Consider the following 112,704-nt stretch of genomic DNA (forward strand, 5'->3'; position numbering starts at 1 on the left):
TCTATTTTGAAACTTATATTTATCGTCATTAAATAATTCGTTCAAAGGAACGACTTCATTTTTAATTTTAATTTTGGCTCTTTTGAATGGAATAAAATCAACGTCACAATCATTAATGGTATCAAATTCTTTAAATGAAAATGTTCGTTGTAAAAACTCAACTAACAAATCAATATTAGCCTGCTTTCCAGATACGCTGCCATTAATGCCTTCTAAAGAAAAAATAATGCTACCTTTTAATTTATTATCAATAAGAAATTTTTTAAAAGTAAATTTATAATCAACCGGACTTTTTATTTTAACAAATTTATAAAAACTAATTAGTTTTAACATTTTACAATTTTCTGCAAATAGTCATGCCGTCAGCTATGGGTAATATCATGTTCTCCGTACCCTTAAAATCTCTAATAAATGCGTTAAATTCTTTAATTGAATTTGTCTTATCGTCATTTGCAGATTTGTCGGCAACTTTTCCCTTCCAAAGAGTGTTATCAATAATAATAATCCCATCTTTTTCTGTGAGCTCTAATGATTTTAAAAAATAATTCTTATAATTTTTTTTATCCGCATCAATAAAAATTAAATCAAAAGTCTTATCTAAATTAATAAATTCATCCATGGTTTCTAGCGCTGGTGCTAAAATAAAATCAATTTTTTTACCTACGCTATGTTTACTCCAGTATTTTTTTGCAATGTCAGTATTTTTTTTATCAATGTCTAAACTAATGATAGAACCATTCTCTGGAAGAGCGAGCGCGATAGTTAATGCGCTATAGCCTGTGAAGGTTCCAATCTCTAAACAGTTTTGAATATTCGAACTTTTTATAATAAATTGAAGAAAAGCTCCTTGATCTGGACTAATTTGCATTGTTGCTGCACTGCCAAGATTTTTTTCAGTATATTCTCTAATTTCTGTTTGCAAAGGGTGTTCGTTTACACCAAACTTGAAAAGGTAATTCTGTAATTCGGTGGAATTTTCAATATCCTTAAACACGTTAAGAAAGTTTTTTCTTTAAAAGATCGTTAACTAAAGCTGGATTAGCCTTTCCTTTAGACTCTTTAATTACAGATCCTACAAAGAAACCAAATAGTTTGTCTTTACCAGATTTGTATTCTGCAACTTTATCAGCATTATCTTTTAATACTTTTTCAATAATTTTCTCTAACTCGCCTACATCGCTTTCTTGTACAAGTCCTTTTTCTTCAACGATTGCTTTTGGATCTCTATTGTCTTTAAGCATTAATTCAAAAACTTCTTTTGCTATCCTGCCAGAGATTGTGTTGTTTTTTATTAAATCAATTAATTTAGCTAAATTTTTGGATGAAATCGGAGATTCCTTAATAGACTTTCCTAGTTTATTAAGAGCTGCAAATAAATCACCGATTACCCAATTAATTGCAAGTTTTACATCAGAAGTTTTTGCAATATCTTCGAAATAATCAGATGTATCTTTGTCTGAAATAAGAACCCCTGCCTCGTAACTTGAAAGTTTATAATTATTCATTAAACGCTCTTTTTTATCATCCGGTAACTCTGGTAATTTTTGTTTAATTATATCTACAAAAGATTGGTTAAATTTTAATGGTGGAAGATCTGGATCTGGGAAATATCTATAATCGTGAGCATCTTCTTTGCTACGCATCTGACGTGTTTCGTTCTTTTTAGTATCAAATAGTCTCGTTTCTTGATCGACCTTTTTTCCTTCTTCTAATAATTCAACTTGTCTTTTCGCTTCATATTGAATGGCTTGTTGCATAAATTTTATTGAGTTAACGTTTTTAATTTCACAACGAGTTCCAAAATCTTTACTGCCAACTTTTCTTACCGATACGTTAACATCCGCTCTTAAAGACCCTTCTTCCATATTGCCATCACAAGTCCCTAAATAACGCATAATAGATCTTAATTTTTTAATATATTCAGCCACTTCTTCAGGTGACCTTAAATCAGGTTTGCTTACAATCTCCATTAACGCGACACCTGATCTATTTAGATCGATAAATGTTTTTGTTGGATCTTGATCATGCAAACTTTTTCCGGCATCTTGTTCTAGATGAAGTCTTTCAATTCCAATTTTTTTAGTTCCATAAGGCATATCAAGAACGACTTCGCCTTCACCTACAATTGGATATTTATACTGAGAGATTTGATAACCCTGAGGTAAATCTGCGTAAAAATAATTTTTTCTATCAAATACTGAAGTTAAATTAATTTTAGCTTTTAAACCAAGCCCTGTCCTAACTGCTTGCTCAACACAAAATTTATTAATAACGGGTAACATACCTGGCATTGCAGCATCAATTAAACTTACTTGTGAGTTAGGTTCTGATCCAAATTGAGTTGCAGAAGATGAAAATAATTTAGCATTGGAACTTACTTGAGCATGAACTTCAAGACCAATCACAACTTCCCATTTACCCGTCTCTCCAGAAATATAATAATTAAATTCTTTATCGCTCATTAAATCCACCAGTCTTTCACTTGTGATTTAAAATTTACTTCCTGTTCAATTGAATAAGCGGTGTTTAATAATGTTTGTTCATCAAAAGATTTTCCAATTAATTGTAATGCTAAAGGCAAACCGTCTTTATTATATTTAACGGGCAAAGATATAGCTGGGAGACCTGCTAAATTTGCAGTCACTGTGAAGATATCATTTAAATACATGGCGATAGGATCATCTGCCTTTTCGCCAAATCTAAAAGCTGCCGTTGGTGTTGTTGGAGTTAAAATAACATCAACATCTTTATAAGCGTTATCAAAATCCATTTTGATTAAATTTCTCACCTTTTGTGCTTTTAAATAATAAGCATCATAATAACCTGATGATAGAACGTACGTTCCAATCATAATTCTTTTTTTAACTTCAGCTCCAAAACCTTTTGATCTCGTATTCTCATACATCTCTGTTAAATCTTTTCCTTCAGCTCTAAATCCGTATCTCACCCCATCATATCTAGCTAAATTTGACGAAGCCTCAGCTGGTGCAATAATATAATAGGTAGGCAAAGCGTATTTAGTGTGCGGCAAAGAAATATCTTTAATAATTGCTCCATTATCTTTTAAAATTTTAATTCCTTCTTGCCATAACTGATTTACTTCTTCTGGCATGTTGTCCACTCGGTATTCTTTTGGAACTCCCACTTTTAAACCTTTAACATTATTTTTAATGGAATTTAAAAATGAACTTTTTGGTTTGTTTGCTGATGTTGAATCTTTTTCATCGTAGCCTGAAATAACATCTAGAATTAAAGCAGCATCTTTTACATCTTTAGTCATAGGACCCGCTTGATCTAAAGATGATGCAAAAGCAACTATTCCCCATCTAGAACAACGTCCATAAGTAGGCTTTAAACCGACAATGCCTGTAAATGCGGCTGGCTGACGAATACTTCCGCCCGTATCTGTTCCAACAGTAGCACTTATTAAATTTGCAGCAACTGCGCTAGCACATCCACCTGAGGATCCTCCTGGAACAAGATTTTCATTATTTAAACGATAAGGATTTAAAACGTTTCCAAAATTACTTGTTTCATTTGATGAACCCATTGCAAATTCATCTGAGTTTAATTTACCAATTAAAATTGCATCTTCATTCCAAAGTTTTTCTGTAACAGTTGATTCATAAGTTGGGATAAAATTTGATAAAATTTTACTTGAGGCTGTTGTCCTAACTCCCTTTGTGCAAAATAAATCTTTAACAGCAATCGGTGCTCCAACTAAGGCTTTATCTAATTTTTTATTAGCATCTATTTTTTTAGCCTTGCTAACTGCATTTTCTAAATCTTTAGTATTAAAACAATTTAATTTATCTGACTTTTCTATTCTCTTAACATAAGCATTTACGAGTTCGGTAGCGCTACATTTTTTTTCTTTAATATACTTTACGCTCTCAACTAATGTTATTTTTGTAAGATCAGACATGATTATTCGATAACCTTTGGAACGACGTAGTAATTAGAATTTTTTTCAGGGGCATTTTTTAAAATATCATCTTTTTCATTAATCTTTTTAACCTCATCCTTATTCATTGTAAGGTCTTGATCAGACACTGATGATATTGGCTCTACTTTGTCAGTATTAAGTTCTTTTAATTGCTCGACAAATTTTAAAATAGAATTTAAATCTTTTTCAAGTCTATCAGTTTCATCGTTGGTCACTGAGATCCTTGCTAACTTTGATATTTTTTTAATAGTATCTTTGTTAATTGACATTAGACTTAATGGTAAATGTGGCTAAATTAACATTTTAATGAAAACTTACAACCTATTAGAGAACGATAAATTTGCAGAAATAATAAATAAACAATCCAGATTAATTGGGATTGATCATGGGAAAAAAAATATAGGTATCGCTATTTCAGACGAAAATCATAATATCGCTACACCTTTAACTACAATTGAATTTACGCAGCTTAAACATTTTTTAATTGATATTAAAAATATAATTAAGGAAAACAATGTTGAGGCTATCGTAGTTGGCAATCCTATTAATATGGACGGTTCTATTGGGCCAAGAGCTCAATCTGCGAAAGATTTTTCTAAAAGCTTAACTGAGCAATTATCTATTCCGGTAACACTTTGGGATGAAAGACTATCTAGTGAGGGCGCTTATAAGGGTATGTCGGAATTATCAATTAACGTAACAAAGAAACAGAAAAAATTAGATGAAAATTCTGCTGCTTTTATTTTACAAGGTTTTCTTGATTATTATAAAAATCAAACAAAATAAGTGATTATTATTTAATGCTTGCAAGGTTTATAGTTTGCAAGTATAGAGTTGCTTTTAATGGCTATACAAAAAGAAGCTGTTAAATTCAGACACAAACACCTTTTAGGCATTCAATCCCTATCTATACCCGAAGTTAATTATATTCTTGATGAGTCGATGCAATTTGTTGATTTCAACAGAGGGGAACAAAAAAAATTAAATATTCTAACTGGCAAAACTCAAATTAATCTATTCTTTGAATCTTCTACTAGAACTCTAAGCTCATTCGAACTCGCTGGTAAACGATTAGGAGCTGATGTGATGAACATGAATGTTTTGAACTCATCAATCAAAAAAGGAGAAACTTTAATTGATACAGCGATGACTTTGAATGCGATGCATCCTGATGTTTTGATTATAAGACATCAAGACTCTGGGGCCGCAAATCTTTTAGCGCAAAAAGTAAATTGCTCAGTGATTAATGCTGGTGATGGTTGGAGAGAACATCCAACTCAAGCGCTACTTGATGCGCTTACAATAAAAATTAAAAAGGGAAAAATTGAAGGTTTAAGAATTGCAATCTGCGGAGACATAATGCACTCAAGAGTTGCAAGATCAAATATTTACTTACTTAATATGTTGGGAGCTGAAGTTAGAGTGATTGCCCCACCCACCCTAATGCCAAAAAATATTGAAAGTCTTGGAGTTAAAGCATTCACGGATATGAATAAAGGTCTTGAAGGATCTGACATTGTAATGATGTTAAGACTTCAAACTGAACGTATGCAGGGATCTTACGTTCCTTCAACGAGAGAATATTACGAATTTTACGGTCTGGATTATAAAAAAATTACTAAAGCTCATCCAAATGCGCTGATTATGCATCCAGGTCCTATGAATAGAGGCGTTGAAATAGACACAACATTAGCCGATGACATCAATCGCAGTATCATAAAAGAGCAAGTTGAAATGGGAGTTGCAGTTAGAATGGCTTGTTTAAAAATTATTTGTGGAAAATAAAAAATGAAAATGAAACTTTTAATTAATACCAGAATAATAGATCCCCAAAATAATATTGATGAAGTAGGTGGAATTTTAATAGATGAAAATGGCAAAATAAAAGCTATAGGAAAAAAAGTAACTAAAGATGACGCTCCAAAAGATTGTGAAGTTATAGATTGTAAAAGCAACATATCAATTCCAGGAATTGTAGATATGAGAGTGTTCGTGGGAGAGCCTGGCTTTGAATACAAAGAAAATTTCAGGACTTTAAGCGAAGCAGCTTTATCAGGGGGTGTAACTTCTGTTGTAACAATGCCAAATACTATGCCGGTCATTGATAATGCTTCCATATTAGATTTCACTAAAAGAAGAGCAAAAGATAAATCTCAAATTAAAATTTATCCTCTTGCTACTCTTACAAAAAACATTGACGGGAATGAAATGTCAGAATTTGGTTTGCTTGGAATTGTTGGTGCCATTGGTTTTACAGACGGAATTAAATGTGTGCAGAATAATAGAGTGATGGATAAAATATTTAATTACTCAAAAAATTTAAACAGCTTAATAATTCAATTTCCTCAAGATAATGAACTTTCGGCTAATGGTTCAGTTAATGAAGGTGAGATTTCTACAAGATTAGGTTTAAAGGGAATACCAGATATTGCTGAAAAAATTATTATAGAAAGAGATTTAAGTTTATTAGAGCTTTATAAAAACAGATATCATATATCGACTGTATCTTCAAAAACATCCCTTCCAGTAATTGAAGCTTATAAAAAAAAGGGACTAGAGTTTACAACCGGCGTTTCAATTAATAATTTATCGTTAAACGAAAATGATATTGGTGACTTTAGAACTTTCTTCAAACTATCTCCTCCTCTAAGAACTGAAAATGATCGTCTAGCTTTGATCGATGCTGTTAAAAAAGGAATAATTGATGTGATTGTATCAGATCATAAACCAGAAGATGAAGAGTCAAAACGTTTACCGTTTCAACAGGCAGCGACTGGAGCCTCAGGCATTGAAACTTTATTATCTCTAACATTAGAACTTTATCACAATCAATCTTGTGAACTAAAAACACTTATAAAAACACTAACTTGCAATCCTGCAAAAATACTAAATATCAATGCAGGAAATTTATCTGTTGGAAGTGATGCTGATATAGCAATTGTTAATCTTGATAAGCCTTGGGTTGTTGAAAGAGAAAAAATTAAATCAAAATCAAAAAATACAGCAATTGAGAAAAAAAGAATGCAAGGTAAGGTTGAAAAAACTTTTGTTAACGGAAACTTAGTATTTGAAGCTTAATGGACTTGCTTATAGTTACACTCTACTCTTATATATTAGGCTCTATACCGTTTGGCTTAATTCTTACACGGTTTGCTGGCTTAGGTGATGTAAGAAAAATTGGATCAGGAAACATTGGCGCAACAAATGTCTTAAGAACTGGCAACAAATTTCTTGCCGCCCTAACTCTTCTTCTGGATGGGTTTAAAGGAACCTCATCTGTTTTATTAACGATACAATATTTTAATGAACTTACTTACTACTCTGCTGTCATTGTTTTTCTAGCACATATTTTTCCTGTGTGGCTAAAATTTAAAGGAGGAAAAGGAGTTGCAACTTTTATTGGAAGTTTATTAGCAATCAATATTTATTTGTCAGGAATTTTTATTGCTAGCTGGTTATTGATACTTTTAATTTTTAGAATATCTGCAGTATCAGCTTTACTTGGATATTTAGTTACAACAATTGCAGCTTTTATTTTTTTTGATCAAAAAATTTTCCTATTAATTTTCTTTTATTTTATCACTTCAATCTTTACTCATAGACAAAACATAAGTTCATTACTAAAAGGTAAATTCTAAGTAATTAAAGACTTTTTCGTACATATTTTTTTGAAATTTGACAAAGCTTACAAATTTTGACAGTTCTTGCTTTTTTACTTAAAAAATTATGAATTTAGTTATTGTTGAAAGTCCTGCTAAAGCAAAAACAATTAACAAATATTTAGGATCAAACTATAAAGTTTTAGCAAGCTATGGTCACGTTAGAGACCTTCCTTCTAAAAATGGTTCTGTAGATACAGAACATGATTTTAAAATGATCTGGGAAATTGATCCAGGTTCTAAAAAACATCTAAAAGAAATCACTGATTATGCAATTGATGCTGATAGAATTATATTAGCAACCGATCCTGATCGCGAGGGTGAAGCGATTGCTTGGCATTTAAAATGTATTTTGGAAGAGAATAAAAAAATTAAAGATAAAAAATTTGAAAGAGTTGTATTTAACGAGATTACTAAAAAAGCAGTTGAAAATGGAATTAGCAACCCAAGAGATATTAATCCCGAATTAGTTAATGCCTACATGGCAAGAAGGGCTTTGGATTATTTAGTTGGCTTTAACATCTCTCCTATTCTTTGGACAAAACTTCCAGGATCAAAATCCGCTGGCAGAGTTCAATCTGTTGCTCTTAGAATTATTGTAGATAGAGAGCATGATATTGAATTATTTAAACCACAAGAATATTGGACATTTGCTTCTACTTTTTTAACTCAACAAAAAAAAGAATTAAACGCTAGACTTTATTCTTTTAAAGGAAATAAAATTGAAAAGTTTTCATTTAAAAATGAACAAGAAATTAACAATGTTTTAGACCAGATAAAAAAAGAAAGCTTCAGCGTTGCAAGTATTGATAAGAAGCCATACCGAAGAAGTCCTTACGCTCCTTTTACAACATCTACTATGCAGCAAGAAGCTTCTAAAAAATTAGGATTTTCAGCTTCAAGAACAATGCAAATTGCTCAAAGATTGTATCAAGGAATAGACTTTGAAGGAGATACTGTTGGTTTGATCACTTATATGAGAACTGACGGAACTAACATTTCTCAAGATGCTATTAAAGAGTGCAGAAATTATATCGATAAAGAAATTGGTAAAAAATACTTACCTGGCGAAGCTAGAAATTATTCAGGAAAAAAAGCAAAGAATGCCCAAGAAGCTCATGAGGCAATTAGACCAACTGATATTCTAAGAACACCTGAAAAAATGAGATCTATTTTAGATAAAGATCAGGCAAGATTATATGAGCTTATTTGGAATAGAACCCTTGCCTCTCAGATGGAAAATGCTGAATACGAAAGATGTACTTTAGAAATATTAAATGGATTAAAATCTATTACTTTTAGAGCAACTGGATCTGTTCAGGTATTCGATGGTTTTTTAAAATTATATCAAGATGTAAAAGAAGAAGATGAAGTAGATAAAGATGAAGAAAATGATCAAAAAATCTTACCCGAAGTAAAGATTGATGAAAAATTAGAAAATCCTAAATTTAATACTGAACAACATTTTACTGAACCCCCTCCTAGATTTTCTGAAGCAAGCTTAGTTAAGAAATTAGAAGAACTTGGAATAGGAAGACCTTCTACTTACGCAAGTATTATTTCAGTATTATCAGCTAGAAACTATGTAGAGCTTATAACAAAAAGATTCATACCAACAGATAGAGGTAAGCTTATTACAGCTTTCTTAGATAAACTGTTTACCAAATATGTAGATTATAATTTTACAGCAACGCTTGAAGATAGCTTAGATGAAATTACTACAGGAAAAATTGAATACCTTAAAGTTTTAGAAAATTTCTGGAAAGAATTTTATAAAAATATAAATGAAGTAAAAGAGTTAAGAACACGAGCTGTACTTGATTTATTAAATGAAAGCTTAGGAGATATTATTTTTGATAAAGACGAAAATGGAAAAATTTCTAAAAAATGCAAAAACTGTAGCAATGGAGAACTTAGTTTGAAAAATGGAAGATTTGGAGCCTTTATCGGCTGCTCAAATTATCCTGAATGTAAATTTACAAGACCTTTATCAAGAGCAAAAGCTGCTGAACAAGATTTTCTTGCTGAGCCTAAAGTATTTGGAGAAACTGACAATAAAGAAAAAATTGTTTTAAAAAAAGGAAGATTTGGACCTTATTTGCAAATTGGTAATGATGAGAAAAATCTTAGAAATGTATCTATTCCTAAAGGTATCTCTTTAGAATCATTAGATTTAGATAAGTGTAAATTTTTAGCATCCCTTCCTAAAGTACTTGGCCAATACCCGGAAAATTCTCAAGATATCACTTTAAATGTAGGAAGATTTGGACCTTATGTAAAATGCGAAAGTAAATCCGCATCTTTGGAAAATCCTGAAGATATATTTTCATTAGGATTAAACAGAGCAATCACTTTAATTGCTGAAGCAAAACCTGGTAGACGAACTTCTAATGAAATCAAGAATCTTGGCGAACATCCTGAAGATAAAAAACCTGTTAAAGTTATGAAGGGCCAATATGGTCCTTATATTAAATATAAAACAATCAATGCAACTATTCCTGATGATAAAGATCCTGAAAATATATCTATGGAAGAAGCTTTAGTTTTAATAGAGGCAAGAATTGCATATGACGCTACTAAGAGTGGTAAAAAGCCTAAGAGAAAAAGTAAAAAAGCTAAAGAAACAGATGAGTAAAATTGAAGAAGTATTAAAGAAATTAAATATTAATGTACCCAATCCTCCAAAACCAGTTGGTAATTACGCTGCTTTCAGTAGACATGAGAAACTTATTTTCATATCAGGACAACTTCCTATTGCTGCGGATGGAAAATTAATAACTGGAAAAGTTATAAAAGAAATTTCATTAGAACAGGCTCAAAAAGCATCCGAAATTGCAATATTAAATGCTTTGGGTCATTTAAAAAATGCATGCGATAACGATCTAAATAAAGTCAAAAGCTGCATTAAAATTAGTGGTTATATAAACTGTCTAGATAATTTTAATGATCATCCAAAAGTAATCAACGGAGCTTCAGATCTAATTGCAAAAATATTTCCATCCAATTTACATTCTAGAATTGCAATAGGATGCAATTCCTTGCCCTTAAATGCCTGCGTTGAGATCGAAAGTATATTCGAGATTAATTAGACTTTAATTTTAACTTTTACTTTATATTCAATTAGAATTTTATCTAATTTGTTTTGTTCATCTTTAGACAAAACATATTCTGACTGCTTATATTCATTAGTTAATTTACGTATAAATTCATTAACATAACTTTTTCCTTTGGCTGACTCGAGATCGTTATAAAGAGAATTTAATTCTTTAGTCTTATTAAGATGTAAACTTTTATAAGTAGACTCATTAGGTGAAAAAATAATATTCTTTTGAATAGAGGCAATTTCCATGGCAAGCTTAGATAGTTTTTGCTCTATTTTTTTTGCTTTACTAGAAAATAAACCAAACATATTTATTGAACTATTTTGCTAACGGGTTTTTTTGATGTCTTTTCAATCTTATTAATTTCAAAAGTAAGAACATCTTCTTTGGCGTCTACCAACACATGACCACCGTTAATTAATTTTCCATGAATTAATTCATCTGCTAATGGTTTTTTGATTTTTTCATCAATAACGCGGTTTAATGAACGGGCTCCCATTTTTTCATCAAAACCTAATTTACAGATCAGATTGCTGGCTTTATCAGTTAAATTAATAATAACATCTCTTTCACCCAACTGAGTTTCAAGTTCAATTACAAATTTTTGAACAATTTTTTTAACAATATCTTTATTTAAAACATTAAATTGAACGATAGAATCTAATCTATTTCTAAACTCAGGTGAGAAAATCTTATTAATAGATTCTAAGTCTCCATCTCTATTAAGACTTTTGTTAAAGCCAATCTGAGATTTTTGAAGATCTTCCGCGCCAGCATTAGTTGTCATTATTAATATAATATTTCTAAAATCTATTTTTTTTCCGTTTTGATCAGTTAATTTTCCATAATCCATAATCTGTAACAAAACATTATAAACATCTGGATGTGCTTTTTCTATTTCATCAATTAAAAGAACAGCATAAGGATTTTTATCAACTTTTTCTGAAAGCAATCCTCCCTGATCAAATCCGACGTATCCTGGAGGTGCTCCTATCAACTTAGAAACTGAATGCCTTTCCATATATTCTGACATATCAAAGCGAATAAGTTCAATACCAAGAACATTCGCGAGTTGCTTTGCAAGTTCAGTTTTTCCAACTCCTGTTTGACCTGAAAACATATAATTGCCAATGGTACGATTATTATCTCTCAATCCTGATCTTGATAATTTAATTGAAGATACGAGACTATCGATTGCAATATCTTGTCCAAAAATAACTCTTTTTAAGTTCTTATCTAAATCTTTTAAGTACATTCTGTCATTCACAGAGATATTCTTTTCAGGAATTTTTGTAATTTGAGAAACAATTCTTTCAATGTCTTCTACATCTAATATTTTTTTTCTTTGATTTTCTGGTTTTAAAACTTCTGAAGATCCTAATTCATCAATAATATCGATGGACTTATCTGGTAATTTTTTATTACCTATATATTTGCTTGATAAGTCTACGGATGCTTTAATTGCAGCATCAGTAAATTTAACATTATGAAATTTTTCATATTTAGATCGAATACCGTACATAATTTTATAAGCCTCATCGATTGTAGGCTCTGGCACATCTATCTTTTGAAATCTTCTTTGTAGCGCCCTGTCTTTTTCAAAAAATAATCTGTACTCATTATAAGTAGTTGATCCGATACATCTAATATTGCCGGATTGTAAAGCTGGTTTAAGCATATTAGAGGCATCCATTGAACTTCCTGAAGTTGATCCTGCTCCAACTAAAGTATGAATTTCATCAATAAATAAAATATAGTTTTTATTTTTTTCAATTTCTTTTATGATCATTTTAAGACGTTCTTCAAAATCACCTCTGTATCTAGTTCCTGCAATTAAAGTTCCCATATCTAGAGAAAAAATTACATGAGATTTAAGAACTTCTGGAACTTCATTGTTGAAAATCTTTAATGCAAGTCCCTCAACAATTGCTGTTTTTCCAACTCCAGGATCGCCTACTAATAAAGGATTGTTTTTAGTTCTTCTGCACAAAATTTGAGCTAATCGATCAACTTCTACAGTTCTTCCAATTAGACGATCGATTTTGTTTTGTTCTGCTTTTTTATTCAAATTAACACAATATGTTTCTAATGGTGAATTTGTAGATGGTTTATTGTTTGCATGGGATGAAGAATTGTCAAAAGATCCCCCATAAACAAAATTATCGACTTTTGTAATTCCGTGAGAAATAAAATTAACAACATCATAACGCGTAACTTCTTGTTCTTGTAAAAAGAATGTGGCGTGACTTTCTCTTTCAGCAAATAATGCAACTAATATATTTGCACCTGTCACTTCATTTTTTCCAGATGATTGAACATGTACGATTGATCTTTGAATAACTCTTTGAAAACTAGCTGTTGGTTGTGGCTCTAACTTAGCATCAGAGGTAACGATGTTATCCAACTCGTTATCAATATAAAATTCTAAATTTTCGTTTAATAAATCAACATCAACGTTACATGCCTTCATAACATTGCGCGCATCTGTTTCATCAGTTAACGCAAGCAACAAATGTTCTAAAGTTACGTACTGATGTTTTTTTTCAGTCGCATGTTTAAATGCTTGTGAAATTGCCTGTTCTAAAGATTTAGTAAATGTAGCCATTTAGATAGATTTTTTTATAATACATTTTAAAGGATACTGATTTTGTTTTGAAAAATTTGTAACTTCCATAACCTTAGTCTCAGCAACCTCATAAGGATAAATGCCACAAACAGCTCTGCCCTCGTTGTGAATTTTAATCATAATTTTGTTAGCTGTTACCTTGGACATATTAAAAAATAATTGTAAAACTCTAACAACAAATTCCATGGTTGTAAAATCATCATTTAAAAGAATAACTTGATAAAAATTAGGCTTTTTAATTTTAGCTTGAGTCTTATTTTTTTTTAACTTTATAAGTGTCCTAGGCATTTACAGGTCTGCCAATAGAATAATAAGCAATATGGTTCTTATTAAAAGACTTGTTATCGTACAAATTCCTTAAGTCATATATAGTGACTTTTTTATTATTATTCTTAATTTTAGAAAAATTTAAGTTTTTAAATTCATCCCACTCTGTGTGAATAATGATTAAGTCTACTTTTTTAGTAGCAGAGTACAAATCTTCAAAATAGTTTACGTTTTTTTTTTTATCTAAAATCTCTTTACTTCCTGATGGCTCGTAATAATTAATCTTTGCACCTTTTTTAATAAATTTAGATATTAAATTAATTGCTGAAGAATCTCTAAGGTCATCAGTATTAGCTTTAAATGTTACTCCTAAAAAACAAATAACTTTATTTTTAATTTTATTATGTAAAATTTTATAAATATTTTTTTCAATATATATTTTTCTTTTTTCATTAAAATTGATTACTGAATTAACAATAGAAAGAGGTGAGTTATAATTTTTACCAACTTTTGCTAAAGCCTTAGTGTCTTTAGGGAAACAAGATCCTCCATATGCAGGTCCTGCTCTTAAAAATCTTGAACCAATCCTTTTATCAAGTCCAATTCCAAGAGCTACATCATCAACATTTACATGAACTTTTTCACATAAATTTGCAATCTCATTAATAAAACTAATTTTAGTAGCTAAAAAAGCATTGGACGCATATTTTATTAGCTCAGCAGCTCTTCTAGAACAAGAGACAAACGTTGCTCCTTTATTAACTATAGGGCGATATAATTCATTAAATATTTTTGTAACTTTATTATCGTTCGCGCCAATAACTACACGATCAGGGTACTTAAAGTCTTTGATGGCCTCTCCTTCTCTGAGAAACTCTGGATTAGATACAATTGTAAACAAGCCTTTTTGCTTATTTTTATTTAAAATTTTTTCAATTTTATCTCCTGTGCCGATAGGTACAGTAGATTTGGTAACGATAATTTTATGAAATTTAATTTTTTTGGAAATTAATTGAGCAACAGAAAATACTTGGGAAAGATCAGCCGAAACACCGTCTTTTGCTGTTGGTGTACCGACAGCTATAAAAACAATATCTGATTTATTAATAGAACCAACTAAATCATCTGAAAAGCTAAGTCTTCCTGCGTCTAAATTTTTTCTAACCAATTCAGATAAGCCAGGTTCAAATATCGGAATATCTCCACTTTCAAGTCTGCTTAATTTCTCTCTATCCTTATCAACGCAGATAACATTGTTGCCAAGATCAGAAAAACAAACTCCTGATACTAGACCAACATAACCTGTGCCAATAAAACAAATTTTCATATTAAAACTTTTTTAGTGAATTATTATATCCGTTAACTGTTCCGCAGTCTAAATATGTTCCAGAAAATACATGTCCCATAAATCTATTACCGTTGTAAATTAAATGTTTCATTGCATCTGTAATCTGAACCTCTCCTGAAGATCCCTTTTGAGTGTTTTTTAATGAAGAAATTATTTTAGTTGGCAAAACATATCTTCCTATAATCGCATAATTAGATGGAGAATTTTTTAAACTAGGTTTTTCAACTAAGTCAGTAATAAATAATTTGTTATTCGTTTTTTGGGAATATTTAATAATTCCATATCTTGATACTTCAGAATTTTTAACCTTCTTGGAGGCTATGACTGAAGAATGGTATTTATTATGAATATTAATTATTTTTTTGGAACAATTTTCTTTAATAATAATATCATCTGGTAAAACCAAAAGAAAAAATTTACCCTTTATAAATGATTTTGCTGCCAATACGGCGTCACCAAGGCCTCTAGGAGAGTTTTGATAAACAAATTTAATTTTACTTCTATAACGATCTAAAATTTTAAGTTTTTTAATTGATTTGTAATCTTTCTTTTTTTTTAAATAATTTAATAAATAAATATCAGGATAAAGATAATCCTTAATAATTTTTTTTCTTATTGAAGTAATTAGAATAATTTTTTTAATACCCGCTTCCAAACATTCATCTAAAATATGCTCCAAAATAGTTTTATTTCCTAAAGGCAATAGTTCTTTTGGAAGTATTTTGCTAAATGGTAGAAGTCTTGTGCCTAAACCAGCTAATGGTATTATCGCTTCTTTTATCATTAAATATTATAGTTAATTTCTTAAATGAAAATAATTAAAACAGCAAATAAAATAACTTCAGAGTTATTAAATAAAAAAAAAATTGGCTTTATCCCAACTATGGGGTGCTTACATGATGGTCATGTCTCGTTGATCCGAAAATCTAAAAAGAAAAAATTATTAACGGTAGTAAGTATATTTGTGAATCCATTCCAATTTAATAATAAAAAAGATTTTAATAAATATCCCAAAACTATTGCGGCTGATTTAAAAATCTGCAAAAAAAATAAAGTAGACTATGTTTATTTGCCTTCAAAAAAAGATATTTATCCAGAAAAAAAAATAATTATTAAAAATAAAGTTCATTTTTTTAAAGATTATATGGAAGGAAAATTTAGACCTGGTCATTTTGAAGGTGTTATAGAAGTGATAAGAAGACTGTTAAGCCGTATTACAACTAACTATCTTTTCCTCGGGAAAAAAGACTATCAGCAATTAATTATTATTAAAAAATACATTGAAAGCATTAATTCAAAAATAGAAGTCGTACCATGCGATACTGTTAGAGCCAGAAATGGTATCGCTTTATCTTCTAGAAATAAACTTTTAGATCAAAAATCATTAAATATTGCTGGAAAGATAATTAATTTTTTAAAAAAAAATAAAAATAAAATTATCAAGTCTAAAAATAACTTATTTTTTTTAAAAAAAATAAAAGAATTTGGTGCAAGTAAGATAGATTACTTGTCTGTTTTTAATGTAAAAAAATTAAAAAAAACTAATAAACCATCATTAAATACCAGAGTATTTCTAGCCTATTACTTGAATGGTGTGAGATTAATAGATAACTTTTAATGGAAATTAAAATATCTCATAAACCTGTTGCTTATAAGGAGGCAATGAATTTTTTAGAACAAAGAGTAGAAAAAGTTCATGCAAACTTAGAGAGTGAACTTATTTGGATATTAGAACACGATTCAGTTTATACAAAAGGCATAAGTGCACATGATAAAGATTTATTAATTCCAAACTTATTTCCTGTAATTGAAACAAACCGCGGTGGAAAATTTACTTATCATGGTCCTGGTCAGAAGATTGTTTATTTTGTCATCGATCTTAATAAACGCGAAAAAGAAATTAAAAAATTTGTCCGCAATGTTGAAAAATGGATCATTTCTATTCTTAAAGATTTTAATATTTCATCATTTGCCGATCCTAAAAATATAGGTATTTGGGTAAAAAATAACAATGAAGAGAATAAAATTTCAGCTATTGGAATTAAAATAAAAAAGTGGATTGCTTATCACGGGTTTTCTCTAAATGTTAATGTAAATAAATCTGACTATCGAGGAATAGTTCCTTGTGGAATATTAAATAAGGGAATTATTAATATTTCCGATTTATGCAAAATACCGAATGATGAAAAAATTAATAATTCAATAAAAGAAAATTTTTACAAATTATTTAATTCGTAACTTAGTTGCTGTTCCTTACAAAAGCTTTGGAAGTATAATGGAGGTTCAGCATGGTGAATTATTTTTTTACTATTTATTAAAAATTCAACTTTATAAGCATGAAGCATTAAATGGAGCTCTTTAGATTTGTTTAAGCCTTTATTTGTATATTTTTTCTCTCCTAAAATAGGATGCCTAATAAAACTCAATTGTCTTCTCAGCTGATGTTTTCTTCCTGTTTCAGGATTCAGAAATAACAAAGAGTGACCCTTAGTCTCTGAAATAACTTTATAATTAGTAATTGATAGTTGTGTTTTTTCTTTATTATTTTCAAGATAATTGAGTTCATTTTTTAAAGTTCCACTTTTATCATCTAAAACTCCATCAACTACAGCTAAATAACTTTTCTTTACAATCTGATTTTTAAAAGCTTCTGAAAAAAACTTAGCGCTTTTATGTGTTTTGCTAATAATTAATATTCCCGTTGTTTCGGCATCTAATCTATGAACTAAATGTGGAGTTTGATATTCAGTCTCTGGATAATTTTTTAATATATCAAAAATATTTTTTCCAGTTTTTGTTCCAGATTGCACAGCTAAATTATAGGGTTTATTTAAAACAAAATAATGTTCGTTCTCGAAAAGAATATTATTTTTAATTAAATCGTAATCTTTTTTAGAGGGTAAATATGAAAACTTTTTTTTAATTATTTTATCGTCATTATCAATGTCGGCGTAAATCTTAATTTCATCATTTATCTGTATTTTATATGAACTTTTAACTTTTTTACCATTAACAAGTATTTTGCCTTTTCTTAAAGTTCTTTCAATCAGTGATTGAGGTAAAGGTTTTACTTTTTTTTTAAACCATTTATCTAAACGAATATTTTCAAAATCCTCTTCAATTTTAAAAATATGCTTTGGTTCCATTATGAAATAATATGAATTAATTTATCTCCTATATAGAACATCAATAAGCCAAGAAATACAGAAACAAAAATGTAAGCAAATGCTAATGGGTAACTAGAATTATTTATAAGATTAAAAAAATCTTGAGAGAAAGAAGAAAATGTTGTGAAGCCACCTAAAAATCCAATAGTGATATAATTTTTAAAATTTTCATCTATGGATATAAATTTTGTATCTAATATTCCAGAAACTAAACCAATTAAAAAACAACCTAATAAATTAACAGTGATTGTTCCAATTGGAAATATTGTTTGAAAAATTTTTGGAGTAATTTGTATAACTGAAAATCTTGCTACAGTTCCAAGGGCTCCAAATAAAGCAATTAATAAGTATGACTTCATTAACTGTTTACTTTGCTAACTGCTGGGCTTCTTCCTTTGGTTGTTCAGGTTTTTTTTGAACAGGACCTGAATCTTGTCCTTTTGCATTAAAATCTTTATCTACTAACTCGATATAAGCCATCGTCGAATTGTCTCCAAAACGATTTCTAGTTCTAATAATTCTAGAATAGCCACCTTTTCTATTCTCGTATCTTTTAGACAAAACTGTAATTAATTTTTCAGCTGAACTTTCATCTTGTAACTTTGAAATCAAAGATCTTCTTGCTGATAAGTCTTTTTTCTTTCCAATAGTTATAACTTTATCAATTAAAGGTTTTAATTCTTTTGCTTTAGGTAAAGTTGTTTTAATTTGTTCATGCTTAATTAAAGAATTGAGCATATTTTTAAACAAAGCTTTACGATGCTCAGAAGTTCTGTTTAATTTTCTATGAGCAATTTTGTGTCTCATTGTTATTAATAGTTATCTTCAAGTTTTTTAGAAAGTTCAGCAATGTTTTCTGGCGGCCAATTTGGAACTTCCATGCCAAGATATAGCGACATTGTAGTTAGAACTTCTTTAATTTCATTTAATGATTTTCTTCCAAAATTTGGTGTTCTCAACATTTCTCCTTCACTCTTTTGAACTAAATCACCAATGTAAATTATGTTATCATTTTTTAAGCAATTCATTGATCTTACTGATAGCTCTAATTCATCAACTCTTCTAAGTAAGTTTCTATTAAACTCAGGCTCAGAAGGTTTTTTCTCTTGAATGGTTGCAACTGGCTCATCAAAATTCACAAACATAGCTAACTGGTCTTGTAAAATTCTAGCTGCAAAAGCAAGTGAATCTTCAGCTGTCACCGATCCGTTTGTTTCAACTTCCATTGTTAATTTATCATAGTCTAATGTTAAGCCTTCTCTAGCATTAGACACGTTATAAGAAACTCTTTTAACTGGACTAAAAACAGCATCAATTGCTATCAATCCTAATGGAGAATTATTAGCTTTATTTCTGTCAGCAGGAACATAACCTTTTCCTGTATTCACTGTTAATTCCATATGAAATTTAGTTTTTTCATCTAAATTACAAATAACTAAATCTGGATTTAATATTTCAACGTCTGGATTTGAAGTAATCATTTTTGCTTTGATTTCTCCTGGTCCTTTTGCATCTAAGATTAATTTTTTTGGTCCAGAAACTTTTAAATTCAAAGCTAAAGCTTTAACGTTAAGAACGATGTCCGTAACGTCTTCTCTAACGCCATCAATTGAAGAAAATTCATGTAAAACACCATCAATTTGTATAGCTGTTACAGCTGTACCTTGTACTGAAGACAACAAAACTCTTCTTAATGCGTTTCCTAAAGTTAAAGCGTAACCTTTTTCTAAAGGCTCAGCGATAATTTTTGCATGTTTTTTATCATCACTTTGAGTGATATTTAATTTTGATGGTTTTATAAGTTCTTTCCAATTTTTATCTATCAAGTTACTTCTCCTATTTAGTTATTATTAAACGCGTCTTTTCTTTGGAGGCCTACAACCATTATGTGGCATCGGACTCATATCTTTAATAGAGGTAATCTTAAAACCTCTAGCTTGTAATGCTCTAAGAGCAGTTTCTCTACCTGAACCAGGTCCTTTTACTTCAACTGCAATATTCTTTAGCCCGTGTTCTAATGCTTTTCCTGCGGCATCGTCAGCTGCTACTTGCGCGGCATAAGGTGTTGATTTTCTAGAACCTTTAAATCCTTTTGACCCTGCAGAGGACCATGAAATCACGTTTCCTTGTTTGTCTGTGATCGTAACAATAGTATTATTAAAAGTTGCATTTACATAAACATTTCCATTCACAACGTTTTTTTTCTCTTTTTTCTTAACTTTAATTTTTTTCTTTATACCACCCTCTTGCTTAGCATCTTTTGCCGGTGCAGCAGCAGTTTCAGCTTTGGGTTTTTTTTCTTTAATATTTTTATCTTCAGCCATTTAATTATTTCATGCTAGTTAATTTTTTTCCTGCAATTGCAATCGCTTTACCTTTTCTTGTTCTTGCATTGGAATGGGTTCTTTGTCCTCTAACAGGAAGTCTTTTTCTATGCCTTGATCCTCTGTACGTTCCTAAATCTTTTAATCTTTTAATATCAAGAGATACATTTCTTCTTAGATCTCCCTCGACTGAATACTTGCTATCAATAAATTCTCTAATTTTTAAAACCTCATCGTCTGTAAGAGCATTAGTTCGTTTATTTTTATCAATCTTTAATTCATTGCAAATGTCATTTGCAGTTTTATCTCCAATTCCATAAATGTAAGTAAGAGCTGCTTTAACAACTTTGTTTTGAGGAATATTTACTCCAGCTATACGAGCCATAAATTAAAATGCTATTTTTGAAAAAATGTGATTATATGAATCAAGCTATTAAAGTCAACTACGTACGGCTCTGATTAGAGTAAATAATTGATCACTTATAGCATTAATTTCCTGCATTCCGTCTATGTTTTTCATTATACCTTTTTTTAGGTAAAAATCTAACACCGGAAAAGTTTTTTCATCATAAGTTTTCAATCTTTTAACAATTGTATCCTCGTTATCATCTGATCTTGTAATAAGTTTTCTTTGCGAACATTCTTTAAGATCGCACGTCTTTGGAGGATCAAAAAAAGTATTAAAAGTTTTATGACATACAGAGCAAGTAACTCTGCCTGTAATTCTTTTAACTAAAATTTGATTATCAACTTTTAAATTGAGAGCTAGACTCATTTGTTGGTTATTTTTTTTTAATAAATTATCTAAACTTTTTGCTTGATCTAAATTTCTTGGAAATCCATCAAAAATAATTCTGTTTTTATATTCTGGATTAGAAACTTTATTTTCAATTAAATTATTAATAATCTCGTCAGAAACCAAACCTCCTGACTTCATAATTTCTTCTATTTTATTCCCAAATTCAGTTTTTTTATTTACTTCATCTCTAAGTAAATCACCTGTAGATAATTGAAATAAATTAAATTCTTTTACTAATTTAGCTGACTGAGTTCCTTTTCCAGCGCCTGGAGGGCCAAAAATAACAACGTTCATTAACGATTAAATTTTGTTTTTTTAATTAAACTTTCGTACTGTTGACTCATTAGTCTTGTTTGCACTTGAGCAACAGTATCCATTGCAACTACAGAAACAATTAAAAGAGAAGTGCCTCCTAAATAAAAAGGAATTGGGTAATTTGCAATAATAAATTCTGGCAATAAACAAATTACAACTAAATATAATGACCCAATGACTGTTAACTTCAGAAGCAACTGATCTATAAATTGTTCTGTTTGTTCTCCTGGTCTAATACCCGGAACAAATCCACCATACTTTCTTAAATTTTCTGCTGTTTCTTTTGGATTAAAAATAATTGAAGTATAAAAGAATGAAAAAAATATAATTCCTGCTGCATAAAAAATCATATACAGGGGTTTTCCCTGACCAAGCATAGATGTAATTCCGACAACAATTTCATTTGAGGAAGATACAAAATGAGAAATCGTAATAGGCAAAATTAAAAGAGCTGAAGCAAAAATTGCTGGTATTACCCCTGCAGTATTAATTTTTAATGGTAAGTGCGAAGCATCCCCGCCATAAATCTTATTACCTACTTGTCTTTTTGGATAATGAATTAGAATTTTTCTCTGGGCTCTTTCCACAAAAACAATAAAATAAATGGCACCAGCAAGTATAGCCATAATTACAAGTATCACAGGTCCTGAGATGGCTCCTGTTCTTCCTAATTCAAATGTAGAAGCTAATGCTCTTGGAATTTCAGCGACAATTCCTGCAAAAATTATCAAAGAAATACCATTTCCAATTCCTCTCGCTGTAATCTGCTCACCAAGCCACATTAAAAATATTGTTCCAGCTAACAAAGTGATCGTTGTTACTAATTTAAAATAAAATCCTGGTTCTAAAACAATACCTTGAGAATTTTCTAAACTAACTGCAACTCCATAGCCTTGAATGATAGCAAGAAGTACTGTTCCGTATCTTGTGTATTGAGTGATCTTTCTTCTGCCAATCTCGCCTGAATTTTTTAAATTTTTAAAATAATCACTAACTCCTGTTAATAACTGAATGATAATTGATGAAGAAATGTAAGGCATAATACCTAAAGTAAAAATTGCCATTCTAGATACCGCTCCACCCGCAAAAACGTTAAACATTCCAAGTAGTGATCTTTCATTTGTCGAAATAAGACCTTTCAATGCTTGTGAATCAATTCCTGGAATGGGTATGTATGTGCAAAATCTATAAATAACTAAAATGAATAGCGTGTAAAAAATTCGTCTTTTAAGATCATCTAAAGAAGAGTTAGTTTTTAATGAATCTGCAGAAGCAAAAGTGCTAGACATAAAAACTATTTAGTTGTTGCTTGTTTCAATAAATTAACGCTTCCGCCAGCTTTTTCAATTTTACCTTTAGCGGATGCGCTTATTTGATGTGCCTCTATTTCTATTTTTGATTTAATTTCACCATTACCTAAAACTTTTAGTTTTTTGTAGTTGTTTTTGATATTTTTAATCTTTCTAAGACTGTCTAATGTAACTTTAGAACCAATATCTAATTTTTTCTTCTCTATTAAGCTTTGAATGTCATTTAAGTTAATAATCATTTGATCGTAACTGTGTTTTTTAATAATTGCATTAAAACCTCTTTTTGGAAGTCTTCTATAAAGAGGCATTTGACCACCCTCAAAACTTTTAATAGACACACCTGATCTTGCTTTTTGACCTTTAACACCTCGTCCTGCAGTCTTTCCTCTTCCAGAGCCGATTCCTCTAGCGTATCTTCTTCCTTTTTTATAAAGAGAAACGTTTAATGTATTTAATTTCATAATTTTATCTTCTCGCAACAACTTCACTAATTTTTTTACCACGTAGTATAGAAATATCTTTAGGAGATCTTTGTTTAGATAACGCTAACATACATGCTCTAACCACGTTGTAAGGATTAGATGAGCCGATTGATTTTGCAACTACGTCTTGCATCCCTAACATTTCACATATTGCTCGTATAGCTCCGCCAGCAATAATACCTGTTCCTGCTGGAGCACTTCTAAGAAGAACTTTTCCAGCTCCACTTTTGCCGTAAGTATCGTGATGTATTGTTCTGCCTTCTCTTAATGGAACTTTAACTAATGAACTTTTAGCTTCTTCGGATGCTTTCCTAATTGCATCTGGAACTTGTTTTGCTTTGCCATGTCCATAGCCTACTAAACCTTTTTGATTTCCAACAATAACGAGTGCTGCAAATCCAAATCTTCTTCCACCTTTTACTACTTTAGTAATACGGTTAATTGCGACTAATTTTTCTTTAAGTTCTGATTGAGTATTCATAAATTAAAATTTTAATCCTTCTTTTCTTGCTGAATCTGCAACTGCTTTAATACGACCATGGTACTTATATCTACCTCTATCAAAGTAAACCTCTTTAATTCCTTTTTCTAAAGCTCTTTTTGCAACTAATTTTCCAACTTCAACTGATAATTCCATTTTTTTCTTTTTCTCTAATGCTTTTTCAAGAGAAGAAGCTGAAACCAAGGTTAGATTTTTAGCATCATCAATAACTTGGGCATAAATATTTTTTAAAGATCTAAAAACAGTAAGACGCAAACCTGAAGGGTTATACTTCTTCATTTTGCCTCTAATTCTGCTCTGTCTTTTAATCTCGTTTGCCATAATTATTTCTTTTTACCTTCTTTTCTTAAAACAAATTGATCTGATGAAGTTATTCCTTTACCTTTATAAGGTTCAACTGGTTTAAAAAATTTAATATCCGCACAAACTTTACCGACTAATTCTTTATCGATACCTTTAACTTTTATTGCTGTTTGCTTATCTATAGTAACTTCAATTCCATCTGGAACATCATAATGAACATCATGACTAAAACCTAATTGAAATATAATCTTTTTGCCTTGTAATGACGCTCTAAAACCAACTCCTGTAAGTTTTAAATCTTTTTCAAATCCTTTTGACACACCAATAATACCATTATTAATTAAACTTCTATGCAAGCCCCAAGTAAGTTTGTTTACATTTTTTTTATCTACTGGTTCTAAAGAAACTTTATTGTCTGCAACAGTTACTTTTAAAATACTTTGATCAACAACTAATTCTTTTTTACTTTTAGCACCTTGAATAATAACTTTATTATTCTCAACTTTAACAGTAACTCCAGCTGGTAACATAATAGGTGTTTTTCCAATTTTTGACATAATATTAAGAAACCTTACAAAGGACCTCCCCACCCAATTTTTTTTCTCTAGCTTCGTTATCTGAAAAAATTCCTTTTGAAGTAGAAATAATAGATATGCCTAATCCATTCTGAATTTTTTGAATACTATCTGATCTAGAATAAATTCTTCTACCTGGTCTTGAAACTCTTTCAATTTCTTTAATAACTGGATCGCCGTACATATATTTTAAATTAATCTCTATTGTTTCAAAACTCTTATCTTTTGAAACAGTATATTCTTGAATAAATCCTTCTTTATGAAGAACGTCCAAAACTGCTTTTCTTAGCTTAGAACCAGGTACTGATACTTTTTTTAAACCACGCATCTGTCCGTTTCTTATTCTTGTAATCATATCACCAATTGGATCTGTAATTTTCATATATCCTCCTTACCAGCTAGCTTTTGTCATGCCCGGAATTTTTCCACTAGAAGCAAATTTTCTAAGTGCAATTCTCGACATTCTTAATTTTCTATAATAACCACGAGATCTTCCAGTTATTTCACATCTATTCTTAACTCTGTTTTTGGCTGAATTTCTTGGAACTTTTGAAAGTTTTAAACTTGCTAAAAATCTCTCATTTAATGGTAAAGTTTTATTCATAATAATTTTTTTAAGCTTAGATCTTTTGTTTTCAAATCTCTTAGCCATTTTTACTCTTTTTAAATTTCTCTCAATCGAACTACGTTTTGCCATTTAGTTTAGCTCCTTATTTTTTTCTTTATTTATTCCTTTTTCAGCATCAGCGTCTTTTTTAGCTTTTTTCTTATCTGCAGAAAAAATTCCGACTTTAGCAAATGGTACATTAAAACTATCTAGTAACATTTTAGCCTGTTCTTGAGTTTTTGCTGTTGTAACAATAGTGATATCCAAGCCTCTAATTTTGTCTACTTTATCAAAGTTCACTTCTGGAAATATAATATGCTCTTTAACGCCAAAACTATAATTAGCTTCACTGTCAAAGCTGTTAGGATTTAATCCTCTAAAATCTTTAATTCTTGGCAGAGCAATATTTACTAAACGGTCTAAAAAGAAATACATCTGATCTTTTCTCAAAGTAACTTTAAGACCTAAAGGAATACCAACTCTTGTTTTAAAATTAGAAATTGATTTTTTAGATTTTGTAATTTGAGCTTTTTGACCTGCAATGGCAGAAAGATCGTCATCTGCACTCTTTAAAATTTTACTGTCAGTTCCATCTAAGCCAAGACCCATGTTTAAAACTATCTTAACTAGTTTAGGAGCTTGCATTTTGTTATTAAAAGATAAACTCTTACAAAGAGCAGGGACTATCTCCTTTAAATATTTTTCTTTTAATCTAGGTACTAACTTCATTTTTTAGCTTTTGTTTTAGTTTGTTTTACTTCTGTTTTCTTTTCTTCTTTTTTTGCATCAACTTTTTTAACTTCAATTTTTTTCTCAACTTTTTTTTCTACTTTAGCATCAGATAATTTTACAACATTAGATATATCTATAGGTCTCTCAACAGTTATAATCCCACCTTTTTGCTCTCTTGTTGGCTTTTGATGTTTCTTTTTTTCATTAATCCCTTTGACTAAAACTTTTCTAATCGCAGGAAAAACTTTAATAACATCTCCTGTTTTTCCCTTATCATCTCCAGTTATAACTTTAACGTTGTCGCCTTTTTTAATTTTCAATTTAATCATAATACCTCTGGTGCTAAGGAAATAATTTTCATAAAATTTTTGTTTCTTAATTCTCTTGTTACTGGTCCAAAAATTCTTGTTCCAATTGGCTCACCATTTGGCTGTACTAAAACTGCCGCATTTGCGTCAAATTTTATTGAAGTTCCATCTAATCTCTTAATTTCTTTTCTAGTTCTTACAATTACAGCTTTGTGAACATCCCCTTTTTTAACTTTACCTTTTGGAATAGCATCTTTTATTGAAACGACAATAATATCACCAATTGTAGCGTACCTTCTTCTAGATCCGCCTAATACCTTAATGCACTCTACTTTCCTAGCTCCGGTATTATCTGCAACAAATAGTTCTGTTTGAACTTGTATCATTTATTTATTTCCCTCAACAACAGTCCAGCGTTTAAGTTTAGAAATCGGCTTACTTTCCATTATAGAAACTGTATCGCCAACTTTAGATTGATTTTGCTCATCATGAGCGTGATATTTTTTATAAACTGTCATTACTTTTTTATATCTAGGGTGCTCAAATCTTCTGCTAACTTCAACAACAATTGTTTTGTTACTTTTGTCGCTCACTACTTTACCTTTTAAAATTCTTTTAACCATTATTTAGTCCTGTTTAAATTTATAAATGCTTTAACTGTAGCAATAGAACGTCTATTTGTTTTAATAGAAGCTGTATTTGTAACTTGACCATTTTTTTTCTTAAATCGAATATTAAATTGTTCTTTTTTTAATTTTTCCAATTCAGAAAAAAGCTGCTCTTGAGTTAATCTTTTTATTTCTTTAGTTTTCATTATATAGAACCTAATCTTTTAACCATTTTAGTTTTAATTGATAATTTAGACTGTGCTCTTTCAAAAGCTTCTTTAGCTACTATTTCGTCAACACCATCAATTTCGAAAATAATTCTTCCTGGCTTAACTCTAAATACATAGTACTCTAAACCACCCTTACCTTTACCCATCCTAACTTCGATTGGTTTTTTGGTTACAGGAATATTTGGAAAAATTCTAAGCCAAACCCTGCCAGCTCTCTTCATATGTCTAGTTAAAGCAACTCTGGCAGCTTCAATTTCTTTTGAAGTCACTCGATTAGGCTCAATTGCTTTTAAACCGAAAGATCCAAAGTTTAATTCAGCTCCACGGGTGGCTACACCGTGAATTTTTCCTTTAAAAGCTTTTCTATATTTTGTTCTAGCTGGTTGTAACATTTTCTTTCTCGTTTATATTTTTAACATCAGCATCATCCATTTTTTTCTTATCTTTTTCAAACACGATGCCTTTATAAATCCAAACTTTAACTCCAATAATTCCATATGTTGTTTCCGCTTCTGCTTCACCGTAATCAACATCAGCTCTCAATGTATGAAGAGGTATACTTCCCTCTCTCAACCATTCTGTTCTAGCAATCTCTGTACCTGCTAATCTTCCAGCAACGGTTATTTTAATTCCTTTAGCACCTAATCTAAGTGTAGATTGCATCGCTCTTTTCATAGCTTTTCTATAAGCAATTCGTTTTTCAAGTTGTTGAGCAACATTTTCTGCCACTAAATAAGCGTCTAATTCTGGTTTTCTAATTTCTTTGATATTTACCGAAACCTCTGAGCTTGATATTTTGTTAAGGTTACTTTTAATTTTATCGATATCAGAACCTTTTTTTCCAATAACAAAACCTGGTCTTGATGTAAAAATTGTTACGATGCATTTCTTAGTAGGTCTTTCGATAAAAATCTTTGAAATTCCAGAGTTCTTAAGATTTTTATGAATATATTCTCTAATTTTAAAGTCTTCGATTAGGAATTGACCATATTCTTTTTTCTTAGCAAACCACATAGAGTCCCAATTTTTATTTATACTCAGTCTAAAACTAATTGGATTAACTTTCTGTCCCATTATTTAGCGGCCTCCACCGGAGCTTTTTTATTTTCAGAAACAATAATTGTTAAATTAGAAAAATGTTTTTTAATACCTGCGGCTCTACCTCTTGCTCTTGGCATAAAACGTTTTAAAGTAATTCCTTTGCCAACATATGCTTCTTTTACAATTAAATTATCAATATCTAATTGATTATTATTCTCAGCGTTAGCAATTGCAGATTTTAAAGTTTTTTTAATTTCATTTGCTACTCTTTTATCTGTAAACTCTAAATCTCTCATGGCTACATTAGCATTTTTTCCTCTGATGCTTTTTAAAATATTATTAATTTTACGAGGGCTTGATCTTAAGTTCCTGTAAATAGCTTTAACTTGATTTAAATCTTTATTTTTTGTCATCTTTTTTCTCAGTTGCTGGAGCAGCTTTTTTATCAGCTGGTGTATGTCCAAAGAATTGTCTTGTTGCCGAAAATTCTCCTAATTTATGACCGATCATTTCTTCTGTAATAGTTACAGGGAAGAATTTTTTTCCATTATGAACTTCAAAAGTCATTCCAAGAAATTCAGGAATAATTGTAGATTTTCTTGACCAAGTTTTAATTGGTTTTTTAATATTTTGGTCTTTATGCTTTTGAACTTTTTTCATTAAACTAAGTTCAACAAAAGGACCTTTCCAAACTGATCTACTCATAATTAGTTAATGCCCCTCTTCTTCTTTCTTGAAATAATATACTTATCGGTATTTTTATTCTTTCTTGTTTTCTTACCTTTAGTTTTTTGTCCCCAAGGAGTAACGGGATGTCTACCTCCGTTAGTTCTTCCTCCATGCGGATGATCTACAGGATTCATTGCTATACCTCTTGTTTGTGGTCTAACTCCTAACCATCTACTTCTTCCTGCTTTACCAATCTTAATATTTTTTTGATCTGGATTTGATACTGCTCCTATCGTTGCTTTACATAAGCTCTGTACTCTTCGTACTTCGCCTGAAGCTAATCTTAATGTCGTGTAATCTTGATCGTGACTCATAATTTGAACTGAAGAACCAGCTGATCTAGACAAAACCCCTCCATTTCCTGGTCTCATTTCTACGTTATGAACAGCAGTTGCGGGAGGCATATCTACTAAAGGCATACAGTTACCAATTTCGATATCTTTTTTTCTTCCAGAATAAATCTTAGCCCCTACTTTAATTTCCTGTGGAGCAAGAAAGTAGCTTTGAGTTTTATCTTCATATTCAACAAGCATAATATTTGCTGTTCTATAAGGATCGTACTCAAAACGAATTACAGTAGCTGCCATATCAAATTTATTTCTTTTAAAATCTATAAATCTATATTTCTTTTTGTGACCAGCCGAACGATGTCTTGATGTAATTCGTCCTAAATTATTTCTCCCGTATGATCCTGTGAAACCTGTGGTTAAAGATTTAACTGGTTTTCCTTTCCAAAGACCTGCTCTGTTTAGAATAATTGTTCCTCTAGTAGATTTTGTATAGGGTTTATATGATTTTAATGCCATGTTTATATACCAGTTGTAATATCAATTGATTGTCCCTTTTTTAAAGTAACAATAGCCTTCTTATAACCTGAAGTTCTAGCAACTCTACCTCTAACCGTTTTGAATCTTGGATGAAGGTTAATAGTATTAACTTTAGTAACGTTTACTTTAAAAAGTCTCTCAACACTTTTTTTAATATTTGCTTTTGTTGCAAAAGAAGCAACTTTAAAAACAACTTTATTTAATGAACTTAAATTTGTAGATTTTTCCGTCACTACTGGCTCAAGTATAATGTCATACGAAAAGTTATCAGCTATTTTTTTCATTTTAATAACCTTTCTTGAAGTTTTTTAATTGATGAATGAGTAAATAAAACATTTTGATATTTCAAAACGTCATAAACATTCGTTCCAATTTCTGGGATATTTTTAATATTCTTAATATTTTTTACGTTATTTAATAAAACTTCATTTTCTTTATCGTAAATTATTAATGCACTCTTTGAATTAATTGTTGATAAAAACTTACTGAAATCTTTAGTTTTGAAATTTTTAAAATCTTTGTCTGATAATATATTAATTTTGTTATCTAAAACTTTGCTAGATAAAGCATGTTTAAGTCCTAATTTTCTAACTTTTTTGTTTAATCTTTTTACTCTGTGTTTTCCTTTAGCTTTAGGTCCGTGCGCAATACCACCACCAACAAATATAGGAGCAGTAATATTACCATGACGAGCTCCACCGGATCCTTTTTGAGGTCCAATTTTTTTTCTTGAACCAGCAACTTCTCCTCTAGTTTTTGTATAACCTGTTTTTTTTGTGTGACGGCTTATTTGCCAATCCACAACCATCTTTATAATGTCTTTTCTAGGTTTTAACGAAAATATATTGTCAGAAACTTCAATGTTTCCAATATCTTTTCCATCAATTCCTAATTCTTTTATTTTCATATAATTATTTTTTCTCCGCTGTAGGTGCTGCTGCTGGCTTTACATCTTTTTTATTAGTTTCTGCGCTTTTCTCTTTTTTATTTGATTTTTCTTTTAATCCTTCAGCAATGTCATCTTTGAAAGCTTGAATAGTATCTTTCATAGTTCTCTTGTTTCTTTCCTTAACTGCCTTATTAATTTCAACCACAGCATTTTTTGCCCCTGGTACTGATCCTTTAACAAACAATAAATTATTTTCTAGATCAGTTTCAATAATCTCTAATCTTTCAACTGTTCTGAATTTATCTCCCATGTGACCAGCCATTTTTTTACCTTTAAATACTCTACCTGGATCTTGTCTTTGTCCTGTAGAACCATGTGATCTATGAGAAACTGAAACACCGTGTGTTGCTCTTAAACCTGAGAAGTTATGTCTTTTCATAACTCCAGCAAAACCTCTTCCGATTGTTTTCGATCTAATGTCCACAAAATTTATATCTTTGAAAATATTTAAATCTACATCTGAACCTAATTTAAGATCGCTATCTTTGTCTACTCTAAATTCTTTTAAAATCTTCTTAGGTTCTAAAGATTTTTTTGCAAAAACACCTTTCATTTGTTTTGTAACTTTTGAATTTTTAATATGTCCAAAACCAACTAAAACAGCGCTGTATCCGCGTTTTTCTTTAGTAATAACATCTATTACTTTTCCTGGCTCAATATGAAGAACTGTCACAGGAACAGATTGTCCGTTCTCGTAGAACCTTCTTGTCATACCAATTTTTTTACCTATTAAACCTAAAGTCATAATTTAAATTTTAATTTCTACGTCAACGCCTGAAGCTAGATCTAATTTCATTAATGCCTCAACTGTTTGAGGTGTTGGATCCAGAATATCAATCATTCGTTTATGAGTTCTTGTTTCGAACTGCTCTCTACTTTTTTTATCAATGTGTGGTGATCTCAATACTGTAAAAATTTCTTTACGTGTAGGAAGAGGTATCGGCCCCCTAACTTGAGCGCCTGTTCTTTTTGCCGTATTTACAATCTCAATAGTAGATTGATCTAACACTTTGTGATCGTACGCTCTTAATTTAATTCTAATATTTTGTTTTTCCATAATTTAAGCCATCTTTTTTGTAACTTCGTCCTGAACGTTTTGAGGAACGCGATCATAATGATCAAACTGCATTGTGTATTGTGCTCTACCTTGAGACATTGATCTTAAAGTGTTCACGTAACCAAACATATTGGCAAGTGGCACCATTGCATTGATAACAGCGGCATTACCTCTTTTATCTGTTGATCCAACTTGACCTCTTCTGCTGTTTAAATCTCCAATAACATCACCCATATAATCCTCTGGTGTTACTACTTCAACTTTCATAATAGGTTCTAAAAGCTTTGGGTGAGATTGAAGACATAATTCCCTAAAACAATATCTGGCTGCTAATTCAAACGCTAAAGGACTAGAATCCACTTCGTGATGCAATCCATCTAAGATTTGAACTTTGTAATCTAATAATGGAAAGCCTGCTAACACTCCAGAATCTGCAACGCTTAAAATTCCTTTTTCGACTCCCGGGATAAATTCTCTTGGGATTGCTCCTCCTTTAATTAAATTTTCAACTATTCTACCTTCCCCTTGAGCAAGAGGTTCAACAGCTAATTTAACTTTAGCAAACTGTCCAGCTCCACCGCTTTGTTTTTTATGTGTATATTCAAGTTTGCCGGCTGAGGTAATTGTTTCTCTGTAAGCAACTTGAGGTGCTCCGATATTAGCTTCAACTTTAAATTCTCTTTTCATTCTATCTACAATAATTTCAAGGTGCAACTCGCCCATTCCTTTAATAATTGTTTGTCCAGATTCATTGTCTGAAGAAACTCTAAATGAAGGATCTTCTTTTGCTAAACGGTTAAGAGCTTCACCCATTTTTTCTTGGTCATTCTTTGTTTTAGGTTCGACTGCAATTTCAATAACTGGTTCAGGAAAATCCATGGACTCTAGTACGATTGGATTATTTTTGTCACAAAGAGTATGTCCTGTAATTGTATTTTTAAGACCTGCTAGAGCAACAATATCACCCGCGCTTGCTGTTTTAATATCTTCTCTATTGTTTGCATGCATTAATAACATACGGCCAATTCTTTCTTCTTTTCCAGTCGTTGCATTAAGAACTCCTGTACCTGTGGACAATGTTCCTGAGTAAATTCTAATAAATGTTAACGATCCAACAAATGGATCATTTGCTATTTTGAATGCTAAAGCAGAAAATGGTTCTTCATCAGTACATTTTCTAATTAATTCTTCATCTGTATTTGGTTTAATGCCTTTTACTTGGCCTACATCTTTAGGACTTGGCAAAAAATCTACTACTGCATCTAAAATTAATTGAACACCTTTGTTTTTAAAAGCAGCTCCACAAATTATTGGAACAAAAGCAAAAGAGATTGTTCCTTTTCTAATACAAGCTTTTAATTCTGCTTCTGATGGATCTTTGCCATTAAGATAATTTTCCATTACTTTTTCATCTTGCTCAACAGCAAGTTCTACTAACTCTTTTCTGTATTTAATTGCTTGCTCTTTTAAATCTTCTGGAATTTCAACATAATCAAATTTTGCTCCTAAACTCTCATCTAACCAAACAACACCTTTCATCAACACAAGATCAACAACTCCTTTAAACGTGCCTTCAATGCCAATTGGTAGCTGAAGAACCATCGGGATTGCTCCTAAACGCTCTTTAATCATGTCAACGCACATGAAAAAATTAGCACCAGTTCTATCTAATTTATTAACAAAACAAATTCTTGGAACTTTATATTTGTCTGCCTGTCGCCATACTGTCTCAGATTGAGGCTCAACACCGGCAACTCCGTCAAAACAAGCAACAGCTCCGTCTAAAACTTTTAAAGATCTTTCAACTTCAATGGTGAAATCAACGTGACCGGGTGTATCAATAATATTAATTCTGTGACCTTTCCAAAAACAAGTTGTAGCCGCAGATGTAATTGTAATTCCTCTTTCTTGCTCTTGCTCCATCCAGTCCATAGTTGCAGCACCATCATGTACTTCACCTATTTTATGAGCTTTGCCTGTGTAATATAAAATTCTTTCTGTAGTAGTAGTTTTGCCAGCATCAATGTGAGCGGCGATACCTATATTTCTGTATTTATCTATTGGATATTTTTCGCTCATAAATTTACCATCTAAAATGCGCAAAAGCTTTGTTAGCTTCTGCCATTTTGTGAGTGTCTTCTCTTTTTTTAATTGCTGAGCCTTTATTAGATGCTGCGTCTAATAATTCCTTAAGTAATTTTTCCTGCATACTTTTATCAGTTCTTTTTCTTGAAGCATCAATCAACCAACGAATAGCTAAAGCTTGAGCTCTATCTGCTCTTACATCTACCGGAACTTGGTATGTTGCTCCACCTACTCTTCTTGATTTAACTTCTAAATTTGGTTTTACGTTTTTAAGGGCATCATTAAAAACTTTAATCGGATCATCATTTGTCTTAGCTTTTATTAATTCAAGAGTTTTATATAAAATTTTTTCAGCAACTGTTTTTTTACCTTGATACATTAACGAGTTCATAAATTTTGTAACAACTTTGGATTTGTAGACTGGGTCTGGACTTACATCTCTCTTCGTTTGTTTTCTTCTTCGTGACATAATTATTTAGGTCTTTTCGCTCCGTATTTAGATCTTTGTTGTTTCATTTTAGTCACGCCTTGAGTATCAAGAACTCCTCGAATAGTATGATAACGAACTCCTGGTAAATCTTTTACCCTTCCTCCTCTAATCATAACAACTGAGTGTTCTTGCAAGTTGTGACCTTCACCTGGAATGTAACTTGTAACTTCGAAACCGTTAGATAAACGAACTCTCGCAACTTTACGTAAAGCTGAGTTAGGTTTTTTTGGAGTCGTTGTATAAACTCTAGTACATACTCCTCTTTTCTGAGGTGATGCTTCAAGTGCAGGAACTTTGTTCCTAACTTTTGGTTTAGTTCTTCCTCGTTTAACGAGTTGATTAATTGTTGGCATAAAATTCTAAAAATAATTTATAATTTAAGGATAGAAAGAAGGTCGAAGCCTAAAATCTGGTAGGAGTTTAAGTGCTCTAGAGCCTTACTTACTACCTTAAAAAAGTGTGGGCATAATACTTAAATTACGCGAAAGGTCAAATTGTAGTTGTATAAAAAACTACTTAATTACTATTGAAAAACTTAAGAAAATATTACTTTGCAGCTTCCAATTTTTCAGGCTCTTTTGCCTTAGCATTTTGAAGCTCCATATCTCTTTCACGAGCGATTTTAGAGAATTTGAATGTACTATCTCCAGTACCTGCCGGGATTAGTCTTCCAACAATTACGTTTTCTTTTAGACCGTGCAATACATCAACCTTACCTTTGATTGACGCTTCTGTAAGAACTCTCGTTGTTTCTTGGAAAGAAGCGGCAGAAATAAATGACTTTGTTTGTAATGAAGCCTTTGTAATGCCTAATAATACTGGATCAACTTGCGCAGGTTTTCTACCTTCTGAAACTAATTTTTTATTTAATTCATCTAAGTCTATTTTATCAACTAATTCTCCAACTAAGAAAGATGTATCACCTGAAGCTTTGATTTCAACTTTTCTTAACATTTGTCTTACTATAACTTCAATGTGTTTATCGTTAATGATAACACCTTGTAATCTGTAAACTTCCTGAACTTCATCGATGAAATAATTTGCAAGAGCTTCTACTCCTAAAATTCTTAAAATATCATGAGGGGCTGGACTTCCGTCTAATAAGTATTCACCTTTTTTAATTTCTTCACCTGGATTGAAATTAACTTGTTTTCCTTTTGGTATTAAATAAGAAGATTCAACACCTGCTTTTGATTTAATTGTAATTTTAAGTTTTCCTCTAACTTCTTTTCCAAATTCAATTTTACCGTCATTCTCAGCAATAATCGCTCCTTCTTTTGGTTTTCTTGCTTCAAATAATTCGGCAACTCTTGGTAATCCTCCGGTAATATCTTTTGTTTTAGAAGTTGCTTTAGGTAATCTAGCTAATACGTCTCCAGCATTAACTTTATCTCCATCTTCAACTGATAAAATTGTTTCTGGAACAAGATAGTATCTTGCTTCGTTGTCATCTGCTTTTTTAACAACTTTACCTTTACTGTCTCTTAAAGTAATTCTTGGTTTAAGATCGATATTCTTAGATTGCGCTCTCCAATCTAGAACAACTTTAGATGAAATACCCGTAGCTTCATCCGTGGCATCTGAAATAGAAGCGCCATCAATTAAATCTACGAAAGTAACTATACCATCAGTTTCTGAAATAACTGGAAGAGTATAAGGATCCCACTCACAAATTTTTTGACCTTTTTTGACAGGATGATCCGGCTTTACAAAAAGTTTAGATCCATATGGAATTTTATACATTGCTACGTTTGTTCCATTTTTTTCAATAATAATTTCAGTATTCCTTCCCATTACTATTAATTCTTTTTTAGAATCTTCAATTAAGTTTTGATTAGAAACTTTCAATACTCCCTCAGAAGGAGCTGTTATTGATGACTCTTGTTTAATTTGAGCTGTTCCTCCAACGTGGAACGTTCTCATTGTAAGCTGCGTTCCTGGCTCCCCGATTGATTGAGCAGCGATCATTCCAACGCACTCACCAATCGATACTAATCTTCCTCTTGCTAAATCTCTTCCGTAACAAGTTGAACAAATTCCATCTTTTGCTTCACAAGTAATTGGTGAATAAACATCAATAGATTTAACACCTGCTGCATCCATTAATTCACATTGTTTTTCTTCAATTAATTGTTTTGCTTTAACGATGACATCTCCTATATTTGGAGCTTTAATATCTTTTGCAGCAATTCTTCCTAAAGATCTTTCTGTTAAAGATACGATAATGTTACCACCTTCTATAATCTCACTAATATTAATATGTTTTTTAGTGCCGCAGAATTTAAGTCTAACGATAACATCTTGTGAAACATCACATAATCTTCTTGTTAAATATCCAGAATTTGCTGTTTTTAAAGCTGTATCCGCAAGTCCTTTTCTTGCACCGTGAGTGGATGTAAAATATTCTAGAACAGTTAAGCCTTCTTTGAAGTTTGAAATAATAGGTGTCTCGATAATTTCACCTGATGGCTTTGCCATTAAACCTCTCATTCCAGCTAGCTGCTTCATCTGAGCTGCGGAACCTCTAGCTCCAGAATCTGCCATCATGAATATTGAGTTAGTTGTTATTGAGCCATCTTCTTTATTAATTTTAGAAGCAGAGATATTTTTCATCATCTCACTTGCAATTTTATCTGTACATTTAGACCACTGGTCAACAACCTTGTTATATTTTTCACCTTTAGTAATTAAGCCCTCAGAATATTGAGTTTCATATTCTTCAACCATTTTTTTAGCGTCTGAAATAATTTGTTTTTTTGATTCAGGAATAACTAAGTCGTCTTTTCCAAAAGATATTCCTGCTTTAAATGCATTAAGGAAGCCAATTGTCATTAGTTTGTCACAAAAAATAACTGTTTCTTTCTGACCACAATATCTAAAAATAATATCAATAAGTTCAGAAATTTGTTTTTTAGTTAATAATTTATTAACTAAATCAAATGAAATTTTATGATGTTTTGGAAGTACATCTGCTAATAAAAATCTACCCACGCTGCTTTGATATGTTTTAAAAATAGGTTTTCCTTTTTCATCTACGGTTTCAAATCGAGATACAACTTTAGAATGGACATTTATGGATTTGTTTTCAAGTCCCTGAGCAATTTCATCTAAATTTAAGAAGTAACCGACAGGTTTAGTATCTTGATCTCCAAAAAACTGAGACATGTAATAAATTCCTAAAACCATGTCTTGAGATGGCACGATAATAGGTTTTCCATTTGATGGACTTAAAATATTGTTAGTCGACATCATTAACACTCTAGCTTCTAACTGAGCTTCTATACTCAAAGGAACGTGCACAGCCATTTGATCACCGTCAAAGTCGGCGTTAAAAGCAGCTGTAACTAAAGGATGAAGTTGTATTGCTTTTCCTTCAATCAATAATGGTTCAAAAGCTTGAATTCCTAATCTATGAAGTGTTGGAGCTCTGTTTAAAAGAATTGGATGCTCTCTAACAACTTCTTCTAAAATATCCCAAACTTCTGATTTTTCTTTTTCTACTATTTTTTTTGCTTGCTTAATTGTTGTGGCAAGACCAAGTTTATCTAATTTTGCATAAATAAATGGCTTAAATAATTCTAATGCCATCTTTTTTGGTAGACCACATTGATGAAGTTTCAATTCAGGTCCTACAACGATCACTGATCTTCCAGAATAATCAACTCGTTTTCCTAACAAATTTTGTCTGAAACGTCCTTGTTTACCTTTAAGCATATCCGCTAAAGATTTAAGAGGTCTTTTTCCTGTTCCTGTAATTACTCTTCCTCTTCTACCGTTGTCGAACAAAGCATCTACTGCTTCTTGCAACATACGTTTTTCATTTCTAACGATAATGTCTGGGGCTCTTAACTCCATTAATCTTTTTAAACGATTATTTCTGTTAATTACTCTTCTGTATAAATCGTTAAGATCTGATGTGGCAAATCTACCTCCGTCAAGAGGAACTAAAGGACGTAATTCTGGCGGAATTACTGGAATAACAGTTAAAATCATCCACTCTGGTTTATTTCCAGAATTAATAAAATTTTCTACTAACTTTAATCTTTTGATAGCTCTTTCCTCTGCTACTTTAGAAGTTGTATTCTTTAATAACTCTCTTAATCTTTCTCTTTCAGCGGCTAGATCAATAGAAGCTAAAACTTCTCTAATAGCTTCAGCTCCAATTCCAGCTGAAAATTGATCTTCGCCATATTTCTCTTGTGCTTTTAAAAGTTCTTCTTCTGAAATTAATTGATTTTTTTTAAATTCGGTAAGACCTGGCTCAATAATAATAAAATTTTCAAAATATAATACCTTCTCGAGATCTTTAAGCTTCATATCCATCGCAAGTGCTATACGACTAGGTAATGATTTTAAAAACCATATGTGTGAAACTGGAGTTGATAATTCAACGTGACCCATACGCTCACGTCTTACATTTGCTTTTGTAACTTCAACGCCACACTTTTCGCAAATAATTCCTCTGAACTTCATACGTTTGTACTTACCGCACAAACATTCATAATCTTTTACTGGTCCAAATATTCTAGAGCAAAATAAACCATCTTTTTCAGGTTTAAATGTTCTGTAATTAATAGTTTCGGGTTTTTTAATTTCTCCAAAAGACCAAGATTTAATTTTTTCAGGGCTTGCTAAAGAAATTTTAATGTTATTAAAATTTTCCTTATTTATATTTTTTTTAAATAAATTTGTTAATTCTTTGCTCATAATTTTAGTTAGTTAATTCAATATTCAAACCTAAAGATCTAATCTCTTTAATTAAAACATTGAATGACTCCGGAACTCCTGATTCAAAATCATCATCACCTTTAACAATAGTTTCATAAACTTTTGTTCTTCCTGCAACATCATCTGATTTAATTGTTAACATCTCTTGCAAGGTATAAGCAGCACCATAAGCTTCTAATGCCCAGACTTCCATTTCTCCAAATCTTTGACCACCAAATTGAGCTTTTCCACCTAATGGCTGTTGAGTAACTAAACTGTATGGACCAGTAGAACGAGCATGGATTTTGTCGTCAACCATGTGAGCTAATTTTAACATATAAATAATTCCAACTGTAACTTGACGATCTATTTTTTCACCTGTTCTACCGTCATATAAATCTGTTTGACCAGATTCTGGTAATCCGCAGAATTTTAACATTTCTGTAACATCGTTAACACTTGCTCCATCAAAAACTGGAGTTGCAATAGGAACTCCACTTGATAAATTGTGACTCAATTCAGTAAGCTCAGAATCAGATAAATTTTTAATCTCATCTGCTATTTCGCCTTTGTAAATTTTTCTTAAATAACTTTTTAGCTCTTCTTTTCTAGAAGAATTTTTTTGAACATCCTCAATTAATTTTTTAATTTTTTCGCCCATTTCAGAGCAGGCCCATCCTAAATGAGTTTCAAGAATTTGACCTACGTTCATACGACTTGGGACGCCAAGTGGATTTAAAACAATATCAACAGGTCTTCCATCTTTCATGTAAGGCATGTCTTCTGCAGGAACAATTCGACTAATAACTCCCTTATTACCATGTCTGCCTGCCATTTTATCTCCAGCCTGAACTTTTCTTTTCATGGCAACGAAAACTTTTACCATTTTCATTACACCTGGTAACAAGTCATCACCTTTTTGAATTTTATCAACCTGGTCTTCAAATCTAGTTTGAATATCTTTTTTAGCTTTAACAAACTGTTCTTTTAAAATTACTAAATTTGATTGAACTTTTTTGTCCTCAACAAATAATTTGAACAATTCATTAGCTGTTAATTCAGATAAATTATCTTCTGATAAAACTGTGCCTTTTTTTAAAGATTTAAAATCTTCTTCAAGTTTAGCAGAAGATAGTGTGCTTTTTACTCTGGCTTTGATGTTAGATTCTAATATTTCTTCCTCTGCATTTTTGTCATTTTGAACAGATTCAATCTCAGCTCTCTCGATAGAAATTGCTCTCTCATCTTTTTCAATTCCATGTCTATTAAATACTCTAACTTCAACAACAACTCCGTTCGTTCCTGAAGGCATTTTTAAGGAAGTATCTCTTACATCAATTGCTTTTTCACCAAAAATTGCTCTTAATAATTTTTCTTCTGCGTTAACAGGGGAATCTCCTTTTGGAGTAACTTTTCCAACTAATATATCTCCTGGTTTAACTTCAGCTCCAACATAAACAACTCCAGATTCATCTAAATTAATTAAATTTTCTTCTGCAGTGCTTGGAATATCTCGCGTGATTTCTTCAGGTCCAAGTTTTGTGTCTCTCGCCATAACGCTATATTCTTCGATGTGAATAGAAGTGAAAACATCATCTGTTACGCATCTTTCAGAAATTAATATCGAGTCCTCAAAGTTGTAACCACGCCAAGGCATAAATGCGACCATTACGTTTTTGCCTAAAGCTAACTCACCAAACTGAGTTGAAGGACCGTCTGCAATCACGTCCCCTTTTCTAATTTTGTCTCCCACTATAACTAGGGGTCTTTGATTTATACATGTGTTTTGATTTGATCTTTGAAACTTACTTAAATTATAAATATCGACTCCAGATTTGGTAAGATCTTTTTCAGTTGTTACACGAACAACAATTCTTTTTCCGTCAATTTTATCAACAATTCCGTCTCGTTTTGCAACTAAAGTTGCTCCTGAATCTATAGCAACATCTTTTTCTATGCCTGTTCCAACTAATGGAGATTCATTTTTAATCAATGGAACAGCTTGCCTCATCATGTTCGATCCCATCAAAGCTCTGTTTGCATCATCATTTTCTAAAAATGGAATTAAAGCTGCCGCAACTGAAACAACTTGTTTTGGTGAAACGTCCATAAAATCAACGTTCTCAGGCTTGGCCAATTCAAATCCTAAAGATTTTCTGCAAGATACTAAATCGTCAACAAATGTATTATCTTTACTTAACGGAGAGTTAGCTTGAGCAATTGTGTATTTGCCTTCTTCCATTGCAGACAAATAATGAATTTCTTTTGTTACTTTTCCACTAACAACTTTTCTATAAGGACTTTCAATAAATCCATATTTATTAATTCTTGAATAAGTTGCTAGACTGTTAATTAAACCAATATTTGGTCCTTCTGGCGTTTCTATAGGACATATTCTTCCATAATGAGTTGGGTGAACGTCACGAACTTCAAACCCTGCTCTTTCTCTATTTAATCCGCCAGGCCCAAGAGCTGAAACTCTTCTTTTATGAGTTATTTCTGCAAGGGGATTTGTTTGATCCATAAATTGAGATAATGGAGAAGTTCCAAAAAATTCTTTAAGACAAGCAGCAATTGGTTTTGCATTAATTAAATCTTGTGGCATCACGGAATCAATTTCAACTGAGGCCATTTTTTCTTTAATGGCTCTTTCCATTCTTATTAGTCCAATTCTAAATTGATTTTCTACCAACTCTCCAACTGATCTAAGTCTACGATTTCCAAGGTGATCAATATCATCTACTTCGCCTTTTCCATCTTTAAGATTCAGCATGTGTCTTACGATTTCAATAATATCTTCTTTTCTAAGAACTGTTAATTTTGGATCACAATCAAGATCCATTCTTGCATTCATTTTTACTCTACCTGTTTCTGAAAGATCATATCTTGTGTGATTAAAGAATAGATTTCCGAATAAATTTTTAGCAGTCTCAATTGTTGGTGGCTCGCCTGGTCTTAAAACTCTATAAATATCCATGCTAGCTTCATCTTGATTAAGATTTTTGTCTATAGTTAAAGTATTTCTTAAAAATGGACCTCTATTAACACCATCAATATCAAGTAAATAAAGACTTTTTACTTTAAGATCTGTAAGTTTTGTAATTAAGTCGTTAGTAATTTCATCTCCAGATTCAGCAATAACCTCACCTGTTTTTTCATTAATAATATCGTTTGCTAGATATTTCCCAAATAAATCGGCTGTTTTAACTAAATAATTATTAAGTCCCTCTTTCTTTAATTTTAACGCCATCGGATAAAGAACTTTTGTATCTTTTTTAATGACAACTTTTTTAGTTTCAGCATTAATTAAATCGTTTCTTAATTTGTAATTTTTGAAATTTTCTGGGGTAAATTTTGTTTTCCAATCATCTTCTGACGTTAAATCGTATCTAATATTTTCGTAAAAAAGACTTAAAATATCATCTCTGTTAAAGCCAAGAGCCATTAATAATGTGGTTACGGGTAATTTTCTTTTTCTATCAATTCTAAAATTTAAAATATCTTTGGTATCATATTCAAAATCTAACCAAGATCCTCTGTAAGGAATAACTCTACAGCTAAATAATAATTTTCCACTTGCATGTGTTTTTCCTTTGTCGTGATCGAAGAATACTCCTGGACTTCTATGCATTTGATTTACACAGACTCTTTCAATTCCATTTATAACAAATGTTCCTCTTGGAGTCATAAGAGGAATATCACTCATGTAAACTTCTTGTTCTTTAGCTGATAAAACTTGTTTTGTTTGTTTTTCTTCGTTGATGTCGTAAGCAACTAATCTAAGTGTGGTTTTTAATGCAGCAGAATACGTTAAACCACGTTGATGGCACTCTCCAACTGTATATTTTGGTTTTTCAAATCGATATGAAATATATTCAATAGTTGCTAATCCAGAAAATTCTTCTATTGGAAAAATATCTTTGAATACTTTTGTAATTCCAGAATTAGTTTTATTTTCTATATTTGCTTCTAAGAAATTTTTATAAGAATTAACTTGAACTTCAATTAAATCGGGAATGTTAAGTATATTTTCTAATTTGCCGAAACTTTTTCTAACTTTTTTTTTATCTGTAAAAGATAATAACATAGTTTATTACCCGAATATTTTATTATCCGGTTCTAAAAAAAATTTTAAATTTACTTAAGTTCTACTTTTGCACCAACTGCTTCAAATTTCTTCTTAACATCGTCAGCATCTTTTTTGCTAACACCAGCTTTAAGTTGTTTAGGTGCGCCTTCAACCAAATCTTTAGCTTCTTTTAAACCCAAACCAGTAAACGCTCGTACTTCTTTAATAACTCCAATTTTATTATCACCCGATGACACAAGGTTAATTATAAAGTCATTTTTTTCTTCAGCCGGCGCTCCTGCCGCTGCCGGAGCTGCTGCTGCAACTGGTGCTGCTGCTGACACTCCCCATTTTTCTTCTAAAGTTTTTGAAAGTTCTGCTGCTTCAACTACAGTCAGTTTCGATAACTCTTCTACAATTTTATTTAAGTCTGGCATTTTGAATATCCTAGTGGGTTTAATTTTTTAAATTTTTAGCGTGCATCAAATTAACTATTTTTGAGCTTGGTGCAAGCAAAATACTAATAATTTTTTGCGCTGGAGCAGCTAAAATACCTACAATTTTAGCTCTTGCTTCATTTAAAGTAGGTAAAGTCGCAATATGAGCAACATCTGATGGTTCTAAAAGCTTTTCGTCCATCAAACCACCAAGAATTTTTAATTTTTCATTGCCTTTAGAAAACGTGACTAAGGTCTTAGCAAGAGTAATGGGGTCTTTTGAACATGCAATAGCCGTTGGTCCTTTAAAAAACTTCTCTAACTTCTCAGCTTTAGATCCTTTAAGTGCAATTTTTGTAATTCTATTTTTAGTAATTTTTAAAAAAGCTCCACTCTCTCTCATTTTGGCACGAAGACTTTCTAAATCTTTAACCGTGATGCCCTCGTAATGATAAACTAGAATTCCTTCATTAGCGGCAATCACAGATTTTAAATCATTTACGTATGTATTTTTTTGTTCTCTATTCATTATATACCTGAAAGCTGAAGTTTAACTGATGGACCCATAGTAGTTGATAAATAGATTGAGTTTATAAAATTACCTTTAATGCCAACTGGTTTTTCTTTTGAAATAATCTCATAAACACTTTTGAAATTTTCAGACAGTTCTTTGTAAGAAAATTTAACTTTACCAATTGATAAACCTAGATTTCCATCTTTATCACATTTAATTTCGACTCTTCCTTTTTTAATTGCCTCTACTGTAGATTTAATATCTTTTGCAACTGTTCCTAATTTTGGATTTGGCATTAATCCTTTTGGTCCTAATACTTTTCCTAATTTTCCAACTTTAGCCATCATGTCTGGAGTTGAAACTAATACATCGAAATTTATTTTTCCTGAGTTAATTTCATTAATTAAATCATCCGATCCAGATATTTCTGCTCCTGAAGATTTCGCTTCATCTATTTTGTCATTAGCACAAATAACCGCAACTTTTATCTTTCTTCCATTTCCATTTGGTAAATCAACTACTGTTCTTAAATTTTGATCTGTTTTAGCTTTGTCAATATTTAAAAAAAAAATTGCCTCCACTGATTCAGTAAATTTTGTATTTGATTTTGTTTTTAATAATTTAATCGCTTCAGGTAATGTTAGTTCTTTTGTTTTGTCGTGACCCTTAACTAAAGCGCTAAATCTTTTTGAATGTTTTTTTGCCATTAATCTTTTACCTCAACTCCCATCGACCTAGCTGAACCAGCTATAATTTTAATAGCTTGTTCAATGTCAAAAGCATTTAAATCTTTCATTTTAATTTCAGCAATTTTTTTTAACTGAGCTTTAGTAATGGAGCCCGCAGAAACTCTGCCTGGTTCTTTTGAGCCGCTTTTGAGTTTAATAGCTTCTTTAATTAAGAAAGATGCTGGAGGTGTCTTAATTATAAAATCAAATTTTTTATCTTTATATATTGTAATAACAACTGGAACTGGTTGTCCCATTAATAACTTAGTTTTATCGTTAAATGATTTACAAAACTCCATTATATTCACTCCTCTTTGTCCTAAAGCAGGTCCTACAGGAGGAGCAGGATTGGCTTGACCGCCTTTAATTTGCAATTTTAAAATTCCTGAAATTTCTTTAGCCATACTTAAATCTTTTCTACCTGCCCGTATTCTAACTCTACAGGTGTGGGCCTACCAAATATCGAAACGGAAACCTTTAGTCTAGACTTTTCTTCATCAACTCCCTCTACAAGGCCACTAAATGAAGCAAAAGGTCCGTCACATACTCTAACTTGTTCGCCAATATCAAAACTTATTGTAGTTGAAGGTTTAAGAGCTCCATCCTCGATCTTGCCCATAATCTTTGCGACTTCAGCATCGGAGATTGGAGTGGGCTTGCCTGGAACACCTAAAAATCCTGTAATTCTTTTTATAGATTTAATTAAATGATAAACTTGATCATTCATATCTAGTTTAGCTAAAAAATATCCTGGAAAGTATTTTTTCTCAGAAGTAGTTCTTTTGCCTTTTTTTACTTCTGTAACTTCGTGTGTTGGAACTAATGTTTCTTCAAAATGATGTGATAAACCTTCTTTTTCAAGTTTTTCAGGAATAAGACCGGCTACTTTTTTTTCTGCTCCTGAATGAGCCTGAATTATGTACCATTTCATCATAAATTAAATACCTAATAAGAATGTTAAACCTAATTTAAAAATTTGATCTAATAACAAGAAAAAAAGGGCAGCTACTACTGACATAAAAAAAACTGTTAATGCCCCAATAGTAGTTTCTTTTCTTGTTGGCCAAGTTATTTTCAAAGCCTCCTGCTTAACAGATCTTAAAAATTGAATAGGATTAAACATATTTAATAATCTGTGGCAGGAGTGGAGGGACTTGAACCCGCAACCTCCGGTTTTGGAGACCGGCGCTCTACCAATTGAGCTACACTCCTAAGATTTATTCTATAATCTTAGTAACTACTCCAGCTCCTACGGTTCTGCCTCCTTCTCTAATCGCGAATTTCAAATTATTGTCCATCGCAATTGGAGTAATTAAGGTAACAGTCATTTTTGCATCATCACCAGGCATAATCATTTCAACACCAGCTGGTAATAAAACTTCTCCTGTAACGTCTGTAGTTCTAAAATAGAACTGAGGACGATATTTAGTAAAGAATGGAGTATGTCTTCCACCCTCTTCTTTTTTCAGAATGTAAGCTTGAGCTTCAAATTTAGTATGAGGTTTAATTGATCCTGGCTTAGCCAAAACCTGTCCTCTTTCTACTTGATCACGTTCAATACCTCTTAAAAGAATACCAACGTTATCACCCGCTTCACCTGTATCTAAAAGTTTTCTAAACATTTCAACACCTGTACAAACGCTTTTTTGTGTAGCTTTAATTCCGATGATTTCCATCTCTTCACCAGTTTTAATTACACCCGCTTCAATTCTACCAGTAACAACTGTTCCTCGACCAGAAATTGAAAACACATCTTCAATCGGCATTAAGAAAGGTTTATCTTTTGGTCTGTTCGGTTGTGGAATAAATGTGTCAACAGCTTCCATTAACGCAAGAATTGGTTTCTCTCCAAGTTCAACATCACCTTCGAGTGCTTTTAATGCAGATCCTTTAATGATTGGAGTTTTGTCTCCTGGGTAACCATAAGAAGTTAGAAGTTCTCTGATTTCCATTTCAACAAGATCTAAAAGTTCTTTGTCGTTAACAGTGTCCACTTTATTTAAAAAAACAACTAGAGCCGGAACTCCAACTTGTCTTGCTAAAAGAATATGTTCTCTTGTTTGTGGCATTGGGCCATCAGCTGCATTCACAACTAAGATAGCTCCGTCCATCTGCGCGGCACCTGTGATCATGTTTTTAACATAGTCAGCGTGTCCTGGACAGTCAACGTGTGCATAGTGACGCTTTGCTGTTTCGTACTCAACATGAGCTGTAGAAATAGTAATACCCCTTGCTTTTTCTTCAGGTGTTTTATCAATCTGATCATAAGCAACAAATTTAGCTCCACCAGTTTTTGAAAGAACTTTTGTGATCGCGGCTGTTAAAGTTGTTTTACCATGATCGACGTGACCAATAGTACCAATGTTACAATGTGGTTTCGTTCTTTGAAATTTTTCCTTAGACATTTACTTTTTCTACACCTCTCAGTTTATTATTAATTTTAATCTGGAGCGGGTGAAGAGAATCGAACTCTCACAACCAGCTTGGAAGGCTGGAGTTCTACCATTGAACTACACCCGCGTAACCAAACCTTACTCCTAATTTTATTTTGTTGCCAACAATTCTTTTTTCTAACACTCCCTCTTGGTGGAGGGGGAAGGATTCGAACCTTCGTAGGCCGGAGCCAACGGTTTTACAGACCGTCACCTTTAACCACTCGGTCACCCCTCCAATTTTTCACAAAACGACGGAGGTTTTGCTTTGAGTGGCTTTCAAGTGTTCTAAAAAAGAAAAATTTTACAACACAACTTCACAATCACACTATTGCAATTTAGAAGCTTAAAATTAGGCGGAATATAATTAGTGAGCCATATTAATGCAATACATTTTTAACTCAAATTGAGGTAGTTATAATCAATAAATCAATGAAAACTGGCTCATTTTGGATAGGTGGCAAACATGCAGTTTTATCTGCCATCAAAAACCCTAAAAGAAAAATAAATAAGCTTATTGTTACTCAAGATAATGAGAAAGATTTTAATGCCAAAAATTTTAATAAAAAAATTTCAATCGAAATTAAAGACAAAAAAGAGATAGATAAAATTTTTATTAGTGAGAATGTAGTTCATCAGGGGGTTGCTGCTGAAATAGAAAGCATTCCAGTAATTGAGTTAAAAGAATATCTAAAAAAAAAAAACAGTTCACGAAACACTTTAGTGATACTTGACGATATTACTGATCAAAGAAACATAGGATCTATTATAAGATCATGCAGTGCATTCAATATTGATGCAGTTATTCTTTTAGAAAAAAATTATAACTCCAAAAACAAAATGATGTACAAGAGTGCTAGCGGAGCAATGGAATTAATAGATGTTATTCCAATATCAAATATTACCAATGCATTAGAGCTTCTTAAAAAAAATAATTATTGGATTTATGGTTTAGATGGTTATGCAAAAGAAAATATTGAAGATCAAAAATGGACAAGCCATAATGCTTTTGTTTTTGGATCCGAAGGCGAAGGATTAAGAAGATTAGTAAAAGAAAATTGCGATCATCTTATAAAAATTCAAATTAATAAAGACATAGAAAGCTTAAATGTGTCTAACGCTGTTTCTGTTACATTAGGTCTTTTTAGATATCTAGAGAAAAAAATTAAAATCCAAAACTAGATTTTAAACCATCGACCACGAACTGCACTGCAAGTGATGCTAATACTAAAGCTATCAATCTAGAAAAAACATTTAATATATTTTTGCTCGTATAATTAGCAATAAAAGCAGAAAAAATCATATGTAAAAAAGTCATAAACATTACTAGTAACAGCGCAAAATAAACCATGAATAACTTTTCTGAAGAATAAGAATTAGCGTTAACTAAAAGTACGGTTGAAGTTAATGCTGAGGGCCCTGCGATTAAAGGAATGGAAAGAGGAAAAATAGTAATTTCTTCTAATTTTTTTTCATGAGAAATCTTATTTGCACTATCCTCTCTTCTTAATCTTCTTTTATCTAGCAACATTTCAATCGAAATAATAAATAAAATAATTCCACCTGCAATTTTTAAAGAATTTAATGAGACACCAATCCAATTAAAAAAATACTGGCCTACGTATCCAAAAATGGTTAGAACCGTAAGAGCAATTAAAGCTGCTTTAATAGCAATTTTATATCTCTGCTCTCTTGTTGCACCATCAGTTAATATTAAAAATAAAGGACCTACACCTGCTGCATCAATTGCAATGAACAAAACAGCAAATGAATTAAAAAAAACAGAACTCATTAAAAATATAAATAAAGTTTTTGCATACTATTAATACTGGCGGGAGTGACGGGACTCGAACCCGCGGCCTCCTGCGTGACAGGCAGGCGCTCTAACCAAGCTGAGCTACACCCCCTAAAAAAAGTGGTGCAGTCAAAATTATGCTGTCACCACAATTAAAGTTTTCTTAATAACTTTATATATACTTATTTATATTAAATTCTAATTATTTTTTAACAAATAAACAAAAGCCTTAACTTTTTGTTTGTTATTAATATTAATGTTCGTTTCCAATCTTTTATAATTACTACCTTCAAACATATCTAATTTTTTCCATAAATTTTTTAATGCGTAAGAATAAAATAAATAACCTTCAATTCTATCTCCATTGTTATCTAAAATGAGGGCATCGTAAACTTCCTTTGGTCCAAGACTTATTTTTTTTACAAAACCATAAGTAAAAGCTGTTCTCCAGGTTCCATTAATTTCACTTAATAAGAAATTATTTTTTTCATTTGGCTTAAGACTGCCATAGACGAATAATCTATCCATAAAAAATGGTGGGCGATGAGAGACTCGAACTCCCGACCCTCTCGGTGTAAACGAGATGCTCTACCAACTGAGCTAATCGCCCTTTTGCTTAGGAGGTTTTATATAGCAATAAAAATAGAAAGAGGAAATAATAAAAACCTAATCTAACGAGGTAAGTACTTTTTAAATGCAGTAGTTTTTGAAAAGACTCTGCCTTTTAAAAGATTAAAAGTATTAAGATCTTCCTTTTTGATTTTTGCGCAAGTAATCAATCCGTATTGTTCGGAGAATTTTTCATTATAATATGTCTGTTTATTCTTAAAATCATTTACACAGTTTTTTAAATAATTTGTTGGATAAAAATACCAGATCAATAATAATCCAATAAATATATATAGATATTTTTTATTTTTTTTCATTTTTAAATATTAACTACTACTTATTAACTAAAAATATATAAGTTAACTTTTATGATTGATTGGTCGCAAGCATTTTATCTTATATTTGTTATGGTTGTTGCTGCTTCAGTTGCTGGCTTTATGGCAGGCTTACTTGGAGTTGGTGGAGGCTTAGTAATGGTGCCTGCGCTTTACTACGCATTTACAGTTCTTGGTTTTGACATGGAAACCAAAATGCATTTGGCTTTGGGAACTTCTCTTGCAATTATTATTCCCACTTCGATCATGTCTACTAAAACACATATGAAATTTAATGCTGTTGATTTTGGTCTTATAAAATCTTTCGGGATCTATATAGTTTTAGGGGTTATTACTGGAACATTCTTAGCTTCAAACTTAAAGACTGCTAACTTGATCTTATTCTTTTCCTTTTTTGCTTTTTTAGTGGGTTTGTTTTTTTTACTTTTAAAATCAAAATTAGAAGAAACTCAAAGAAATATTCCAAAAATATATAAAATTATAATTGGAAATTTTATTGGCTTTATTTCTGTGCCATTAGGAATAGGTGGCGGCTCATTATCAGTTCCTTTTATGAGATTATTTGGGTACGACATGAGAAAGGCAATTGGAACATCTGCTGCTATTGGAATCTTAATAGCGATTTCAGGAACTATTAGTATGGTTTCAAGCGGAGCATTGTTTGCAAAAGTCAACTCCCCTCTTAGTTTTGGCTACTTTAATCTGGCTGGATTTTTAGTATTTGTTCCAGTGACTATGATGATGGCACCGCTAGGCGCAAAAGTTGTTCATAAAGTAAGTAGAAACTTAATTACTAAAATATTTGGTATTTATTTAATTATAATTTCTCTTAGAAGCTTTACAGAGTACCTAAATATTAAATAATTTAATTAACAGGTCTTTCGTTTATTATCTCTTTGCTTTTTTGTGTCTGGGAAATATCAATTTCTACCCAATCAACAGGTGTTAAAGTTTTAGTTAAAGCAACTTTTAATACTTCATCAACTGTTTTCACTGGAATTATTTTTAAACCATCAATTACATTTTTAGGTATTTCAGCTAGATCTTTTTCATTTTCATCTGGGATTAAAACAGTTTTAATTCCTCCTCTAAGTGCTGCTAGTAATTTTTCTTTTAAACCACCGATTGGAAGAACTCTACCTCTTAAAGTAACCTCTCCTGTCATTGCAACATCTCTCTTAACTGGGATTCCAGTTAAAGATGAAACAATTGAAGTTACCATTGCAATACCAGCTGAAGGTCCGTCTTTTGGGGTCGCTCCTTCTGGAACGTGGATATGAATATCTTTTTTTTCAAATACCGGTGGAATAATTCCGTATTCTATACATCTAGATCTAACAAAAGATTTTGCGGCTTTAACTGACTCTTGCATCACCTCGCCTAATTTTCCAGTAATTTCCATACTACCTTTTCCTGGCATAATTACAGATTCAATAGTTAATAACTCGCCGCCAACTTCTGTCCAAGCAAGTCCTGTTACTATTCCTGTGCCATCTTTATTTTCAATTTCTCCATATTTAAATTTCTTAACACCAAGATAATCATTAAGATTTTTCTCATCAATTTTAATTGTATCTTTAGTTTTGGTAACAATGTCTTTTACACCTTTTCTTGCAAGTTTTGAAATTTCTCTTTCTAAACTTCTAACACCAGACTCTCTTGTGTAATATCTAATAATATCTTTTAAAGCTTCGTCAGATACAGCCCATTCGCCTGGTTTCAATCCATTTTCTTTTACTTGCTTTGGTAAAAGATATTTTTTAGCTATCTCCATTTTTTCATCTTCTGTGTAGCCAGAAATTCTAATCACTTCCATTCTATCTAATAATGGACCAGGAATATTTAATGTATTTGCAGTGGTAACAAACATTACATTAGATAAGTCATAATCTACTTCAAGATAATGATCATTAAACGTCGTGTTCTGTTCTGGATCCAAAGCCTCTAACAACGCTGAAGAAGGGTCTCCTCTATAATCATTTCCAATTTTATCTATCTCGTCTAATAAAATTAAAGGATTATTTTTTCCAGATTTTTTCATCATCTGAATTATTTTTCCAGGTAATGATCCAATATAAGTTCTTCTGTGTCCTCTAATTTCTGCTTCATCTCTAATTCCACCCAAAGACATTCTTACAAACTCTCTTCCTGTAGCTTTAGCAATGGATTTACCTAAAGAAGTTTTTCCAACTCCAGGCGCTCCTACTAAACAAAGAATAGGACCTTTAATTTTATTAATTCTACTTTGAACAGCTAAAAATTCTAAGATTCTATCTTTTACTTTTTCTAACCCATAATGATCTTCATCTAAAATCTTTTTCGCATTATTGATATCTGTATTTACTTTAGAGGTTTTTCCCCAAGGCAATGACACCATCCAATCTAAATAGTTTCTAACTACTGTAGACTCTGCAGACATAGGACTCATTGACTTCAATTTTTTTAGTTCAGCAAGAGATTTTTCCTCTGCCTCTTTTGTCATTTTAGCTTTTTTAATAGCTTCTTCTAAATTTTGAATTTCATCTTTTCCATCTTCTGATTCTCCTAATTCTTTTTGAATGGCTTTTAATTGTTCATTTAAATAATATTCTCTTTGAGTTTTTTCCATTTGATTTTTAACTCTCCCTCTAATTTTTTTCTCAACAGATAGAACTTCAATTTCGCTTTCGATAAATGTCAAAAGAGATTCTAATCTGTTTTGAACGGACAAGTTTTCTAATAATTTTTGCTTCTCGACTAAACTAATTTGGATTTGATTGGCAACTGCGTCAGCAACTTTTGAAGGTTCTTTTGTATCTTTAATTGCCTCTAGTCCTTCTTCGGAAACTTTTTTTGAAACTTTAATTAATTTATCAAATTTATTTACAACTGCTTTTGATAATAAAGATAAATCTTCTTTACCATGATCGTCGGATAATCCTGAGCAAGAAGCTAATAAAAAATTCTTTTCTTCATTATGATATTGATTAATTTTTACTCTTTCTTTTCCTTCTACTAGAATTTTAACTGTTCCATCTGGAAGTTTTAATAACTGTAAGATTTCCCCTAAACACCCAACTCCATAAATTTCATTATCTTTTGGATCGTCAACGTCATGGCTTTTTTGAGCTGCAAGAATAATTTTTTTGTATTTGTCCATAACACTATTTAAAGCGTTAATAGATTTCTCTCTTCCTACAAAAAGAGGAACTACCATACCTGGAAAAACAACGATATCTCTTAAAGGCAATACTGGGTATTGGCTCTGATTAGCGTTTTTTAGGTCTTTAGTGTCCATAAATTATCAATAACAATAGTTAAATTTATAACAAGATTAAATCTATATGGGGACGTTTAAAGTTATTTCAACTGTGAATAACTAGCCTATTTTACTCTCTTTACTATTAGGAATGCTTGAGGTTGTGGCTTGGTTGTTTTTCTTTGAGTAAGTAAGCAGTGGTTTTATCTTTCCATCAACAACATCTTTATTAATTACAACCTCGCTAATATTAGATTGCGAAGGAAGTTCAAACATTGTTTCAAGTAAAATATCTTCTAAAATTGATCTAAGACCTCTCGCACCTGTTTTTCTAATTAAAGCTTTTTTAGCAATAGCTGACAGAGAGTCTTTGGTAAAAGTAAGTTTAGCTCCTTCAATTTCAAAAAGCTTTGCATACTGTTTAAGTAAAGCGTTCTTTGGTTCTTGTAGTATTTTAATTAAAGCCTCTTCATGTAGATCGTCTAAAGTTGCTACAATTGGAAGCCTTCCTATAAACTCCGGAATTAATCCAAACTTTAATAAATCTTCTGGTTCTAAGTCTTTTAATATTTGACCAGTACTTTTATTGTCGTGTTCTCTAATTGTGGCTCCAAATCCCATTGCCGTACCTTTGCTTCTTACTGATACGATTTTCTCAAGTCCACCAAAAGCTCCACCGCAGATAAATAAAATATTAGTAGTGTTAACTTGTAAAAATTCTTGTTGAGGATGTTTTCTTCCGCCTTGTGGAGGAACGCTAGCAACTGTTCCTTCCATAATTTTTAAAAGGGCTTGCTGAACTCCTTCGCCAGACACGTCTCTTGTAATAGAAGGATTTTCTGTTTTTCTGCTAATTTTATCAACCTCATCTATATAAACAATTCCTCTTTGAGCTTTTTCGACGTTATAATCTGCAGCTTGTAATAATTTCAAAATAATATTTTCCACATCTTCTCCAACATAACCGGCCTCTGTTAAAGTGGTGGCATCAGCCATAGTAAATGGAACATCTAGAATTTTAGCAAGCGTTTGAGCTAATAATGTTTTTCCGCAACCAGTTGGTCCAATAAGCAGTACGTTAGATTTTGAAATTTCAACATCTTTACTACTCTTAGAATCTTGATTTAACCTTTTGTAATGATTGTGTACGGCAACAGATAAAACTTTTTTTGCTTTGTCTTGACCAATAACGTACTCATCTAAAACTTTACAAATTTCTTTAGGAGTTGGAACTCCGGCATCATCCTTAACAAAATTGCTTTTGTTTTCTTCTTTGATGATATCCATACAAAGTTCAACGCACTCATCACATATAAAAACTGTTGGACCAGCTATAAGCTTTCTAACTTCATGCTGACTTTTTCCGCAGAAGGAACAATAAAGTGTGTTTTTATTATCTTTAGCCATGTTTAAAATGATCGAATCAGTTAAGTTTTATAAAACAATGACTTGACTCTAAAAGCAAGTCTAAGTTGAATCTAAACTATATATTGCTTGTAAATTGTGGATATATTTTAGTTAATCTGCTTTTTTTTCTACCACTTTATCAATTATCCCAAAATCTTTAGCTTCCTCAGGGCTCATAAACTTGTCTCTCTCTAAAGCTTCTTGAATAGCTTTTAAGTCTTTCCCTGTGTGTTTAGAATAAATTTCATTAAGACGTTTTTTTACATAAGAAATTTCATTTGCATGAATTTGAATATCAGTGGCCTGTCCTTGAAATCCTGCAGAAGGTTGATGAACCATTATACGAGCATTTGGAAGAGAAAATCTGCTTCCTTTCTCTCCTGCAGCAAGCAAGAATGACCCCATTGACGCTGCCTGTCCAATGCAAATTGTTGAAACTGGAGATTTGACATACTGCATTGTGTCATAAATTCCGAGCCCATCAGTGACCACGCCTCCTGGGCTATTAATATATAAAAAAATTTCTTTCTTTGGATTCTCAGATTCTAAGAAAAGTAATTGAGCGCAAACTAAACTTGCTACATGAGAATTTACTGGACCTACTAAAAAGATAATTCTCTCTTTTAATAGTCTTGAATAAATATCATAAGCTCTTTCTCCTCTGCTGGTTTGCTCAACCACCATTGGAATAAGAGTGTTCATCTGAATATCAATATGATCTTTCATAGAGAATCAGATTCTACAGGCTTTGTTTATTTTTTACTAATCTTTTTTGAAGATTTTGATTTATCCTCTAATTTTGTCTCTTTTTGGGATTTATCATCACTACTGTTTGCTGACTTGGCTGATGATTTGGACTTAAGGTTTGATGACAAATCTTTTACAAGCTCTTCTAACTCTTTCTTATTAATTTCTTTAACAGTAAGTTTTGCTTTAGATTTAACTAACTCGACAATTTTATCTTCATATATTGGTCCTCTTAATCTTGTAATTTCAGAAGGATTTTTTTGGTAGTACTCTCTAATTTGTTTTTCTTGCCCTGGATACATACTCATTTGTTTTTGCAGTTCTTGTTGCAACTCTTGTGTCGTTACCTGAACTTTATAATCTTCTCCTATTTGATTTAAAACCAAAGCCAATTTAACTCTTCGTTCTGAAATATCTAAAACTTCATCTTCTTCTTCTTTAGTAAGTTTTATATCTGAATGATCATGCCCATGTTTATGATCATCATGAGGCTCATCTTTATGAGCTTTTTCATGAATAAAGCTATGCCTAACTATTTCTTGTTCATTTTTAACCATATCTTCTGGCAAATCAAATTTACAATTTTTATCAAGATAATCTAAGATTTCTTTTCTAACGATTGTTTCTGTAACTGAAGATTGTTCTCTAGATAATTGTTTTTCTAACAAAACTTTTAAATCATTTAAATCTTTTGCTCCTAAATTTTTGGCAAATTGGTCATCAATATTTACAGCTTCTGATTTTTTTAATTCTAAAATATTGCAGTTAAATATAGCGTTTTTATTTGCTAGTTCTTTATTTGGGTAATTATCTGGTAAATTAATTTTAACATTTACTTTTTCGCCAGCTTTGCACATTAATAATTGCTCATCAAAACCTTTAATGAAAAGTTCTTTTCCTAAAATAATTTGGACCTTTTCGCCTTTATTTCCTTCAAAAGCCTTACCATTAACTGTAGCTTCAAAATCAAATACTACTAAATCACTCTTAACAGATGTTTCATCTTCTTTTTTTTTAACATATTTCTTTTGACCTTCTGCTAATAAATTAATTCTGTCATCTAAATCTTTTTTTTCTATTTTTAATTTATAATTGGTAAGAGCTATTTTTTCTAATTCGATCTTTTTTATCTCTGGAGTTTTTTCTACAGAAATTGTGTATTCTAAATCCTTATCTTCTCCTGAAGATTTAATTTCAATTTTTGGCTGTCCCGCTGGTTTTATTTTATTATCATTTAAGGCTTGAAAAGTATTGTCCTGTAGAATTTTTTCAACAACTTCACCATATAAAGCTTGTCCAAATTGTTTTTTTAATAAATCAATTGGTGCTTTTCCAGGTCGAAAGCCTTTTATGCTAACTGTCTTCTGTAACTCAACAGTTCTTTCTTCTATCTTTTTATCAATCTCTTGTTTTTTAACTAAAACATTAAGATTGATCTTTAAACCTTTTGATTCTGATATTGTTACTTTCATATACTACATGGTGCGGGAGAAAGGACTTGAACCTTCACATCTTTCGATACCAGTTCCTAAGACTGGCGTGTCTACCGTTCCACCACTCCCGCTCTAATATTAATTAAAATTCAAGTGGCGAATATAGCTACATTATTAAATCCTTTCTAGGAATTATTTAAGAAAATGACATTCAAAAGGATAGGATTTGCTTACATAAAAGCTGATTAAGTTATGATTTGATAACAAAGTTGTTCTTCGTAAAAACAAAACAGAATTAATTATATTTTTTATCTAGTTGCTCTAATGTCTTTGGCAAATTCTTAATTATATCTTCCGCTATCAATCCTTTCTTTACCATTCTTGCCGCAAAAGAATGTATCCACACTCCAGCACAAGCCCCATCAAAAGATGACATTTTATTTTTACCAATGAGACTTGTTATTATTCCACTCAAAACATCTCCTGAGCCAATGACTGCTAATTCTTCAGTTGTAATTGTATTAATACAAACCTTTCCATCTGGTGAAGCAATGATTGTATCTGGGCCTTTGAAGACCACTATGCAATTTGCTTTTTTTGCTGCCGCTGCAGTTCTATCAATTTTATTTTTAAGATTTTTTAAATTTGGAAAAATTCTATTAAACTCACCTTCATGAGGTGTAATAATTTTATCTTTATTTAAAATAGAAAATAACTGTTTAGGATTCTTACTAAAAGAAGTTATTGCATCAGCGTCTATAACCACATGATTAATATACTTTGAAATTAATTTAACATTTTCAACCGTTTCTAGATTAGCGCCTGCCCCAGGACCAATAAGAAATGAAGTGATCAAAGAATTCTTCAAAAAATCTTGAAATTCTTTTTGAGAATTAATTTCAACTTTTAATAACGAAAAAAAACTTTGATTATATTTATCAACAGTATTCTTATTAGCGATAATAGTGACCGCTCCAGCTCCACAACGAATAGCAGCATTTGATGATAATAATGATGCACCTATATAATTTTTTAAAGAACCGTAAATAAAAACTTTACCCCTAGAATATTTATGAGAGTTGTATTTTTTCCAAGGAAATCTTTTAATCCATAACTTTGGATCATTCTCTGCGATCTTATTATTTATAAATTTATTTAGTGATTTTCTTATTCCAATATCTAAAATTTTTATCAATCCAGAAAAATAAACTCCAGGAAACAATACATGACCTACTTTTTTACAATGAAGAGCTAAGGTTATATTCGCCTTAATAGCTTCACCCATTATTTTTCCAGTATCAGCACTAATTCCCGTTGGTATATCTATTGAAATAACAAAAGTTTTTTTATTATTAATTAATTTAATTAAATTTTTGATATTTGAGTTTATATTTTTATTTAAACCTATTCCAAAAACACAATCTATAATTACTGGGTTTGTTTTCTTTTTAAGTTCTTTTTCTAAATCTTTTAAATTAAAGATTTTACAATTGAGCTGTTTAAAGGCTTTATAATTATCATTTTTCTTATTTTTTATTGAAAGAACTAGAAAAATTTTAACTTTATAACCTTTATTTATAAGACTATGTCCGATTATAAAACCATCCCCCCCATTATTACCGGAACCACAAACAATAAATAATTCTTCATTCTGAGAAATCTTGCTTGATATATAGTCTGCGCATTTTTCTCCTGCAGATTGCATTAATGAGAATGAATTTTTTCTTAATTTAAATTCTTTTTGCTCAATAGCTTTAATTTCTGATGAATTTAAAATCATTTTTCTAAAATCAATCTATAGTTTAATTTTCAATACTACTATTATGCATATCTGGCATAACTAAAATACAATGGAATTTATTGATTATAGTTATAGTACATCTACAATAAAAAAATAAACAAGTTTAATAAACAAAGGAGAATAATGAGCGAAGCAACAGACATTTTAAAATTAATTAAAGAAAAGGAAATCGAATTTGTAGATTTGAGATTTACTGATCCTAGAGGAAAACTTCAACATATGACTCAGGACCTAACAACAATTGATGAAGATTTTTTAAATGATGGAACATTTTTTGATGGATCGTCTATTGCGGGATGGAAGGCAATTAATGAATCTGACATGATCCTGAAACCAGATTTATCTAGAACTTTTGTCGATCCTTTCACTTCACATAATACCCTAGTTATATTTTGTGACATCATGGATCCTATAAAAAAAGATTATTACGAAAGAGACCCTAGATCTATTGCAAAAAAAGCTGAAGCTTATTTAAAAACTACTGGTATTGGCGATACTATTTATTTTGGACCTGAACCAGAATTTTTTATATTTGACGATGTTAAAATTTCTAACACTATGCAAAAAGTATCTTTCCAAGTGGATAGTAACGAAGGTCCTTATAACGGAGACAAAGAATATCCAAATGGTAACATGGGTCACAGACCAGTTGTTAAGGGCGGTTACTTTCCAGTGCCTCCAGTTGATAGCTGCCAAGATTTAAGAGCTGAAGCATTAAAAGCTATGAAGGATATGGGTGTTAAAGTTGAAAAACATCACCACGAAGTTGCTCCTTCTCAGCATGAATTAGGTACAATGTTCGATACTATGGTTCGTAATGCGGACAATATGCAAATTTATAAATATGCAGTTCAAATGGTTGCGCACTCATTTGGAAAAACTGCAACATTTATGGCAAAACCAATTAAAGGAGACAATGGCTCTGGTATGCATTGTCACCAATCTATTTGGAAAAATGGAAAGCCTCTTTTTGCTGGCGATAAATATGCAGGCCTTTCTCAAGAATGCCTGTACTACATCGGTGGAATTATTAAGCACGCAAAAGCTCTAAATGCTTTCACTAATTCTACAACAAATAGCTACAAAAGATTAATCCCTGGATTTGAAGCTCCAGTTATTCTTGCTTACTCTGCTAGAAATAGATCTGCAAGCTGCAGAATACCTTTTAGTTCTAATCCAAAAGGAAAAAGAGTTGAAGTTAGATTCCCAGACGCCGCTGGAAATCCATATTTAACTTTTGCTTGTATGTTAATGGCAGGAATTGATGGAATAAAAAATAAAATTGATCCAGGAAAACCATTCGATAAAGATTTATATTCTTTATCTGCTGAAGAACTTAAAGGAGTTCCTCAAGTTTGTGGTTCTTTAAGAGAAGCGTTAGAAAACTTAGATAAAGACAGAAGCTTTTTAACTGCTGGTGGAGTATTCACTGATGATCAAATTGACGCTTACATTGAGCTAAAAATGACTGAGGTGTACAATATGGAACACACTCCTCACCCAGTTGAATATCAAATGTATTACAGCTGCTAATTACAGCGTTTTAAAATTTAAAAACCCCGTATCTAAAAATACGGGGTTTTTTTTTGCATAAAATAAATTTACGTCTGTATTTTTTTTCAAATTAATCTAATGCTTAGTCTGTGGTTAAAAATAATAATTATTCAGCCAAAGACATTGAAATTCTAGAAGGTCTTGAACCAGTTAGAAAAAGACCTGGAATGTATATTGGTGGTACTGACGAAACTGCTTTTCACCATCTTGCCACTGAAATTATTGATAACTCGATGGATGAGGTTACTGCAGGGTATGCAAAAAATATCTACGTAAAATTAAATAAAGACAAATCTTTAACTGTAACTGATGATGGAAGGGGAATTCCTTTAGATAAACATCCAAAGAAAAATAAAACAGCACTTGAAATAGTAATGACAACATTGCACTCAGGTGGAAAATTTAAAGAAGGAACATACTCAACTTCTGCTGGCTTGCACGGCGTCGGACTTTCAGTTGTAAACGCCCTGTCTGAAAAACTTAAAATAGAAGTCTTTAAAAATTCAACTATTTTTGAACAAAATTATTCTAAAGGAAAACCTCTAAACAAATTAACCAAAAAAGGGAAATCCAAGATTAAAAATGGAACTCAAGTTACATTTATTCCTGATAAAGAGATTTTTGGAAAAGAAATAAACTTTGTTCCAAATAAATTATATAATCTTTGTAAGAGCAAAGCTTATTTAGTTAAAGGCATTACAATACATTGGGAATGTGACAGGTCGTTAATAAACCGAAAAGATGACACTCCTAACAACGCAAAGCTCTTCTTTCCGGACGGCATTATTGAATATTTAGATAGCGAAACTAAAAATTTTACTAAAATAAATGATAAAACATGCCATCATAAAAATAACTTTGATGATGATAAAGGTAAGTTTGAATTTGCAATTCAATGGCACAATGAAATCTCTGAATTTAAAATTTCATTTTGTAACTCAGTATTAACTACTAATGGCGGAACTCACGAACAAGGTTTTAGATCTGGGGTTGCAAAATCCATAAGAAAAATTGCAAAATTTAAAAACAATAAACTGGTAGCAAGTGCAAGTGCGGATGAAATCCTGTCCAACGCCAGTTACATTGTATCTATTTTTATTAACAATCCAGAATTTGAAGGACAAACTAAATCTAGATTATCATCTGCTTATATTCAAAAATATTGCGATACTTCTATAGCAAAATCAGTGGAAGATTGGTTTAATCAACATCCAAAAGCATCAAATTCTATTCTAGCTTTTATTGAAGGGAAAATAAGAGAAAAAAATTTATTAGATCAAAATCTTGATGTTGGAAGACAAAGCGCAACAAGAAAAATACGTCTACCCGGTAAACTTGCAGATTGCACAAGCTCAAAAGTAGAAGGAACTGAATTGTTTATAGTTGAGGGGGATTCTGCTGGTGGATCTGCAAAACAAGCTAGAGATAGAAATTTTCAAGCTATACTTCCTTTAAGAGGAAAAATATTAAATGTTAAAAATTCTAATACTACAAAAATATTAGCAAATACCGAGATATCGAACTTACTTCAGGCGCTTGGCTGTCAAAGACGTGAAAAGTATGTCGACAAGGATTTGAGATACGAAAAAGTAATTATCATGACTGATGCTGATGTTGATGGTGATCACATTGCAAGTTTACTTTTAACTTTCTTTTTTTGTGAAATGCCAAATTTGATTAAAAATGGACATTTATATCTTGCTGTTCCTCCTCTTTACAAACTAACTATATCAAATCAAATTTATTATGTTCGTAATGATATCGAAAAAGACAAGTTATTAAAGAATCTTAAAAAAGGATCTAAAATTGAGATAAGTAGATTTAAAGGTCTTGGTGAAATGATGGCACAGCAATTAAAAGAAACGACTATGGATATTAATACTAGATCTTTGATCAGAGTAACAGTTCCTAATAGTGATTACAAAAAAACTAATAAATTAATATCAAATATTATGGGAAAAAATGCCGATTTAAGATTAAAATTTATAGAAGAAAACGCTCCTAAAGTAAAAAATATTGACTTGTAAATATTATTTATAAAAATTTATTTTTCTTATATTATCGCACTCAACATTTCCAAGTAAGATTTGTGTGGTTACGGTTTCGTTAGGCTTAGATCTTTTTTCAGTAACAAAAGCCTCTATTTTCCCACCACTATAAGTATAAATATCAACGCTAAAAGAGTTTATTTTTTCAAATTTAGAAATATTTTTAATTTCAAAAATAATTTTGCAAGTCTTATCTGATGTTAGCAAAGAGTAAGTAACATCGAAATCATTATCTATAATTACATTTTTTGGTTTATATAAATCCTTGTCTTTAAAAAAAGGTTTACTCTCATTATTATGGTCGCCAATAATCTGTTCTGAGCCGTCATTTTTGAGTTTATTTTTTGCATCCGCTTCAGTTGAAGTAAAAAAAGAAATTAAAGATAATAATAAAAATAAATATTTCATAATACTTTGGTGCCCTCGGCCGGACTTGAACCGGCACTCCCAAAAAGGGCAAGGATTTTAAGTCCTTTGTGTCTACCAATTCCACCACGAGGGCCCTTTAAAACGTATTGGTTACCAACCTTTTTAACTATTTCGGATTTAAGTGCAACCTAAAACGCTAGTATGCCCTTATTTCTTCTTTTTATTAGTTAAAGGATCATTTGTATCCAAATACCTAAAGTACAGTCTGTTAAAATATAATAAGTTAAGGCAAAAAATTGGGTACGTAACATCAATTAAATAATTCTCAAATCTATAAAATAATAATCCAATAAAAGTTATTGTTGTAGCTATAATAGTGTAAGCGGTAAGACCATGTTTCATTGAAATATTTCCTGCGACATAAAACGCTAAAAACATACCGCTAATAAGCATAATGATCTCAATTAAAAAGGTGAAAGTATTTCTGCGTAAATAATTATCATTTACTATATTTTCAATAATATTAGCATGCACTTCTACTCCAGGTATTACTTTCCCATTTGAAATATGAGTAAAATCAAAAAGTCCTTGAGCTGAAGATCCTATTAATAATATTTTTCCCTTTATTTTATTTGAATCAAAATTTCCATTTAATACATCAACTGCTGAAATATATTGATCACTTTTAGATTTTTTATATTTAATCCAAATCATTGAATTCGCATCAACATCAATATTATAAGGTCGTAATTTTATATCTTTAATTCCATTCTCATCACTCAATACTAAAATATTTTTTTCCTTTAAATGCAGTCTTAATGCTTCAATTGAAAGAGCGGGATAAACCTGCCCTTGCATATTAATAAGTAAAGGTGCCTTTCTTAAAACTCCTTCAGTATTTCCAACTCGAGAAATTGAGCCAATGCCTTTGGCTTTTTCATTAATTGTGCTTAGTGATGTCACCATATAAGGAAATTTATAAAGAAATTGATTAATATTTAAATCTGGCCCTTTAAAAATAAAATTAACTAATGGCCTAGATTCTGTATTTTTAACTGGTTTGGTAACTTGCCCTAAAATAGGCATAACGACATTGCTATTCGATATACTATTTAAAAAAAGGTCATCACTATTTGGGAGTTTTAAAATTTCTTTTGCGAGCAAGGAATCTTGCTCAATATTAAAAGCTTTAATAACTTGTCTTGGATTAAGTTTATCTTCTTCACTAAAAAAAACGTCAAAAGCAATTGTTGATGGCTGCGCAGATGACAAATTATCTAATAGGTTTGAAAAAACTTTTCTATTCCATGGAAACTGACCAACTTCACCTAGGCTTTTTTCGTCAATATCTATAATTACGACGGGGCTTTCTTTTAGACTGTATTTAAATATTTTCTGATAATTATCTAAGCTAAAATTAGTAAAAACTTGAACCTGACTAGTATTAAGCATCTTTAAAATAATTAAAAATGAAAATGAAATTACAAATGAAATAGTAGCTCTATGTTTTCCTACAGATAACTTAATTTGATTGAATTTCTTAAAGATAGATTTCAAAAAAAACTACTGCTTAGTGCCTACAATATTAGTTTTTGTACCAGTAATTACACTTGGGGTATTGGCTCCAAATGCTGTGGGAGTATTTGTTCCGGCAGCATTATTAGAAGTTTCTAGTCTTAAAGTTGCAGTTCCTGCTGATCCTGTGGCTGTGGAAAATTTACCAAATGCAGCAACTTGTCCGCTGCCCGCAGCATTTACGTTAAAAGTGCTAGCTAAAGGAGTAACAGTTGATCCACTAACTGTTCCACTAGCTCCTGTTAATGTTGGTCCAGTCGAATTATATAAGCTTGTTTGTGTTTGGTTTAAAAGTGAGCCAGCTGTTGTTACGCCTGTTTTGTTTGTAATTTGAAAATTTGTTTCTTGATTTAAAGCTGCTGTTACAGTTTTTGCATAAGTTGCAGTGCTTTTGAAACTAAAGTTCGTAGTTCCAGTATTTGCTCCTGCTTGAGTTGTGAAGTTTCCAGAATAAACGCTTGTTACACTTCTAGTTCCAAAATTAATTGCAGTAACATCTTTAAAAGTTCCTGCAGTAAATATTGTTCCTGTAGCGACGCTCATAGTTACGTTTCCACTGTCATATTTATACGTACCAGTATTAAAAAGAGAATTTGAAACTGGAGTAACTATCTTTGGAGCTGCTACAGATGCAAGTGTTACAACTGGTGTTTTATTTGCATTTGATGAGGCGCTGGAAATTGTAGTTGCGCTTGCACTATTTAGGCTAGTAGCCGCTACTACGTTTTTAGCAATTGTATCTACTATTTGTTGTTGTTTAGACTGTCCTAAAACACTTGATGTTAAATTTTTATCAGCAGATACTTTTGTAGCCGAACTAACTGCTGCTCTTGCTTCTAATCTTTGTTGAAATAACTTTAATTCAGAAGCTGGTATTGGTACTGGGGCTGACGGCGATACGTTCGCACTCATCTGCGTAAAATTGTAAGGTTTATTAACTAAAACTGAACCCAATGCATTACTTACTTCAATTGATCCAGGTCTTAGCCCTGCGGAATTATTAGGTCCAGGACCGATAAGTAAAACTTTACTTTGACCATTATCAACTGTTGCCTGAAATTCTGTTCCTCGTGATCCAATAGTTCCGGCTGGAATTTTGATTTCTAAATTGGCTGGATTTTTTTCACTTACTCCACCAGTTAGCACTCTCATGCTACCACTTTTTATTGTTGATAATATTTTTCCATTTTGAGATTTTTTATCATAAACAAATTCATCAATTTTAATTTCGGAATTAGACCCAACTGACATAACAGTTTCATCTAATAACATAATTTGTGAGTTTGAATTACTCTTTACAATAATACTATCACCAAAATAAATCTTATCCCCCGTAGAAAGTTTTTTTCCGTCTTGGTTATAAACCTCACCAACAGCAGCAGAAATAACACCTACTGAAGATTTTTCAGCAGCTATTAATAAGCTCGAAAAGAAACTAAAAAAAATAATTAGTAATATTTTATTAAAAAGATTTTTGTGCATAATCAATATATTCGCCTATGTTAAACCTTTTCGTAACTCCAAAAGTTAAATACTTTTGTTTAGTGCTGTAGTTTTGTACTGTAGAATTTACATCATTAATTTTATAATCGCTATAGAAAAACCAATTGCCATCTTTATCTATATTATCAAATCCAGGGATAATATTATTAATTTGACCACTAAAAGATACATCATAAACGCGAGGTTTGTCAGTTCTTTCTATAGTTGAGTTAATATCTTCATCTATATGATGATAAGCATTATTTTCTCTATCTGCTTGAAATTTAAGTATGCCGACAGGAAAAATATGACTGTATGAAACACTGATTCCTTTATTCGTATATGAGTTGAAAGAAGCTCCAGCTTCAACATCTTTAACGTAAAGTTTTACATTAAATAAATCTTTTGGAGTTAAAATAAAATCATTACCTAAATGCACTCCTTGAGTTTTATTACTTTTATAGTCTGCGTAGACTGCTAAGTCGGAAGGTTTTTGATTGTAATTGGTATGTGAAAGAACAAATCCATAATTAAGACTGTTTTGATTATTAAGAATATATTTATTATTCATTCCTACCAATTTTATATTTAAGTCAGGTTGAGCTCTATAATTTTGTCTATTATAAGAAAAGTAAGGAAGCAAAATATTATTCCCCAAAGACTTACTGTAACTTAAAGTGCTTGAAGACAAGTCGTAATCATCATGAAAAGAATTTCTTTCAGTATTAAGCGTTAAAGAAGTATTTAAATTTATTGTAGTATTTTCATCAATATTATTTCCAATAGTTAATGATGCTGTCTTCGCATAAGTCATATCTCTTCGAATGGTTCCATCGGCATTAGGATATTCGATATCAGCGTTATAAAAATATCCAGTTTTTGATATTGCCTCGATGTTGGAATTGTTTGTTTGGCTATAACCTAAATCAAGAAAAGAATACCATCCTTTATTAATTTTTTGTCCCAAAGCTAACTGTTGATCTTTATTATCTTTTGCTAACTGATCTCTTTTTTTTATTGTTTTGTCCAAATATTCTTTCATATCTGCTGAAAGATTAGGATTTTTTTTCATCTCCTCAATAATTTCTAGAACTTTATCATTAGAATCTGTTTTAGTTAAAACGGATAATAAATATAATTTTAAATCTGTATTCTGCGGATATAATAAATTTAATCTTTCTAACGCAGCAATTGTAGATTTAAGCTTACCCGCCTCTTCTTGTTGTTTTGCGTATTCTAAGTTTAACTTAAGATCGCCAGGGTTATTTAAAACTTGTTCAAGTGTTATTTCTGAATAAGCATTTCCATTAACTAGAAAAATTACTACAGAAACTATAAAAATTTTCAAAATATTCATTAGCAAATTAATACATTAATAAGACTTCTTTTTTATATGACGTTTTGTCTCCTTTAAAGAAAAATTTGATTAATTATAAAAATTAAATCTATTAAACTGCTAAATGAATCAAGGCTTTTTTAGAATAATAACAATTAAATTTTTTGAACCAATGTCTGCAAATCTTTTATTGCAAATTTTTTTTGATTATGCTGCCTTAATAAATAAGCAGGATGAAAAGTAGTTAAAATATTAAAATAGGAATTAATAATTTTTATAATTTTCCACTTACCCCTTACTTCGCTTAATGGACCTACATGATTTAACAAAGCTGTTGCTGCAGTGGCCCCGAGTAATAATATGCATTTTGGTTTTATAATTTCTATATGCTTAAATAATAGCTTTTTAAATTCATTAATTTCTTTAGGTGTAGGTTTTCTATTTTTATCAGGTCTATAATTTACTACATTAGTTATATAAACTTTTGATCTATCTAAATTGACAGTTTCCAAAAGATTATCCAAAATTTTTCCTGCCCTACCAACAAAAGGTTTTTGCAATTTATCTTCTGTTCTTCCTGGCGCCTCCCCCACTATCATTACTTTTGCATCTTTATTTCCGTCTGAAAAAACTAAATTTTTTGCAGGAAAATTTTTATTGAGTTTTAAAATTAATTTTTTTAACTTGGATAATTCTTGATCTTTTTGCATTATGAGTTTTTAATTTTTTTAATAATGCTTTCTAAAATTTTCTTACAAGATTGAATTCTTTTTTTAGAGTAGCCTCTGATGACAAGAGCAACCCCTACTTTTCCCGATTGAAAAAATGGATAACTTCCGAGACTTAAATCTTTAAATTTTTTTTGCAACAAGCCAAGCTCTTTTCCTATCTTACTCTCGGGTAAACCCGCCTGAACAGTTTCGCTATATACCTTCTGACCTCCGGCAATTAATTGCTCTAATGAATACATCATTGATTGCAGAATAACTGGTACCCCGGGTAAAACAAAAACGTTCTTAATATAAAAACCAGGAGCAGAACTTGATGGATTATAAATTAATCCGGCGCCCCTTGGCATCTTTGCCATTTTTTTTCTTGCTTCATTAAAATAAGAATTTTCATAGTGTCTTTCTAAGATTTCATAAGCCTCTTTGTTGTATTCGTATTTTTTTTTAAGCGCCTTCGAGATTGAAGAGGCTGTAATATCATCATGGGTTGGCCCGATACCACCCGTGGTAAACAAATAATTGTATTTTTTTCTTAATAAATTTACTGAAGATATAATTGTATTCAAATCATCAGGAATAATTCTAACTTCTTTTAATTGAATTCCTCTTTCATTAAGCCATTTAGCAAGGAATGAAGTATTAGCATCTTGTGTTCTGCCAGATAAAATTTCATCCCCTATTATTAAAATAGCAGCAAAAACTTTTTTTTTTTTATTTTGTGTAGACATCTAAATGATATTAATACTTTTAATGAAATTTAACACCCCATTAATTAAAACAAAATTTATAAAAAGATACAAAAGATTCTTTGTTGACTTGCTATTAAATAAAAAAATTGTCACCGCACATTGTGCAAACTCTGGATCTATGATTGGCCTCCTCAATGAAGGAGAAAACGCATGGGTTTCTGAATCGAAAAACAAAGAAAGAAAACTTAAATATACCTTAGAAATTTTAGAACATGACAAACAAATGATTGGTGTTAACACACACTCAACAAATAAAATCGTAGAAGAAGCACTAATTAATAAAAAAATAAAAGAACTTGCTAATTTTGATCAAATTAAAAGAGAAGTAAAATTTAATGACAATACTAGATTTGATTTTTTAGTTTCTAATAAAAAAGAGCAAACTTTCATAGAAGTTAAAAATGTTACCTTAAAAAGAGAAAAGGATTATGCGGAGTTTCCTGACGCACCAACTACTAGAGGTCAAAAACATTTATTGGAACTTATTGATGCTATAAAAAAAAATTACAAAGCTTATTTAATATTCTTAGTACAAAGAGAAGATTGTAATTTCTTTAAAATATCTAAAGATATTGACGAAAAATACTATGAATATTTAATACAAGCTAAAAAAAAAGGTGTTAATTTTTTATGCTATTCCAGTAAAATAACCGATAAAGAAATAATACTTAACAAAAAAATAGAGATTAAATTTTGATGAAAATAGAAAAAGAAGAATCTTATTCTGTTAAAATATATAATGATGCAGATTTTAAGGGTTTAAAAAAAGCCGGCGAACTTGCAGCACGTGCTTTGGACTATGTAGAAAAACTTATCAAGCCAGGTGTTAAAACTGATTTTATAGATAAAACTGCAAATCAATATTTAAATGATCATGGAGCGTTTTCTGCTCCGCTTTTTTATAGAGGTTATCCAAAATCAATTTGCACCTCTATTAATCATGTAGTTTGTCATGGAATTCCAAATGATAAAATTTTGAATGAAGGTGATATTATCAATATAGATATAACTGCAATTCTTGACGGGTATTATGGCGATACTAGCAAAACATTTTCGGTTGGAAAAATTCCTATAAAAGCAGAAAGGCTTATTAAAATAACTTATGAAAGCATGATGGAAGGCATTAAAGTTTTAAAGCCGGGAATTACTTTGGGTGATATTGGGTTTGCTATTCAATCTTATGCTGAAGCTCGTGGTTGTTCTGTTGTTAGAGATTTTTGCGGCCATGGAGTTGGTAAACAATTTCATGAAGAGCCTAATATTTTGCACTACGGAAAAAAAGGTGAAGGAATGAAGATAAAAAAAGGCATGGTTTTTACAATTGAACCCATGATTAACTTAGGTGAATATCATACTAAAGTATTGCAGGACGGTTGGACTGCCGTTACAAAAGATAAATCGTTATCGGCACAATTTGAACATACTGTTGGTATAACTAATAATGGATACGAAATTTTTACTTTATAATAAAATAGTGTTAATGGATTATAACGTATCTAAATGATCTCAAGATATTCACGCGAAAAAATTGCAAAAATCTGGCAACCTGAAAATAAATATAAAATATGGTTGGATATTGAAATTTATGCAGCTGAAGCTATGGAAAAATTTAAAATTATTCCAAAAGGCATTGCTAAAGAAATAAGAAAAAAAGCTAAAATTAATCCAAAACGAATTGATCAGATCGAAAAAAAAGTAAAACACGACGTAATTGCATTTCTTACTTCAATAACAGAAAAAGTTGGTCAAAAAGCAAAATTCTTACACCAAGGAATGACTTCTTCCGATGTGTTAGATACCTGCTTTAATATTCAATTATACCAATCAGGACAAATTATTTTAAAAGATTTAGAAGAACTTTTAAGAATACTAAAAGCAAAATCTATTAAATATAAAAAAACAGTTTGCGTTGGAAGAAGCCATGGAATTCATGCTGAACCAGTAACTTTTGGATTAAAGCTTCTTACTTATTATGCTGAATTTAAGAGAAATAAAAAAAGAATGGAGCAAGCAATTAATGAAATTTCAACTTGCGCAATCTCAGGGGCCGTTGGAACTTTTGCGCATATAAACCCTGGCATTGAACAATATGTAGCAAAAAAACTTAAATTTAAAGCAGAGCCAATCTCAACCCAGGTTATTCCGAGAGATCGTCATGCTTATTTTTTTAGTGTCCTTGCGATAATTGCATCTTCCGCTGAAAGACTAGCTACAGAAATAAGACACTTGCAAAGAACTGAAGTTTTAGAAGTAGAAGAATATTTTTCCGCAGGACAAAAAGGCTCTTCTGCAATGCCTCATAAAAGAAATCCAGTTCTGTCTGAAAACATTACCGGACTTGCAAGATTAATTAGAAGCTACGCTTATCCAGCCTTAGAGAATGTAGTATTGTGGCACGAAAGAGATATTAGCCACTCAAGTGTTGAAAGGAATATTGGTCCTGATGCAACTGTTACATTGGATTTTGTTTTAGCAAGATTATCTAATGTAATTAAAAATCTAATTGTTTATCCAAAAAATATGCAAAAAAATTTAGAAAAATTTAATGGCCTCATCTTTTCCCAAAATGTTTTATTAAAATTAACTCAAAAAGGCATGACTAGAGAACTTGCTTATAAAGTTGTTCAAAAAAATGCCATGAAAACATGGACTTCTAATGAAAGTTTTTTTGACAATCTAAATAATAACAAACAGATTAGATCTAAATTATCCACAGACGATCTTAAAAAACTATTCAACATGAATTCTCATTTAAGATACATTAACTCTATCTACGGAAGAGTATTTAAAAGCTAATGGCTAGAGGAAAACAAATATACGAAGGTAAAGCCAAAATATTGTATGAAGGTCCTGAAAAAGGAACTTTAATCCAATATTTTAAAGACGATGCAACAGCTTTTAATAATAAAAAAAAAGCAATCATAGATGGTAAAGGGGTTTTGAATAATAGAATTTCAGAATTCTTATTGTCTCAGTTAAATCAAATCGGAATTAAAACGCATTTTATAAAAAGATTAAATATGCGTGAACAACTTATTAAATCGTTAGAAATTATTCCAATAGAAGTTGTGGTAAGAAACATTGCTGCAGGAACTTTATCAACTAGACTTGGAATTAGCGAAGGAACAGATCTTAATAAGCCTCTCTTAGAGTTTTATTATAAAAACGATGAACTTGGGGATCCATTAGTAAATGAAAATCATATTCTTAGTTTAAACTGGGCAACTCAAAGTGAATTAATACATATTTCAGAACAGGCTTTAAGAATTAATGATTTCTTAATTGGCATGTTTAGAGGAATTGGAATTAAGCTTGTTGATTTTAAGTTAGAGTTTGGAAGACAGTGGAATGGTGATGAGGCTGAAATTTTTTTAGCTGACGAAATTAGTCCAGACACATGCAGATTATGGGATGTTAAAGATGAAAGAAAATTAGACAAAGACAGATTTAGAAAAGATCTAGGTGGATTAGTTGAGGCTTACCAAGAAGTTGCTCGCAGACTTGGAATCATGCCAGAAGGTTCAAATATCAAAGAAATCAAAACAGGTATTTCGAAAAATTTAACTACTTTAAAGAAAAAATAAAAACTTGAAATTACAAGTCATTGTTACATTAAAACAAGATGTGTTAGATCCTCAGGGCTCTGCAATAAAAAGTTCTCTGTCTAACATGGGATTTAAAAATATCGAAAAATTAAGACAGGGAAAAACATTCGAGATAACTATAAAAGAAAAGAATGAAAAAGTTGCTCTTTCTAAAGCTAAAGAAATGTGTGAAAAACTTTTAGCAAACATGACGATTGAGGACTATTCAGTAAAAGCTATTAAAGAATGAAAGCCAGCGTCATTGTTTTTCCTGGCTCAAATTGCGATCGCGACATAAAAATCTCTCTTCAAAAATTTGACATAAAAACATCGATGGTTTGGCATGCTGATGTTAAACTTCCCAAATCAGATCTTGTAGTTCTTCCTGGGGGTTTTTCTTACGGCGATTATTTAAGATGTGGAAGCATTGCTTCTAAATCAAGAATTATGAAAGAAGTGATTAGCCATTCGAAAAAAGGTGGGCTGGTAATGGGTATATGTAATGGCTTTCAAGTTCTTGTTGAATCAGGATTGTTACCTGGCGTTTTAATAAGAAATATTAATCTTAAATTTATTTGTAGAAATATAACTGTGAAAGTAACGAATAATAAAACAAATTTTACATCTAAAGCTAGAAGAAATTCTGTACTTGAGATTCCGATTGCACATAATGAGGGAAACTATTTTGCTAGCAAAGATTTAATCAGTCAGCTTGAAGATAATAACCAGATTGTGCTTCAGTATTGTGATGCAACTGGAAATATTAACGAGCAATCAAATCCTAACGGATCAATGAAAAATATTGCTGGAATTATAAATAAAAAAGGAAATGTGTTTGGTCTTATGCCTCACCCGGAAAGAGCCGCTGACAGTCTTTTGGGTGGAATAGATGGTTCTTTAATTTTCAAATCTCTAAAATAATTATGCAAGAAGTTAATCAGGAACTCGCGATTAAACACGGTCTAACAGTTGGAGAATATAATAAAATTATTGAACTTATGGGTAGAAATCCAAACTTAGTAGAGCTTGGAATTTTTTCAGCAATGTGGAATGAGCACTGCTCTTATAAGTCTTCAAGAATATGGCTTCAGACTTTGCCTACGAAAAACAAATATGTAATCCAAGGTCCTGGTGAAAACGCAGGGGTTGTTGATTTTGGTGATGGTGATGTTGTTATTTTTAAAATAGAAAGCCACAACCACCCTTCTTATATTGAGCCTTATCAAGGCGCCGCAACTGGTGTTGGTGGTATATTAAGAGACGTTTTTACCATGGGAGCAAGACCTGTGGCTAATTTAAACTCTATAAGATTTGGCTCTCCTAACCATGAAAAAACAAAATACTTATTAAACGGTGTTGTCTCTGGAATTGGTGGATACGGAAACTGCATTGGTGTTCCAACCGTGGGTGGCGAGACTGAATTTGACGAATGTTACAATGGAAATATTTTAGTGAACGCTATGAATGTAGGTATCGCTAAAAAAAATAAAGTATTTTACTCAATTGCAAGCGGAGTGGGAAATCCAGTTGTTTATGTTGGTTCCAAAACAGGCAGAGATGGAATTCATGGGGCTACTATGGCTTCAGCCGAATTTGATGAGGATTCTGAATCAAAAAAACCAACGGTTCAAGTTGGAGACCCTTTTACTGAAAAATTATTATTAGAAGCTTGTTTAGAGTTAATGCAAAAAAAATCTATCGTTTCAATTCAAGATATGGGTGCCGCAGGTCTTACTTCTTCCTCGATAGAAATGGCCTCAAAAGGAGATCTTGGCATTAAAATCAATTTAAATTTAATTCCTTGTAGAGAAAATAATATGACTCCTTATGAAATAATGCTCTCAGAAAGTCAGGAGCGAATGTTAATAGTTTTAAAAAAAGGAAAAGAAAATGAAGCTAAAAAAATATTTGAAAAATGGGGATTAGATTTTGCAATCATTGGAAGACTTACCAATACAAAGAAACTTGAACTTGAATTTAATAAAAGAATTGTATGCAGTATTCCAATTCATTCTCTTGGTGATAACGCTCCTAAATACAAAAGAGAATATATTACTTATAACTATCCAAAATCGATTAATCACAATTCTGAGATTGACAAACTAGATATTAAAGATTCTTTACTCAAAATTTTATCTCATCCAAATTATTCAAATAAGTCATGGGTGTGGGAACAATATGATCATATGGTTATGGCTGACACTATTCAAAAACCCGGTGGCGATTCAGCTGTTGTTCGGTATCACGGGAAAAATAAAGGAATAGCAGCTACAGTTGATTGTGTGCCAAGATATTGTAAAGCCCATCCTAAATCTGGTGCAATGCAAGCAGTATGTGAAACTTGGAGAAATTTAATTTCAGTTGGAGCTCAACCTATTGCTATTACTAATTGTCTCAATTTTGGAAATCCAGAAAAAAAAGAAATTATGGGACAATTTGTAGATAGCATTAACGGAATGAAAGAAGCTTGCGAAGCTTTGGATTACCCGGTGATATCTGGAAACGTTTCTTTATATAACGAAACAAATAGTGTTGCCATTTATCCAACTCCAACCATTGGAGGCGTTGGCCTTTTAAAGAATATTAATAATATGATGACATATAATTTTAAAGATTCAGAAAACATTATTGCAGTTATTGGTGAGACATCAGGACATTTAAGTCAAAGTGCTTTAATTTATGATATTATTGGTAATAAAGAAGGTCCTCCTCCACAAATTAATCTAAAGGAAGAGAAGAAAAACGGTCTTTTCGTGAGTGAATTAATTAAAAATAAATTAGTAAATGCAGTTCATGATATCTCTCATGGAGGCATCATAATAACATTAGCTGAAATGTGTATGGCGTCTAATATTGGTGCAAAAATTAAGGTATTAGGGTCTAACACAGACAAAATCAAATATTTATTCTCTGAAGATCAGGCAAGATATTTGATTGAGATTAGTAAAAAGAATTTAGAAAAAATAAAAAAAATTGCAGTTACTAAAAATATTAAGATAGATTTTATCGGGAAAACACAGAGTGAAATATTTGAAATAGAAAATAATCTAAGAATTAGTGTTAAAGAATTAAAGACAAATAATGAAAGTTGGTTTAAAAACTATAATAAAATTTAATTATGGCAATCAAACAAGAAGAAATTCATAAACTTTTAAAAGAAGGTTTCCCGGAAGCTGATATTGAAATTAGTGATTTAGCTGGAGACGACAATCACTTTGCTGCTAAAATCAAGTCTTCAAGATTTAAAGGGAAAACTAGAGTTCAGCAACACCAAATGGTATATGCTTCACTCAAAGGAAAAATGGGAAATGAATTGCACGCATTAGCGCTAACAACTGAGGAAAAATAATATGACAACAATTAATGATAAAATAAAAGATATTATAAATAAAAATGACGTAGTCCTGTTTATGAAAGGCACTCCTGAAATGCCACAATGTGGATTTTCAATGACAGTCTGTAATATTTTAAAAGAATTAAAAGTAAAATTTAACGGCATAAATGTTTTGGCGGATCCTGAAATTAGACAAGGCATTAAAGATTTTAGTAACTGGCCAACTGTGCCTCAACTTTTTGTTAAAGGAGAATTTATTGGTGGCTGTGATATCGCTAAGGAAATGTATGAAAAAGGCGAATTACAAAAAATAATAAAATAAAAAATTATTATCGAGAGTAATACTCGACAACTAATTTAGGTTCCATTTGCACAGGATATGGAATTTGATCGTACTTTGGAACTCTAGTAAATTCTGCAGTCATTTTTTTATGGTCAGCTACGATATAATCGGGAACTTCTCTTTCTTTGCTTTGCGTTGCACCAATAATTGGAATTGATTGTTTAAAAGAATCTTTTATTTCCACCACATCATTTTCAGATACTAAATAACTAGAAATATTTACTTTCTTGCCATTTACTTTTACTTTTCCATGATTAATAATTTGTCTTGCTGCAAATACAGTGATTGCAAACTTTGCTCTGTAGATAACGGCGTCCAATCTTCTTTCTAATAAACCAACTAAATTTTCTCCTGTGTCACCTTTTTTCTTATAAGCTTTTCTAAAAAGATTTCTAAATTGTCTCTCGCTCATATTGCCGTAATAACTTTTTAATTTTTGTTTAGCTTGCAATTGAATATTGTAATCTGAAGGCTTGCCTTTGTTTCTTTGCCCGTGTTGTCCTGGACGATAGGCTCTAGTGTTGAAAGGACTTTTAGGTCTTCCCCAAAGGTTTACACCCAGTCGTCTATCAACTTTGTGAGTAGAATTTAATCTTTTTGTCATATTTAAAAGTGCCCTGTTATAATAACCCTCATTCTTTTAGTCAATGTTACTCACGCTCCTTATACTTAAGAAAAGAACTAATAACTCCAGATAAAGTTCTGATTTCCTGCGTAGACAGCAGACTTCGATGAAAAATATTTTTAATACTTCTAATCATTTGTTGTCGTTTTTCTTCTGGTTTTAAAAATCCAACCTTATCTAAATGAGATATAAAAAAATTTAAAAAAGCCTGAACTTCACTTTTTTTGGCATCTTCACTTCTATATAAATTTTTAACGAACGGTTCAATTTTTTTTGATGATAAAAATAATTGAAAAGCAAAAACTGTAACAGCATGGGAAAGGTTTAATGATTTAAATTTAACATTGGTTGGAATATTGACTAAGTAATTAGCGTTAATAAGATCATCGTTACTTAATCCTGATGCTTCTGGTCCAAATAAAATGCCGATTTTTTTATTTAAAGAATTTTGTTTTTTTATAATTTTTACTGCTTCATTTAAATCAATTATCTTTTTATTCACGGATCTATTTCTTGATGTTGTTGCAAAAACAAAATTTAAATCTGCTACAGCATCATCATTATTCAGATATACTTTGGCTTTATGAACAATATCTTTAGCTTCTACAGCCGTATAAGTTGCACTTTTATTTGGCCAACTATCACGAGGTGCTACTAATCTTAAATTTTCAAAATTAAAATTTTTTAACGACCTTGCAGCCGCACCTATGTTTTCACCAAGCTGTGGTCTAATTAAAATAAAGTTAATGTTTTTAGATAACATTACAAATTAGCAGGGGCCTTATCTTTAAATAATTTGTAATCAATACTATCTATTAACGCTCTAAAAGAAGCTTCAATAATATTTGGCGAAACTCCAATGGTAAACCAAACATCACCTGTGCTATCTGTGCTTTCAATAGAGACACGGGTAATTGCATTAGTTCCTGTGTTTAAAATTCTTACTTTATAATCTAAAAGTTTTAAATCTTTTAGATACTCAGCATATTTTCCAATTTTTTCTACATTGGATCTAATGGCATTATCAATCGCATTCACTGGTCCGTTACCTGATCCTTCGCAAACGATATCTTTTTTATCAACTTGCAACACAACTGTTGCATAAGAATTAATGATTTCGCTATCAGCGTTCTTGCTAACTTTAACTTCGTATTTTTTAATATTCAAATAATTTGGAACTTCATTTAACAATCTACGAGTTAAAAGTTCAAATGACGCATCTGCTCCATCATATGCATATCCAATAAATTCTCTGTCTTTTACCTGTTCTAATAGTTTTTGAACATTAGGATCGTCTTTATTAATTTTGATATTTAACTTTTCTAATCTTGATAAAATATTTGACCTCCCAGACTGATCTGAAATGACAATATTTCTTTTGTTGCCAACAGATTCTGGCGATACATGTTCATAAGTTTTTGGATTTTTTTCTACAGCAGAAACATGCAGTCCGCCTTTATGCGAAAATGCTGATGCGCCAACATAAGCTGCATGATTATTAGGTTTTCTATTTAAAATTTCATCTAATAATCTTGAGCATTCTGTTAAGTACTTAATCTTTTTTTCTTCTACTGAAATATCAAACCTATCTCTAAAATATTTTTTAAATAATAAAGTTGGAATAATAGAAACGATATTTGCGTTTCCGCATCTTTCCCCTAAACCATTTAGAGTGCCCTGCACTTGTCTTGCTCCAGATCTAATAGCAGCTAATGTGTTAGCGACTGCATTTTCAGTATCATTATGTGTATGAATACCTAAATTTTTTCCAGGTATAGTCTTTGCAACATCATTTACAATCTCTTCAATCTCAAAAGGTAAAGTTCCACCATTGGTATCACAAAGCACAACCCATCTTGCTCCATTGTCGTATGCTGAACGAATACATTCTAGTGCGTAATCTTTATTGTTTTTATATCCATCAAAAAAATGCTCAGCATCAAACATATACTCTCTTTTATTTTCAACAAAATGCTTCGTTGTTTCTGCAATATTTTTTAAATTTTCTTCTTTTGAAATTCCTAAGGCTACATCAACATGAAAATCCCATGTCTTACCTACAATGCAGACTGACTTTGTATTAGAGTTAAGAATTGCTGATAGACCAGGATCGTTTTCTGCGCTTCTTCCAGATTTTTTGGTCATTCCGAAAGCAACCAGTGTTGAATTTAAAAGTTTTGGTGGTTTGCTAAAAAAATTAGTATCTGTTGGATTTGCACCAGGCCATCCTGCTTCAATATAATCAACTCCTAATTTAGATAAAGCATTAGCAATCCTATTTTTTTCATCCATAGAAAAATCAACTCCTTGCGTCTGAGCTCCGTCTCGCAAAGTTGTGTCAAAAATATAAATTTTTTCTTTACTCATTATTTATGTTTCCAAGTCGTATTATTATTCAAATCTTCGATGATAATTCCTTTTTCTTCAAGATTTAATCTAATTTTATCTGCTTTTTTAAAATCTTTATTTTTTCTAGCAAGATTCCGTTTTTGTACTAGATTTTCAATTTCACTTACATCTAAATCTGATTTCTTTTTTAAAATATTAAATTGTTGCTGACTTTCACCGAATAGTCCTAAAAACCTAAGCGCAGAATTTAAATCTTTTTTAGCCACAACGTCGCCTTCTTTTGCTTTATTATAAATACTATGAATGTTTGTTATAAATTTTGGCGTATTTAAATCATCTAATAAAATACTAAATAATTCATTACTAATTTCTTCTGTATCAGGAGTGTAAAAACTATACCAACCTTCTAATATTTTTTTATTAGTTTCTAAGACTTTTAAATTCCAATCTAATGGCTGCCTGTAATGAGTTCCTAGAATGGACAATCTAATAATTTGACCATTAAAATTATCTTTCAAATTATTAATTGTTACAAAATTACCGTCAGACTTTGACATTTTTTTTCCATTAACTGTTACATAACCATTATGCATCCAATATTTTGCAAAAAAACTTGTATTATTTGAACAAATTGACTGGGCTATTTCATTTTCATGATGTGGGAAAATTAGGTCTAGACCACCACAATGAAGATCAAATTCTTTTCCTAAATATTTCTCTGCCATCGCCGAGCATTCTATATGCCAGCCTGGTCTGCCTTTTCCCCACGGAGAATCCCATGAAGGTTCATTTTCTTTTGAAGGCTTCCAAAGCACAAAATCTAAAGGATTGGTTTTCAATTCTGAAACTTCGACTCTTGACCCAGATATTAATTCCTTTGGATTCTTATTTGATAAGCTTCCGTAATTTGGAAATTTATTTACATCAAAATACACATTACCATCTTTAAGATATGCGAATTTCTTATTTAATAAATTCTCTATCATTTTAATCATTTCTTTAATATTTTCTGTTGCTCTAGGTTGATTGTTTGGGTTTAAACAATTTAAATATTTGCAATCACTTAAAAAACCATCTTCAATATTCTTTGTAAGTTCACTAATATTAATTTTTAATTCATGAGCTCTTTGAATAATTTTATCATCAATGTCAGTAACGTTTCTCACGTAATTGACTTTATTTTTGCCGAAAATTTTAATTAAGATTCTATATACAAGATCAAAAATAATTAAGGGTCTTGCATTTCCAATATGAGGATGATCATAAACGGTAGGGCCGCAAACGTACATTCCAACCGAATTTTTATTCAACGGAGTAAAATCTTCTTTGTATCGGCTTAAAGTATTAAATATTTTTAAATTACTCCCTGTCATTAAATTTGCAGATTGGAATCGGAATCATTTTATGGAGATTTCTTTTTCTAATCTTTATATAATTTTCATAATTTTTGTTTTTATTATCCAACATTGCCATCTCTAAATCCTCATAAGACATTCCTAATTGGCGTTCATCTGTTCTTCCATCTGCCCATAGCCCATCTGTGGGTGGAGCATTAATAATATCTTCTAGTATATTTAATTCTTTTCCCATTTTCCAAACTTGGGATTTTAAACAGTCTGCGATTGGAGAAATATCTACTCCTCCGTCTCCATATTTGGTAAAAAAACCAACTCCAAAATCTTCTATCTTATTTCCTGTTCCAACAACAATTCCGTTATTTGCTCCTGCAACTTGGTAAAGAGTTGTCATTCGAATTCTTGCTCTAGAATTTGCGAAAGCAAGTTCATTATTAAATTTACCTAATGTTTTTTCAAAAACATTAAATACATCATCTAAATTAATAATAATTTCATCCACGTTAGAAAATTTACTTTTCAGCCATTTTAAATGAGCTTTGCTTAAATCATCTTGAAACTTAAGTTGTCTAATAGGCATAGACAAAACTTTAGTATTAATTCCTGTCATTGCAGAAATAGTGCTCACCACGGCTGAATCAATTCCTCCTGAAACCCCGACCACTAAACAGTCAGGTTTTTTTTCCATTGAATTACAGTAGTTTTTGATCCAGTTTTTAATAAATTGAATTCTCTCTGTTGTGTTCATTTTAATATTTTTACCTTTTTTTAAGTTTGAAGCAAAAAAATTATTAAAAAATAATTTTTAAGAAGCTTTTCTTATGGAATTTATTGAATATTTAGAATTTTTCTTAATCTCTTCAGAAATTAAAAATGCCAATTCAATCGCTTGGTTTGCGTTTAGTCTAGGATCACAATGAGTATGATATCTATCCGATAGATCTTTATCAGTGATATTCTGCGCACCCCCAATACACTCGGTTACATTCTTTCCTGTCATCTCAATGTGCAATCCTCCAGCATAAGTTCCTTCACTTTGGTGAACTTCGAAGAAACTTTTAACTTCAGAAATAATATTTTCAAATGGTCTTGTCTTATAACCAGTTGAGGCCTTGATAGTGTTTCCATGCATAGGATCACATGACCAAATAACTTTTTTATCTGATTTTTTAATAGCCTTAATAAGCTTTGGTAAAAAAGTTTTTACTTTATCATGACCAAATCTTGCTATTAAAGTTATTCTTCCAGCTTCATTTTCTGGATTCAAAACATCAATTAATTTTACAAGTTCCTGTGGATCTAAAGTAGGACCACATTTAATTCCTATAGGATTTTTAATGCCTCTACAGAATTCAACATGGGCCCCATCCAGCTGTCTTGTTCTATCACCAATCCATAAAAAATGAGCAGAAGTGTCGTGGTATTCTCCTGTTGTAGAATCAATACGTGTCATCGCTTCCTCAAACGGAAGATGTAATGCTTCATGGCTAGTATAAAAATTAACTGTTCTTAATCTTCTATTTTGCTCAATAGTAATTCCACATGCATCCATAAAGCTTAAAGCATCACTTACCTTATCTTGTATTTCTTTAAATCTTTTATTTGCATTGTCATTCACGAAATCCATATTCCACAAATGTACTTTGCTTAAATCAGCAAACCCTCCTTGTGAGAATGCTCTTAGTAAATTTAATGTTGCTGCAGCTTGAGAGTATGATCTTAATAATCTTATAGGATCAGGTCTTCTAGAGTCGTCATCAAATTTCATGCCATTAATATTGTCCCCTAAGTAACTAGGCAATTCCTTGCCGTTAATCACTTCTGTAGGTGAGCTACGTGGCTTTGAAAATTGACCTGCTACCCTACCAAGTTTTACGATTGGTAAATGCGATGACACAGTTAATATTAAAGATACTTGCAAAATAACTTTAAATAAATCTCTAATATTATCTGGATGAAACTCTTCAAAACTTTCTGCACAATCTCCACCTTGAAATAAAAAAGCTTTTCCTTCACTTACATCACTTAACAAATGTTTAAGCGTGCGTGTTTCACCTGCAAATACAAGTGGTGGGAATTTTGAAATTTCCTTTAAAACTTCGTTAAGCTTACCTTCGTTTTCATAAACGGGTAAATGCTTTGCAGTTTTTTTTTTCCAAGAATCTGGGTTCCAATTTTTCATATTCAACCTAAAGTATATATAAGGAGCAAACTAAGCGTACAAGAATAAACTATTCGACAGTAACAGATTTTGCTAGATTTCTTGGCTTATCTATATCGTGACCTTTTTTTAAAGCCACATAATAAGCAAGTAGTTGCAAAGGTATATTAGTTAAAAACGGAGAAAGAAATTTATTAATTTTTGGAATTTTAACTTCGTACCAAATATTTTCATGAGGATCTTCTCCTTCGAGATGATCAGATATTAATAAAATTTTTCCACCACGTGCAATAACTTCCTGCATATTAGAAATAGTTTTTTCATAAAATCTATCTTTTGGTGCTATCACAACTACAGGCATTCCATTTTCAATTAAAGCTAACGGACCATGCTTCATTTCACCAGCTGGATAACCATCTGCATGCAGGTAAGTAAGTTCTTTAAATTTAAGTGCTCCTTCTAATGCTATTGGGTATGACAACCCTCTTCCTAAAAAAATAGATCCTTTGATGTCTGTAAAGTCATCTGCTAACTCCTCAATTATTTTTTTCTTATCTAAAATTAGAGAAACATCAGAATGAATTTTTTCTAAATCTTTAACGATATCAAAATATTCATTCTCTTTTATTTCATTTCTAATTCTTGAAATTTTTAAGATAAATAATAATAAAACTAAAATTTGACCTGTAAAAGCTTTTGTTGAAGCCACTCCAACTTCCGGACCCACATGTATTGGAAGGACTAAATCTGACAATCTTGATAGAGAACTTTCAGTTACGTTTACAATTGAGCAAGTTTTAGCGCCATTCTTCTTACAAAAATCTAATGCAGCAATTGTGTCAGCTGTTTCACCTGATTGAGAAACAAAAATATATAGTACATTATCTTTTATTTTATTATTTCTATATCTAAACTCGGAAGCAACATCGACATTTGCATCTAAATTAGTAAATTCTTCAAACCAATATTTTCCAAGTACACAAGCATGATAAGCGGTACCGCAAGCTATTAAGTTAACTTTTGTAATTTTTTTAGGATCGATTGGAAAATTAACAATATTAATTTCTTTTCTTATTTTATCAAAATACTCGTTAATGCATTTTTTTATAACTGCCGGCTGTTCAAATATCTCTTTTGACATAAAATCTTTAAACCCGCCTTTGTCATAAATCCCTTTATCACTTGATAATTGATATATTTTTTTATCAATTCTTTTATTATTTTTATCAAAAAACTCTATTTTATCTTTTGAAATGACACATACATCGCCATCATCCAGATAGGAAACTTCATTAGTCATAGAATTAAGTGCATAAGAATCTGATCCTAAATATTTTTCTTTATCACCATAACCTACCGCAAGTGGACTTCCTCTTCTTGCTCCCACAATTAAGTTATCAAATTTTTTAAAAATAATTCCTAAGGCAAAACTTCCTTCTAATTCTTTTAAAGTTTCAAAAACTGCTTCTAAATAACTCATTTTTTTTAAATGCTCTGTAATAAGATGAGTTACAACTTCTGTATCTGTTTGCGACTTGAAAAAATGTCCTTTTTGTAAAAGTTTCTTTTTAAGAATACTTGAATTTTCAATAATTCCATTATGAACAACGGAAACATCTTCTGATGAATGAGGATGGGCATTTAACTCGTTTGGGACCCCATGAGTTGCCCAGCGCACATGCCCAATGCCAATATTTCCCGATAATGAAGTTTTTTTAATTAATTTCTCCAAATCAACAACTTTTCCAGCACACTTGTTTTCAATAATCTCTCCATTAACAATTGTTGAAATTCCAGCGGAGTCATAACCTCTATACTCAAGTTTTTTTAATGAATCTAATATACGCGCCGTTGTATCTTTGTAGCTAACAATACCAATAATACCGCACATAATATTTTTATTTTTTCTTAAACTCTCTTTGAGGAGCCCTGCTTAGTACAAGAGAATTATCTTTTACGTTTTTAGTAATAGTTGATCCTGCTCCAACTATTGAATTTTTTCCTATTTTAACTGGCGCAACTAATGATGTGTTTGATCCCACAAAAACATTATCTAAAATATTTGTTTTATATTTATTTTTTCCATCATAATTGCAAGTAATTGTCCCAGCTCCAATATTAACATTTTTTCCAAGCGTTGAATCGCCTACATAACTTAAATGATTTATTTTAGAATTTTTTCCAATTTTTGATTTTTTTATTTCTACAAAATTACCAATTCTAGAATTGTCTTCCAAAACTGTTTCAGGTCTTAGTCTTGCAAAAGGTCCTATTGTTACATTATTTCCAATTTTGGTTTTTTCTATATAAGAAAAACTTAAAATTTTAACATTGTTACCAATTTTTACGCCCTTACCAATAACAACATAAGGTTCAATTGTAACATTTTTTCCAAACTTTGTATCTGAAGATAAATATATTGAATCAGAAGAAATTAATTTTACACCTTTTTTAATTGCTAATTTTTTAATTTTACTTTGTAATAATTTTTCTAATTCAGACATAATTAAATTATAATTTTTTTATGAATAACTTTTAACCTAAAGTTACGATTTATTGCAATTTTTGCAATGTTAATATAGTAATAATTTTAGTATTTTAAATCACAAATTATTTCTTTTAAAAACTAATTTTGTTTTCTGTAGATTTATGAATAAAGCGATCGTTTTTGACCTAGATGGAACTCTTGTAGATTCCGCTCCAGATTTAATGGATGCTCATAATTACGTGATGCAAAAATATGGCTACCATCAAAAACAAGTTTCTGACATTCGCCATCTAGCAGGTAGAGGTGCTGCTAATATGATTTTAAGTTCATTAAGAGAGGAAGATAAAAAATTCGATGCTAATATTCATAAAGAAATGACAGAAGAATTTATTAATTTTTATAGAGAAAATATTTCTAAAAAATCTCAAATTATCAAAGGAGCTGTAGATTTTTTAAAATGGGGAAAATCTCAAAATATTACTCTCGCCGTTTGCACAAACAAAATGGAATCTCTTGCTAAAAAACTACTAAAAGAAATTAATCTTATTGAATTTTTTGATTATATTGCTGGAGCGGATACCTTTGAATATCGAAAACCTGATCCAAGACATCTTACTAATATCCTGGAGATATTAGATGTAAAAAAAGAAAATAGCATTATGGTTGGTGACAGCGAAACCGACTCTGAAACGGCCAGATCTGCCAAAATACATTTTGTATTAGTAAAAGGAGGATATACCGAAAAAGATCAAAAGCACATTTATCATAACCATTTAATTAATGATTTTACAGAAATGCAGGCCATTATATCAAAAATGAAATTTTTAAATTAATGATATTTGTGATTTAATATTTAAAATAAATAAAAAGTTTATTATGTACTTTGTAAAGAACACTCCAGCTGAGAAAAGAGCTCAATTAAATAAAAAATTAAAAACAGGAAAGCTTATTCGTTTTCCAGGGGCCTATAGTCCGATCGTTGCAAAACTAATAGAAGAAATTGGATATGAAGGCGTTTATATTTCTGGAGCTGTAATGGCTAATGACCTTGGCATGCCTGATATTGGTCTTACAACATTAACTGAGGTTTCTTACCGAGCTGAACAAATTGCTCGTGTTACTAATTTACCGTCTATTGTTGATGCGGATACGGGTTTTGGCGAGCCCATGAATTGTGCAAGAACAATTGAAACTTTTGAAAATTTTGGAATTTCAGGATGTCATATTGAAGATCAAATTAATCCTAAAAGATGCGGTCACCTAGATAATAAGGAAATTGTTAGCACTAATGAAATGGTTAAAAAAATTAAATCAGCTGTAAAAGCTAGAAAAGATAAAAATTTTTTAATTATAGCAAGAACTGATGCTAATGCAGTTGAGGGAATAGAAAAAACAATTTCAAGAATAAAAGCTTATGTCGACGCTGGAGCAGATATGATTTTTCCTGAAGCTTTAAAAGATGAAAAAGAATTTGAAAAAGTAAGAAAAATAACCAAAGCATATTTACTTGCAAACATGACAGAGTTCGGAAAATCAAAGCTATTATCTGTTAAAGAACTTAACGATCTTGGTTATAACTTAGTCATCTATCCTGTGACAACTCAGAGATTGGCTCTAAAAAATGTAGAAGATGGCCTAAAACAAATCTTTAAAGAAGGTCATCAAAATAATGTTATTGATAAAATGCAGACAAGAAAAAGATTATATGAGTTAGTTGACTATGAAAAATATAGTCAATTTGACAGTTCTATATTCAATTTTTCCAAAAAAGGTCACGAATAATGACTGAAGGCGATATCAAAAAAGGGTTGGTTGGCGTCATAGCTGACGAGACTAAGGTTTCAGAAGTTATGCCTGATATAAATTCCTTAACATACAGAGGTTATGCGGTTCAAGATCTTGCTGAAGTGTGTGTATTTGAAGAAGTCGCTTACTTATTATTAAATGGAGAGCTACCTAATAAATTTCAACTGTCTAAATTTCAAGAAGAAGAAAGAAATAACAGAGAAATCAGTTCTAATTTAAAAAAGATTATTCAAAACTACCCAAAAAATTCCCATCCAATGGACACTACAAGAACTTCCGTTAGTCATTTAGGTCTGGAAGATCCTGAGACAGGAATAAATACCACTGAATCTGATTATAAAAAATTTATAAGAATTTTTGCAAAAACTCCAACGGCTGTAGCTGCAAATTTTAGAACAAGAAAAGGATTGGATATAATAGATCCAAAGAAAGATTTAAGTTTTAGTGAAAACTTTTTTCATATGTGCTTTGGAAAAGTTCCAAGCAAAGATGTTGTTAAAGCATTTGATGTGTCTTTAATTCTTTACGCCGAACATAGTTTTAACGCTTCAACTTTTACATCAAGGGTTATTACAAGCACTCTTGCAGATATTCATAGTGCAATTGTAGGAGGAATCAGCGCCTTAAAAGGACCATTGCATGGCGGAGCAAACGAAGTGGTAATGAAAATGTTCTTCGATATTAAAGAACCCGAAAACGCAGAAAAGTACATTTTAAATAAAATTGAGAATAAGGATTTGATAATAGGTTTTGGTCATCGTGTTTATAAAAATGGAGACTCTAGAGTGCCCACAATGACAAAATATTATTATAAAACTGCAGAGTTTTATAAGAATGAAAAATTTCCAAAAATTTCTAAAATATTAGAGCAAACAATGATTAAAGAAAAAAATATATTTCCTAATTTAGATTTTCCGTCTGGTCCCACTTATTACTTAATGGGTTTTGATGTCGATTTTTTTACTCCAATATTCGTAATAGCAAGAATTACAGGATGGTCAGCTCACATTATCGAGCAACTAAAAGATAACAGACTAATAAGACCGCTTTCAAAATATGTAGGATCTGATCACCGGAACGTTCAACCGATAGATATAAGGTAATTCTTAATTATTTCGTAAACTCAAAGGCTTCAACCCATGAGCCTTTAGTGGAAGCTTTGGAATATTCTGTTGCTCTACCTTCAAAGAAATTCATATGTTCAACACCGTTTAACATATCGTCTAACCAAGTTAATGGGTTTTCTTTAACTTCGTAAATTTCTTTTAAACGTAATTGCGATAATCTTCGGTTTGCAATCCACCTAATATAAGTTTTAACTTGCTCCGCAGTTAGACCTTCGATATTTCCCATCTCAAAAGCAAGATCAATAAATGCATCTTCATGATGAACTATTGTTCTGCAGGCATCATAAATTTCTTTTTGCAAACTCTCGTCTAACAAGCCGGGATTTTCATCGCAGAAAGTATTAAAAATTTTGATCATAGAGTTGCAATGAAGAGTTTCATCTCTTACGGACCAGGTAACTATTTGACCCATGCCTTTCATTTTATTAAATCTTGGAAAATTTAATAAAATCGCAAAACTTGCAAACAACTGAAGACCCTCTGTAAAAGCGCTAAACACCGCAACTGTTTTGGCGATTTCTCTTTTATTACTTGTGTTAAAATTTTTCATGTAATCATATTTATCTTTCATTTCTTTATACTTTAAGAATGCAGAGTATTCAGAATCTGGCATGCCTATTGTATCTAGCAAATGAGAGTAAGCTGCGATGTGAACTGTTTCCATTGACGAAAACGCAGTCATCATCATTAAAACTTCAGTTGGTTTAAAAACATTTGTGTAATGTCTTAAGTAGCAGTTATTAACCTCAACATCAGCCTGAGTAAAAAATCTAAATATTTGAGTAAGTAAATTTTTTTCACCTTGAGTTAACTTTTTTTGCCAGTCTCTTATATCTTCTGATAGAGGAACCTCTTCTGGTAACCAGTGAATTCTTTGTTGAGTTAACCACGCATCATAGCACCACGGATAACGAAAAGGTTTATAAACAGGATTATCTTTTAAAAGACCATGTGTTTCAGAATAATTTTTATCTATTATTTTTTCTGGTATTTTAATTGCCGCTACTGACATGACAAGCACTCCTCATAATCTTTTGTTTCTGTAGTTTGTTTTTTTTCTGCGGGAATTGCAACAAAACTCTTACTCACAACCTCTGCCCTCTGTATAGATTTCGATCTACAGTAGTAAAGACTCTTAAGTCCTTTCTTCCACGCTTGAAAATGAATTTGATGAAGATCTCTCTTATGCACGTCTGCAGGGATAAATACATTCAATGATTGCGCTTGCGATATATAAGGAGTTCTGTCCGCCGAAAGATCGATTAACCATCTTTGATCTAGCTCGAATGCCGTCTTAAAGACATCTTTCTCTTCTTGGGTTAAAAAATCTAGATGCTGAACTGAGCCTTGATTTGTTGTAATCGAAGACCAAACATCAGCATTATTTTTTTCATATTTATTTAAAAGATCCTCTAAAAATTTATTTCTTACGTTGAAAGAACCTGACAAAGTTTTATGTGTGTAACTGTTTCCAGCGATAGGCTCAATTCCAGGAGATGATCCGCCACAGATGATTGAAATAGAGGCGGTTGGCGCTATAGCTGTTTTATTAGAAAATCTTTCCATGATTCCGTACTCTGCCGCGTCTGGACAAGCTCCTCTTTCTTCTGCTAATTTTTTTGATGCTTTATTAACTTCTTGATCAATATATTTAAATATTTTTGTGTTCCAAACTTTTGCCATTACAGATTCGAAAGGAATCATATTTTTTTGCAAGAAAGAATGAAAACCCATCACACCAAGACCAACGCTTCTTTCGCGGTGCGCAGAATATTTTGCATCTTTAAAAGAATCTGGAGCTTTTTGGATAAATTCGCTTAAAATATTATCTAAAAATCTCATAACATCTTCTAAGAAATTTTTATCATTTTTCCATTCTTCGTAAGTTTCTAAATTTAATGAAGATAAACAACAAACTGCTGTTCTGTCTTTTCCATGTTTATCAATTCCAGTTGGTAAAGTAATCTCTGAACATAAATTTGAAGTTTTAACTGTAAGACCAGCAAGTTTATGATGTTGTGGTATCATTCTATTTACCGTGTCTATGAAAATAATATAAGGCTCACCTGTTTCAACTCTTGCAGTTAATAATCTGATCCATAAATTTCTCGCAGAGATCGTTGCTTGAACCGCTCCATCATATGGACTTTTTAATGCCCACTGTTCATCAAGTTCAACTGCTCGCATAAAAGCATCTGTAACCAAAACTCCGTGATGAAGATTTAATGCTTTTCTATTTGGATCTCCACCAGTTGGTCTTCTCATTTCTATAAACTCTTCAATTTCAGGGTGATCAATTTGCAAATAACAAGCAGCAGATCCTCTTCTTAGAGATCCTTGACTAATTGCCAAGGTTAATGAGTCCATAACTTTAATAAATGGAATAATTCCAGAAGTCTTTCCAACTCTTCCAATTTTTTCTCCAATAGATCTAAGATTACCCCAATAACTTCCTATTCCACCTCCTCTTGCTGCCAGCCAAACGTTTTCGGACCAAAGATCTAAAATACCGTCTAAGCTGTCATTTGCTTCATTTAAAAAACAAGATATTGGCAAACCTCTGTCCGTTCCTGCGTTTGACAATACCGGAGTTGCAGGCATGAACCAAAGGTTGCTGATATAATTATAAATTCTTTGAGCATGTAAATTGTTGTCAGCATAGTTTGCCGCAACACGAGCAAACAAATCTTGGTAAGATTCTCCATCTGCTAAGTAACGATCATCTAAAGTTGCTTTACCGAAATTTGTTAATTTTGAATCTTTTGATCTATCAATTTTAATTGTAATCCCTTTTTCATTTTGAAATAACTCTGTTTCTTTTGTTAGAGAAAAAAGATCTGGTTTTTTTAGATCCTGAACGTTAGATTTTGGAGTTGATGTCGGAATGTCTATTCCTTTGTCCAAAACGATCTTTTTTATGGCCAAAGCCAAGTTATCTTGCATAACTCTATGTTTTATTAGATTTTTATGGTAAAACAACTATATGTTGTGTTACAAAAACATGAATATACTATTAATAAGTACATCACAATAGAACATTATTAGAACATTACAAAAAAGTCAATTAAAAAAATTTATTTTTGATAAACCATTAAAAAATAACAATTAATTTTTTTAATGAATTCTAAAGATATTAACATAAACAAAAATGGTTTTAGGGAATACGACGCGAGATGGTTGTATCCAAAAGATATTAGTCTTGAAGGAATCAAAACCATAGGTCTTGCCCTTGGAACTCAAATTAGCAGGCACACAAAAAAAAATCCAAGAGTAATTGTTGGTCACGACTACAGATCTTACAGCGAAGAAGTTAAAGGAGCATTAATCGAAGGATTGATGGAAAGCGGATGTAATGTTGAAGATTTAGGATTGAGTTTAACTCCTATGGTTTATTTTGCTCAGTTTGAACTTAATGCAGATGCTATCGCAATGGTAACTGCGAGTCATAATGAAAATGGGTGGACTGGAATTAAAATGGGTATTGAGAAAGGTCTTACTCACACACCAACAGAAATGTCTGAACTTAAGGAAATAGTATTCAGTAAAAATTTTATTAAAAATGAAGGAAGTTTAAAAAAAATTAATAACTTTAAAGATATCTATAGCAATTATTTAATCTCTAATAATAAAATAAATAAGAAAATTAAAGCAGTTGTTGCCTGTGGTAATGGCACGGCTGGAGTTTTTGCTCCTCAAATTTTAAGAAGTATTGGTTGTGATGTCATAGAATTAGATTGTAATCTTGATTATACATTCCCTAAATATAATCCTAATCCAGAAGACATGAAAATGCTTCATGCTATTAGTGAGGCTGTTGTAAAAAATAAAGCTGATATTGGTTTTGGCTTTGATGGAGACGGAGATAGAGTTGGAGTTATTGATAACAAAGGACGTGAAATATTTTCAGATAAAATAGGATTGTTAATTGCAAGAAATATTTCAAATGCACATAAAGGGGAAAAATTTATTATTGATGTTAAATCAACTTGTCTTTACTCAGACGATGAAGTTTTAAAAAAAAACAACTGCGAAGTTATATTTTGGAAAACAGGACACTCTCACATTAAAAGAAAAGTAAAAGAAACTAAATCAATTGCTGGTTTTGAAAAAAGTGGTCACTTCTTTTTTAATCAGCCAATCGGATTTGGATTTGATGACGGAATAATGTCTGCAATTCAAGTATGTCATTTAATAAATAATGAGAATAAAAAAATGTCTGAGATTATAGATGCTCTTCCTATGACATATCAAACTCCTACTATGGCACCCTTCTGTAAAGATGAAGAGAAATATCAAATTGTTGATCTAATCACTAAACAATTTAAAGAATTTAAAGAAAATAAAACTAAAATTAACGATCAATTAATTAAAGAAATAATCACTATTAATGGTGTTAGATTTGTTCTTGAAGATAACTCATGGGGACTAATTAGAGCATCCTCTAATAAGCCTTCTTTAGTTGTGGTGGTTGAGACTTTAAAATCTAATAAAGACACCAAAAACATCTTTGATTTTATTGATAAAACTCTTCAAAAAACTGGAAAAGTTGGAGAATACGACCAAAAAATTTAGTCTTTAGTCCAATAACCATAAACGCAACGAGTTCCATTTCTAGAACAATCAAAAACATCGTGAAGAACTCCATTAATAACTACTGTTAAATGTTTAGAACATGAAACTATTAATGTGCCCATAGGAAGTTCTTCTTTCTTTAAATGAACTTTACAGCCTTGTCCCACAAACATAGTTGGAGTCCACTTCCATCCTAGTTTTTCTAAATATTTTTTCAATACAACTCTATGAGTTCCAGATCTTGGACTGTCGTGTCTTTCCTTTAGACTTCTTGCAAGTTTGGTCTTTGAAGTATTTCTGAATTCATGGTTGGCTTTAAATAAATCGTCATAAACCATTTGATACGGCATTCTAGTTGCAATCGCGATAGATCTAACAACACAATCCCCCGCCTGACCTTTGTACCCTGCGGCCGCTCTACCACCGTCGTTAATTTTTAATTCTAAATTACTACGAGAAAATAATCTTTTAAAAAACATTATAAAATGTTTAAGCCTATTTGTTAAAAAAATAAACTATTTGATTTTTAAGAATTTACTTAGAAAGATAATCTATTGCAGCCATAAGACCGCCTGCTTTGTGTGGAATTTTTGCTTTTCTAAGTCCAAGCTCAACTCCAGCTAAGGTCCCAGATAACATAAGATCATTGAGATCTCCTAAATGACCGATCCTAAATACTTTTCCTTTAATTTTATTTAACCCCATGCCTAAAGACATATTGTATTCATCAAATATAATTTTTCTTAAGTTGTCAGAATCGTAACCTTGTGGAAGCAATATTGCGGTCACAGAATTTGAATATTCCTCTGGATTTCTAGCTAAAATCTCAAGTCCCCAAGCTTTAACTGCTGTTCTCGTAGCCTCGGCTAATCTTGTGTGACGTTTAAATACATTTTCTAAACCTTCTTCTGTTAACATGTTGATCGCTTCCTCAAGCCCAAAAAATAAATTTACTGATGGAGTGTAAGGAAAAAAACCGTCTTTGTTATTTTCTAAGATAGGATTCCAATCCCAGTATGATTTTAGCATTGTTGATTTTGAATATGCTTCTAATGCTTTTTCGCTTATAGCATTAAAAGACAGGCCTGGAGGCAATAATAATCCTTTTTGAGATCCGCAAACAGTCACGTCTACTTTCCATTCGTCATGACGATAATCAATTGAACCTAAAGATGAAATAGTATCAACCATTAAAAGTGCTGGATGTTTAGCGCTGTCCATTGCTTTTCTAATATTAGCAATATTACTAGTAACACCAGTTGAAGTTTCGTTATGCAAAGCAAAAACAGCTTTTATTTTATGACTCTTGTCTTCGCTTAATTTTTTTTCAACTATTTTAGCGTCAACTCCACTACGCCAATCACCTGGTACAAATTCTACATCTAAAGAAAGTTTCTTTGCTTGTTCTGACCATAAATAGGAAAATTGTCCAGTTTCAAACATCAATACTTTGTCTTTGGGATTTAAAGTATTTACAATGGCTGCTTCCCAAGCTCCTGTTCCAGACCCCGGAAAAATAATTACAGGATGCTTTGTTTTAAAAATTCCTCTAATTCTATCCAAAATTCTTTTTGAAATTTCGGCAAAATCTGCGCCACGATGATCGATTGTTGGATAACTAATTGCTCGCAATACTCGATCTGGAATATTTGTAGGACCTGGAACTTGTAAAAAGTGTTTCCCGGGTCTGAATGAATTTGATTTGGGCATATTAATTATATAATCATTTTAAAAAAAATAATTACTTGATTATTTAGTGATATCTTTTGCTTTTTGAATAGCAGTTTCTGACGTTTCTTTAATTGTTTTAATACCAGAATCAAAGAACTTACCGATATTATCTTTTTCAGCAACACCTACTGCTAAACCCACTACAACTGCTAATACTATCCACATAAGATTATAGTAATATTTTTCTCAAATCTGTCAAATATATTAATTGCTAGATTTTGCCGCATTAAAGTTATCCTTAACTAAATCCAATATATGATCAACTTTTTTGATATCTGCATCTCTAACTAACATATTATTACTTAAATACCTCTTCCAATAATTAGCCCCTTGAATACCATGAAACAAACCTACAGTATGACGCATCACTTGATTAACACGCGTCCCTTTTTTTACTTCAGCAAGACAATATTCAACTGTTTGTTTTACAACCTCTTCTCTTGTTGGAATATTTTCATTATTAAATATCTCTCTTTCAATATCTGCCAAAAAATAAGGTGAATGATAAATAGCTCTTCCGATCATTACCCCATCTACATTTTTTAAATGTTCTTTAATTTGATTAGTTTCTGTAATTCCACCGTTAATAATGATTTCTAAATTAGGATTGTTGTCTTTAATTTGTTTTACAATTCCATAATTTAATTTTGGAATTCTTAAATTATCTCTTGGGCTTAATCCTTTAAGAATTGCTTTTCTTGCATGCAAAATTATTGTTTTAACTCCTGTGCTTGCAATTTTTTTAACAAACTTATCTAAATATTCAAAATCTTCTACATCATCAAAACCTATTCTTGTTTTAACGGTTACTGGAAGTTTGGTTGAATTAACCATACCATTTAAACACTCCATCACTAAATCTGGTTCTTTAATTAAGCATGCGCCAAATTTATTTTTTTGAACTTTTTTACTAGGACAGCCTAGATTCAAATTAACCTCATCATAATTATAATCTTCTGCAATTTTTGAAGCTTCTGATAACTCTTTAACAGAGGAGCCTCCTAACTGAAGAGCAACCGGTTTTTCTAATTCACTAAATTCTAAAACATTTCTTTGTTTACCTTTAAGAATTGCTCCTGTTGAGATCATTTCAGAATAAAGCATAACATTCTTGCTTATTAATCTTAAAAAGTAACGGTCGTGTCTATCAGTGCAATCCATCATAGGTGCCACGCTTACTTTTCTATTAACTTTGGACATTTTTAATTAAATTCTCCATTATTGAGATTTTATTTTTCTTAACAAATTCTTCGTGATTTTGAACTATTTTTCCAAGCTCATAATAATAATTAACCATAACACCAAATGATTCCTTAAATCCATTTATAGATAAATTGCCGTTAACAACAATGTCGTAGATGGAAGCGCCATTATTTAAATGAAAATAAGCAACTCCATTAATTGGTTTATTGTTAATTTTTTCTTCCACTAAATAGTAATAAGCTATTTTTTTAAGAGCTTGTTTGTTTTGTTCAATTTTATATTGATTGAAGTTAATATCGTCCTGTTCTTTTAAAAACATTAGTTGTTTATAATCATCATTTTTTAATATTTTTTTAATTTTATCTTCTGGCTGTTTGCTAAACCAATTTGCAAATCCAGGTATTGGCGACAATGTGTAAAAATTTTTAACTTTTGGGAACTCTTGCTGAATTTCAAAAACAACTCTTTTAATTAAAAAATTTCCTAAGGTAATTCCTTGTAATCCTTTATTAGAGTTGCTGATTGAATAAAAAGTTACAGCATCATAATCGTCAGCATTGTTAACACCCCCTTCAGTAATTGTTTGAATTGATGTCCCAACACCTTTCGTAAAAGCAACTTGAACAAATATTAAAGGTTCTTTATCAAGAATAGGATGGAAGTATGCGTAAAATAATCTGTCATTTTCTAATCTTCTATAAAGCGCTTCTATACTTTTAATCTCGTGAACACGTTCGTTCTTAATTATTTTTTGCAAGATATCAGGATCAGTTTCTTTTTTAATACGAGTTAATTTTAAAAAACCAGGATTAAACCAAGATCTAAATAAATGCCTAAAGTCTTTATCAAAATCTTTTAATACTTGATGCTTTGTTAAAAAATATATCAAGTCTTCTCTCATGCTAACAAGAGACTGAGTTCCGTTAGGAGCTAAATTTAATCTTCTTATCAATTCCTGTCTTCTTCCTTCAACAAGTTGATTTAAATTTTCTAAAGTTGTTGGATTGCTATTATCAATAAAATCTCTGCAGGCTCTATTAATGATCGAATAATCTGGTTTAAATTTTTTATTAGCTTCTAAAAAAAATTTTTCTTTTTCTTCTAAATTTGATTTTTCGTAAAGGTGCCAAAACTCTCTTGCAATAGTTATGCCTGAAACAACTCCATCTTCTGATATTAGCTGTTCACATAACTCAGTTAAATGAGTTGCTGTATCTTTTTTTCTAGTAAATAAATTACCAAAGAATATTTTTCCTTTGTCAGCAACAAGGGTGAGGAATTTTTTTAAACCCAGCATATTGCTGTATTATCCCATAACTAAAGAAGGTAACCAAGTGGCAATTTGAGGGAATGCGCAAAGTATCACTATTTGCAGTATCATTAATAATGCATACGGCAAACAACCCCACAGAATTTTACTCAAAGCAACATCGGGAGCTATTCCTTGAATAACAAATATATTAAGTCCAACGGGTGGATGGATTAAACCAATCTCCATATTAATAGTTACAACTACACCAAACCAAATAGGGTCAAATCCTGCAGCCACAATAATTGGATAAAGAATTGGAGCTGTCATTAAAATACTTGCAACAGGTGGCAAGAAGAAGCCAGCAACTATTAGGAATAAATTGATATAAAACATTAACAGCCATTTGTTAGAAGAAATGGCGACTAATTCTTTAGCAATAGATTGAGTGATATATAAATTAGAAAGTACGAACGCGAATAAGAAAGATGCCGCTATAATTAAAAGCAGCATTACACTTTCAACCATCGTTTCAGAAAAAATTTCCCAGAAATATTTAGTGTTATACATCTTATAAACTACTGCAACTAACCCCATCGCAAATAATGCACCTACAGCCGATGCTTCATTAGGCGTAGCAAAACCTCCATATAAAACGTATAGAACTCCAATAACAAGAAATACAAAAGGTAAAATTTTTGGAAGAATTTCAAATCTTTCTTTCCAAGTGTATTGGGTTACAGCAACTTTTTCTTTTCCTCTGCCTTGACTGAATCTTACATAAATATAAGCCCAGAACATAAATAAAGCTGTAAGCATAATACCAGGCATTATTCCTGCTATAAAAAGTCTGCCGATCGAAGTTCCGGTAGATATTCCGTAAATAATCATTGTGATGCTAGGAGGTATTAATATACCAAGAGTTCCTCCAGCTGCGATTGTTCCGGTTGCAAGCTCATCTGAATAACCTCTTTTTCTCATTTCAGGAATTCCCATTTTTCCAATGGCCGCACATGTTGCAGGTGACGATCCACACAATGCTGCAAATATTGCGCAAGCTCCAAGGTTAGACAAAACTAATCCCCCAGGAACTCTATTTAACCAACGATCAAGTGCTAAATATAAATCTTTTCCTGCGGGTGAAGCTGCGATTGCAATCCCCATTAATAAAAACATTGGAATAGTAACTATTCCAAAATCTTGTAAGCCATTAAAAAGCTGTTCCGCCACAAGAGGTAATCTTCCAATACCTTCGATACCAACAAAGAAAAGAGTTGATACAAGCGCAAGTCCAAATGCTATTGGAATGCCCGTCGCTAAAATTAAAAATGTAGCGCCAATGATATAAAGAGAAAGTACTAAAGGTGTCATATTAATTTCCCTTAGGGTTATTGTAGTCAATCATTGTACAAAAAATATCTGCTATAGATTGAATAATTAATAAAAAAGCTCCTATCGGTAAAAATATATAAACTTTCCATAAAGGAAAATTCCAAATGGTTGGAGTTTTAAGATTTTTTTCCCAGGCATGAATAAAAAGTTCAATGCTTGTATATAAAAATATAATTAAAAAAATAAGTGAAAAAAAAGACGCTAGATAAGACATTAATTTTTGATTTTTTTTACTCATATAGTGAGTAACAATATCAATGCTCACATGCTTCTTTTTTAAAAGAACGTAAGGGCTGCCTACAAAAGTTGCCGCAGCTAAAGAAAAAATAACAAATTCTGTTTGCCAAGTAGTCGACATATTTAAGAAATACCTGACAATAACCATTTCGGTCGTTACAAAAACAGCTGCTATTACTAATAACGTAGCAGTTACTCCGGAAAGCCTCGATAAATTATGCGCAAACTTTATAAAATTAATCATACCAACCCTAATAAAATTGGTGGGCTTTAAACCCACCAATCAAATTTAAAATTATTTAACAGCTAAAGCTTTAGCGATTAATTTATCGCCGTCTTTAACTTTCTCTGCAAATTTTTTATATGAAGTTGTTTTTGCTATTACTAACCAAGCTTTATAGTCAGCCTCAGTCATGTAAGCAATTTGAACACCTTTTTCTTTAAATATTTTTTCCATTTTAGTGTCTAAATTTGCAGCTTCTTTAGCCATATATTGTTCTGCTTTTTTTCCTGCAGCTAATAAAGCTTCTTTTTGCTTCTCATTTAATTTATTAAATGATTTTTCAGACATAAGAATTGGTTGATACATAAACCAAAGTGCAAATTTTCCTGGAGGTGTCATACATTTAACTTGTTCGTAAAGTTTAAATGTAACAAAACTTTCTGAGCTAGTGTTAACTCCGTTTAAAACTCCACTTTGTAAACCTTGATAGATTTCATTGCTAGGCATTGAAGCGATAGAAGCGCCTGCTCCTTTTAACATTTCTTCAAACATACTTCCCCCTGCTCTAGTCACTTGTCCTTTTGCAGATTCAGGGCTTGTTATACATTTTGTTTTAGATGCAAATCCACCTGCAAACCATGCATCAGCCAAAACAATTACCCCTTCTTGTTTTAAAATATTTTTAATATCTTTCATAAAAGGAGAAACATTCATACGAGCTGCGTGAGAGTGGTTTTTTACCAAACCAGGCATTAAAGTTGCTCCATACTCAGGTTTGAATCCTGACGCATAATCTAATGGCAGAAGAGTCATATCTAGTTGACCTTCAGTTAGTGGTTTGTACTGCTCTGAACTTTTATATAGTGATGCGCTTGGAAAAATTCTAACATCAACACCAACTTTTGCCTTTGCTACTTCTGATGACAAAATCTCAAGCATTTCATTTCTAGAATCTCCTTTACCTGGAAACTGATGCGATGCTTTTAAAACTATGTCTGCTGAATATGAATTTACTCCTGATAGTATTAAAAAAATACTAACAAGCGCTGTTAAGTGTGCTTTAATTTTCATGATCTCCCCTTAAATTTATTAAGATATTATTCTGATTTGAATGTTGTTCTTTGTCAATGTAATATTGTGTGGATGAAAAATAATTTAGGACCCTTAAAAGGTATAGTTGTATTAGATTTGACAAGGGTTTTAGTTGGTCCTTATTGCACTATGGTCTTATCGGATCTTGGAGCTCGAATTATAAAAGTAGAATCACCTGAAACTGGAGATGACAGTAGAAGTTTTGGTCCATTCATTAAAGATTATTCCGCTTATTTTATGTCTCTTAACAGAGGCAAAGAAAGTATTGCTTTAAATCTAAAAAATAAAGACGATAAAAAAATATTTGAAAAAATATTAGCAAAATCTGATGTGCTAGTTGAAAATTTTAGACCAGGAACATTAGATAAATGGGGCTACTCTTGGGAAGTATTAAAGAAAAAATATCCAAAACTAATTTACGCCTCAGCTTCTGGATTTGGGCAAACTGGTCCTTTAAAAACTTTACCTGCATACGACATGGTTGTTCAAGGAATGGGTGGTCTTATGAGTGTAACTGGTCAGCCTGATGGAAAGCCTACTAGAGTTGGAACTTCGATCGGAGATATTACTGCAGGACTTTTTACAGCAATTGGAATTAATGCCGCTTTATTTGACAGAGAAAAAACTGGCAAGGGTACAAAAATTGATGTGTCTATGCTTGATTGTCAGATTGCAATTTTAGAAAATGCAATCGCAAGATATTTTAGCAATGGTGAAGTTCCTAAACCTATGGGATCACGTCACCCCTCTATAACTCCTTTTGAGGCTTATAAAACAAAAGATAGTTTTGTAATTATTGCAGCAGGTAATGATAAGTTATTTGAAAATCTTTGTAACTCATTGGGATGCAAAGAATACGCTAAAGATAAAAGATTTGTAAATAATAAATTAAGAAATGCTAATGCCAATGATCTAAAATTAATTTTAGAAAAGTATTTAATTAAAAATAATACTAATCATTGGATTAAGCTCTTTACTAAAATGAGCATACCATGTGGACCTATTTATAATATTAAACAAGCTGTAGAAAATCCTCAAATTAAATCTAGAAATATGATTGTAAGTTCAACGCATAAAAAAATTGGAAAATTTAAAATGGCTGGAAACCCAATTAAAATGTCTAATTATAAAGATCCGAGTACTCGAGGTGAAATTCCTGATCTAGACCAACACAGAAAAAAGATTTTAAAAGATTTTAAAATTAAAATTTAATTAAGCTTTGTCTTCTGAAGTTTCTTTTTCAGGAGCCGCTTCTAAAGCGATATCATCATCAAGATCGTCATCATCCGCTTCAATAGCCACACCTTCAGATCCAACTTTTGGTTCTGGAATTTTTCTAGATCTTTTTGAAGGAAGAATGGCCTGACCTGATTTTGAAACTTCACCTTGATAAATATCTTCAAAAGAATCTCCGTCTGGGCTATCGAAATCTTCTTGAGCCACAGCATCGTCCGGATGATCCCTCATACGGTCGATTGTTGACTCTTCTAAATCTTTTACTGAAACTTTTTTTTCTGCAATCTCTCTTAGAGCTAAAACTGTTCGTTTGTCATTATCCACTGGAACTTGTGGAGCATCGCCCACGCCCAATTGTAGAATACGCTCTTTAGCCAAAATGACTAAATCGTATTGGTTATCTACTTGCTGTAAACAGTCTTCAACAGTTACTCGTGCCATAATTTGAATTGACCGTTTTATTCTTAAAGCTTAAATAAATCAAGTTTTTATAAAGATTTATCTGCAATATATTAAGTGATTAATTTAACAAACGATTAATAGGAGCATAAATGGCTAAAGTTACTTTTTTAGGTCTTGGTGTAATGGGTTATCCAATGGCACGTCATATAGCAAAGGCAGGTCATGCCGTTACCGTTTATAACAGAACTACTGCTAAAGCAGAAAAATGGTCTAAAGAGTTCGGTGGAAAATTTGCAAAAACTCCAAAAGAAGCAAGTAAAGATTCTGATTTTGTATTTTGTTGTGTTGGTAATGATAATGATTTGAAAGAAGTAACCCTAGGATCTGAAGGCGCATTTCATTCAATTAAAAAAGGGTCTGTATTTATTGACAACACAACTGCCTCTGCAAAAATCGCAAGAGAATTATTTAAAGCTGCAAAAGAAAAAAGTTTTGGTTTTTTAGACGCTCCCGTTTCTGGTGGTCAAGCGGGTGCTGAAAATGGTCAACTAACAGTAATGATTGGTGGAGAAAATAAAGACTTTGAAAAAGCTCAAGATATAATCAAATGCTATAGCAAAAAAATGAAATTACTAGGTCCTGCTGGAAGTGGGCAGCTTGCTAAAATGGTTAATCAAATTTGTATCGCTGGTGTTGTACAGGGTTTGTCTGAAGCTATTCGTTTTGGTCAAAATGCAGGTTTAAATATGGAAGACGTTATTGAAGTTATTTCAAAAGGAGCTGCACAGTCTTGGCAAATGGAAAATAGATATAAAACTATGATCGAAAATAAATTTGATTTTGGTTTTGCAGTTGACTGGATGAGAAAAGATCTTGGCATTACTCTTGAAGAAGCAAAAAATAATGGATCCGAGCTTCCAACTACTAAAATTATAGATGAGTATTATTCTGAGATTCAAAAAAAAGGTGGAAACAGATTTGATACCTCAAGTCTAATTACTCGACTTAAGAAAAAATAAGTTAAGTGATTAAAGATATCCCAGACTATTATAATAATATTGAAGTAATTCTTGATCAGATATGGTCTTTTTTAGAAAAAGGAGTTAGTGAGCGCGATGAAGATTTCAGACTTCCTATTGTAATTATTAATTCTGAAACAGGAGCTGATGGTAGGATTGTTGTATTAAGAGGAGCTTTTAAAGATAAAAATATATTAAGATTTCACACCGACCATAGATCTCCCAAAATTGTTTCGTTAAAAAAAAATAATAAAATTTATTTTGTTTTTTATAGCAAAAAAAGAAAAATTCAGATTCGAGCTGAAGGCATAGCAACTATTCATAAAGATAATGAGATTACAAAACAAGCATGGAAGAATACACAAATGATGAGTAGAAAATGTTATTTATCTCCTCAAGCGCCTGGCGATTTAATTAATGAATCAGCTTCTGATTTATCAAAAGAAATGGGCGGATCCCTTCCAACTCTTGAACAAAGTGAATTGGGTTATAAAAACTTTTGCGTTATTGAAAGTAAAATAAAAAGCTTTGAATGGCTTTATCTAGCTTCGCAAGGACATAGACGAGCTAAATTTATGTTAGATGAAAATAAAAGTATTTGGTTAGTCCCTTAAACTTTTTTAAAATCAGTTATGTATCTCTTCCAGCCGTCTATATAATGTTGGGCATTTTCAGTAATTACTTTTTTTTCTTCTTCGGTAACTTGCCTGACTACTTTTCCAGGACTACCCATTACTAAAGAATTATCTGGTATAATTTTTCCCTCAGTAATCAAACTGTTAGCTCCAATAATGCAGTTATTTCCAATCACACTACCATTTAGAATTGTTGAACCTATTCCAATTAAGCTATTGTCCATAATTGTGCATCCATGCAGCATAACAAGATGGCCAACTGTAACCATTTTACCAATTTTTAATGGAAAGCCATTGTCGGTATGCAAAACGCAATTGTCCTGAACATTGCTGCCCTCGCCTACAGTAATATTTTCGATATCTCCTCTAATCACTGCATTAAACCAAACGCTAGAATCTTTTTTTAAAACTACATCCCCAATCACATTCGCTGTTGATGCTACCCAATGTTTTCCTTCGGATACTAATTTTTTATTACCTAGTTCGAAGATCATGTTATATTCATAACAAATATTCCAAATAGTAAAATAAAATTATGTCTTTAACAGAAACACCAATATGTAATTTTGGAGAAAAAATTAAAGAGTTTAAATTAAAATCAACAGAAGAAACCTTAATTTCCCTAAAAGATATCAAAGGAATTAATGGAACTTTAATTATGTTTATTTGCAATCACTGTCCTTATGTAAAGGCCGTGATTAAAGAAATAGTAAAAATTACTAATAAACTATCAGATATTGACATCAATTCAGTTGCAATAATGTCTAATGATACAAAAGAATATCCTGAGGACAGTTTTGAAAATATGAAAGAATTTTCAAAAATAAATAGTTTTAAATTTCCATATCTTTATGATGACAATCAAGAAGTGGCTCGTAACTACGGGGCTGTCTGTACTCCTGATTTTTTTGGTTATAATAAAAATAATGAATTACAATATCGAGGTAGAGTTAGAAAACTTAATAATCTAAAACCTGCTCTTGAAAACGAAAGTGAATTGCTAGTTGCTATGGAATTAATATCAAAAACATCAAAAGGGCCAATAAATCAATATCCGAGCATGGGCTGTAATATTAAATGGAAAAAAAATTAAATGATAATTGTAACAACTAGAAACTATCCTCCTGAACTAGGTGGGATGCAAAGTTTGATGGGGGGTCTTACAATTCATTTACATAAACTTCATCCTGTTAAGGTTTTAGCAGATTCATTTTCTGGTGATGAAAATTATGACAAAAATAATTATTTTGAAACTAAAAGAATAGGCGGATTTAAAATTTTAAAAAAATATAGAAAATTTAATCTTCTAAAAGAAATTTTAAACAAAGAACCCGTAAAAGCTATAGTTGCAGATCATTGGAAAAGCATTGAGTTAATAACTGATACTATATTTAACCAAGTCCCAATTTTTTGTTTAATACACGGAAAAGAGATTAATCATTCAATAGGAAGCGCTTTAAATAAAAGATCAATTGCTGCGCTAAAAAAAGCCAAATCTATTATTGCAAATTCACAATTTACTAAAAATTTAGCATTAGAAAAAGGCTACGATGAGCAAAAAATACAAGTGATCAACCCAGGAATTAACGAGCCTCAATTAATTGGCACTAAAACAGATAGTGAGGCTAAAGAAATATTTAATAATTCGGAAATCAAAATTATTACCATCTCAAGATTTGACAAAAGAAAAGGCATCGACTTTTCTTTATTGGCGTTAAAGAATCTTCAGTCTATTTACCCTAATTTTAAATACGTAATTATTGGCAGTGGTGACGAAGAAGAAAATCTTAAAAAAACGACTAAATCACTCGGTTTAGAAAATAATATAGTTTTTAAAAAAAATATAAGTTCTGAATTAAAAAACGCACTACTTAAAAACTCAAATATTTTTTTAATGCCTTCAAGAATTGAAGGAACCTCTGTTGAGGGTTTTGGCATCAGTTATATTGAGGCAGCGAGTTATGGAGTGCCTTCTATAGCAGGAAAAGATGGTGGCGCTCCTGATGCTGTACAAAATAATAAAACTGGAATTTTATGCAATGGAGGCGATCATGCTGAAATTTATGAAGCTTTAAAAACAATTATTCAAAATAAAAGGTATTTGGAACTTGGAAAAAACGCAGAAGAATTTTCTAAAAAATTTTATTGGAAAGAAATAATTAAAAAATATTCAAATTTACTTAACTTATAATTGAGCTTTTAATTAAAGCATAAACTTTATCTGCCATAAGAGATTTTAAATCATCTGTTTGCAAAGCCAAAAATTTTTCTCTTTCAATCGAAACTTTTTTAGGTGTGGTATGAGCTCCAAAAATAACAATGCCTTTAACGCCAAGGTGTGCTGCCATATGAGCTGGCCCCGTATCATTTGCTATGACAAAATGAGATTTTTTAATCAAAGACGCGAGTTGAAAAAAATTTAATGATCTTTCGTTATCTAATGCAATTTTTATATTTAATTCTTTAGCTTCTTTTATTTCATCTGGTCCCGGTGCAACGACTAGTTCAAAATCCGCATGATTTTCTTTTATCAAGTTTATGAGCTCTGCAAAATGAGGCCAGCGCTTATGAATTAAATCTTTAGAACAAAAAGGAAAAAATAAAATATATTTCTTATTACTATCTAAATTATAATTATTGCTATGTTCTATCGCCCAGTTAAAATCTGGTGCTAAAGTGTACTTTGTTTTAATATTGGACTTTCTTAATTGATCATCAAATCTTTGCAAGACTGAGTTATTGTATTGATTTTCGGGAACATCTTTTGAAGTTGACCAGTTTTTTATATTAAAAAGAAAATTTTTATAAAAATTTGTTCTATTAGAATTTTGTAAATCATAAACTTTTTCAAAATTAACATCGTTTATTTTTTTTCGTAAATTGAAGAGATAAAAAAAATTGTATCTGGGTAACCTTTTGTCTTCTATGCAATCATCAACATAAGGACAATTTTGAAATAAGTTTAAATATTTTGATGTAGTTAAAATTGTTATTTTATCATTTTGATGATGTTCTCTTATATCCCTTAAAGCACCGGAAATCTGAACAACGTCTCCTAGAGAGCCAAGTTTTATTATCAAAATATTTGACATATATTATAAAAGAACATTATTGATTAATTATGGAAATTACAAAAAAAATTTACTCTGAAATATCAGCAGGTGAATTGTTCGACAAAATATCAATTCTTGAGATAAAAAAAAATAAAATCAAAGATAAATCTAAAGTAAAAATTGTTTTAAAAGAATTGGGTTCTTTACAAGAAACGGTGAATAGAAATATTAAAAAGTCTAAATCACTTACAAAATTATATAAAAAGCTCAAATCAATTAATCTTAAATTATGGAAAATTGAAGATGACATTAGAGATTGCGAAAGAAAAAGTAATTTTAAAGAGAAATTTATAAAGCTTGCAAGGGATGTTTATTTTACTAACGATGAAAGATCGCGCTTTAAAAACAAAATTAACAGTTTAACAAAATCAAATATTTCTGAAGTAAAAAGCTACAAAAAATATTAATTCGATTTAAGACTTGGAATTTTAGCTCTTAATTTTTTGGGAAGATTTTCATCAATTCTTGCAATAATAAAACCTTCTCCCTTTTCTTTTTCTCTTAAAATTTCTCCATCAGGAGAAATAATTAAAGAATGCCCATATGTTAATCTATCATTATAGTGCCTGCCAGTTTGAGCAGCTGCAAATATATAAGAAAAGTTCTCAATAGCTCTTGCCTTTAATAAAGTATGCCAATGTTTTTCACCTGTTGTCTTTGTAAATGCTGATGGCACAGTCATAAATATTGCGCCTTTTTTTGCAAGCTCTCGATATAAATTGGGAAACCTAACATCATAACAAATAGTAAGTCCTATCAATCCCCAAGGTAACTTTGCTAAAACTTTCTTTTTCCCAGATAAAAATTTTTTAGACTCTTCATATTTTTCTTTTTTTGAAAGCTTCACATCAAACATATGAATCTTGTCATAATAATTTACAATTTTTCCTTTAGGATTAAAAAGTACAGATCTGTTTGCTAGTAACTTTTTTGATAGTTTTATTGGCAATGATCCAATTAAAATCCATTTTTTATAACTCTCTGAAATTTTACTTATAGATTCTAAAAAGAAATTATTATTCATTTCTTCTGCTTTTTCTAAAAGCTCAGTATGATCTAAAGTAAATAAAGAAGTATTTTCTGGAGTAATAATTAAATCTGCCTTTTTCTTAATAGAGTTAATTATTAAATCTGTTGTTTTTTCTAAATTAGAAAAAACGTTATTAGATGAAGTAATTTGAATGCAAGAAACATTAAACATAAAGTTAATGTCCTGGAAAATTAATTAATTTAAAAGTCTTATAACCTTTAGAGTTAAGAGTTTTATTACCTCTTAGATCAAATAAATCGATTAAAAATATAAATGCTGATACTTTTGCTCTACATTTTTCTATTAATTTAGCTGCGGCAATCGCTGTTCCGCCTGTTGCTATCAAGTCATCTACAATAATAACTTTGTCTTTTTTGTTTAATGAAGATTTATGAACTTCAATTGTATCTGTTCCGTATTCAAGCTTAAATTTTTGAGAAATTTTTTTCCCAGGTAACTTATTTTTTTTTCTAAGAAGAACTAATGGCTTTTTATTTAAATAAGCCAAAGCAGAAGCAAAAATAAAACCTCTAGATTCGATTGCAGCAATTTTATTGTGTCTAATTTTTTTTGAAATTATGTGCATTTTCATCAAGGCGTAATTAAAAGCTTTTGCATTTTCAGTTAATGAGGTGATATCTCTGAATAAGATACCTTTTTTAGGATAATTTGGAATAGATCTTATAAATTTATCTAAATTCATTATAATTAATTAATATATTATAAAATAAATATGAAAAGATTATTTGTTGCAGCTCTAAAAGAAGAAACACCAGGTCTAAATTTTTTTAGTCATACTGGAGCTGGAAAGGTTAATGCTGCGTATCACGTTTCAAAATTAATTTTTCAGCACAAACCATCAGAAGTTATTAATTTTGGCACAGCCGGTTCTCTTAAAAAAGGTTTAAAAGGTTTAATTGAATGTACAAAATTTTATCAAAGAGACATGGATGCCAGAGGATTAAATTTTCAACTTGGGGAGACGCCTTTTGACGAAATAAAAGAAATTATCTCATCTGAGAATGGTCATTCATGTGGCTCTGGTGATAGTTTTGTTACATCGGGAATTGAAATGCAAGTAGATGTAGTTGACATGGAAGCTTACGCTATCGCTAAAATTTGCAAAAAAGAAAATGTAAAATTTAGATGTTTTAAATTTATTTCAGATGAAGCAAATGAAAATGCAAAATCTGACTGGATTGAAAATTGCAAAAAAGGTGCCATTCTATTTTACGAACACGCAAAAAAGTTATCTTTAATTTAATAATTATTTTTTTGTGGTAGCGGGAAGTGGGATCGAACCACCGACCTCAGGCTTATGAGTCCTGCGCTCTAACCAACTGAGCTACCCCGCCATATTTAAATAGGGCTTTATTTATAATACTTTTTTGTAAAAAGAAATTTAAATAGAGCTTTTTAATTCATAAATCCTCAAGAATTCCTCAAGTTTAAATCTTCATTTGTCCTAATCTAGCTTATCGTTTTACTATCCTCATTGTGATCAGATTGTGATCGCTTTTTTAAGGCTCAATTAATCGTTGAACTGTAAAAAATTATATCAATTTTAAATTAGGAAAATTATTTTTGAAGTTACTATCTGCTTTAGGGTTTAGTTGTTAAAAATATAAACGCACTAGCTCTTCTTACTTTTTTGCCAGCACAAAGGAAATCTGACCAGTCTTTCCATTGTTTAGTAAATCTTCTTTGAACATTCACAACTATATTATCTGGCTTTGATCCTTCAGAAGTCATACGAAACCACTCCTCTAATGTTTTAAAATTATTTTTTTTAACCGGCTAAAAAAATAATTACTACTCCATTCGAAAACTCAAGCGATTCTAATAAAAAATGAATTATAAAATAAATTTAACAACCTATAGTTTAACAATTATAGATTGAAAAATTAAATTCTGGCGAGAATTTTAAAAAAATAATACAACTTCCAAGTTTTATTTATGGATCTATCTTGAGTAGTAATAATTTATTTTTTAAGAAAAGAGAAAAAGTTGTGTTAGCAAAATCAACTGCTGCATTAACTTGTTTGCTTGGTCTGTTGATAATTTCAAGAGCATCGGCGCAAACTAGTTCAGCAACAGGATCAATGGCTGTCAGCGTAGTGGTATTATCTGGTAGTGACCCCAACAATAATGGAAATACATCATCTTCTTGCTCAGTTTCAGCTAGCAATATGAATTTCGCTGATTACACAGGTTCATTAATTACTGCAACTTAAAGAGTATCTGTTGAGTGCACAAACGGCACAAGTTATTCAATTTCATTTAATGATACTCCAGAAGCAACTCCAGCCTATTATTTAGTTAGAGTTGGCGGAACTAGTGCAATTGCTTCTGATCGATTAAATGTTACTTTTACGAATACTGCTGGCGCCACTATGACCAACGGCGCGGCTACAATCTCTGGAACAGGAGTAGGAATATTATCAAGCGCAACTGCCGGAACTATCACAGGATCAATAGCTGCTTCTCAAACTGGAAAAACAGCAGGTTCATACACTAAAACAATTACATTAAATATAGTATATTAATTACTAAAATTTAATTCACTTAAATAACTAATTCAACTTAGATGCAGATTTAAGCCATAGAGAATCTATTTCGCTTAATTTTAGTTGGTCAAATTCCTTTAAAGACTCCCAATATCTTCCTGATGGAACCATATACGCCAACTCTTCTTCGAGATCTAAAGCTTTTTTTACATATTTAGAATCTAATTTTACGTCTTGCTCACACACCAAATTTTTTTGATCTATTTTTTTTAATAGGTCCGTTATTGATATGCGTGGAAATAGTAATCGTGATTTAGGTAGCTCAGATAAATTAACTACTGCACAATTATTAATCTTGGCAAACGCCATTAAACGAACAGACTTTGCTTCCAAGGATTGTAATGTGATGTCGGAACGTAAAGGATCCGCTTTACCATTCCCATAAAAATGACTTTGCATTCCATATTCTTCTGGATAAATCATGTCACAACCTAAGTAAGCGATCACATCTGGCTTTAAAGCACCTAATGCCCAATAACCAGCTGTAAATGCCATTGTACCTCCTCCATAAACAAATCCTCCAAAAGAATTTTGTTCCGGTACAAATTCACGAGCCGTAACTATTTTTTTATTAATTAAGATTGAATCAGGAGGCAAGTTTGTATTTGGAAAGTCTTCGGGATAAATTAAGTAATTCCAATCTCTTGTTAATTGCCAAGCATTATTAATAACAACGCGACTGGAGAATAAAGACAAATCTTGTTTTTTAATGCTTAAAGCATCTGGTGCACTACCTACAATCAATACAATGTTTAATCTGTAATTCATAATTACTGTTGTCCAATAAGATGTAAAAAAACTTTTCTAATTTGTTGTTCAATTCTATGTTCAAACAAGTATATACCCTGCCAAGTTCCAAGAATTAATTTACTATTTTTTACGCTCAGTGTTAAATTGCTGTTAGTTAACGAAGATTTAATATGTGCAGGCATGTCGTCCTTGCCTTCTGTGTTATGAATATACAAATCGTCATCCATTGGGACTAATTTATCATAAAAATTTAAAAGATCTTTTTGCACATCGTCATCCGCATTTTCTTGAATAATTAATGACGCGCTTGTGTGTAAGATTGATATATTAAGTATGCCATTTGAAATTTTAGAGTGATCTGCAAATTGCAAAACTTTATCTGTAATTTTAATTAATTTATTACCGTTTGTTCTGATGTTCAGTTCGTCAAAAAACTGAGTAAACATTTGATATTGTATGAGAAATTATTTAATTAAAACTAAAGCTAATCCAATAATTAAGCAAAAAGATAGGGCTACAACAATTCTATTTTGGATTTTTTTATCGTATTCATCTCTTGCGTTCTTTTCTAGAACTAGAGTTCTAATATCAGCTCTATTTTTTTTATCAAAATCTGATCTATAGACAACTTCTTGATTGTTTTTGAATATTCCCATGTCTTGGGTTAAATCATAACTAGAAAAAAAATCAAATTCTATTTTAATAAATCTATTGTGTTTGCTTTTTGTTTTGGTAATTAATTTAGATATAAACTTTTTATATAAAAACATGGGATACCCAAAAAAACATAGAGGCCGAAGAAAAGTTGGATCAAAAATAAGAAGAAATAGAAGAAGAAATAAGAAGAAATAGTTTCTTTTACTCTGTAGCTCTTATCCAACCACCACCTAAAACCCTAACGCCTAATTTATCGGGCTTGTAGAATACACATGCCTGTCCAGGGGACACTCCGAATTCTCCTTTTTCAAAAGTTACTACTTCTTTATGAACATCTAGCTTTGACTCTATAAGCTTTCCCGTTGATCTCACTTTAACAAATATATTTTCATTAAAATCAGTGTTTTTATCAGCGAGATAATTAATATTTTCTATTTTGATCTTTTTAATTTCTAACTCTTCTTTTTTTCCAATAACAACTTCTTTATCTTTTGCATTAATCTTAACAACATAATATGGAATTTCTCCTGAAATTTTTATTCCCTTTCTTTGTCCTATTGTAAAATTAATAATTCCCTCATGTCTTCCTAGAATACTTCCTTTGGTATCTACAATGTTTCCGGGTTCATTTGCTTCGGGTCTTAAACGTTCAATCACAGATACGTAGTTACCATTTGGAACAAAACAAATGTCCTGGCTATCTGGTTTATCCGCAACTTCTAAATTAAGTTTTTTTGCAATATTTCTTGTTTCATCTTTAGGAAGATCTCCTAAAGGAAAGTGTAAATAATTTAATTGCTCTTGAGTTGTTGCAAATAAGAAATAAGTCTGATCACGATTTAAATCTTTTGGTCTATACATTTTAGAAATTCCATTATCTATAATTTTTTTTACATAATGGCCGGTAATCAATGCATCAGCATTTAAATTTTTTGCTGATTCAAATAAATCTCTAAACTTAACTGTTTGATTACAATTTACACATGGAATAGGAGTTTCTCCTCTTAAATATGAATCTGCAAATTTTTCTATAACTTCATTCTTAAATTTACTCTCATAATTTAATACATAATGATCGATATCTAATTTTTCTGAAACTCTTTTTGCGTCGTAAATATCTTGCCCTGCGCAGCAGGTTCCGGGTTTTTTATTAATTTGAGCATAATCATAAAGTTGCAAGGTAATACCAACGACTTTATATCCATTCATTTTCATAAGTCCTGCAACAACTGAAGAATCAACTCCTCCAGACATAGCAACAACAACTTTTGTTTCGCTTGGGGACTTATCTAATCCTAATAAATTATTACTTAATTCTGTTTTTAGTATTGCTGTCATAGATAATTTTTAGACACTCTTACATTATAGAAAGAAATAAGTATAAGTAAAAAATGATTTTTGACTATGAGCCCGGAGACTATGTGATTAATCCTAAAAATAAAGAATGGGGTATTGGTCAAATACAATCCATTATTAAAAATATCGTCACTGTTAATTTTGAAAATTCTGGGAAAAAAACAATTGTTGCAGATATAATTCTATTAGAAAAAATTAATGTTAAAAATTAATCTAAAAAAAATAACAGAAGAACTAATCCCAAGCTTTTATGAGGCTGGCAAAGAAAGTATTAGGCTTTCAGGGAAAAATTTAAAAATCACCATAAAAAAAGATAACACCCCTGTTACTAATGGCGACTTATTAGTTGATAAAATTTTACAAGAAAAAATTTCTGATTTAACTCCTGGTATTCAAATAGTTTCTGAAGAAAATGTAGATGAAATAAATAAATTTGATAGAAAAAATTTCTGGCTTATTGATCCCATTGATGGAACTCGTGAGTATATAAAGAATAGAAATGAATATACTTTAAATGCTGCGCTAATTTTGGATAAAAAGCCTGTACTTGGAGTTATTTATGCTCCTAAACTTAAACGATTGTTTTAT

Annotated in this window: 128 protein-coding genes and 8 tRNA genes (2 of these 136 only partly in view); 35 read left to right on the top strand and 101 right to left on the bottom strand. The window is 31.1% G+C overall.

Going from position 1 to position 112,704, the window contains the following annotated elements; all coding sequences use genetic code 11:
• The 5 genes in view from trhO to gatC are tightly spaced (at most 2 nt apart) and all read right to left on the bottom strand, a layout consistent with a single transcriptional unit that may run on beyond the window.
• On the bottom strand, positions 1-333 hold the 5' end (the start) of the coding sequence (gene trhO / locus AC8IG9_RS04270; protein WP_507425574.1) for an oxygen-dependent tRNA uridine(34) hydroxylase TrhO. 576 nt of this gene lie to the left of the window's left edge; 333 of the gene's 909 nt are visible here — the first part of the coding sequence; its start codon is at positions 331-333; its stop codon lies off the left edge, out of view.
• A 1-nt stretch (position 334) separates the two neighbouring features.
• Complete coding sequence (locus AC8IG9_RS04275; RefSeq protein ID WP_507425575.1) at positions 335-994, bottom strand: O-methyltransferase; 660 nt, start codon at positions 992-994, stop codon at positions 335-337.
• Position 995: 1 nt separating this feature from the next.
• Positions 996-2,462, bottom strand: coding sequence for an Asp-tRNA(Asn)/Glu-tRNA(Gln) amidotransferase subunit GatB (gene gatB, locus AC8IG9_RS04280; protein ID WP_507425576.1), 1,467 nt, complete (start codon positions 2,460-2,462; stop codon positions 996-998).
• Positions 2,462-3,925 carry an Asp-tRNA(Asn)/Glu-tRNA(Gln) amidotransferase subunit GatA gene (gatA, locus tag AC8IG9_RS04285; RefSeq protein ID WP_507425577.1) on the bottom strand — a complete coding sequence of 488 codons (1,464 nt, stop codon included), beginning with the start codon at positions 3,923-3,925 and terminating at the stop codon, positions 2,462-2,464. The genes gatB and gatA overlap by 1 nt, the downstream gene beginning before the upstream one ends.
• 2 nt (positions 3,926-3,927) lie before the next feature.
• The gene (gatC, locus tag AC8IG9_RS04290; protein WP_507425578.1) at positions 3,928-4,215 is read right to left on the bottom strand and encodes an Asp-tRNA(Asn)/Glu-tRNA(Gln) amidotransferase subunit GatC; all 288 of its coding nucleotides are present in this window, start codon (positions 4,213-4,215) and stop codon (positions 3,928-3,930) included.
• Between the two features lie 37 nt (positions 4,216-4,252).
• On the opposite strand from gatC, the gene ruvX reads away from it, so the two are divergent.
• From ruvX to AC8IG9_RS04320, 6 genes are all read left to right on the top strand, one after another.
• Complete coding sequence (gene ruvX, locus AC8IG9_RS04295; protein ID WP_507425579.1) at positions 4,253-4,732, top strand: Holliday junction resolvase RuvX; 480 nt, start codon at positions 4,253-4,255, stop codon at positions 4,730-4,732.
• A 57-nt stretch (positions 4,733-4,789) separates the two neighbouring features.
• The gene (locus AC8IG9_RS04300) at positions 4,790-5,731 is read left to right on the top strand and encodes an aspartate carbamoyltransferase catalytic subunit (RefSeq protein ID WP_029207095.1); all 942 of its coding nucleotides are present in this window, start codon (positions 4,790-4,792) and stop codon (positions 5,729-5,731) included.
• Between the two features lie 3 nt (positions 5,732-5,734).
• The gene (pyrC, locus tag AC8IG9_RS04305) at positions 5,735-7,024 is read left to right on the top strand and encodes a dihydroorotase (protein ID WP_507425580.1); all 1,290 of its coding nucleotides are present in this window, start codon (positions 5,735-5,737) and stop codon (positions 7,022-7,024) included.
• Positions 7,024-7,584, top strand: a complete 561-nt coding sequence (plsY, locus tag AC8IG9_RS04310; protein ID WP_507425581.1) for a glycerol-3-phosphate 1-O-acyltransferase PlsY — start codon at positions 7,024-7,026, stop codon at positions 7,582-7,584. Before pyrC ends, plsY begins: the two co-directional genes overlap by 1 nt.
• An 88-nt stretch (positions 7,585-7,672) precedes the next feature.
• A complete protein-coding gene (gene topA, locus AC8IG9_RS04315; protein ID WP_507425582.1) occupies positions 7,673-10,240 on the top strand; it encodes a type I DNA topoisomerase in 2,568 nt (855 codons plus the stop codon).
• Positions 10,233-10,694 carry a RidA family protein gene (locus AC8IG9_RS04320; protein ID WP_507425583.1) on the top strand — a complete coding sequence of 154 codons (462 nt, stop codon included), beginning with the start codon at positions 10,233-10,235 and terminating at the stop codon, positions 10,692-10,694. Before topA ends, AC8IG9_RS04320 begins: the two co-directional genes overlap by 8 nt.
• Here AC8IG9_RS04320 and AC8IG9_RS04325 read toward each other — a convergent pair.
• The 5 genes from AC8IG9_RS04325 to AC8IG9_RS04345 are packed head-to-tail and all read right to left on the bottom strand — an operon-like array spanning position 10,691 to position 15,731.
• Complete coding sequence (locus AC8IG9_RS04325) at positions 10,691-11,014, bottom strand: hypothetical protein (RefSeq protein WP_507425584.1); 324 nt, start codon at positions 11,012-11,014, stop codon at positions 10,691-10,693. The genes AC8IG9_RS04320 and AC8IG9_RS04325 overlap by 4 nt on opposite strands.
• A 2-nt stretch (positions 11,015-11,016) precedes the next feature.
• Positions 11,017-13,311: an ATP-dependent Clp protease ATP-binding subunit ClpA gene (gene clpA, locus AC8IG9_RS04330; protein WP_507425585.1), complete on the bottom strand. Its 2,295-nt coding sequence runs from the start codon at positions 13,309-13,311 to the stop codon at positions 11,017-11,019.
• A complete protein-coding gene (gene clpS, locus AC8IG9_RS04335; protein WP_507425586.1) occupies positions 13,312-13,620 on the bottom strand; it encodes an ATP-dependent Clp protease adapter ClpS in 309 nt (102 codons plus the stop codon).
• Complete coding sequence (locus tag AC8IG9_RS04340; RefSeq protein ID WP_507425587.1) at positions 13,613-14,926, bottom strand: UDP-glucose dehydrogenase family protein; 1,314 nt, start codon at positions 14,924-14,926, stop codon at positions 13,613-13,615. Before AC8IG9_RS04340 ends, clpS begins: the two co-directional genes overlap by 8 nt.
• A gap of 1 nt (position 14,927) precedes the next feature.
• The gene (locus AC8IG9_RS04345; protein ID WP_507425588.1) at positions 14,928-15,731 is read right to left on the bottom strand and encodes a sugar phosphate nucleotidyltransferase; all 804 of its coding nucleotides are present in this window, start codon (positions 15,729-15,731) and stop codon (positions 14,928-14,930) included.
• Positions 15,732-15,755: 24 nt separating this feature from the next.
• Between AC8IG9_RS04345 and panC the strand changes: the two genes are divergently transcribed.
• The gene (gene panC / locus AC8IG9_RS04350) at positions 15,756-16,565 is read left to right on the top strand and encodes a pantoate--beta-alanine ligase (protein WP_507425589.1); all 810 of its coding nucleotides are present in this window, start codon (positions 15,756-15,758) and stop codon (positions 16,563-16,565) included.
• Complete coding sequence (gene lipB / locus AC8IG9_RS04355) at positions 16,565-17,185, top strand: lipoyl(octanoyl) transferase LipB (protein ID WP_507425590.1); 621 nt, start codon at positions 16,565-16,567, stop codon at positions 17,183-17,185. Before panC ends, lipB begins: the two co-directional genes overlap by 1 nt.
• On the opposite strand, the gene AC8IG9_RS04360 is transcribed toward lipB, so the two are convergent.
• From AC8IG9_RS04360 to AC8IG9_RS04570, 43 genes are all read right to left on the bottom strand, one after another.
• Positions 17,164-18,093, bottom strand: a complete 930-nt coding sequence (locus AC8IG9_RS04360; RefSeq protein WP_507425591.1) for an RluA family pseudouridine synthase — start codon at positions 18,091-18,093, stop codon at positions 17,164-17,166. The genes lipB and AC8IG9_RS04360 overlap by 22 nt on opposite strands.
• The gene (gene crcB / locus AC8IG9_RS04365) at positions 18,093-18,473 is read right to left on the bottom strand and encodes a fluoride efflux transporter CrcB (protein WP_507425592.1); all 381 of its coding nucleotides are present in this window, start codon (positions 18,471-18,473) and stop codon (positions 18,093-18,095) included. The genes AC8IG9_RS04360 and crcB overlap by 1 nt, the downstream gene beginning before the upstream one ends.
• A 7-nt stretch (positions 18,474-18,480) precedes the next feature.
• Positions 18,481-18,921 (bottom strand): 50S ribosomal protein L17, encoded by a 441-nt coding sequence (rplQ, locus tag AC8IG9_RS04370; RefSeq protein WP_507425593.1) that lies wholly within the window; start codon positions 18,919-18,921, stop codon positions 18,481-18,483.
• Positions 18,922-18,926: 5 nt separating this feature from the next.
• Complete coding sequence (locus AC8IG9_RS04375; protein ID WP_507425594.1) at positions 18,927-19,940, bottom strand: DNA-directed RNA polymerase subunit alpha; 1,014 nt, start codon at positions 19,938-19,940, stop codon at positions 18,927-18,929.
• A 24-nt stretch (positions 19,941-19,964) separates the two neighbouring features.
• Positions 19,965-20,438, bottom strand: a complete 474-nt coding sequence (gene rpsK, locus AC8IG9_RS04380) for a 30S ribosomal protein S11 (protein WP_507425595.1) — start codon at positions 20,436-20,438, stop codon at positions 19,965-19,967.
• A gap of 4 nt (positions 20,439-20,442) precedes the next feature.
• On the bottom strand, positions 20,443-20,823 hold the full coding sequence (gene rpsM / locus AC8IG9_RS04385) for a 30S ribosomal protein S13 (RefSeq protein WP_507425596.1): 381 nt from the start codon (positions 20,821-20,823) through the stop codon (positions 20,443-20,445).
• A gap of 54 nt (positions 20,824-20,877) precedes the next feature.
• Positions 20,878-21,531: an adenylate kinase gene (locus AC8IG9_RS04390; RefSeq protein WP_507425597.1), complete on the bottom strand. Its 654-nt coding sequence runs from the start codon at positions 21,529-21,531 to the stop codon at positions 20,878-20,880.
• Complete coding sequence (gene secY / locus AC8IG9_RS04395; RefSeq protein WP_507425598.1) at positions 21,531-22,841, bottom strand: preprotein translocase subunit SecY; 1,311 nt, start codon at positions 22,839-22,841, stop codon at positions 21,531-21,533. The genes AC8IG9_RS04390 and secY overlap by 1 nt, the downstream gene beginning before the upstream one ends.
• Before the next feature lie 5 nt (positions 22,842-22,846).
• The gene (gene rplO / locus AC8IG9_RS04400; RefSeq protein WP_507425599.1) at positions 22,847-23,323 is read right to left on the bottom strand and encodes a 50S ribosomal protein L15; all 477 of its coding nucleotides are present in this window, start codon (positions 23,321-23,323) and stop codon (positions 22,847-22,849) included.
• 4 nt (positions 23,324-23,327) lie between these two features.
• Positions 23,328-23,825, bottom strand: a complete 498-nt coding sequence (rpsE, locus tag AC8IG9_RS04405; protein ID WP_507425600.1) for a 30S ribosomal protein S5 — start codon at positions 23,823-23,825, stop codon at positions 23,328-23,330.
• A gap of 3 nt (positions 23,826-23,828) precedes the next feature.
• Positions 23,829-24,167, bottom strand: a complete 339-nt coding sequence (gene rplR, locus AC8IG9_RS04410) for a 50S ribosomal protein L18 (protein WP_507425601.1) — start codon at positions 24,165-24,167, stop codon at positions 23,829-23,831.
• A gap of 2 nt (positions 24,168-24,169) precedes the next feature.
• Complete coding sequence (gene rplF, locus AC8IG9_RS04415; protein ID WP_507425602.1) at positions 24,170-24,706, bottom strand: 50S ribosomal protein L6; 537 nt, start codon at positions 24,704-24,706, stop codon at positions 24,170-24,172.
• Positions 24,707-24,710: 4 nt separating this feature from the next.
• Positions 24,711-25,106: a 30S ribosomal protein S8 gene (gene rpsH, locus AC8IG9_RS04420; protein ID WP_507416160.1), complete on the bottom strand. Its 396-nt coding sequence runs from the start codon at positions 25,104-25,106 to the stop codon at positions 24,711-24,713.
• Between the two features lie 9 nt (positions 25,107-25,115).
• Complete coding sequence (gene rpsN / locus AC8IG9_RS04425; RefSeq protein WP_507418690.1) at positions 25,116-25,421, bottom strand: 30S ribosomal protein S14; 306 nt, start codon at positions 25,419-25,421, stop codon at positions 25,116-25,118.
• A complete protein-coding gene (gene rplE, locus AC8IG9_RS04430) occupies positions 25,422-26,060 on the bottom strand; it encodes a 50S ribosomal protein L5 (protein ID WP_507425603.1) in 639 nt (212 codons plus the stop codon).
• Positions 26,057-26,392 (bottom strand): 50S ribosomal protein L24, encoded by a 336-nt coding sequence (gene rplX / locus AC8IG9_RS04435; protein WP_507425604.1) that lies wholly within the window; start codon positions 26,390-26,392, stop codon positions 26,057-26,059. The genes rplE and rplX overlap by 4 nt, the downstream gene beginning before the upstream one ends.
• On the bottom strand, positions 26,389-26,757 hold the full coding sequence (rplN, locus tag AC8IG9_RS04440) for a 50S ribosomal protein L14 (protein ID WP_507425605.1): 369 nt from the start codon (positions 26,755-26,757) through the stop codon (positions 26,389-26,391). Before rplN ends, rplX begins: the two co-directional genes overlap by 4 nt.
• The gene (gene rpsQ / locus AC8IG9_RS04445; RefSeq protein WP_507425606.1) at positions 26,758-26,994 is read right to left on the bottom strand and encodes a 30S ribosomal protein S17; all 237 of its coding nucleotides are present in this window, start codon (positions 26,992-26,994) and stop codon (positions 26,758-26,760) included.
• Positions 26,994-27,185, bottom strand: a complete 192-nt coding sequence (gene rpmC / locus AC8IG9_RS04450; protein ID WP_507425607.1) for a 50S ribosomal protein L29 — start codon at positions 27,183-27,185, stop codon at positions 26,994-26,996. The genes rpsQ and rpmC overlap by 1 nt, the downstream gene beginning before the upstream one ends.
• A complete protein-coding gene (rplP, locus tag AC8IG9_RS04455; protein WP_507425608.1) occupies positions 27,185-27,601 on the bottom strand; it encodes a 50S ribosomal protein L16 in 417 nt (138 codons plus the stop codon). Before rplP ends, rpmC begins: the two co-directional genes overlap by 1 nt.
• A complete protein-coding gene (rpsC, locus tag AC8IG9_RS04460) occupies positions 27,585-28,283 on the bottom strand; it encodes a 30S ribosomal protein S3 (protein WP_507425609.1) in 699 nt (232 codons plus the stop codon). Before rpsC ends, rplP begins: the two co-directional genes overlap by 17 nt.
• Positions 28,283-28,663 (bottom strand): 50S ribosomal protein L22, encoded by a 381-nt coding sequence (gene rplV, locus AC8IG9_RS04465; RefSeq protein ID WP_507425610.1) that lies wholly within the window; start codon positions 28,661-28,663, stop codon positions 28,283-28,285. The genes rpsC and rplV overlap by 1 nt, the downstream gene beginning before the upstream one ends.
• On the bottom strand, positions 28,650-28,955 hold the full coding sequence (rpsS, locus tag AC8IG9_RS04470; protein ID WP_507425611.1) for a 30S ribosomal protein S19: 306 nt from the start codon (positions 28,953-28,955) through the stop codon (positions 28,650-28,652). Before rpsS ends, rplV begins: the two co-directional genes overlap by 14 nt.
• 2 nt (positions 28,956-28,957) lie before the next feature.
• Positions 28,958-29,785: a 50S ribosomal protein L2 gene (rplB, locus tag AC8IG9_RS04475; RefSeq protein WP_507425612.1), complete on the bottom strand. Its 828-nt coding sequence runs from the start codon at positions 29,783-29,785 to the stop codon at positions 28,958-28,960.
• A 2-nt stretch (positions 29,786-29,787) separates the two neighbouring features.
• Positions 29,788-30,090 (bottom strand): 50S ribosomal protein L23, encoded by a 303-nt coding sequence (rplW, locus tag AC8IG9_RS04480; RefSeq protein ID WP_507425613.1) that lies wholly within the window; start codon positions 30,088-30,090, stop codon positions 29,788-29,790.
• A complete protein-coding gene (rplD, locus tag AC8IG9_RS04485) occupies positions 30,087-30,713 on the bottom strand; it encodes a 50S ribosomal protein L4 (protein ID WP_507425614.1) in 627 nt (208 codons plus the stop codon). Before rplD ends, rplW begins: the two co-directional genes overlap by 4 nt.
• Positions 30,714-30,717: 4 nt before the next feature.
• Positions 30,718-31,500, bottom strand: a complete 783-nt coding sequence (gene rplC / locus AC8IG9_RS04490) for a 50S ribosomal protein L3 (RefSeq protein ID WP_507425615.1) — start codon at positions 31,498-31,500, stop codon at positions 30,718-30,720.
• 3 nt (positions 31,501-31,503) lie between these two features.
• Positions 31,504-31,812: a 30S ribosomal protein S10 gene (gene rpsJ, locus AC8IG9_RS04495; RefSeq protein WP_507425616.1), complete on the bottom strand. Its 309-nt coding sequence runs from the start codon at positions 31,810-31,812 to the stop codon at positions 31,504-31,506.
• A 3-nt stretch (positions 31,813-31,815) separates the two neighbouring features.
• Positions 31,816-33,891 (bottom strand): elongation factor G, encoded by a 2,076-nt coding sequence (fusA, locus tag AC8IG9_RS04500; protein WP_507425617.1) that lies wholly within the window; start codon positions 33,889-33,891, stop codon positions 31,816-31,818.
• A gap of 4 nt (positions 33,892-33,895) precedes the next feature.
• Positions 33,896-34,366: a 30S ribosomal protein S7 gene (rpsG, locus tag AC8IG9_RS04505; RefSeq protein ID WP_017943902.1), complete on the bottom strand. Its 471-nt coding sequence runs from the start codon at positions 34,364-34,366 to the stop codon at positions 33,896-33,898.
• A 2-nt stretch (positions 34,367-34,368) separates the two neighbouring features.
• Positions 34,369-34,740, bottom strand: a complete 372-nt coding sequence (gene rpsL / locus AC8IG9_RS04510; RefSeq protein WP_507425618.1) for a 30S ribosomal protein S12 — start codon at positions 34,738-34,740, stop codon at positions 34,369-34,371.
• Positions 34,741-34,933: 193 nt separating this feature from the next.
• Positions 34,934-39,094: a DNA-directed RNA polymerase subunit beta' gene (gene rpoC, locus AC8IG9_RS04515; RefSeq protein WP_507425619.1), complete on the bottom strand. Its 4,161-nt coding sequence runs from the start codon at positions 39,092-39,094 to the stop codon at positions 34,934-34,936.
• 4 nt (positions 39,095-39,098) lie between these two features.
• Positions 39,099-43,181 carry a DNA-directed RNA polymerase subunit beta gene (gene rpoB / locus AC8IG9_RS04520; RefSeq protein ID WP_507425620.1) on the bottom strand — a complete coding sequence of 1,361 codons (4,083 nt, stop codon included), beginning with the start codon at positions 43,179-43,181 and terminating at the stop codon, positions 39,099-39,101.
• Between the two features lie 50 nt (positions 43,182-43,231).
• Positions 43,232-43,600 carry a 50S ribosomal protein L7/L12 gene (gene rplL / locus AC8IG9_RS04525; RefSeq protein ID WP_507425621.1) on the bottom strand — a complete coding sequence of 123 codons (369 nt, stop codon included), beginning with the start codon at positions 43,598-43,600 and terminating at the stop codon, positions 43,232-43,234.
• A 19-nt stretch (positions 43,601-43,619) separates the two neighbouring features.
• Positions 43,620-44,129 carry a 50S ribosomal protein L10 gene (gene rplJ, locus AC8IG9_RS04530; protein WP_507425622.1) on the bottom strand — a complete coding sequence of 170 codons (510 nt, stop codon included), beginning with the start codon at positions 44,127-44,129 and terminating at the stop codon, positions 43,620-43,622.
• Complete coding sequence (gene rplA / locus AC8IG9_RS04535) at positions 44,129-44,821, bottom strand: 50S ribosomal protein L1 (protein WP_507425623.1); 693 nt, start codon at positions 44,819-44,821, stop codon at positions 44,129-44,131. Before rplA ends, rplJ begins: the two co-directional genes overlap by 1 nt.
• Positions 44,821-45,246 (bottom strand): 50S ribosomal protein L11, encoded by a 426-nt coding sequence (gene rplK, locus AC8IG9_RS04540; protein WP_507425624.1) that lies wholly within the window; start codon positions 45,244-45,246, stop codon positions 44,821-44,823. Before rplK ends, rplA begins: the two co-directional genes overlap by 1 nt.
• Positions 45,247-45,248: 2 nt before the next feature.
• On the bottom strand, positions 45,249-45,776 hold the full coding sequence (nusG, locus tag AC8IG9_RS04545) for a transcription termination/antitermination protein NusG (protein ID WP_507425625.1): 528 nt from the start codon (positions 45,774-45,776) through the stop codon (positions 45,249-45,251).
• 3 nt (positions 45,777-45,779) lie between these two features.
• Positions 45,780-45,965 carry a preprotein translocase subunit SecE gene (gene secE, locus AC8IG9_RS04550; RefSeq protein WP_507425626.1) on the bottom strand — a complete coding sequence of 62 codons (186 nt, stop codon included), beginning with the start codon at positions 45,963-45,965 and terminating at the stop codon, positions 45,780-45,782.
• A 13-nt stretch (positions 45,966-45,978) separates the two neighbouring features.
• Positions 45,979-46,054, bottom strand: a tRNA-Trp gene (locus tag AC8IG9_RS04555).
• A 5-nt stretch (positions 46,055-46,059) separates the two neighbouring features.
• The gene (gene tuf, locus AC8IG9_RS04560; protein ID WP_507425627.1) at positions 46,060-47,247 is read right to left on the bottom strand and encodes an elongation factor Tu; all 1,188 of its coding nucleotides are present in this window, start codon (positions 47,245-47,247) and stop codon (positions 46,060-46,062) included.
• A gap of 41 nt (positions 47,248-47,288) precedes the next feature.
• Positions 47,289-47,362: transfer RNA gene (locus tag AC8IG9_RS04565), tRNA-Gly, on the bottom strand.
• 64 nt (positions 47,363-47,426) lie between these two features.
• Positions 47,427-47,512, bottom strand: a tRNA-Tyr gene (locus tag AC8IG9_RS04570).
• 194 nt (positions 47,513-47,706) lie between these two features.
• Here AC8IG9_RS04570 and rlmB point away from each other — a divergent pair.
• Complete coding sequence (gene rlmB / locus AC8IG9_RS04575; RefSeq protein WP_507425628.1) at positions 47,707-48,456, top strand: 23S rRNA (guanosine(2251)-2'-O)-methyltransferase RlmB; 750 nt, start codon at positions 47,707-47,709, stop codon at positions 48,454-48,456.
• Here rlmB and AC8IG9_RS04580 read toward each other — a convergent pair.
• The 5 genes from AC8IG9_RS04580 to AC8IG9_RS04600 form a co-directional block, all read right to left on the bottom strand.
• Positions 48,440-49,066 (bottom strand): MarC family protein, encoded by a 627-nt coding sequence (locus AC8IG9_RS04580; RefSeq protein ID WP_507425629.1) that lies wholly within the window; start codon positions 49,064-49,066, stop codon positions 48,440-48,442. The genes rlmB and AC8IG9_RS04580 overlap by 17 nt on opposite strands.
• A gap of 37 nt (positions 49,067-49,103) precedes the next feature.
• Positions 49,104-49,181 (bottom strand) — tRNA-Asp (locus tag AC8IG9_RS04585).
• Positions 49,182-49,267: 86 nt separating this feature from the next.
• Positions 49,268-49,597 carry a gamma-glutamylcyclotransferase family protein gene (locus AC8IG9_RS04590; RefSeq protein ID WP_507425630.1) on the bottom strand — a complete coding sequence of 110 codons (330 nt, stop codon included), beginning with the start codon at positions 49,595-49,597 and terminating at the stop codon, positions 49,268-49,270.
• 6 nt (positions 49,598-49,603) lie between these two features.
• A tRNA-Val gene (locus AC8IG9_RS04595) sits at positions 49,604-49,679 on the bottom strand.
• A 61-nt stretch (positions 49,680-49,740) separates the two neighbouring features.
• Positions 49,741-49,995, bottom strand: a complete 255-nt coding sequence (locus tag AC8IG9_RS04600; RefSeq protein WP_507425631.1) for a hypothetical protein — start codon at positions 49,993-49,995, stop codon at positions 49,741-49,743.
• Positions 49,996-50,046: 51 nt separating this feature from the next.
• Between AC8IG9_RS04600 and AC8IG9_RS04605 the strand changes: the two genes are divergently transcribed.
• Positions 50,047-50,877, top strand: coding sequence for a sulfite exporter TauE/SafE family protein (locus AC8IG9_RS04605; protein WP_507425632.1), 831 nt, complete (start codon positions 50,047-50,049; stop codon positions 50,875-50,877).
• Position 50,878: 1 nt separating this feature from the next.
• Here AC8IG9_RS04605 and lon read toward each other — a convergent pair whose 3' ends face one another.
• The 6 genes from lon to AC8IG9_RS04635 all read right to left on the bottom strand — a co-directional run bounded on the left by lon (position 50,879) and on the right by AC8IG9_RS04635 (position 58,618).
• Entirely contained in the window at positions 50,879-53,290 is a 2,412-nt protein-coding gene (gene lon, locus AC8IG9_RS04610) for an endopeptidase La (RefSeq protein ID WP_507425633.1), read from the bottom strand.
• 81 nt (positions 53,291-53,371) lie between these two features.
• Positions 53,372-54,658, bottom strand: a complete 1,287-nt coding sequence (gene clpX / locus AC8IG9_RS04615) for an ATP-dependent Clp protease ATP-binding subunit ClpX (RefSeq protein WP_507425634.1) — start codon at positions 54,656-54,658, stop codon at positions 53,372-53,374.
• A 111-nt stretch (positions 54,659-54,769) separates the two neighbouring features.
• Positions 54,770-55,384: an ATP-dependent Clp protease proteolytic subunit gene (locus tag AC8IG9_RS04620; RefSeq protein WP_507425635.1), complete on the bottom strand. Its 615-nt coding sequence runs from the start codon at positions 55,382-55,384 to the stop codon at positions 54,770-54,772.
• Between the two features lie 26 nt (positions 55,385-55,410).
• The gene (gene tig / locus AC8IG9_RS04625; protein ID WP_507425636.1) at positions 55,411-56,877 is read right to left on the bottom strand and encodes a trigger factor; all 1,467 of its coding nucleotides are present in this window, start codon (positions 56,875-56,877) and stop codon (positions 55,411-55,413) included.
• Positions 56,878-56,885: 8 nt separating this feature from the next.
• Positions 56,886-56,969, bottom strand: a tRNA-Leu gene (locus AC8IG9_RS04630).
• A 164-nt stretch (positions 56,970-57,133) separates the two neighbouring features.
• Positions 57,134-58,618 (bottom strand): NAD(P)H-hydrate dehydratase, encoded by a 1,485-nt coding sequence (locus AC8IG9_RS04635; RefSeq protein ID WP_507425637.1) that lies wholly within the window; start codon positions 58,616-58,618, stop codon positions 57,134-57,136.
• A gap of 144 nt (positions 58,619-58,762) precedes the next feature.
• Here AC8IG9_RS04635 and glnA point away from each other — a divergent pair, with 144 nt between their 5' ends.
• Both glnA and AC8IG9_RS04645 read left to right on the top strand, forming a co-directional pair.
• Complete coding sequence (gene glnA / locus AC8IG9_RS04640; RefSeq protein ID WP_507425638.1) at positions 58,763-60,172, top strand: type I glutamate--ammonia ligase; 1,410 nt, start codon at positions 58,763-58,765, stop codon at positions 60,170-60,172.
• 110 nt (positions 60,173-60,282) lie between these two features.
• A complete protein-coding gene (locus tag AC8IG9_RS04645; protein ID WP_507425639.1) occupies positions 60,283-62,220 on the top strand; it encodes a DNA gyrase/topoisomerase IV subunit B in 1,938 nt (645 codons plus the stop codon).
• Between the two features lie 3 nt (positions 62,221-62,223).
• On the opposite strand, the gene AC8IG9_RS04650 is transcribed toward AC8IG9_RS04645, so the two are convergent.
• The 7 genes from AC8IG9_RS04650 to AC8IG9_RS04680 form a co-directional block, all read right to left on the bottom strand.
• A complete protein-coding gene (locus AC8IG9_RS04650; RefSeq protein ID WP_507425640.1) occupies positions 62,224-62,649 on the bottom strand; it encodes a hypothetical protein in 426 nt (141 codons plus the stop codon).
• A gap of 7 nt (positions 62,650-62,656) precedes the next feature.
• A tRNA-Leu gene (locus AC8IG9_RS04655) sits at positions 62,657-62,743 on the bottom strand.
• A 74-nt stretch (positions 62,744-62,817) separates the two neighbouring features.
• On the bottom strand, positions 62,818-64,167 hold the full coding sequence (locus tag AC8IG9_RS04660) for a CHASE2 domain-containing protein (protein ID WP_507425641.1): 1,350 nt from the start codon (positions 64,165-64,167) through the stop codon (positions 62,818-62,820).
• Positions 64,168-64,173: 6 nt separating this feature from the next.
• On the bottom strand, positions 64,174-65,667 hold the full coding sequence (locus AC8IG9_RS04665; protein WP_507425642.1) for a FecR family protein: 1,494 nt from the start codon (positions 65,665-65,667) through the stop codon (positions 64,174-64,176).
• The gene (locus AC8IG9_RS04670) at positions 65,648-67,024 is read right to left on the bottom strand and encodes a tetratricopeptide repeat protein (protein WP_507425643.1); all 1,377 of its coding nucleotides are present in this window, start codon (positions 67,022-67,024) and stop codon (positions 65,648-65,650) included. Before AC8IG9_RS04670 ends, AC8IG9_RS04665 begins: the two co-directional genes overlap by 20 nt.
• 134 nt (positions 67,025-67,158) lie before the next feature.
• Positions 67,159-67,713: a uracil-DNA glycosylase gene (locus AC8IG9_RS04675; RefSeq protein WP_507425644.1), complete on the bottom strand. Its 555-nt coding sequence runs from the start codon at positions 67,711-67,713 to the stop codon at positions 67,159-67,161.
• Entirely contained in the window at positions 67,713-68,459 is a 747-nt protein-coding gene (locus AC8IG9_RS04680; protein WP_507425645.1) for a competence/damage-inducible protein A, read from the bottom strand. Before AC8IG9_RS04680 ends, AC8IG9_RS04675 begins: the two co-directional genes overlap by 1 nt.
• Before the next feature lie 22 nt (positions 68,460-68,481).
• Between AC8IG9_RS04680 and sfsA the strand changes: the two genes are divergently transcribed.
• Genes sfsA through grxD form a run of 9 tightly spaced genes read left to right on the top strand, consistent with a single transcriptional unit; the run spans position 68,482 to position 75,720 of the window.
• Entirely contained in the window at positions 68,482-69,177 is a 696-nt protein-coding gene (gene sfsA / locus AC8IG9_RS04685; RefSeq protein WP_507425646.1) for a DNA/RNA nuclease SfsA, read from the top strand.
• The gene (map, locus tag AC8IG9_RS04690) at positions 69,177-69,947 is read left to right on the top strand and encodes a type I methionyl aminopeptidase (protein WP_507425647.1); all 771 of its coding nucleotides are present in this window, start codon (positions 69,177-69,179) and stop codon (positions 69,945-69,947) included. The genes sfsA and map overlap by 1 nt, the downstream gene beginning before the upstream one ends.
• A gap of 33 nt (positions 69,948-69,980) precedes the next feature.
• Entirely contained in the window at positions 69,981-71,276 is a 1,296-nt protein-coding gene (gene purB / locus AC8IG9_RS04695; RefSeq protein WP_507425648.1) for an adenylosuccinate lyase, read from the top strand.
• Positions 71,276-72,064 (top strand): phosphoribosylaminoimidazolesuccinocarboxamide synthase, encoded by a 789-nt coding sequence (gene purC / locus AC8IG9_RS04700; protein WP_507425649.1) that lies wholly within the window; start codon positions 71,276-71,278, stop codon positions 72,062-72,064. The genes purB and purC overlap by 1 nt, the downstream gene beginning before the upstream one ends.
• Positions 72,065-72,068: 4 nt before the next feature.
• Positions 72,069-72,314 (top strand): phosphoribosylformylglycinamidine synthase subunit PurS, encoded by a 246-nt coding sequence (gene purS, locus AC8IG9_RS04705; protein WP_507425650.1) that lies wholly within the window; start codon positions 72,069-72,071, stop codon positions 72,312-72,314.
• A complete protein-coding gene (gene purQ / locus AC8IG9_RS04710) occupies positions 72,311-72,985 on the top strand; it encodes a phosphoribosylformylglycinamidine synthase subunit PurQ (RefSeq protein ID WP_507425651.1) in 675 nt (224 codons plus the stop codon). The genes purS and purQ overlap by 4 nt, the downstream gene beginning before the upstream one ends.
• A 2-nt stretch (positions 72,986-72,987) precedes the next feature.
• A complete protein-coding gene (gene purL / locus AC8IG9_RS04715) occupies positions 72,988-75,180 on the top strand; it encodes a phosphoribosylformylglycinamidine synthase subunit PurL (protein WP_507425652.1) in 2,193 nt (730 codons plus the stop codon).
• A gap of 2 nt (positions 75,181-75,182) precedes the next feature.
• Positions 75,183-75,413 carry a BolA/IbaG family iron-sulfur metabolism protein gene (locus AC8IG9_RS04720; protein WP_507425653.1) on the top strand — a complete coding sequence of 77 codons (231 nt, stop codon included), beginning with the start codon at positions 75,183-75,185 and terminating at the stop codon, positions 75,411-75,413.
• Between the two features lies 1 nt (position 75,414).
• Positions 75,415-75,720, top strand: coding sequence for a Grx4 family monothiol glutaredoxin (grxD, locus tag AC8IG9_RS04725; RefSeq protein ID WP_507425654.1), 306 nt, complete (start codon positions 75,415-75,417; stop codon positions 75,718-75,720).
• A 7-nt stretch (positions 75,721-75,727) separates the two neighbouring features.
• On the opposite strand, the gene rpsD is transcribed toward grxD, so the two are convergent.
• The 8 genes from rpsD to AC8IG9_RS04765 are packed head-to-tail and all read right to left on the bottom strand — an operon-like array spanning position 75,728 to position 84,735.
• Positions 75,728-76,345, bottom strand: a complete 618-nt coding sequence (gene rpsD / locus AC8IG9_RS04730) for a 30S ribosomal protein S4 (protein ID WP_507425655.1) — start codon at positions 76,343-76,345, stop codon at positions 75,728-75,730.
• Positions 76,346-76,391: 46 nt separating this feature from the next.
• Positions 76,392-77,129 (bottom strand): RNA methyltransferase, encoded by a 738-nt coding sequence (locus tag AC8IG9_RS04735; RefSeq protein WP_507425656.1) that lies wholly within the window; start codon positions 77,127-77,129, stop codon positions 76,392-76,394.
• The gene (gene cimA / locus AC8IG9_RS04740) at positions 77,129-78,733 is read right to left on the bottom strand and encodes a citramalate synthase (RefSeq protein WP_507425657.1); all 1,605 of its coding nucleotides are present in this window, start codon (positions 78,731-78,733) and stop codon (positions 77,129-77,131) included. Before cimA ends, AC8IG9_RS04735 begins: the two co-directional genes overlap by 1 nt.
• Positions 78,733-80,088: a cysteine--tRNA ligase gene (cysS, locus tag AC8IG9_RS04745; RefSeq protein WP_507425658.1), complete on the bottom strand. Its 1,356-nt coding sequence runs from the start codon at positions 80,086-80,088 to the stop codon at positions 78,733-78,735. Before cysS ends, cimA begins: the two co-directional genes overlap by 1 nt.
• Entirely contained in the window at positions 80,075-80,818 is a 744-nt protein-coding gene (gene nadE / locus AC8IG9_RS04750) for an NAD(+) synthase (protein ID WP_507425659.1), read from the bottom strand. Before nadE ends, cysS begins: the two co-directional genes overlap by 14 nt.
• 57 nt (positions 80,819-80,875) lie before the next feature.
• On the bottom strand, positions 80,876-82,252 hold the full coding sequence (locus AC8IG9_RS04755; RefSeq protein WP_507425660.1) for a class II 3-deoxy-7-phosphoheptulonate synthase: 1,377 nt from the start codon (positions 82,250-82,252) through the stop codon (positions 80,876-80,878).
• A 49-nt stretch (positions 82,253-82,301) separates the two neighbouring features.
• Positions 82,302-84,122, bottom strand: a complete 1,821-nt coding sequence (gene glmS / locus AC8IG9_RS04760; protein ID WP_507425661.1) for a glutamine--fructose-6-phosphate transaminase (isomerizing) — start codon at positions 84,120-84,122, stop codon at positions 82,302-82,304.
• 7 nt (positions 84,123-84,129) lie between these two features.
• Entirely contained in the window at positions 84,130-84,735 is a 606-nt protein-coding gene (locus AC8IG9_RS04765) for a DapH/DapD/GlmU-related protein (protein ID WP_507425662.1), read from the bottom strand.
• A gap of 145 nt (positions 84,736-84,880) precedes the next feature.
• Between AC8IG9_RS04765 and AC8IG9_RS04770 the strand changes: the two genes are divergently transcribed.
• Genes AC8IG9_RS04770 through AC8IG9_RS04780 form a run of 3 tightly spaced genes read left to right on the top strand, consistent with a single transcriptional unit; the run spans position 84,881 to position 87,628 of the window.
• The gene (locus tag AC8IG9_RS04770; RefSeq protein WP_507425663.1) at positions 84,881-85,552 is read left to right on the top strand and encodes an HAD family hydrolase; all 672 of its coding nucleotides are present in this window, start codon (positions 84,881-84,883) and stop codon (positions 85,550-85,552) included.
• Between the two features lie 43 nt (positions 85,553-85,595).
• Positions 85,596-86,501 (top strand): methylisocitrate lyase, encoded by a 906-nt coding sequence (prpB, locus tag AC8IG9_RS04775; RefSeq protein WP_507425664.1) that lies wholly within the window; start codon positions 85,596-85,598, stop codon positions 86,499-86,501.
• Positions 86,501-87,628, top strand: a complete 1,128-nt coding sequence (locus AC8IG9_RS04780; RefSeq protein ID WP_507425665.1) for a bifunctional 2-methylcitrate synthase/citrate synthase — start codon at positions 86,501-86,503, stop codon at positions 87,626-87,628. Before prpB ends, AC8IG9_RS04780 begins: the two co-directional genes overlap by 1 nt.
• A 7-nt stretch (positions 87,629-87,635) precedes the next feature.
• Here AC8IG9_RS04780 and AC8IG9_RS04785 read toward each other — a convergent pair whose 3' ends face one another.
• The gene (locus tag AC8IG9_RS04785) at positions 87,636-88,664 is read right to left on the bottom strand and encodes a ribonucleotide-diphosphate reductase subunit beta (protein WP_507425666.1); all 1,029 of its coding nucleotides are present in this window, start codon (positions 88,662-88,664) and stop codon (positions 87,636-87,638) included.
• Entirely contained in the window at positions 88,655-90,595 is a 1,941-nt protein-coding gene (locus AC8IG9_RS04790; protein WP_507425667.1) for a ribonucleoside-diphosphate reductase subunit alpha, read from the bottom strand. The genes AC8IG9_RS04785 and AC8IG9_RS04790 overlap by 10 nt, the downstream gene beginning before the upstream one ends.
• 174 nt (positions 90,596-90,769) lie before the next feature.
• Here AC8IG9_RS04790 and AC8IG9_RS04795 point away from each other — a divergent pair, with 174 nt between their 5' ends.
• Positions 90,770-92,224 carry a phosphomannomutase/phosphoglucomutase gene (locus AC8IG9_RS04795; protein ID WP_507425668.1) on the top strand — a complete coding sequence of 485 codons (1,455 nt, stop codon included), beginning with the start codon at positions 90,770-90,772 and terminating at the stop codon, positions 92,222-92,224.
• On the opposite strand, the gene AC8IG9_RS04800 is transcribed toward AC8IG9_RS04795, so the two are convergent.
• The 8 genes from AC8IG9_RS04800 to dctP are packed head-to-tail and all read right to left on the bottom strand — an operon-like array spanning position 92,221 to position 99,330.
• Positions 92,221-92,706, bottom strand: coding sequence for a hypothetical protein (locus AC8IG9_RS04800; protein ID WP_507425906.1), 486 nt, complete (start codon positions 92,704-92,706; stop codon positions 92,221-92,223). The genes AC8IG9_RS04795 and AC8IG9_RS04800 overlap by 4 nt on opposite strands.
• A 52-nt stretch (positions 92,707-92,758) precedes the next feature.
• Positions 92,759-93,934 (bottom strand): pyridoxal-phosphate-dependent aminotransferase family protein, encoded by a 1,176-nt coding sequence (locus AC8IG9_RS04805; protein WP_507425669.1) that lies wholly within the window; start codon positions 93,932-93,934, stop codon positions 92,759-92,761.
• 39 nt (positions 93,935-93,973) lie between these two features.
• Positions 93,974-94,120, bottom strand: coding sequence for a hypothetical protein (locus AC8IG9_RS04810; RefSeq protein WP_507425670.1), 147 nt, complete (start codon positions 94,118-94,120; stop codon positions 93,974-93,976).
• Between the two features lie 39 nt (positions 94,121-94,159).
• On the bottom strand, positions 94,160-95,155 hold the full coding sequence (gene dusA / locus AC8IG9_RS04815; protein ID WP_507425671.1) for a tRNA dihydrouridine(20/20a) synthase DusA: 996 nt from the start codon (positions 95,153-95,155) through the stop codon (positions 94,160-94,162).
• On the bottom strand, positions 95,142-96,455 hold the full coding sequence (locus AC8IG9_RS04820) for a malonyl-CoA decarboxylase domain-containing protein (protein ID WP_507425672.1): 1,314 nt from the start codon (positions 96,453-96,455) through the stop codon (positions 95,142-95,144). Before AC8IG9_RS04820 ends, dusA begins: the two co-directional genes overlap by 14 nt.
• 9 nt (positions 96,456-96,464) lie before the next feature.
• Complete coding sequence (locus tag AC8IG9_RS04825) at positions 96,465-97,778, bottom strand: TRAP transporter large permease (RefSeq protein WP_507425673.1); 1,314 nt, start codon at positions 97,776-97,778, stop codon at positions 96,465-96,467.
• A 1-nt stretch (position 97,779) separates the two neighbouring features.
• Positions 97,780-98,280: a TRAP transporter small permease subunit gene (locus AC8IG9_RS04830; protein WP_507425674.1), complete on the bottom strand. Its 501-nt coding sequence runs from the start codon at positions 98,278-98,280 to the stop codon at positions 97,780-97,782.
• Between the two features lie 51 nt (positions 98,281-98,331).
• Positions 98,332-99,330, bottom strand: a complete 999-nt coding sequence (gene dctP, locus AC8IG9_RS04835; protein ID WP_507425675.1) for a TRAP transporter substrate-binding protein DctP — start codon at positions 99,328-99,330, stop codon at positions 98,332-98,334.
• A gap of 72 nt (positions 99,331-99,402) precedes the next feature.
• Here dctP and AC8IG9_RS04840 point away from each other — a divergent pair, with 72 nt between their 5' ends.
• Positions 99,403-100,563, top strand: a complete 1,161-nt coding sequence (locus AC8IG9_RS04840; protein WP_507425676.1) for a CaiB/BaiF CoA transferase family protein — start codon at positions 99,403-99,405, stop codon at positions 100,561-100,563.
• Here the strand turns inward: AC8IG9_RS04840 and rpoZ are convergent, their stop codons facing one another.
• Complete coding sequence (gene rpoZ, locus AC8IG9_RS04845; RefSeq protein ID WP_507425677.1) at positions 100,564-101,028, bottom strand: DNA-directed RNA polymerase subunit omega; 465 nt, start codon at positions 101,026-101,028, stop codon at positions 100,564-100,566. It lies immediately after the preceding gene.
• Between the two features lie 110 nt (positions 101,029-101,138).
• Here rpoZ and AC8IG9_RS04850 point away from each other — a divergent pair, with 110 nt between their 5' ends.
• The gene (locus tag AC8IG9_RS04850; protein WP_507425678.1) at positions 101,139-102,008 is read left to right on the top strand and encodes an NAD(P)-dependent oxidoreductase; all 870 of its coding nucleotides are present in this window, start codon (positions 101,139-101,141) and stop codon (positions 102,006-102,008) included.
• 5 nt (positions 102,009-102,013) lie between these two features.
• Positions 102,014-102,622 (top strand): pyridoxamine 5'-phosphate oxidase family protein, encoded by a 609-nt coding sequence (locus AC8IG9_RS04855; protein WP_507425679.1) that lies wholly within the window; start codon positions 102,014-102,016, stop codon positions 102,620-102,622.
• On the opposite strand, the gene AC8IG9_RS04860 is transcribed toward AC8IG9_RS04855, so the two are convergent.
• Entirely contained in the window at positions 102,619-103,137 is a 519-nt protein-coding gene (locus AC8IG9_RS04860) for a gamma carbonic anhydrase family protein (RefSeq protein WP_507425680.1), read from the bottom strand. The two genes, AC8IG9_RS04855 and AC8IG9_RS04860, sit on opposite strands and share 4 nt — an antisense overlap.
• A gap of 41 nt (positions 103,138-103,178) precedes the next feature.
• Between AC8IG9_RS04860 and AC8IG9_RS04865 the strand changes: the two genes are divergently transcribed.
• Together AC8IG9_RS04865 and AC8IG9_RS04870 are read left to right on the top strand one after the other, a co-directional pair.
• Complete coding sequence (locus AC8IG9_RS04865) at positions 103,179-103,736, top strand: thioredoxin family protein (RefSeq protein WP_507425681.1); 558 nt, start codon at positions 103,179-103,181, stop codon at positions 103,734-103,736.
• On the top strand, positions 103,737-104,834 hold the full coding sequence (locus AC8IG9_RS04870; protein WP_507425682.1) for a glycosyltransferase family 4 protein: 1,098 nt from the start codon (positions 103,737-103,739) through the stop codon (positions 104,832-104,834). It begins immediately after the preceding gene.
• On the opposite strand, the gene AC8IG9_RS04875 is transcribed toward AC8IG9_RS04870, so the two are convergent.
• The gene (locus tag AC8IG9_RS04875; RefSeq protein ID WP_507425683.1) at positions 104,824-105,735 is read right to left on the bottom strand and encodes a glycosyltransferase family 9 protein; all 912 of its coding nucleotides are present in this window, start codon (positions 105,733-105,735) and stop codon (positions 104,824-104,826) included. The two genes, AC8IG9_RS04870 and AC8IG9_RS04875, sit on opposite strands and share 11 nt — an antisense overlap.
• A 29-nt stretch (positions 105,736-105,764) precedes the next feature.
• On the opposite strand from AC8IG9_RS04875, the gene AC8IG9_RS04880 reads away from it, so the two are divergent.
• The gene (locus AC8IG9_RS04880; RefSeq protein WP_507425684.1) at positions 105,765-106,163 is read left to right on the top strand and encodes a DUF6165 family protein; all 399 of its coding nucleotides are present in this window, start codon (positions 105,765-105,767) and stop codon (positions 106,161-106,163) included.
• Here the strand turns inward: AC8IG9_RS04880 and AC8IG9_RS04885 are convergent.
• Together AC8IG9_RS04885 and AC8IG9_RS04890 are read right to left on the bottom strand one after the other, a co-directional pair.
• Complete coding sequence (locus tag AC8IG9_RS04885; protein ID WP_507425685.1) at positions 106,160-106,957, bottom strand: nitrilase-related carbon-nitrogen hydrolase; 798 nt, start codon at positions 106,955-106,957, stop codon at positions 106,160-106,162. The genes AC8IG9_RS04880 and AC8IG9_RS04885 overlap by 4 nt on opposite strands.
• A 4-nt stretch (positions 106,958-106,961) precedes the next feature.
• Positions 106,962-107,489 carry an adenine phosphoribosyltransferase gene (locus AC8IG9_RS04890; protein ID WP_507425686.1) on the bottom strand — a complete coding sequence of 176 codons (528 nt, stop codon included), beginning with the start codon at positions 107,487-107,489 and terminating at the stop codon, positions 106,962-106,964.
• 30 nt (positions 107,490-107,519) lie between these two features.
• Here AC8IG9_RS04890 and AC8IG9_RS04895 point away from each other — a divergent pair, with 30 nt between their 5' ends.
• Positions 107,520-108,050 carry a 5'-methylthioadenosine/S-adenosylhomocysteine nucleosidase family protein gene (locus AC8IG9_RS04895; protein ID WP_507425687.1) on the top strand — a complete coding sequence of 177 codons (531 nt, stop codon included), beginning with the start codon at positions 107,520-107,522 and terminating at the stop codon, positions 108,048-108,050.
• A 14-nt stretch (positions 108,051-108,064) separates the two neighbouring features.
• Here the strand turns inward: AC8IG9_RS04895 and AC8IG9_RS04900 are convergent.
• The 3 genes from AC8IG9_RS04900 to AC8IG9_RS04910 form a co-directional block, all read right to left on the bottom strand.
• Positions 108,065-108,141: transfer RNA gene (locus AC8IG9_RS04900), tRNA-Met, on the bottom strand.
• A gap of 247 nt (positions 108,142-108,388) precedes the next feature.
• Positions 108,389-108,538: a hypothetical protein gene (locus AC8IG9_RS04905; RefSeq protein WP_507425688.1), complete on the bottom strand. Its 150-nt coding sequence runs from the start codon at positions 108,536-108,538 to the stop codon at positions 108,389-108,391.
• Between the two features lie 202 nt (positions 108,539-108,740).
• Positions 108,741-108,974 (bottom strand): hypothetical protein, encoded by a 234-nt coding sequence (locus AC8IG9_RS04910; RefSeq protein ID WP_507425689.1) that lies wholly within the window; start codon positions 108,972-108,974, stop codon positions 108,741-108,743.
• Between the two features lie 205 nt (positions 108,975-109,179).
• Here AC8IG9_RS04910 and AC8IG9_RS04915 point away from each other — a divergent pair, with 205 nt between their 5' ends.
• On the top strand, positions 109,180-109,332 hold the full coding sequence (locus AC8IG9_RS04915) for a hypothetical protein (protein ID WP_507425690.1): 153 nt from the start codon (positions 109,180-109,182) through the stop codon (positions 109,330-109,332).
• Between the two features lie 27 nt (positions 109,333-109,359).
• On the opposite strand, the gene AC8IG9_RS04920 is transcribed toward AC8IG9_RS04915, so the two are convergent.
• The 4 genes from AC8IG9_RS04920 to mnmA all read right to left on the bottom strand — a co-directional run bounded on the left by AC8IG9_RS04920 (position 109,360) and on the right by mnmA (position 112,098).
• Entirely contained in the window at positions 109,360-110,121 is a 762-nt protein-coding gene (locus AC8IG9_RS04920; RefSeq protein ID WP_507425691.1) for a hypothetical protein, read from the bottom strand.
• 2 nt (positions 110,122-110,123) lie between these two features.
• Positions 110,124-110,549, bottom strand: a complete 426-nt coding sequence (locus tag AC8IG9_RS04925) for a secondary thiamine-phosphate synthase enzyme YjbQ (protein WP_507425692.1) — start codon at positions 110,547-110,549, stop codon at positions 110,124-110,126.
• Positions 110,550-110,567: 18 nt separating this feature from the next.
• Positions 110,568-110,873 (bottom strand): hypothetical protein, encoded by a 306-nt coding sequence (locus tag AC8IG9_RS04930; protein WP_507425693.1) that lies wholly within the window; start codon positions 110,871-110,873, stop codon positions 110,568-110,570.
• Positions 110,874-110,961: 88 nt separating this feature from the next.
• Positions 110,962-112,098: a tRNA 2-thiouridine(34) synthase MnmA gene (gene mnmA, locus AC8IG9_RS04935; protein WP_507425694.1), complete on the bottom strand. Its 1,137-nt coding sequence runs from the start codon at positions 112,096-112,098 to the stop codon at positions 110,962-110,964.
• Positions 112,099-112,151: 53 nt separating this feature from the next.
• Here mnmA and AC8IG9_RS04940 point away from each other — a divergent pair, with 53 nt between their 5' ends.
• Together AC8IG9_RS04940 and AC8IG9_RS04945 are read left to right on the top strand one after the other, a co-directional pair.
• Complete coding sequence (locus AC8IG9_RS04940; protein ID WP_017971703.1) at positions 112,152-112,328, top strand: DUF3553 domain-containing protein; 177 nt, start codon at positions 112,152-112,154, stop codon at positions 112,326-112,328.
• Positions 112,315-112,704, top strand: the 5' end (the start) of a protein-coding gene (locus AC8IG9_RS04945) for a 3'(2'),5'-bisphosphate nucleotidase CysQ family protein (protein WP_507425695.1). The gene runs 390 nt beyond the window's last position; only the first 390 of its 780 coding nucleotides appear in the window; the start codon lies at positions 112,315-112,317; its stop codon lies beyond the right edge, outside the window. The genes AC8IG9_RS04940 and AC8IG9_RS04945 overlap by 14 nt, the downstream gene beginning before the upstream one ends.

Origin of the sequence: Candidatus Allofontibacter sp., assembly GCF_040404065.1 — a bacterium.
Classification (GTDB): domain Bacteria; phylum Pseudomonadota; class Alphaproteobacteria; order Pelagibacterales; family Pelagibacteraceae; genus Fontibacterium.

Excerpts from the sequence above, each read along its gene's own strand:
- AC8IG9_RS04825 (WP_507425673.1), bottom strand. The coding sequence starts at position 97,778 with ATGACACCTTTAGTACTTTCTCTTTATATCATTGGCGCTACATTTTTA.
- rplC (WP_507425615.1), bottom strand. The coding sequence starts at position 31,500 with ATGACTTTAGGTTTAATAGGTAAAAAAATTGGTATGACAAGAAGGTTC.
- gatB (WP_507425576.1), bottom strand. The coding sequence starts at position 2,462 with ATGAGCGATAAAGAATTTAATTATTATATTTCTGGAGAGACGGGTAAA.
- gatC (WP_507425578.1), bottom strand. The coding sequence starts at position 4,215 with ATGTCAATTAACAAAGATACTATTAAAAAAATATCAAAGTTAGCAAGG.
- AC8IG9_RS04880 (WP_507425684.1), top strand. The coding sequence starts at position 105,765 with ATGGAAATTACAAAAAAAATTTACTCTGAAATATCAGCAGGTGAATTG.
- rplP (WP_507425608.1), bottom strand. The coding sequence starts at position 27,601 with ATGTTACAACCAGCTAGAACAAAATATAGAAAAGCTTTTAAAGGAAAA.
- AC8IG9_RS04680 (WP_507425645.1), bottom strand. The coding sequence starts at position 68,459 with ATGTCTACACAAAATAAAAAAAAAAAAGTTTTTGCTGCTATTTTAATA.
- AC8IG9_RS04780 (WP_507425665.1), top strand. The coding sequence starts at position 86,501 with ATGACTGAAGGCGATATCAAAAAAGGGTTGGTTGGCGTCATAGCTGAC.
- rpsL (WP_507425618.1), bottom strand. The coding sequence starts at position 34,740 with ATGCCAACAATTAATCAACTCGTTAAACGAGGAAGAACTAAACCAAAA.
- AC8IG9_RS04875 (WP_507425683.1), bottom strand. The coding sequence starts at position 105,735 with ATGTCAAATATTTTGATAATAAAACTTGGCTCTCTAGGAGACGTTGTT.
- nadE (WP_507425659.1), bottom strand. The coding sequence starts at position 80,818 with ATGAACACAACAGAGAGAATTCAATTTATTAAAAACTGGATCAAAAAC.
- rplO (WP_507425599.1), bottom strand. The coding sequence starts at position 23,323 with ATGAAATTAAATACATTAAACGTTTCTCTTTATAAAAAAGGAAGAAGA.
- AC8IG9_RS04720 (WP_507425653.1), top strand. The coding sequence starts at position 75,183 with ATGGCAATCAAACAAGAAGAAATTCATAAACTTTTAAAAGAAGGTTTC.
- grxD (WP_507425654.1), top strand. The coding sequence starts at position 75,415 with ATGACAACAATTAATGATAAAATAAAAGATATTATAAATAAAAATGAC.
- AC8IG9_RS04865 (WP_507425681.1), top strand. The coding sequence starts at position 103,179 with ATGTCTTTAACAGAAACACCAATATGTAATTTTGGAGAAAAAATTAAA.
- AC8IG9_RS04870 (WP_507425682.1), top strand. The coding sequence starts at position 103,737 with ATGATAATTGTAACAACTAGAAACTATCCTCCTGAACTAGGTGGGATG.
- AC8IG9_RS04860 (WP_507425680.1), bottom strand. The coding sequence starts at position 103,137 with ATGATCTTCGAACTAGGTAATAAAAAATTAGTATCCGAAGGAAAACAT.
- ruvX (WP_507425579.1), top strand. The coding sequence starts at position 4,253 with ATGAAAACTTACAACCTATTAGAGAACGATAAATTTGCAGAAATAATA.
- purB (WP_507425648.1), top strand. The coding sequence starts at position 69,981 with ATGATCTCAAGATATTCACGCGAAAAAATTGCAAAAATCTGGCAACCT.
- AC8IG9_RS04890 (WP_507425686.1), bottom strand. The coding sequence starts at position 107,489 with ATGAATTTAGATAAATTTATAAGATCTATTCCAAATTATCCTAAAAAA.
- glmS (WP_507425661.1), bottom strand. The coding sequence starts at position 84,122 with ATGTGCGGTATTATTGGTATTGTTAGCTACAAAGATACAACGGCGCGT.
- AC8IG9_RS04905 (WP_507425688.1), bottom strand. The coding sequence starts at position 108,538 with ATGACTTCTGAAGGATCAAAGCCAGATAATATAGTTGTGAATGTTCAA.
- AC8IG9_RS04620 (WP_507425635.1), bottom strand. The coding sequence starts at position 55,384 with ATGAAAGATCATATTGATATTCAGATGAACACTCTTATTCCAATGGTG.
- rpsN (WP_507418690.1), bottom strand. The coding sequence starts at position 25,421 with ATGGCAAAACGTAGTTCGATTGAGAGAAATTTAAAAAGAGTAAAAATG.
- gatA (WP_507425577.1), bottom strand. The coding sequence starts at position 3,925 with ATGTCTGATCTTACAAAAATAACATTAGTTGAGAGCGTAAAGTATATT.
- AC8IG9_RS04390 (WP_507425597.1), bottom strand. The coding sequence starts at position 21,531 with ATGAACGTTGTTATTTTTGGCCCTCCAGGCGCTGGAAAAGGAACTCAG.
- lipB (WP_507425590.1), top strand. The coding sequence starts at position 16,565 with ATGGAAATTAAAATATCTCATAAACCTGTTGCTTATAAGGAGGCAATG.
- rpoB (WP_507425620.1), bottom strand. The coding sequence starts at position 43,181 with ATGTTATTATCTTTTACAGATAAAAAAAAAGTTAGAAAAAGTTTCGGC.
- AC8IG9_RS04635 (WP_507425637.1), bottom strand. The coding sequence starts at position 58,618 with ATGATTTTAAATTCATCAGAAATTAAAGCTATTGAGCAAAAAGAATTT.
- tig (WP_507425636.1), bottom strand. The coding sequence starts at position 56,877 with ATGAAAGTAACAATATCAGAATCAAAAGGTTTAAAGATCAATCTTAAT.
- rpsQ (WP_507425606.1), bottom strand. The coding sequence starts at position 26,994 with ATGGTTAAAAGAATTTTAAAAGGTAAAGTAGTGAGCGACAAAAGTAAC.
- AC8IG9_RS04920 (WP_507425691.1), bottom strand. The coding sequence starts at position 110,121 with ATGAATTACAGATTAAACATTGTATTGATTGTAGGTAGTGCACCAGAT.
- rplA (WP_507425623.1), bottom strand. The coding sequence starts at position 44,821 with ATGGCAAAAAAACATTCAAAAAGATTTAGCGCTTTAGTTAAGGGTCAC.
- lon (WP_507425633.1), bottom strand. The coding sequence starts at position 53,290 with ATGGACACTAAAGACCTAAAAAACGCTAATCAGAGCCAATACCCAGTA.
- AC8IG9_RS04895 (WP_507425687.1), top strand. The coding sequence starts at position 107,520 with ATGAAAAGATTATTTGTTGCAGCTCTAAAAGAAGAAACACCAGGTCTA.
- fusA (WP_507425617.1), bottom strand. The coding sequence starts at position 33,891 with ATGAGCGAAAAATATCCAATAGATAAATACAGAAATATAGGTATCGCC.
- rplW (WP_507425613.1), bottom strand. The coding sequence starts at position 30,090 with ATGAAAAAAATAGCTGATAACTTTTCGTATGACATTATACTTGAGCCA.
- AC8IG9_RS04810 (WP_507425670.1), bottom strand. The coding sequence starts at position 94,120 with ATGTGGATAGTATTAGCAGTTGTAGTGGGTTTAGCAGTAGGTGTTGCT.
- pyrC (WP_507425580.1), top strand. The coding sequence starts at position 5,735 with ATGAAAATGAAACTTTTAATTAATACCAGAATAATAGATCCCCAAAAT.
- rpsC (WP_507425609.1), bottom strand. The coding sequence starts at position 28,283 with ATGGGACAGAAAGTTAATCCAATTAGTTTTAGACTGAGTATAAATAAA.
- rplB (WP_507425612.1), bottom strand. The coding sequence starts at position 29,785 with ATGGCATTAAAATCATATAAACCCTATACAAAATCTACTAGAGGAACA.
- rpoC (WP_507425619.1), bottom strand. The coding sequence starts at position 39,094 with ATGAGCAAAGAATTAACAAATTTATTTAAAAAAAATATAAATAAGGAA.
- rpsE (WP_507425600.1), bottom strand. The coding sequence starts at position 23,825 with ATGAATACTCAATCAGAACTTAAAGAAAAATTAGTCGCAATTAACCGT.
- AC8IG9_RS04360 (WP_507425591.1), bottom strand. The coding sequence starts at position 18,093 with ATGGAACCAAAGCATATTTTTAAAATTGAAGAGGATTTTGAAAATATT.
- clpS (WP_507425586.1), bottom strand. The coding sequence starts at position 13,620 with ATGCCTAGGACACTTATAAAGTTAAAAAAAAATAAGACTCAAGCTAAA.
- crcB (WP_507425592.1), bottom strand. The coding sequence starts at position 18,473 with ATGAAGTCATACTTATTAATTGCTTTATTTGGAGCCCTTGGAACTGTA.
- AC8IG9_RS04735 (WP_507425656.1), bottom strand. The coding sequence starts at position 77,129 with ATGTTATCTAAAAACATTAACTTTATTTTAATTAGACCACAGCTTGGT.
- AC8IG9_RS04940 (WP_017971703.1), top strand. The coding sequence starts at position 112,152 with ATGATTTTTGACTATGAGCCCGGAGACTATGTGATTAATCCTAAAAAT.
- panC (WP_507425589.1), top strand. The coding sequence starts at position 15,756 with ATGAAAATAATTAAAACAGCAAATAAAATAACTTCAGAGTTATTAAAT.
- AC8IG9_RS04675 (WP_507425644.1), bottom strand. The coding sequence starts at position 67,713 with ATGCAAAAAGATCAAGAATTATCCAAGTTAAAAAAATTAATTTTAAAA.
- rplF (WP_507425602.1), bottom strand. The coding sequence starts at position 24,706 with ATGTCAAAAATTGGAAAAACACCTATTATGTTACCAGCTGGAGTTACT.
- rplK (WP_507425624.1), bottom strand. The coding sequence starts at position 45,246 with ATGGCTAAAGAAATTTCAGGAATTTTAAAATTGCAAATTAAAGGCGGT.
- AC8IG9_RS04605 (WP_507425632.1), top strand. The coding sequence starts at position 50,047 with ATGATTGATTGGTCGCAAGCATTTTATCTTATATTTGTTATGGTTGTT.
- mnmA (WP_507425694.1), bottom strand. The coding sequence starts at position 112,098 with ATGACAGCAATACTAAAAACAGAATTAAGTAATAATTTATTAGGATTA.
- AC8IG9_RS04925 (WP_507425692.1), bottom strand. The coding sequence starts at position 110,549 with ATGTTTACTCAGTTTTTTGACGAACTGAACATCAGAACAAACGGTAAT.
- rplQ (WP_507425593.1), bottom strand. The coding sequence starts at position 18,921 with ATGAGACACAAAATTGCTCATAGAAAATTAAACAGAACTTCTGAGCAT.
- rplL (WP_507425621.1), bottom strand. The coding sequence starts at position 43,600 with ATGCCAGACTTAAATAAAATTGTAGAAGAGTTATCGAAACTGACTGTA.
- AC8IG9_RS04340 (WP_507425587.1), bottom strand. The coding sequence starts at position 14,926 with ATGAAAATTTGTTTTATTGGCACAGGTTATGTTGGTCTAGTATCAGGA.
- rlmB (WP_507425628.1), top strand. The coding sequence starts at position 47,707 with ATGAAAACTGGCTCATTTTGGATAGGTGGCAAACATGCAGTTTTATCT.
- rpsG (WP_017943902.1), bottom strand. The coding sequence starts at position 34,366 with ATGTCACGAAGAAGAAAACAAACGAAGAGAGATGTAAGTCCAGACCCA.
- AC8IG9_RS04795 (WP_507425668.1), top strand. The coding sequence starts at position 90,770 with ATGAATTCTAAAGATATTAACATAAACAAAAATGGTTTTAGGGAATAC.
- AC8IG9_RS04665 (WP_507425642.1), bottom strand. The coding sequence starts at position 65,667 with ATGCACAAAAATCTTTTTAATAAAATATTACTAATTATTTTTTTTAGT.
- AC8IG9_RS04850 (WP_507425678.1), top strand. The coding sequence starts at position 101,139 with ATGGCTAAAGTTACTTTTTTAGGTCTTGGTGTAATGGGTTATCCAATG.
- rpoZ (WP_507425677.1), bottom strand. The coding sequence starts at position 101,028 with ATGGCACGAGTAACTGTTGAAGACTGTTTACAGCAAGTAGATAACCAA.
- rplV (WP_507425610.1), bottom strand. The coding sequence starts at position 28,663 with ATGACAAAAAATAAAGATTTAAATCAAGTTAAAGCTATTTACAGGAAC.
- AC8IG9_RS04820 (WP_507425672.1), bottom strand. The coding sequence starts at position 96,455 with ATGCTGGGTTTAAAAAAATTCCTCACCCTTGTTGCTGACAAAGGAAAA.
- rpsK (WP_507425595.1), bottom strand. The coding sequence starts at position 20,438 with ATGGCTGAAGATAAAAATATTAAAGAAAAAAAACCCAAAGCTGAAACT.
- nusG (WP_507425625.1), bottom strand. The coding sequence starts at position 45,776 with ATGATGAAATGGTACATAATTCAGGCTCATTCAGGAGCAGAAAAAAAA.
- glnA (WP_507425638.1), top strand. The coding sequence starts at position 58,763 with ATGAGCGAAGCAACAGACATTTTAAAATTAATTAAAGAAAAGGAAATC.
- AC8IG9_RS04790 (WP_507425667.1), bottom strand. The coding sequence starts at position 90,595 with ATGCAAGATAACTTGGCTTTGGCCATAAAAAAGATCGTTTTGGACAAA.
- AC8IG9_RS04580 (WP_507425629.1), bottom strand. The coding sequence starts at position 49,066 with ATGAGTTCTGTTTTTTTTAATTCATTTGCTGTTTTGTTCATTGCAATT.
- clpX (WP_507425634.1), bottom strand. The coding sequence starts at position 54,658 with ATGGCTAAAGATAATAAAAACACACTTTATTGTTCCTTCTGCGGAAAA.
- AC8IG9_RS04830 (WP_507425674.1), bottom strand. The coding sequence starts at position 98,280 with ATGATTAATTTTATAAAGTTTGCGCATAATTTATCGAGGCTTTCCGGA.
- cysS (WP_507425658.1), bottom strand. The coding sequence starts at position 80,088 with ATGACAGGGAGTAATTTAAAAATATTTAATACTTTAAGCCGATACAAA.
- AC8IG9_RS04345 (WP_507425588.1), bottom strand. The coding sequence starts at position 15,731 with ATGATAAAAGAAGCGATAATACCATTAGCTGGTTTAGGCACAAGACTT.
- AC8IG9_RS04805 (WP_507425669.1), bottom strand. The coding sequence starts at position 93,934 with ATGCCCAAATCAAATTCATTCAGACCCGGGAAACACTTTTTACAAGTT.
- rpsD (WP_507425655.1), bottom strand. The coding sequence starts at position 76,345 with ATGACAAAAAGATTAAATTCTACTCACAAAGTTGATAGACGACTGGGT.
- AC8IG9_RS04590 (WP_507425630.1), bottom strand. The coding sequence starts at position 49,597 with ATGGATAGATTATTCGTCTATGGCAGTCTTAAGCCAAATGAAAAAAAT.
- AC8IG9_RS04840 (WP_507425676.1), top strand. The coding sequence starts at position 99,403 with ATGAAAAATAATTTAGGACCCTTAAAAGGTATAGTTGTATTAGATTTG.
- rplE (WP_507425603.1), bottom strand. The coding sequence starts at position 26,060 with ATGAAGTTAGTACCTAGATTAAAAGAAAAATATTTAAAGGAGATAGTC.
- rpsH (WP_507416160.1), bottom strand. The coding sequence starts at position 25,106 with ATGAAAATTACAGATCCAATTGGTGATATGATTACAAGAATAAGAAAC.
- rpsM (WP_507425596.1), bottom strand. The coding sequence starts at position 20,823 with ATGGCTCGTATAGCTGGAGTAAATATTCCTCAAAACAAAGTTGTTAAA.
- AC8IG9_RS04930 (WP_507425693.1), bottom strand. The coding sequence starts at position 110,873 with ATGTTTTTATATAAAAAGTTTATATCTAAATTAATTACCAAAACAAAA.
- rpsJ (WP_507425616.1), bottom strand. The coding sequence starts at position 31,812 with ATGGAAAAACAAAATATTAGAATTAAATTAAGAGCGTACGATCACAAA.
- purQ (WP_507425651.1), top strand. The coding sequence starts at position 72,311 with ATGAAAGCCAGCGTCATTGTTTTTCCTGGCTCAAATTGCGATCGCGAC.
- AC8IG9_RS04320 (WP_507425583.1), top strand. The coding sequence starts at position 10,233 with ATGAGTAAAATTGAAGAAGTATTAAAGAAATTAAATATTAATGTACCC.
- prpB (WP_507425664.1), top strand. The coding sequence starts at position 85,596 with ATGTACTTTGTAAAGAACACTCCAGCTGAGAAAAGAGCTCAATTAAAT.
- tuf (WP_507425627.1), bottom strand. The coding sequence starts at position 47,247 with ATGTCTAAGGAAAAATTTCAAAGAACGAAACCACATTGTAACATTGGT.
- AC8IG9_RS04765 (WP_507425662.1), bottom strand. The coding sequence starts at position 84,735 with ATGTCTGAATTAGAAAAATTATTACAAAGTAAAATTAAAAAATTAGCA.
- sfsA (WP_507425646.1), top strand. The coding sequence starts at position 68,482 with ATGAAATTTAACACCCCATTAATTAAAACAAAATTTATAAAAAGATAC.
- AC8IG9_RS04770 (WP_507425663.1), top strand. The coding sequence starts at position 84,881 with ATGAATAAAGCGATCGTTTTTGACCTAGATGGAACTCTTGTAGATTCC.
- AC8IG9_RS04650 (WP_507425640.1), bottom strand. The coding sequence starts at position 62,649 with ATGAAATATTTATTTTTATTATTATCTTTAATTTCTTTTTTTACTTCA.
- AC8IG9_RS04885 (WP_507425685.1), bottom strand. The coding sequence starts at position 106,957 with ATGTTTAATGTTTCTTGCATTCAAATTACTTCATCTAATAACGTTTTT.
- purC (WP_507425649.1), top strand. The coding sequence starts at position 71,276 with ATGGCTAGAGGAAAACAAATATACGAAGGTAAAGCCAAAATATTGTAT.
- rpmC (WP_507425607.1), bottom strand. The coding sequence starts at position 27,185 with ATGAAAACTAAAGAAATAAAAAGATTAACTCAAGAGCAGCTTTTTTCT.
- dctP (WP_507425675.1), bottom strand. The coding sequence starts at position 99,330 with ATGAAAATTAAAGCACACTTAACAGCGCTTGTTAGTATTTTTTTAATA.
- topA (WP_507425582.1), top strand. The coding sequence starts at position 7,673 with ATGAATTTAGTTATTGTTGAAAGTCCTGCTAAAGCAAAAACAATTAAC.
- AC8IG9_RS04785 (WP_507425666.1), bottom strand. The coding sequence starts at position 88,664 with ATGTCAGTAGCGGCAATTAAAATACCAGAAAAAATAATAGATAAAAAT.
- rplD (WP_507425614.1), bottom strand. The coding sequence starts at position 30,713 with ATGAAAATAAAAGAATTAGGAATTGATGGAAAAGATATTGGAAACATT.
- AC8IG9_RS04325 (WP_507425584.1), bottom strand. The coding sequence starts at position 11,014 with ATGTTTGGTTTATTTTCTAGTAAAGCAAAAAAAATAGAGCAAAAACTA.
- AC8IG9_RS04600 (WP_507425631.1), bottom strand. The coding sequence starts at position 49,995 with ATGAAAAAAAATAAAAAATATCTATATATATTTATTGGATTATTATTG.
- plsY (WP_507425581.1), top strand. The coding sequence starts at position 7,024 with ATGGACTTGCTTATAGTTACACTCTACTCTTATATATTAGGCTCTATA.
- rplR (WP_507425601.1), bottom strand. The coding sequence starts at position 24,167 with ATGGCAAACGAGATTAAAAGACAGAGCAGAATTAGAGGCAAAATGAAG.
- rplJ (WP_507425622.1), bottom strand. The coding sequence starts at position 44,129 with ATGAATAGAGAACAAAAAAATACATACGTAAATGATTTAAAATCTGTG.
- AC8IG9_RS04755 (WP_507425660.1), bottom strand. The coding sequence starts at position 82,252 with ATGAAAAATTGGAACCCAGATTCTTGGAAAAAAAAAACTGCAAAGCAT.
- rplN (WP_507425605.1), bottom strand. The coding sequence starts at position 26,757 with ATGATACAAGTTCAAACAGAACTATTTGTTGCAGATAATACCGGAGCT.
- AC8IG9_RS04300 (WP_029207095.1), top strand. The coding sequence starts at position 4,790 with ATGGCTATACAAAAAGAAGCTGTTAAATTCAGACACAAACACCTTTTA.
- secY (WP_507425598.1), bottom strand. The coding sequence starts at position 22,841 with ATGTCTAGCACTTTTGCTTCTGCAGATTCATTAAAAACTAACTCTTCT.
- rpsS (WP_507425611.1), bottom strand. The coding sequence starts at position 28,955 with ATGAGTAGATCAGTTTGGAAAGGTCCTTTTGTTGAACTTAGTTTAATG.
- AC8IG9_RS04670 (WP_507425643.1), bottom strand. The coding sequence starts at position 67,024 with ATGAATATTTTGAAAATTTTTATAGTTTCTGTAGTAATTTTTCTAGTT.
- cimA (WP_507425657.1), bottom strand. The coding sequence starts at position 78,733 with ATGAGTAAAGAAAAAATTTATATTTTTGACACAACTTTGCGAGACGGA.
- secE (WP_507425626.1), bottom strand. The coding sequence starts at position 45,965 with ATGTTTAATCCTATTCAATTTTTAAGATCTGTTAAGCAGGAGGCTTTG.
- rplX (WP_507425604.1), bottom strand. The coding sequence starts at position 26,392 with ATGATTAAATTGAAAATTAAAAAAGGCGACAACGTTAAAGTTATAACT.
- purL (WP_507425652.1), top strand. The coding sequence starts at position 72,988 with ATGCAAGAAGTTAATCAGGAACTCGCGATTAAACACGGTCTAACAGTT.
- map (WP_507425647.1), top strand. The coding sequence starts at position 69,177 with ATGAAAATAGAAAAAGAAGAATCTTATTCTGTTAAAATATATAATGAT.
- clpA (WP_507425585.1), bottom strand. The coding sequence starts at position 13,311 with ATGGCTACATTTACTAAATCTTTAGAACAGGCAATTTCACAAGCATTT.
- dusA (WP_507425671.1), bottom strand. The coding sequence starts at position 95,155 with ATGTCCAAAGTTAATAGAAAAGTAAGCGTGGCACCTATGATGGATTGC.
- AC8IG9_RS04915 (WP_507425690.1), top strand. The coding sequence starts at position 109,180 with ATGACCAACGGCGCGGCTACAATCTCTGGAACAGGAGTAGGAATATTA.